The 115,343-nt window shown below is 70.3% G+C and carries 56 protein-coding genes and 2 tRNA genes (1 of these 58 running past the window's edge); 40 read left to right on the forward strand and 18 right to left on the reverse strand.

Annotated features, from left to right (window positions below):
- Positions 1-344: helix-turn-helix domain-containing protein (locus tag ABD808_RS13465; RefSeq protein ID WP_344895442.1), on the reverse strand; the 344-nt coding region annotated here is incomplete at its 3' end.
- A gap of 136 nt (positions 345-480) precedes the next feature.
- Here ABD808_RS13465 and ABD808_RS13470 point away from each other — a divergent pair.
- Positions 481-873, forward strand: a complete 393-nt coding sequence (locus ABD808_RS13470; RefSeq protein WP_344895445.1) for an ATP-binding protein — start codon at positions 481-483, stop codon at positions 871-873.
- Positions 804-1,376, forward strand: a complete 573-nt coding sequence (locus ABD808_RS13475; protein WP_344895448.1) for a MerR family transcriptional regulator — start codon at positions 804-806, stop codon at positions 1,374-1,376. The genes ABD808_RS13470 and ABD808_RS13475 overlap by 70 nt, the downstream gene beginning before the upstream one ends.
- Here ABD808_RS13475 and ABD808_RS13480 read toward each other — a convergent pair whose 3' ends face one another.
- The gene (locus tag ABD808_RS13480) at positions 1,377-2,345 is read right to left on the reverse strand and encodes a TauD/TfdA family dioxygenase (RefSeq protein ID WP_344895452.1); all 969 of its coding nucleotides are present in this window, start codon (positions 2,343-2,345) and stop codon (positions 1,377-1,379) included.
- A gap of 93 nt (positions 2,346-2,438) precedes the next feature.
- Positions 2,439-2,651, reverse strand: coding sequence for an MbtH family protein (locus ABD808_RS13485; RefSeq protein ID WP_344897916.1), 213 nt, complete (start codon positions 2,649-2,651; stop codon positions 2,439-2,441).
- Between the two features lie 267 nt (positions 2,652-2,918).
- Between ABD808_RS13485 and ABD808_RS13490 the strand changes: the two genes are divergently transcribed.
- Genes ABD808_RS13490 through ABD808_RS13505 form a run of 4 tightly spaced genes read left to right on the forward strand, consistent with a single transcriptional unit; the run spans position 2,919 to position 66,677 of the window.
- Positions 2,919-4,511: an MBL fold metallo-hydrolase gene (locus tag ABD808_RS13490; protein ID WP_344895455.1), complete on the forward strand. Its 1,593-nt coding sequence runs from the start codon at positions 2,919-2,921 to the stop codon at positions 4,509-4,511.
- 13 nt (positions 4,512-4,524) lie between these two features.
- Positions 4,525-5,328: an alpha/beta fold hydrolase gene (locus ABD808_RS13495; RefSeq protein ID WP_344895457.1), complete on the forward strand. Its 804-nt coding sequence runs from the start codon at positions 4,525-4,527 to the stop codon at positions 5,326-5,328.
- A 45-nt stretch (positions 5,329-5,373) separates the two neighbouring features.
- Positions 5,374-40,485 (forward strand): non-ribosomal peptide synthase/polyketide synthase, encoded by a 35,112-nt coding sequence (locus ABD808_RS13500; protein WP_344895460.1) that lies wholly within the window; start codon positions 5,374-5,376, stop codon positions 40,483-40,485.
- On the forward strand, positions 40,485-66,677 hold the full coding sequence (locus ABD808_RS13505; protein ID WP_344895462.1) for a non-ribosomal peptide synthase/polyketide synthase: 26,193 nt from the start codon (positions 40,485-40,487) through the stop codon (positions 66,675-66,677). Before ABD808_RS13500 ends, ABD808_RS13505 begins: the two co-directional genes overlap by 1 nt.
- 56 nt (positions 66,678-66,733) lie before the next feature.
- Here ABD808_RS13505 and ABD808_RS13510 read toward each other — a convergent pair whose 3' ends face one another.
- Together ABD808_RS13510 and ABD808_RS13515 are read right to left on the reverse strand one after the other, a co-directional pair.
- The gene (locus ABD808_RS13510; RefSeq protein WP_344895465.1) at positions 66,734-67,960 is read right to left on the reverse strand and encodes a sensor histidine kinase; all 1,227 of its coding nucleotides are present in this window, start codon (positions 67,958-67,960) and stop codon (positions 66,734-66,736) included.
- A 5-nt stretch (positions 67,961-67,965) separates the two neighbouring features.
- Positions 67,966-68,619: a response regulator transcription factor gene (locus tag ABD808_RS13515; protein ID WP_344895468.1), complete on the reverse strand. Its 654-nt coding sequence runs from the start codon at positions 68,617-68,619 to the stop codon at positions 67,966-67,968.
- Between the two features lie 124 nt (positions 68,620-68,743).
- On the opposite strand from ABD808_RS13515, the gene ABD808_RS13520 reads away from it, so the two are divergent.
- Genes ABD808_RS13520 through ABD808_RS13530 form a run of 3 tightly spaced genes read left to right on the forward strand, consistent with a single transcriptional unit; the run spans position 68,744 to position 71,789 of the window.
- A complete protein-coding gene (locus tag ABD808_RS13520; protein ID WP_344895470.1) occupies positions 68,744-69,877 on the forward strand; it encodes a peptidoglycan-binding protein in 1,134 nt (377 codons plus the stop codon).
- Positions 69,874-70,599 carry an ABC transporter ATP-binding protein gene (locus ABD808_RS13525; protein ID WP_425548926.1) on the forward strand — a complete coding sequence of 242 codons (726 nt, stop codon included), beginning with the start codon at positions 69,874-69,876 and terminating at the stop codon, positions 70,597-70,599. The genes ABD808_RS13520 and ABD808_RS13525 overlap by 4 nt, the downstream gene beginning before the upstream one ends.
- Entirely contained in the window at positions 70,596-71,789 is a 1,194-nt protein-coding gene (locus tag ABD808_RS13530) for an ABC transporter permease (RefSeq protein WP_344895473.1), read from the forward strand. Before ABD808_RS13525 ends, ABD808_RS13530 begins: the two co-directional genes overlap by 4 nt.
- A 61-nt stretch (positions 71,790-71,850) precedes the next feature.
- Here the strand turns inward: ABD808_RS13530 and ABD808_RS13535 are convergent, their stop codons facing one another.
- Positions 71,851-72,030 carry a hypothetical protein gene (locus tag ABD808_RS13535; RefSeq protein WP_344895476.1) on the reverse strand — a complete coding sequence of 60 codons (180 nt, stop codon included), beginning with the start codon at positions 72,028-72,030 and terminating at the stop codon, positions 71,851-71,853.
- Between the two features lie 45 nt (positions 72,031-72,075).
- On the opposite strand from ABD808_RS13535, the gene dpgA reads away from it, so the two are divergent.
- From dpgA to dpgD, 4 genes are all read left to right on the forward strand, one after another.
- Positions 72,076-73,206, forward strand: coding sequence for a 3,5-dihydroxyphenylacetyl-CoA synthase DpgA (gene dpgA / locus ABD808_RS13540; RefSeq protein WP_344895478.1), 1,131 nt, complete (start codon positions 72,076-72,078; stop codon positions 73,204-73,206).
- Positions 73,203-73,865, forward strand: coding sequence for an enoyl-CoA-hydratase DpgB (dpgB, locus tag ABD808_RS13545; RefSeq protein ID WP_344895481.1), 663 nt, complete (start codon positions 73,203-73,205; stop codon positions 73,863-73,865). The genes dpgA and dpgB overlap by 4 nt, the downstream gene beginning before the upstream one ends.
- A 222-nt stretch (positions 73,866-74,087) precedes the next feature.
- Entirely contained in the window at positions 74,088-75,386 is a 1,299-nt protein-coding gene (dpgC, locus tag ABD808_RS13550) for a (3,5-dihydroxyphenyl)acetyl-CoA 1,2-dioxygenase DpgC (RefSeq protein ID WP_344895484.1), read from the forward strand.
- Positions 75,383-76,180, forward strand: coding sequence for an enoyl-CoA-hydratase DpgD (dpgD, locus tag ABD808_RS13555; RefSeq protein ID WP_344895487.1), 798 nt, complete (start codon positions 75,383-75,385; stop codon positions 76,178-76,180). The genes dpgC and dpgD overlap by 4 nt, the downstream gene beginning before the upstream one ends.
- Positions 76,181-76,262: 82 nt before the next feature.
- Here the strand turns inward: dpgD and ABD808_RS13560 are convergent, their stop codons facing one another.
- Entirely contained in the window at positions 76,263-77,018 is a 756-nt protein-coding gene (locus ABD808_RS13560; RefSeq protein ID WP_344895490.1) for an AfsR/SARP family transcriptional regulator, read from the reverse strand.
- Positions 77,019-78,092: 1,074 nt separating this feature from the next.
- Positions 78,093-78,164 (reverse strand) — tRNA-OTHER (locus ABD808_RS13565).
- A gap of 171 nt (positions 78,165-78,335) precedes the next feature.
- Between ABD808_RS13565 and ABD808_RS13570 the strand changes: the two genes are divergently transcribed.
- Both ABD808_RS13570 and ABD808_RS13575 read left to right on the forward strand, forming a co-directional pair.
- Positions 78,336-80,732, forward strand: a complete 2,397-nt coding sequence (locus ABD808_RS13570) for an aminotransferase class I/II-fold pyridoxal phosphate-dependent enzyme (protein ID WP_344895493.1) — start codon at positions 78,336-78,338, stop codon at positions 80,730-80,732.
- Between the two features lie 225 nt (positions 80,733-80,957).
- Positions 80,958-81,815 carry a ParB/RepB/Spo0J family partition protein gene (locus ABD808_RS13575; RefSeq protein WP_344895496.1) on the forward strand — a complete coding sequence of 286 codons (858 nt, stop codon included), beginning with the start codon at positions 80,958-80,960 and terminating at the stop codon, positions 81,813-81,815.
- Between the two features lie 200 nt (positions 81,816-82,015).
- On the opposite strand, the gene ABD808_RS13580 is transcribed toward ABD808_RS13575, so the two are convergent.
- A complete protein-coding gene (locus ABD808_RS13580) occupies positions 82,016-83,524 on the reverse strand; it encodes a substrate-binding domain-containing protein (RefSeq protein WP_344895498.1) in 1,509 nt (502 codons plus the stop codon).
- Between the two features lie 259 nt (positions 83,525-83,783).
- The gene (locus tag ABD808_RS13585) at positions 83,784-84,314 is read right to left on the reverse strand and encodes a MarR family winged helix-turn-helix transcriptional regulator (protein WP_344895501.1); all 531 of its coding nucleotides are present in this window, start codon (positions 84,312-84,314) and stop codon (positions 83,784-83,786) included.
- 92 nt (positions 84,315-84,406) lie between these two features.
- Between ABD808_RS13585 and ABD808_RS13590 the strand changes: the two genes are divergently transcribed.
- Positions 84,407-85,360, forward strand: a complete 954-nt coding sequence (locus ABD808_RS13590; protein WP_344895504.1) for an NHL repeat-containing protein — start codon at positions 84,407-84,409, stop codon at positions 85,358-85,360.
- Between the two features lie 28 nt (positions 85,361-85,388).
- Here the strand turns inward: ABD808_RS13590 and ABD808_RS13595 are convergent, their stop codons facing one another.
- Both ABD808_RS13595 and ABD808_RS13600 read right to left on the reverse strand, forming a co-directional pair.
- On the reverse strand, positions 85,389-86,516 hold the full coding sequence (locus ABD808_RS13595; protein WP_344895507.1) for a sensor histidine kinase: 1,128 nt from the start codon (positions 86,514-86,516) through the stop codon (positions 85,389-85,391).
- Positions 86,513-87,175, reverse strand: a complete 663-nt coding sequence (locus ABD808_RS13600) for a response regulator (protein ID WP_344895510.1) — start codon at positions 87,173-87,175, stop codon at positions 86,513-86,515. The genes ABD808_RS13595 and ABD808_RS13600 overlap by 4 nt, the downstream gene beginning before the upstream one ends.
- Before the next feature lie 147 nt (positions 87,176-87,322).
- On the opposite strand from ABD808_RS13600, the gene ABD808_RS13605 reads away from it, so the two are divergent.
- The 6 genes from ABD808_RS13605 (at position 87,323) to ABD808_RS13630 (ending at position 93,650) form a co-directional block, all read left to right on the forward strand.
- Positions 87,323-88,483: a DUF418 domain-containing protein gene (locus ABD808_RS13605; protein ID WP_344895513.1), complete on the forward strand. Its 1,161-nt coding sequence runs from the start codon at positions 87,323-87,325 to the stop codon at positions 88,481-88,483.
- Positions 88,484-89,409: 926 nt separating this feature from the next.
- Positions 89,410-90,516: a FecCD family ABC transporter permease gene (locus ABD808_RS13610; protein ID WP_344895516.1), complete on the forward strand. Its 1,107-nt coding sequence runs from the start codon at positions 89,410-89,412 to the stop codon at positions 90,514-90,516.
- Positions 90,517-90,523: 7 nt separating this feature from the next.
- Positions 90,524-91,354 carry an ABC transporter ATP-binding protein gene (locus tag ABD808_RS13615; RefSeq protein ID WP_344895519.1) on the forward strand — a complete coding sequence of 277 codons (831 nt, stop codon included), beginning with the start codon at positions 90,524-90,526 and terminating at the stop codon, positions 91,352-91,354.
- Between the two features lie 8 nt (positions 91,355-91,362).
- On the forward strand, positions 91,363-92,346 hold the full coding sequence (locus ABD808_RS13620; RefSeq protein ID WP_344895523.1) for an ABC transporter substrate-binding protein: 984 nt from the start codon (positions 91,363-91,365) through the stop codon (positions 92,344-92,346).
- Positions 92,347-92,351: 5 nt separating this feature from the next.
- Positions 92,352-93,074, forward strand: a complete 723-nt coding sequence (locus ABD808_RS13625) for a class I SAM-dependent methyltransferase (protein ID WP_344895526.1) — start codon at positions 92,352-92,354, stop codon at positions 93,072-93,074.
- A gap of 255 nt (positions 93,075-93,329) precedes the next feature.
- Positions 93,330-93,650, forward strand: a complete 321-nt coding sequence (locus tag ABD808_RS13630) for a UBP-type zinc finger domain-containing protein (protein ID WP_344895528.1) — start codon at positions 93,330-93,332, stop codon at positions 93,648-93,650.
- 21 nt (positions 93,651-93,671) lie between these two features.
- Here the strand turns inward: ABD808_RS13630 and ABD808_RS13635 are convergent, their stop codons facing one another.
- Together ABD808_RS13635 and ABD808_RS13640 are read right to left on the reverse strand one after the other, a co-directional pair.
- Positions 93,672-94,151, reverse strand: coding sequence for a hypothetical protein (locus ABD808_RS13635; protein WP_344895531.1), 480 nt, complete (start codon positions 94,149-94,151; stop codon positions 93,672-93,674).
- Between the two features lie 38 nt (positions 94,152-94,189).
- Complete coding sequence (locus ABD808_RS13640; RefSeq protein WP_344895532.1) at positions 94,190-94,381, reverse strand: hypothetical protein; 192 nt, start codon at positions 94,379-94,381, stop codon at positions 94,190-94,192.
- A 598-nt stretch (positions 94,382-94,979) separates the two neighbouring features.
- On the opposite strand from ABD808_RS13640, the gene ABD808_RS13645 reads away from it, so the two are divergent.
- The 6 genes from ABD808_RS13645 (at position 94,980) to ABD808_RS13670 (ending at position 99,973) form a co-directional block, all read left to right on the forward strand.
- Entirely contained in the window at positions 94,980-95,741 is a 762-nt protein-coding gene (locus ABD808_RS13645) for a GAF domain-containing protein (RefSeq protein ID WP_344895535.1), read from the forward strand.
- A 101-nt stretch (positions 95,742-95,842) separates the two neighbouring features.
- Entirely contained in the window at positions 95,843-96,610 is a 768-nt protein-coding gene (locus ABD808_RS13650; protein ID WP_344895539.1) for a GAF and ANTAR domain-containing protein, read from the forward strand.
- A 781-nt stretch (positions 96,611-97,391) separates the two neighbouring features.
- Positions 97,392-97,934 (forward strand): DUF5994 family protein, encoded by a 543-nt coding sequence (locus ABD808_RS13655; protein ID WP_344895542.1) that lies wholly within the window; start codon positions 97,392-97,394, stop codon positions 97,932-97,934.
- Positions 97,935-98,046: 112 nt separating this feature from the next.
- A complete protein-coding gene (locus ABD808_RS13660; protein ID WP_344895545.1) occupies positions 98,047-98,430 on the forward strand; it encodes an STAS domain-containing protein in 384 nt (127 codons plus the stop codon).
- Positions 98,431-98,774: 344 nt separating this feature from the next.
- Positions 98,775-98,957 carry a hypothetical protein gene (locus tag ABD808_RS13665; RefSeq protein ID WP_344895549.1) on the forward strand — a complete coding sequence of 61 codons (183 nt, stop codon included), beginning with the start codon at positions 98,775-98,777 and terminating at the stop codon, positions 98,955-98,957.
- A gap of 101 nt (positions 98,958-99,058) precedes the next feature.
- On the forward strand, positions 99,059-99,973 hold the full coding sequence (locus ABD808_RS13670) for a LysR family transcriptional regulator (RefSeq protein WP_344895552.1): 915 nt from the start codon (positions 99,059-99,061) through the stop codon (positions 99,971-99,973).
- A 428-nt stretch (positions 99,974-100,401) separates the two neighbouring features.
- On the opposite strand, the gene ABD808_RS13675 is transcribed toward ABD808_RS13670, so the two are convergent.
- From ABD808_RS13675 to ABD808_RS13685, 3 genes are all read right to left on the reverse strand, one after another.
- Positions 100,402-100,605 carry a cold-shock protein gene (locus tag ABD808_RS13675; RefSeq protein WP_131964235.1) on the reverse strand — a complete coding sequence of 68 codons (204 nt, stop codon included), beginning with the start codon at positions 100,603-100,605 and terminating at the stop codon, positions 100,402-100,404.
- 516 nt (positions 100,606-101,121) lie between these two features.
- Positions 101,122-101,742 carry a GAF domain-containing protein gene (locus tag ABD808_RS13680; RefSeq protein WP_344895558.1) on the reverse strand — a complete coding sequence of 207 codons (621 nt, stop codon included), beginning with the start codon at positions 101,740-101,742 and terminating at the stop codon, positions 101,122-101,124.
- Positions 101,743-101,869: 127 nt separating this feature from the next.
- A complete protein-coding gene (locus ABD808_RS13685) occupies positions 101,870-102,292 on the reverse strand; it encodes an STAS domain-containing protein (protein WP_344895561.1) in 423 nt (140 codons plus the stop codon).
- Positions 102,293-102,600: 308 nt separating this feature from the next.
- On the opposite strand from ABD808_RS13685, the gene ABD808_RS13690 reads away from it, so the two are divergent.
- Entirely contained in the window at positions 102,601-102,888 is a 288-nt protein-coding gene (locus ABD808_RS13690; RefSeq protein WP_344895564.1) for a hypothetical protein, read from the forward strand.
- A 232-nt stretch (positions 102,889-103,120) separates the two neighbouring features.
- Entirely contained in the window at positions 103,121-103,609 is a 489-nt protein-coding gene (locus ABD808_RS13695) for a DUF5994 family protein (protein WP_344895567.1), read from the forward strand.
- A 329-nt stretch (positions 103,610-103,938) separates the two neighbouring features.
- Here the strand turns inward: ABD808_RS13695 and ABD808_RS13700 are convergent.
- A tRNA-Arg gene (locus ABD808_RS13700) sits at positions 103,939-104,010 on the reverse strand.
- A 130-nt stretch (positions 104,011-104,140) separates the two neighbouring features.
- Here ABD808_RS13700 and ABD808_RS13705 point away from each other — a divergent pair.
- From ABD808_RS13705 to rpmE, 10 genes are all read left to right on the forward strand, one after another.
- A complete protein-coding gene (locus ABD808_RS13705; protein ID WP_344897923.1) occupies positions 104,141-104,503 on the forward strand; it encodes a response regulator transcription factor in 363 nt (120 codons plus the stop codon).
- A 9-nt stretch (positions 104,504-104,512) separates the two neighbouring features.
- Complete coding sequence (locus ABD808_RS13710) at positions 104,513-105,160, forward strand: hypothetical protein (RefSeq protein ID WP_344895570.1); 648 nt, start codon at positions 104,513-104,515, stop codon at positions 105,158-105,160.
- A complete protein-coding gene (gene lysA, locus ABD808_RS13715) occupies positions 105,157-106,548 on the forward strand; it encodes a diaminopimelate decarboxylase (RefSeq protein ID WP_344895573.1) in 1,392 nt (463 codons plus the stop codon). Before ABD808_RS13710 ends, lysA begins: the two co-directional genes overlap by 4 nt.
- Complete coding sequence (locus ABD808_RS13720) at positions 106,545-107,849, forward strand: homoserine dehydrogenase (RefSeq protein WP_344895576.1); 1,305 nt, start codon at positions 106,545-106,547, stop codon at positions 107,847-107,849. Before lysA ends, ABD808_RS13720 begins: the two co-directional genes overlap by 4 nt.
- 98 nt (positions 107,850-107,947) lie before the next feature.
- Complete coding sequence (gene thrC / locus ABD808_RS13725) at positions 107,948-109,015, forward strand: threonine synthase (RefSeq protein WP_344895579.1); 1,068 nt, start codon at positions 107,948-107,950, stop codon at positions 109,013-109,015.
- A 1-nt stretch (position 109,016) separates the two neighbouring features.
- The gene (thrB, locus tag ABD808_RS13730) at positions 109,017-109,964 is read left to right on the forward strand and encodes a homoserine kinase (RefSeq protein ID WP_344895581.1); all 948 of its coding nucleotides are present in this window, start codon (positions 109,017-109,019) and stop codon (positions 109,962-109,964) included.
- Positions 109,965-110,407: 443 nt separating this feature from the next.
- A complete protein-coding gene (gene rho / locus ABD808_RS13735; RefSeq protein ID WP_344895584.1) occupies positions 110,408-112,522 on the forward strand; it encodes a transcription termination factor Rho in 2,115 nt (704 codons plus the stop codon).
- Positions 112,523-112,845: 323 nt separating this feature from the next.
- Entirely contained in the window at positions 112,846-114,246 is a 1,401-nt protein-coding gene (locus ABD808_RS13740; protein ID WP_344895587.1) for a sensor histidine kinase, read from the forward strand.
- 61 nt (positions 114,247-114,307) lie between these two features.
- Positions 114,308-114,961, forward strand: a complete 654-nt coding sequence (locus ABD808_RS13745) for a response regulator transcription factor (protein WP_344895590.1) — start codon at positions 114,308-114,310, stop codon at positions 114,959-114,961.
- Positions 114,962-115,222: 261 nt separating this feature from the next.
- Positions 115,223-115,343 carry the 5' portion of a 50S ribosomal protein L31 gene (gene rpmE / locus ABD808_RS13750; RefSeq protein ID WP_344895592.1) on the forward strand. 98 nt of this gene lie beyond the right edge of the window, so the window shows 121 of its 219 coding nt (coding positions 1-121); its start codon is at positions 115,223-115,225; its stop codon lies off the right edge, out of view.

The raw sequence follows: 115,343 nt of genomic DNA on the forward strand, positions 1-115,343 counted from the left end.
GGGTATTGGTGGAGCGTTTCTCTAATCTCCACTCGGTTGTGCAGCGCCTCGTGGCGCACCGGCCAACTGAACCAGATCGGAACCGGGTGGCCGTCCCTGTTGAGGTCCTCCCACAAGCTGATGAGCGCGCCGCCCGCCTCCAGGTAGTTGTCCACAAGTTCAACGAACGTGCGCGTGGCACGCTTCTTTCCGCTCTCGATCCGGCTCACCTGGGCGGGGCTGACTTTCGTCAGGTGAGCGATGGTCTCCTGCTTGATGTCCTTGGCCTCCCGTAGCCTCCGCATCTGGCGACCGAAAGCCACGAGGGCGGGGGAGTCATCGGGACGCTGGCGCCGTACAGCCATGGCGACTTACCTCTCTCGGTAACTTGCTCATGCATCTCTTCCCTTGCTGATGCGATCCACCTAAGGACTGCATGCCCACGCCACTCATGAATATGGCTGAATGTGTGCTGTTCGCCACACACGGTGAGGAGAGATCATGGGTGAGGCGGTGCAGAGCGAGATGGTGGTCAAGAGAGATCTGCGGGCGGTGGCGGAGGTACGGACGTTCGTCCGGCTGGTGGCGGGCGGGTGGGAGGTGGACGACTTCGTTCCGTGCCTCATCGCCAGCGAGCTCGTCACGAACGCGCTGCGGTACGCGACCACGGCCGACGACGAGGTGGTCTTCCGTATCGGCCACACCGACGCGGGTGTGGTGTGGGTGGAGGTTCAGGACTCCACCTGCGACATGCCGCGCCTGGAGCGCGCGGACCTCAACGGCGAGTCGGGCCGTGGGCTGTTCGTCGTCGAGCAGTTCACCCGGTGTTGGGGAGCCCGTCCGCTGGCGGGCAACGTCGGCAAGGTCGTCTTCGCCGTCCTCAACCCCACTTGAAGACCAGCGGAGGGACAGTCGAGGGGGCTGTCCCTCCGCACCACCGGGCCCATGCCCGTCCGGCCCTGCCGCCTCGAAAGTTCCAGGTTCTCCCCTGCGGCGACACGGCCACAGCCACAGACAAAACCCCGCCCGGGAAAGGACGGGGCTCAGCTCATCGACACGATGAAAGGCAAAGGCAGTTGTCGTTACTCAGTGCCGAAGAGCAGCGTCAACGGGAGCGTTGGGGCTGGATCGCCGTCATTCACCTCGAAAGCGGTGGGCCATGGGTTCCCGCCAGGGACGCGGCGCGAATGAGCGGAGTCTCCACGGCCAACCTGCGTCGATGGGCCCGGCGGGGCGTCGTCTCCGTCATCCACGATCCGGGCCACCACCGCCACTACTACCTCGACGAGATGAGACTCATCACCCAGCTTGCCGAAGCCCGAGGCGAACCCCCGGGCCTCACCATGCTGACCGACCACCTCGCCGCCGTGCTTGCCCCCATCCACGACTCCGCTTGATCAACCGTCCGACATCGCCACGAGGACGCGGCGGGGCCCCTCGAACGGGCGGCGGCCGTGGGCGACCGCGACGTTGTCGATGAGCAGCACGTCTCCGGCCCGCCACTCGACGTTGACCGCGCTCTCCAGCCCGCGGTTCTGGATCTGCTCGACGTGGGCGTCGGGGATCGGGGTGCCGTCGGCGAACGTCACGTACTGCGGGAACTCCTCGGGCGACAGGATGTCGTACAGCTCCGCCGAGGTCTCGTCGCCGAGCCCGGCCGGGTGCCACTGGTCGGCCTGGTTGAACCAGACCTCGGTGCCGGTGACCGGGTGCTTCACGGTCGCGGGCCGCAGCTGGCTGACGCGTAGACCGTCGTCGCCCCATTCCCAGTCGGCGTGCGAGTCCTTGAGAAACGCCTCGACCGCGTTCCGGTCATCGGTTTCGAAAGTGTCCTGCCAGCTCTTTCCGAACCCGAGCCCGTCGTGCAGGTTCTGGACGTAGCGGAGGCCGCCGGAGAACGCTTGGCGCACCTCGGCGTCGAGCGAGTTCAACCACAGTTCACCGTCGAGAACGGTGGTCGCGCCGCCGCTGTCGGGCGCCGTCTCGCAATAGAACGCGAGCCGGGCGGGCCAACGGTGCGCGAAGCTCAACTCGTTGTGCATCGAAATGGTGTACTGCTGCGGGTACTCGGTGGAGGTGTAGAGGTTTCCGCGGACGCGGGTGCGCGGCGAATTGCCGTGGACGTACGGCAGCCGGTCCGGGACGAGCCGTTCCAGCGCCGCGTCGATGGTGTCCGGCGTGACGCCGAACCCCCGAAAGACGAGCGCCTTGTGCTCGACCAGCAGCTCGGTCAGCCGCTCCGGGCCCAGGTCGTCGAGGTGACGGACCAGGTCCGGTGGGCCGGTGGCGGCGCCGGTGATCTCATGGGGTCGCCAGGCGAGGCCCGGCTGGGCGATGTCCATCACGTCCTCCAGCTCCCGCGCCACCGCGCGGGAGGATCGGCACGGGTCTGCCTGTGACAAAGGCCGACGGCTGGCGCGCCGTCGGCCTTCGGGAACGTCGCGGTGGTGTGCCCGCCGCTATTTCCCTTCCATGGCCTCGATGAGGCTCTTGGGTCGCATGTCGGTCCACGACTTCTCGATGTACTGAAGGCATTCGTCGCGCGAAGCCTCCCCGAAAACCGTGTTCCAACCGTCGGGCACGTCCACGAAGACGGGCCACAGCGAATGCTGATTCTCGTCGTTGACCAGGACCAGATAGCTAGCGTCGGGATCCTCGAACGGATTTGGCACCGGGACCGCCCTCACTTGTCGACGATAGGAGATGGCGCAGACGGCAACCGAGACGCCGCACGCACCTCGGTATCGGAGTGGCACCACCCTCGCACAGGCGCCAACGCCCATCAAGGTTTGACGAAGGTGCACGTCGGGAGGCGTTCAAGTGTGTGGGCACTTCGGTCGAACACCATTGAGTCGGGTCGCCGTTGACGTGTCTCGGCGCCCTGTGATGCCTTTAGCCCGAGCGCATGGAGCAAGCCAATTCCGAACGGGAGAGACCGGATGCCCGACAGTCAAGAGCGGGTTTTTCTCCGCTCGAATGCGATCATCGAACCGTTGGTCGACAGATTCTATGCGTGGATGCACATCGTGGCTCCCGCCCAGGCGTCGATGAACCTGGCGAACGTGCAGGTGCCGCTGCTGGAGTCCTACCTGCACTCGCCGCAGGTGCACATCGCGGCCAGCGGCAACCCCGCCCTGCGCGGCGGCTACTTCGTCAACGTCGAGGAGGACCGCGCGGCCGAGGTCGGCGAGCTGCTCGACACCATCAAGCGTGACCGCGCGGACATGCTGGCGTTCGCCGCCGCGATCGCCGAGGCCGACGACCTGCTCCGCCAGAACGCGACCGGGTTCGACCTGACCCCGCTGTACCCGAAGCTGCCGTCCGCGCTCAACGGGCTGGTGGAACTGGCGTACGACACCAGCAACCAGGCGTCCCTGCACCTCATCGAGCCGCTGCTCTACCACAGCCCCGTGTTCGACCGGGGGCGCCAGTCCGTCCAGCTGTCGCTGGAGGACGGCATCGAGCGGCCGTTCATCCTCAGCACCCCCCGGCTGCCGAAGCCCGGCATCCTGGAACTGCCGATCACGTTCGACCACCCGGGACTGGACGCGCTGTTCGCCGCCCGCGTCGAGGGCACGACCGCGGCCAGGCTGCACGAGGCCCTCGGGCTCGACGGCGCGCAGGCGGCGCAGCTCGACCGGCTGCTCAGCCCCGAACCCAGCCTCTCCCCGGACCGGCACATCGAGGGCGGCGGGCGGATCCGCTACTTCGGGCACGCCTGTCTGGTCATGCAGACCCCCGAGGCCGCAGTCGTCGTCGACCCGTTCATCAGCGCCGACAACCGGCACGGCGACCGGTACACGCTCGACGACCTGCCCGACCACATCGACCTCGCGCTGATCACGCACGGGCACCAGGACCACATCGTCCTGGAGACCCTGCTCCAGCTGCGGTCCCGCACCGACGCGATCGTGGTGCCGCGCTCGTCCCGGGGCAACCTGTGCGACCCGTCGATCGGCCTCTACCTGAAGTCGATGGGCTTCAACGTCATCGACGTCGACGACTTCGACGAGATCCCGCTGCCCGGCGGCAACCGGGTCGTCGCCACCCCGTTCCTCGGCGAGCACTCCGACCTGGACATCCGCTCCAAGTCCACCTACATGGTGCGGATGGCCGACAAGACGATCTTCGTCGGCGCCGACTCGTCCGGCATCGACCCGGTGCTGTACAAGTACATGCGCTCGCACCTGGGCGAGGTCGACTACGCGTTCCTCGGCATGGAGTGCGACGGCGCGCCGCTGACCTGGCTCTACCAGGGGCTGCTGACCCGGCCGGTCACCAAGAAGATGAGCGACTCGCGCAAGCTGTCCGGCTCGAACGCCGAGCAGGCCGCCGCCATCATGACCGAACTCGGCTCGCGCGAGGCGTTCGTGTACGCGATGGGCGAGGAGAGCTGGCAGGGCCACGTCATGGCGACGACGTACACGCCCGACACGTACCAGATCAAGCAGATCGAAGAGTTCATGACCTGGTGCAAGGACAACAACGTGGCGTCGGAGCACCTGTTCAACCAGCGCGAGTGGCGTTGGTGAGAGAGCGCTGAGGATGCCGCACCTGCGCACCAACGGGATCAGGCTCGCCTACAACCGGCAGGGGAAGGGCGAGCCGGTCCTGTTCATCATGGGTTCGGGGGCCGCCGGCCACCAGTGGGACCCGCACCAGACCCCGGCGCTGCGCCGGGCGGGCTACGAGACGGTCACCTTCGACAACCGGGGTGTGCCGCCGTCGGATGTCCCGCCCGGCCGGTACACGCTGGAGGATCTGGTCGCCGACACCAGGGGGCTGATCGAGGCGCTCCGCCTTGGGCCCTGCCGGATCGTCGGCACCTCGCTGGGGTCGCTGATCGCGCAGCAGCTGGCGATCGGCGCCCCCGGACTGGTGCGCTCGGCGGTGCTCATCGCCACCCGGGCCCGCGCGGACGCGCTCCGCCAGGCACAGACGGCGGCCGAACGCGCGCTCCGGCGCAGCGGCGTCCGGCCGCCGCCGGAGTTCGCGGCCGTCGACGCGGTGGTGCACATGCTGTCCCCGGCGACACTCAACGACGACGAGGCGGTGGCCTCCTGGCTCCAGATCTTCGAGCTGGCCGGTGCCGGTGCCCCCGTCGCCGCCGGCCAGACCTGGATCGACACCGACCGGGACCGCCGCGCCGACCTCCGGAAGATCACCGCGCCCTGCCGGGTCATCACCTTCTCCGACGACCTGGTGACCCCACCCCACCTCGGCGCCGAGGTGGCCGACGCGATCCCCGGCTGCGACCTGGTCGAGATCCCCGACTGCGGTCACCTCGGACATCTCGAACGGCCGGGGCCGGTCAACGAGGCGATCGTCGAGTTCTTCGCGAAGTACTGAGCAAACGGATCGAAACGTCGGTCACAGCACAAGGAGTAGCGGTAAATGATCCCGTTGTCGTTCGCTCAGCGCCGGTTGTGGTTCCTGGCCCAGCTGGAGGGATCGGGCCCGATCTACAACACCGTCATCGCCCTCGCGCTGCGCGGGCGGGTGGACGTGGCCGCGCTGGACGCGGCGCTGCGGGATGTGCTGGACCGCCACGAGTCGCTGCGCACGGTCTTTCCGACGGACCAGGGCGAGCCGTACCAGCGGATCCTGGGCCTGGACGAGACCGGATGGCGGCTGGACGTCCAGCAGACGGCGCCCGGCGACGTCGCCGCGGCCGTCGCGGAGGCCGGGGGACACGAGTTCGACCTCGCCACCGAGATCCCGATCCGCGCGACGCTCCTGGAGACCGGGGCGGACGAGCACGTCCTGATCCTGGTCCTGCACCACATCGCCACCGACGCCTGGTCGCACCGCCCCTTGGGCCGTGACCTGTCGGAGGCGTACGCGGCGCGGTTGCACGGCGACGCCCCGGCATGGGAGCCGCTGCCGGTTCAGTACACCGACTACACGTTGTGGCAGCGGGAACTGCTCGGCGAGGAGTCGGACCCCGGAAGCCGGTACGCGACCCAGGTCGGCTACTGGCGGGAGGCGCTGGCCGGGGCACCGGAGGAGCTGACGCTTCCGGTGGACCGTCCGCGTCCGGCGGTGGCGAGCTATCGCGGTCACCGGGTGCCGTTCGAGGTCCCGGCGGAGGTGCACAGGCGCCTGGTCGAGCTGGCGCGGGCCGAGGGCGTCACGGCGTTCATGGTGGTGCAGGCCGCGCTGGCGGTCACGCTGTCGCGGCTGGGCGCCGGGCCCGACATCCCGATCGGCTCGGCAGTTGCCGGACGCACCGACGAGGCACTGGACGACCTGGTCGGCTTCTTCGTCAACACGCTGGTGGTCCGCACGGATCTGTCGGGAGACCCGGAGTTCCGCCAGGTGCTGGCCCGCGTGCGGGAAACGAGCCTCGGTGGGCTGGCGCACCAGGACGTGCCGTTCGAGCGCTTGGTGGAGGAGCTGGCCCCGACCAGGTCACTGGCTCGCCACCCCCTCTTCCAGGTGATGCTCGTCCAGCGGGACACCGGAACGGCTGGGCTGCGCCTCCCGGACGTGACGGCCACCCCGCTTCCGGCGAACAGGCCGGTGGCCAAGTTCGACATCGAGATCGCCATCGAGGAGACCTTCGACGACCAGGGCCGCCCGGCCGGGCTGGACGGCGCACTCGTCGGCGCCGAGGACCTCTTCGACCAGGAGACGGCCGCCCGCCTCGCGCGCTGGTTCACACGGGTGCTGGACCAGGTGACGGGTCGACCGGACGTGTCGTTGCGCGGTGTGGCCGTTCTCGACGCGGCCGAGCGCGTTGAAGTGTTGAACGTCTGGAACGACACTGCGGCGGAGGTCGCCCCGGGAACGTTGCCGGGGTTGTTCGAGACGCAGGTGGCGCGGACGCCCGATGCGGTCGCGGTGGTGTTCGAGGGCACGGAGCTGTCGTACGCGGAGCTGAACGCGCGGGCGGACGCGGTCGCGAGCCGGTTGGTGGAACGGGGCGTGGTCCCGGGTTCCGCGGTCGCGGTCGTCTTGGACCGCAGCGTCGAACTGGTGGTGGCGTTGCTGGGCGTGGTGAAGGCGGGCGCGGCCTATGTGCCCGTGGATCCCGGCTATCCGGCAGAGCGGGTGGCGATGCTGCTGGACGACGCCTCGCCGGTATTGGTGCTGGACGATCAGGCGGTGGTGGCGGAATGGTCGGAATCGGCCACCAAGGCCGTTCTGGTGCGGGTCGACGACCGGTCGGCGGCGTATGTGATTTACACGTCGGGATCGACAGGCCGTCCCAAGGGCGTGGCGGTATCGCATCGAAGCATCGTGAACCGGCTTCGGTGGATGCTGGACTATCAAAATGTGGGCGTGGGCGACCGGGTGTTGCAGAAAACCCCGGTTGTTTTCGACGTCTCGGTGTGGGAATTCTTCGGAACATTGGCGTCGGGCGCGGCATTGGTGCTGGCACGCCCCGAAGGTCACCGGGACCCGGAATATGTGGCGGAGTTGGTAGCCGACAGTGGCGTCACCGTAGCGCATTTCGTGCCGTCAATGCTTGAGGTGTTTCTGGAAGAGGTCGGTACTTCAGGCGGGGCGACCCTACGTGAAGCCGGGTTGCGGCAGATCGTGTGCAGTGGCGAGGCTCTGTCGGCCGGTGCGGTAGAGCGTTTCGCCGAGGTTTTCGGTACGGACGTGGAACTGCTGAACCTGTACGGGCCGACCGAAGCCGCCGTGGACGTGACGGCCTGGCGGCGCGGGGCCGAGTTCGACGGAGTCGTGCCGATCGGCCGCCCGGTGTGGAACACGCGGGTGTTCGTCCTGGACGAGTTCTTGGATGCCGTAGGCCCCGGCGTGGCAGGCGAGTTGTATCTCGCCGGTGCGCAGTTGGCGCAGGGGTATGTAGGCCGGGCCGCGTTGACGGGCGAGCGGTTCGTGGCCTGCCCGTTCGGCGCCGGTGAGCGGATGTACCGGACGGGTGACCTGGTCAAGTGGACGGCCGACGGCGAATTGGTGTTCGTCGGTCGCGCGGACGACCAGGTGAAGGTGCGCGGTTTCCGGGTGGAGCCCGGCGAGATCGAGGCGGTGTTGCGCGCCCGGGACGACGTGGCACAGGCGGTCGTGATCGCCCGCGAGGGCGCGTTGGCGGCCTATGTAGTGCCCGCTGATGGCGCCCCGGTTGACGCCCAAGTGCTGCGCGGATGGGTGGCGGCCCGGCTACCGGAATACATGGTCCCGGCCGCGATAGTGGAACTGGCCGGGTTGCCGCTGACGGTGAACGGCAAGCTCGACCGCAAGGCACTGCCGGCCCCAGATTTCACGGTCGACGCGGGCACAGGCCGTGGACCCACCACAGTGCACCAAGAATTGTTGTGCGGGCTGTTCGCCGACGTGCTGGGAGTCGAGTCGGTCGGCGTTGACGACGGCTTCTTCGACCTGGGCGGACATTCGCTGCTGGCGGCCCGGTTGGTGTCCCGGGTGCGGAACGTCCTGGGCGTCGAGTTGCCGCTGCGCGCATTGTTCGAGGCGCCAACGGTGGCGGGCTTGGCGGCGCGCCTTTCGGGCCCGGGGCTCGACGACGTCCGGGCGGCGCTGCGTGCGACGTCCCGCCCCGACCAGATTCCGCTGTCGTCCGCGCAACGGCGGCTGTGGTTCCTGGACCAGTTGGAAGGCCCCAGCCCCACCTACAACATTTCTGCGGCACTGCACCTGACCGGCGAGCTGGACAAGACGGCCCTCGCGGCCGCGCTAAAGGACGTGATCGGCCGCCACGAGTCACTCCGCACGCTCTTCCGGTCGGCGGACGGCGAGCCCTATCAGCAAATCCTTGACCCGGCCGACGTGGACTGGGAATTGGAGGAACGCCAGGTCGACCCCGGCGACCTGGTCGAGGAGGTGGCGCGGGCGGGCCGTCACCCGTTCGACCTGGCGACGGAACTGCCGATCCGGGCGTGGCTGTTCGAGACCGCGCCCGACGACCACGTGCTGACGCTCGTCCTGCACCACATCGCCGGTGACGGCTGGTCGATGACTCCGCTGGGACGTGACGTGTCGGCCGCCTACGCCGCGCGGGTGAACGACCAGCCGCCGGTGTGGGAGCCACTGCCCGTCCAGTACGCCGACTACGCCCTCTGGCAGAACGAACTACTCGGCGAGGAGTCCAACCCGGGCAGCCTGCTGTCCGTCCAGATCGAGTACTGGCGGCAGGCGCTCGCGGGCGCACCGGAAGAGCTGGCGCTGCCGACGGACCGGCCGCGTCCCGCGACGGCCAGCCATCGCGGGCACAAGGTGCCGTTCCGAGTCTCCGCCGAAACGCATCGGCGGCTCGTGGACCTAGCGCGAGCCGAGGGCGTCACCGTGTCCATGGCGCTGCACGCGGCCACGGCGGTCCTGCTGTCCCGGATCGGCGGCGGGCTGGACGTCCCGATCGGGATTCCCGTCGCCGGACGCGCCGACGAGGCGCTGGACGACCTGGTCGGCTCGTTCGTCAACACGCTGGTGATCCGCACCGACCTGTCCGGCGACCCGGAGTTCCGGCAGGTGCTCGGACGGGTCAGGGAGGCGAGCCTGGGCGCGCTCCAGCACCAGGACGTCCCCTTCGAGCGGCTCGTCGAGGAACTGGCCGTGACCCGGACGCTCGGCAGGCATCCCCTGTTCCAGGTCATGCTCACGACGCAGAACCTCGACCCCGCCGGGTTGGACCTGCCGGGAGTGGAGGTCGAGACCGGCACCCCGGCGACCGAGGCGGTCGGCTCCCGGTCGGCGCGCTACGACCTGCACGTCACGGTCGGTGAGACGTTCGACGACCAGGGCCGCCCGGACGGTCTGCGCGCTTTCGTCACCCTGGCCGAGGACCTGTTCGACGCCGCGACGGCGGACCGCGTCGCCGCCTGGTTCGTGCGGGTGCTGGACGAGGTCACCGAGTCCGCCGACACGCGACTCCACGCGGTGGACGTCCTCGACGCCCAGGAGCGAGACCGGGTCCTGCACCGCTGGAACGACACGGCCGAGCCGGGCGACCGCCCGTCCGTCATCCGCCTGTTCGAGGGTCAGGCGGCCAAGGCTCCGGACGCGACGGCCCTGGTGACACCCGACGGCGAAGTGACCTACCGGGACCTGAACGCGGCCGCTGACCGGCTGGCCCGGCGATTGACGGCGGCGGGCGTCGGCCCGGAGTCGGTGGTGGGCCTGTGCCTCCCGCACGGCCTCCAGGTGATCACGTCGATCCTGGCGGTGTGGAAGGCGGGAGCCGCGTACCTGCCGATCGACGGCCGCCTCCCGGCCGAGCGGATCTCGTTCATGCTGGCCGATGGCAACGCAAGCGTCGTCGTGGCCGACCAGGACCAGGACCTGGACGGGGCCGCGGACGTCCCCCTACTCCGGTTCGACGACCCGGAGACACCAGCCGGGAACCACGCCCTTCCGGCGGACGGGCCGGATCCGCGCGGCCTCGCGTACGTCATCTTCACTTCCGGGTCGACCGGCACGCCGAAGGGTGTGGCGGTCACGCAAGGCTCGCTCGCCAACTATGTGGCGTCGGTGTCGAAACGCCTGGGATGGTCCGGGGCCGGAGCGCGGTACGCGCTGCTCCAGCCGCAGGCGACCGACCTGGGCAACACGGTGGTGTTCATCAGCCTCGCCACCGGCGGACAACTGCACGTCCTGGACCCGGCGTCCGTCGTGGACGCCGCCGCCGTCACCGAATATCTGCGTGCGCACCAGATCGACTTCGTGAAGGCCGTGCCGTCGCACCTGGCGGCCCTGTCCGCCGAGTCGGGGCCGGTCTCTCGTGGGGGGACGACCCCCCACACCCCCCGGAACGGCCTGGACGGCGTCCTGCCCGCCAAGTCGGTGGTGCTCGGCGGGGAGGCGGCACCCGTGGCCTGGCTGGGCGACCTCGTCCGGGCAGCAGGGGACAGGCGCGTCTTCAACCACTACGGGCCGACCGAGACGACCATCGGTGTGGCCACAGCCGAACTGTCGGCGTCCGCCGCCGCCACGGGTGTGGTGCCGATCGGAACGCCGATCGCCAACACCCGGCTGCTGGTGCTGGACGACGCCCTCGCGGCCGTGCCGGTCGGCGTGCCGGGCGAACTGTATGTAGCGGGCGCGGGAGTGGCGCGCGGCTATGTGGGACGCCGCGGGTTGACCGGCGCGCGGTTCGTCGCCTGCCCGTTCGGCGCGGGCGAACGGATGTACCGGACCGGGGACCTGGTCAGGTGGGCGCCCGACGGGCAGTTGGTGTTCGTCGGCCGGTCCGACGAGCAGGTGAAGCTTCGCGGATACCGGGTCGAGCCCGGCGAGGTCGAGTCGGTGCTGCTGTCGCATCCGGCGGTGTCACGGGCGGCGGTGGTGGTCCGGGACGACGGTCCGAGCGAGCGGCGCCTCGTCGCCTACGTCGTGTTCGGCGACGCCGAACCGGCGAACGGCGAGCTGCGGGAGTACATGGCCCAGCGGCTACCCGAGTACATGCTCCCCGACGCCGAAGTAGTGCTCCCCGAACTGCCGCTGACAGCCAACGGAAAACTGGACCGCAACGCACTTCCCGCCCCCGACGACGCCGCGACTCCGTCCGGCGGCCGGGCGCCCGCCACCGAGACGGAGGCCGTGCTCTGCGAGATCTTCGCGCAGGTCCTGGGCGTGGAGTCGGTCGGCGTGGACGACGGCTTCTTCGACCTCGGCGGCCATTCGCTGCTCGCGATCCGGCTGCTGTCGCGGATCCGGGCCGGGCTCGGCACGGAGGTCAGGATCCGGGCGCTGTTCGAGGCGCCCACCCCGGCGGCGCTGGCGGCACGGCTCGCCGGACCGGAGCGTGACCGGGCCAGGGCGTCGTTGCGGGCGGGCACGCGTCCGGACCGGGTGCCGCTCTCGTTCGAGCAACGACGCCTCTGGTTCCTTGACCAGTTGGAAGGCCCCGCCGCCACCTACAACATTCCTCTCGTCGTCCGGCTGAACGGCGAGGTCGACGTGGCCGCGCTGGGCGCGGCGTTGCGGGACGTGGTCGCCCGCCACGAAACGCTGCGGACGGTGTTCCCCGCCGTGGACGGCGAGCCGTACCAGCACGTCCTCGACCCCCAGGAATTCGACTGGGACCTGGACGTCTCCCGAGTCGAGCCCGACGATCTGACCCGCGCCGTAGAGGAGGCGTCGCGCCACGCGTTCGACCTGGCCCGGGAGATCCCCATCCGCGCGCGGCTGTTCGAGGCCGGGACGGACGAGCGCGTGCTGCTGGTCGTCGTGCACCACATCGCCAGCGACGGCTGGTCCCGGGGCCCGCTGAGCCGGGACCTGTCGACCGCGTACGCGGCGCGCCTGCGCGGCGAGGCCCCGGAGTGGGCGCCGCTGCCCGTCCAGTACGCCGACTACGCGCTGTGGCAGCGGGAGTTGCTGGGAGACGAGTCAGATCCCAGCAGCGTCCTGTCCACGCAGGTGGAGTACTGGCGCGGGGTGCTCGCGGGGGCGCCGGAGGAACTGCCGCTGCCCGTGGACCGGCCGCGTCCCGCCACGGCAGGGCACCTCGGTCACCGCGTGCCGTTCCGGGTCCCCGCAGAGTTGCACGCGCGGCTGGTGGAGGTCGCCCGCGCCGAGGACGCGACCACGTTCATGGTGTTGCAGGCCGCGTTGGCGGTGCTGCTGTCGCGGCTCGGCGCCGGAACCGATATCCCGATCGGGTCCGGTCTCGCGGGACGGTCCGACGAGGCCCTGGACGACCTGGTCGGCTTCTTCGTCAACTCGCTGGTGATCCGCACGGACCTGTCGGGAGACCCGAGGTTCCGCCAGGTCCTGGCGCGGGTTCGTGAGGCGGGCATCGGGGCGCTGGCGCACCAGGACGTCCCGTTCGACCGGCTGGTCGAGGAACTGGCGCCCGAGCGCTCGATGGCGAGGCACCCGCTGTTCCAGGTGGTGCTGACCGTACGGAACGTCGAACGGACCGGGCTGCGGCTGCCCGGAGTGGACGCCGAGCCCGTCACCGGCACCGATTCCGGGGTGTCAACGTCGTTGAAGTGCGACGTGGACGTCATGGTCGGCGAGGAGTTCGACGACGGCCGTCCCGCCGGGCTGACCGGATCGCTGAGCGCCTCCGCGGCGCTGTTCGACCCGGACTCGGTCGACGCGATGACGCGGCGCTGGCTCCGTGTGCTGGACGCGGTGACCGCCGACCCGGACATCGCCGTCCGCGACGTCGACGTCCTCGGCCCCGACGAACGCGAACTGCTCCTGCGCGGCTGGAACGACACCGCCGTGGACCTCCCGCCCGCCTCCGTGGTCGACCTGTTCGAGCGGCGACGCGACGAGACCCCGGACGCCCTCGCCGTCGTCGGGGACGGCGTCGAACTCACCTACCGCGACCTCGACGCCGCCGCGAACCGGCTGGCCCGCCACCTGCGCGACCTCGGGGTGGGCCCGGAGTCGGTGGTGGCGCTGTGCCTGCCGCGCGGCCCGCGCCTGGTCACCGCCGTCCTCGGGGTGTGGAAGGCCGGAGCGGCGTACGTCCCGATCGACGTGCGCCACCCGGCCGACCGGATCCAGTTCGTGATCGAGGACGTTCGGGCCCTGATCGTGCTGAGCGTCGAGGAGGTGCTCGACGAGCTGCCGCTGCGCGGCGTCCTCCCGGTGGCGCTGGACGAACCGGCCGTCGAACAACGGATCGCGGCCGCCCCGGACACGCCCCTGAACGTGCGCGTCCACCCCGGCCAGTTGGCGTCGGTCATCTACACCTCGGGTTCGACGGGTGTCCCGAAGGGCGTGGCGGTTCCGCACGGCGGCGCCGCGAACCTGGCCGTCGCGCAGCTGCGGCACTTCGGTGTCGGACCGGACTCCCGCGTGTTGCAGTTCGCGTCGATCGGATTCGACGCGGCGACTTCGGAAATTCTGATCGCGCTGTGCTCCGGCGGGACGCTCGTCGTGGCGTCCGCCGACGAGCTGGTGGCCGGGCCGGGGCTGGCGGAGACAGTCGCGCGGTACTCCGTGACGCACGCGACGCTGCCGCCCGCCGTGCTGAGCGCGATGGACGCCGACGACCTCGCGCCGCTGTCGACCGTGATCTCCGCCGGGGAGGCCCTGGACGCCGGACTCGTGGAGCGCTGGGCGCCGGGCCGTCGCCTGATCAACGCCTACGGTCCGACGGAGATCACGGTGTGCGCGTCGATGTCGGCGCCCCTCGCGGCGGGCGCGGATCCGACGATCGGGACGCCCATCGCCAACGCCCGACTGCTCGTCCTGGACGACGCGCTGAGCCCGGTGCCGGTGGGTGTGCCCGGTGAACTGTACGTCGCCGGTGCCGGAGTGACGCGCGGCTATGTGGGCCGTCCCGGCCTGACCGGCGAACGGTTCGTGCCGTGCCCGTTCGGCTCGTCCGGCGAACGGATGTACCGCACCGGCGACCTGGTCCGCTGGACCGCCGACGGACGGCTGATGTTCATCGGGCGGGCCGACGCGCAGGTGAAGGTCCGCGGGTTCCGGATCGAACCCGCCGAGATCGAGGCCGCGCTGCGCGCCCACCCCGGCGTGACGCGCGCCGCCGTCATCGCCCGGGAGGACGAGCCGGGCGACAAACGACTCGTCGCCTACGTCGTGCCCTCCGCGTCTTTTGACGACGGGGGCGTCGACGCGGGCGTCCTGCGGGAGTTCGTGGCGGAGCGGTTGCCGGACTACATGGTCCCGGCCGCGGTCGTGGAGTTGCCCGAGTTGCCGATGACGGTGAACGGCAAGCTCGACCGCAAGGCGCTGCCCGCCCCCGACTACGCGGCGGGCGCGGGCGGGGGCACCGGCCGGGGCCCGGCCACGCCCCGGGAGGAGGCCCTCTGCGCGATCTTCGCCGACGTGCTGGGACTGGAGTCGGTCGGGGTCGACGACAGCCTGTTCGACCTCGGCGGGCACTCGCTGCTCGCGGTCCGGCTGGTGTCGCGGATCCGCGCCGTGCTGGGCCTGGAGGTCGAGGTCCGGACGCTGTTCGAGACGCCGACGGTCGCGGGACTCGCCGCCCGGCTGTCGGACGGCGCCGCCGACCCGGCCCGTCGTCCGGCGCTGCGGGCGGAGGACCGTCCGGAGCGGCTGCCGCTGTCGTTCGCGCAGCGGCGGCTGTGGTTCCTCGGCCAGATGGACGGACCGAGCCCGACCTACAACATCCCCGTCGCGATCCGCCTGACCGGCGAGCTGGACGTGGCCGCCCTGGACGCGGCCTGGCACGACGTCCTGGCCCGCCACGAGTCGCTGCGCACTGTCTTCCCGTCCGACGAGGGCGAGCCGTACCAGCGCGTCCTCACCCCGGCCGAACTGGACTGGGACCTCCAGGTCTCCTCGCTGGCCTCAGCGGACCCGGCGGCCTCGGCGGACTTGGCGGCGACCATCGAGGAGACCGCCCGGCATGCCTTCGACCTGTCGGCCGAGGCGCCGGTCCGGGCCTGGCTGTTCGAGACGGGACCGTCCTCCAGCCCCCACCCGCCGCCATTCAACGGACGAGCTCCGCTCGACGGTCCCGCTGAGCGCGTCCTCGTGGTGGTGATGCACCACATCGCCGGTGACGGCTGGTCGATGGCCCCGCTGGGCCGGGACCTTTCGACGGCCTACGCTGCCCGTGCCCGCGGTGAGGCTCCGGCATGGGAGCCGCTGCCCGTGCAGTACGCGGACTACGCGTTGTGGCAGCGGCGGCTGCTGGGCGACGACACCGACCCCGACAGCGTCCTGTCGACGCAGGTCGAGTACTGGCGGCGGACCCTCGCGGGCGCGCCGGAAGAACTGGCACTGCCCGTGGACCGGCCTCGTCCGGCGGTGGCCGGTCATCGCGGGCACCGGGTGCCGCTGCGGTTGTCGTCCGAGGTCCACGCGCGGCTGGCGGAGCTGGCGCTGGCCGAGAACGCGACGACGTTCATGGTCGTCCAGGCCGCCCTCGCCATAACGCTGTCGCGGCTCGGCGCGGGCACCGACATCCCGATCGGGTCGGCGGTGGCGGGCCGCACCGACGAGGCGGTGGACGACCTCGTCGGCTTCTTCGTCAACAACCTCGTGATCCGCACCGACCTGTCGGGCGACCCCGACTTCCGTCAGGTGCTGGCCCGGGTGCGGGAGACGAGCCTCGGCGCGCTCGCGCACCAGGACGTCCCGTTCGAGCGCCTGGTGGAGGACCTGGCTCCCGTACGTTCCCTGGCCCGGCACCCGCTGTTCCAGGTGATGCTGACCGTTCAGAACACCGAACGCGCGATGGTCGACCTGCCCGGCGTGGACGCCGAGATCATGCGCCCGGACGGCACCACGTCGGTCGCCAAGTTCGACGTGGACGTGTCCCTGGGCGAGACCTTCGATGACGCGGGCCGCCCGGCGGGCCTGAACGGCGCGGTCGTCGCCGCCACCGACCTGTTCGACCGGGCGACCGCCGAACGCCTCACAGGCTGGTTCACCCGCGTGCTGGAGTCGGTGCTCGAAGACCCGTCCGCGCCGGTCCGCACGGTGCGGACGCTCACCGACGACGAACGTTCCCGCGTCCTCACCGAGTGGAGCGACGACGCCACGGCGGCCGCGACCGGGCCCGGCGCGACCATCACCGAACTGTTCCAGCGGCAGGTCGCGGCCACCCCGGACGCCGTCGCGCTGGTCGCCGACGACGCCCGGTGGACGTACGCCGAACTCGACGCCGCCGCCAACCGGCTGGCCCACCACCTGCGCGGCTCCGGAGTGGGCGCCGAATCGGTCGTCGCGGTGATGATGGAACGCGGTCTCGACATCGTCGTGGCGCTGCTGGCGATCCTGAAGGCGGGCGGCGCCTACCTGCCGATCGACCCGCGATACCCGGCCGACCGCGTCGGCTACGTGCTGACCGACGCCCGCGCCGTCACCGTCCTGACCTCGACGGCGTGCCTCCCGCGCGTCACCGACCAGGCCCCCGCCGGAACGACCGTGACCGTCCTGGACGACCCGGACGTCGCGGCGACCCTGGCCACGCTCGACGACACGGTGCTCGACGACACGGTGCCCGCGTCGTCGGCCTCGTCCGACCACCCCGCCTACGTGATCTACACCTCGGGTTCGACCGGGCGTCCCAAGGGCGTTCTTGTCAGCCACCGCAATGTCGTGGGGTTGTTCGCGTCCACCCGTGACCTGTTCGACCTGGGACCCGGCGACGTCTGGAGCTGCTTCCACTCCTTCGCGTTCGACTTCTCCGTCTGGGAACTCTGGGGCGCGTTCCTGCACGGCGCGTGCGTTGTGGTCGTCCCGTATGAGGTGTCCCGGTCGCCGCAACGGTTCGCCGAACTGCTGACCCGCGAGCGTGTGACCGTCCTCAGCCAGACCCCGTCCGCGATGTACCAGCTGCTCGCCGTGGACGAGTTCACGCCCGGCGCGCTCCGCCTCATCGTGTTCGGCGGCGAGGCCCTGGACCCCGCCCGCCTGGACGCCTGGTGGACGCGGCCCGGCGCGGGCGAGGCCACACGACTGATCAACATGTACGGCATCACCGAGACGACCGTCCACGTCACGCACCGGCAGCTCGGCCGGGGAGACGCGGACGCGGGCAGCGTGGTCGGCCGCGGCATCCCCGGCGTGTCCACCTACGTGCTCGACGAGTCGCTCGACCCGGTGCCCGTGGGCGTCGCCGGTGAACTGTACGTCGCGGGCCTCGGCGTGACGCGCGGCTACGCGGGCCGCGCCGCCCTGACCGGCGAACGGTTCGTCGCCTGCCCGCACGGCCCGGCCGGACGGCGCATGTACCGGACCGGCGATTTGGCGAAATGGACCGCCGACGGGCAACTCGTCTACCTCGGACGGGCCGACCAGCAGGTGAAGATCCGCGGCTTCCGGATCGAGCCAGGCGAGATCGAGGCCGCGCTGCTGACCAGCCCCGACGTCGCCCAGGCCACCGTGATCGCACGCGAGGACGTCCCCGGCGACAAGCGGCTCGTGGCCTACGTGGTGCCAGCAGGCCCCGACCTCGTCCCGGACGGTCTGCGCGAGTTCCTCGCGCAGAGGCTGCCCGACTACATGGTCCCGTCCGCGGTGATGCCGCTGCCCGCGCTGCCGCTCACCGCCAACGGCAAACTCGACGGCAAAGCGCTGCCCGCCCCCGACTACACGGCGGGCGCCGGGACGGGCCGCGGGCCCTCCACGGTGCACGAGGAACTGCTGTGCCAGGTCTTCGCCGACGTACTCGGACTGGAGTCGGTCGGCGTCGACGACGGCTTCTTCGACCTCGGCGGACACTCGCTGCTCGCCGTCCGGCTCGTGTCGCGGGTGCGGGCCGTCCTGGATGTCGAACTGCCGCTGCGGGTCCTGTTCGAGGCGCCAACGGTGGTCGGGCTGGCGGCGCGCCTGCCCGGCCTGGGCGCGGACGGGGTGCGGGTCGCGGTGCGGGCGGCGGAACGTCCGGAACGGGTGCCACTGTCGTACGCGCAACGCCGGTTGTGGTTCCTGGGCGAGCTGGAAGGCCCCAGCCCCACCTACAACATCCCCGTGGTGCTGCGCCTGACCGGCGACGTGGACACCGCCACCCTGGACGCGGCGCTCCGGGACGTGATCGGACGCCACGAGTCACTGCGAACGATCTTCCCCACGCTGGACGGCGAGCCGTACCAGCACGTGGTGGACGTCCCCGATTTGGACTGGGCCCTGCTCATCACCCAGGTGACCCCCGACGACCTGGCCGAAGCGGTGGGGAACGCCGCACGATACGCCTTCGACCTGTCCGTGGAGGTGCCGATCCGGGCCTGGCTCTTCGAGGCGGGACCGGACGAGCGCGTCCTCACAGTGGTGACCCACCACATCGCAAGCGACGGCTGGTCGTTCGGCCCGCTGGGCCGCGACCTGTCGACGGCGTACGCGGCCCGGCTGCACGGCGAGGCCCCGGCCTGGGAGCCCCTGCCGGTGCAGTACGCGGACTACGCGGTATGGCAGCGCGAACTGCTCGGCGACGAGTCCGACCCGAACAGCCTGCTGTCGGCGCAGGTCGAGTACTGGCGGGACGCATTGGCCGAGGCACCGGAGGAGCTGACGCTTCCAGCGGACCGTCCGCGCCCCGCCACGGCCAGCCACCAAGGCCACCGGGTGCCGTTCGAGATCCCGGCAGACGTGCACCAGCGGCTGATGGACCTAGCGTGGGCCGAGGGCGTCACGGCGTTCATGGTGTTGCAGGCCGCACTCGCCGTCATGCTGTCGCGGTCGGGCGCCGGAAGGGACATCCCGATCGGGTCACCCGTCGCGGGCCGCACGGATGAGGCACTGGACGACCTGGTCGGGTTTTTCGTCAACACGCTCGTGATCCGCACAGACCTCTCAGGTGACCCCGGGTTCCGCGAAGTTCTGGCGCGGGTGCGCGAGACGAGCCTGGGCGCGCTGGCGCACCAGGACGTGCCGTTCGAACGCCTCGTGGAAGAACTCGCTCCCGGGCGTTCCATGGCCCGGCATCCGCTGTTCCAGGTGATGCTGACCGTCCAGAACACCGAGCGCGCGGCACTGGATCTGCCCGGGGTCCAGGGCGTGGCCGCCCGGCTCGACGAGTCCACGTCGGTGGCGAAGTTCGACCTGGACGTGGCGCTCACCGAGGCCTTCGACGACAACGGCCGCCCGGCGGGCCTGCTCGGCGCCGTGATCGCGGCCGGTGACCTGTTCGACCTCACGACCACCGAGCGGCTCACGCGCTGGTTCGTCCGGGTGCTGGACCAGGTGACGGCCCGTCCGGACGTGTCGTTGCGCGGCGTGACGATGCTCGACGCCGACGAACGCGAAGAGGTCCTGAACGGCTGGAACGACACCGTCGTGGATGTGGCCCCGGCAACGTTGCCGGGCTTGTTCGAGGCGCAGGTGGCGCGGACCCCCGACGCCGTGGCGGTCGTGTTCGAGGGCGCGGAACTGTCGTACGCGGAGCTGAACGCGCGGGCGGACGGCGTCGCCCGACGGCTGGTGGAACGGGGCGTGGTCCCAGGTTCCGCGGTCGCGGTGATGTTGGAGCGCGGCGTCGAACTGGTGGTGGCGCTGCTAGGTGTGGTCAAGGCGGGCGCGGCATATGTGCCCGTGGACCCGGGCTATCCCGCCGAGCGGGTGGCGATGCTACTGGCGGACGCCTCGCCAGCGCTGGTGCTCGACGATCCGGAGACGGTCGCGGAGTGGTCGGAATCGGCGACCGGCGGCGGTGTCGCGGTAGCGGTGGACGATCAGTCGGCCGCGTATGTGCTTTACACGTCGGGCTCCACCGGGCGTCCGAAGGGCGTGGTGGTGTCGCATCGCAGCATCGTGAACCGGTTGCTGTGGTTGGTGGATTACCACGGAATGGGCGAGGGCGACCGGGTGTTGCAGAAAACCCCGGTGGTCTTCGACGTGTCGGTGTGGGAGTTCTTCGGAACATTGGTGTCCGGCGCGGCACTGGTGGTGGCGCGCCCGGACGGCCACCGGGACCCGGAATATGTGGCGCGGCTGATGGTCGACACGGGCGTCACCGTCCTGCATTTCGTGCCCTCAATGCTCGAGGTGTTCCTGGCGGAGATCGGCGCCGAGGGCGGGGCGGCGCTGCGAGCCGCCGGGCTGCGGCAGGTCATGTGCGGCGGCGAGGCCCTGACGGCAGACGCCGTAGAACGCTTCGCCGGGGTCTTCGGCGAAGGCGTGGAACTGCTGAACCTGTACGGCCCGACAGAGGCAGCGGTGGACGTGACGGCGCATCGCTGCACAACCGGCGGCGCGGGCGCGGTCCCGATCGGCCGTCCGGTGTGGAACACGCGGGCATTCGTGCTGGACGAGTTCTTGGGTGCGGTGGGCCCGGGTGTGGTGGGCGAGCTGTACCTGGCGGGCGTCCAGCTGGCGCGGGGCTATGTGGGCCGTCCCGGCCTGACCGGTGAGCGGTTCGTGCCGTGCCCGTTCGGGTCGTCCGGTGAGCGCATGTACCGGACCGGTGACCTCGTCAAATGGAACGCCGACGGCGAGCTGGTGTTCGCCGGACGGGTGGACGAGCAGGTGAAGGTCCGCGGGTTCCGCGTGGAGCCCGGCGAGATCGAGGCGGTGCTGCGGGCCCGGGACGAGGTGGCGCAGACGGTCGTGACCGTCCGCGAGGGCGTGCTGGTGGCGTACGTGGTGCCCACAGCCGGTGCCGTGATTGATCGTCAGGGGCTTCGGAACTGGGTCGCGGGCCAACTGCCGGAATACATGGTCCCGGCGGCGGTAGTGGAATTGGCCGGGCTGCCGTTGACGGTGAACGGCAAACTCGACCGCAAGGCACTGCCCGCCCCGGATTACGCGGGGACGGGCCGAAGCCCGGCGACCGTGCGCGAGGAATTGCTGTGCGGGGTGTTCGCCGACGTGCTGGGGGTCGAGTCGGTCGGCGTGGACGACGGCTTCTTCGACCTGGGCGGCCATTCGCTGCTGGCGGCCCGACTGGTGTCGCGGGTACGGAAAGTCCTGCGCGTGGAATTGCCGCTGCGCGCGCTGTTCGAGGCCCCAACGGTCGCTGGCCTGGCGGCCCGCCTCTCGGGCCCCGGGCTGGACGACGTCCGGGTGGCGCTGCGTGCGGCCCCACGCCCCGACCGGATACCGCTGTCATTCGCCCAACGGCGCCTGTGGTTCCTGGGCCAGATGGAGGGCCGGACCGCCAACCACAACATCCCCGTGGTGATCCGGCTGACCGGCGACCTGGACGTCGCGGCACTGGCCGCAGCGGTCCGCGATGTGGTCGGGCGCCACGAGTCGTTGCGCACGGTCTTCCCCTCGGTGGACGGCGAACCGTACCAGCGAATCCTCGACCCGGAACAGCTCGACTGGGCCCTCCAGGTCGTGGCGGTCGAACCCGGAGACCTGGCCGAAGCCGTCGCGGAGGCGTCGCGCTATCCGTTCGACCTGTCCACGGACCTGCCGATCCGTGCGTCGCTGTTCGAGGCCGGTCCGGACGAACGTGTCCTGGTGGTGGTGACACATCACATCGCCAGCGACGCCTGGTCTCGTACCGCCCTGGGACGTGACGTGTCGGTGGCGTACGCCGCACGGGTCGAGCACGAGGCGCCAACGTGGGAGCCGCTGCCCGTCCAGTACGCCGACTACGCGCTGTGGCAGCGCGAACTGCTCGGCGACGAATCCGACCCGGACAGTCTGCTGTCGGCTCAGGTCGATTACTGGCGCCAGACCCTCGCCGGTGCGCCGGAGGAGCTTGAGCTGCCGGTGGATCGCCCGCGTCCGGCCGTGGCCAGTCACCGTGGCCACAAGGTCCCGCTGCGCGTCCCCGCCGAGATCCACGCCCAACTGGCGGAAGTGGCGCGCGCCGAGGGCGTGACCCCGTTCATGGTGTTGCAGGCCGCGCTCGCGGTGATGCTGTCGCGGCTGGGCGGGGGGACTGACGTTCCGATCGGTTCGGGCGTGGCCGGTCGTACCGACGAGGCGTTGAACGACCTGGTCGGGTTCTTCGTCAACACCCTGGTCATCCGCACCGACCTGTCAGGCGACCCGGAGTTCCGGCAGGTGCTCGGCCGGGTCCGCGAGGCGAGCCTGGGCGCACTCCAGCACCAGGACGTCCCCTTCGAACGACTGGTTGAGGAACTGGCGCCTTCGCGCTCGATGGCCCGGCACCCGCTGTTCCAGGTGGTACTGACCCTTCAGAACGTCGAACGAGCCGGACTACGCCTACCTGGCCTCCAGACGGGCGCCTACGAGACAGAATCCGCACAGGACGCATCCGTCAACTGCGATCTGGACGTGATGGTCGGGGAGGTGTTCGACGAGCAAGGCCGCCCGGCCGGTCTACGCGGCTCGATCACGGCGGCAGCCGACCTGTTCGACCTCGGTTCGGTCGAAGCCTTCGTCCGGCGATGGATCAGCGTCTTGGACCAGGTAACCGCAGCCCCCGAAACCCCGCTGCACGCCGTACGGGTCTTTGATTCGGAGGAGCGGGACCGAGTCGTCGTCGACTGGAACGACACCGCCGCCGAGGTGGACGCGGCGTCGGTGGTCGAGCTGTTCGACCGCCAGGTGGCGTCCACTCCGGGTGCCGTGGCCGTGGTGGGTGACGGTGTCGAGCTGACCTACGCCGACCTGAACGCGGCCGCCAACCGTCTGGCGCACCACCTGCGCGGCCTGGGCGTAGGCGCCGAATCGGTGGTTGGCCTTTGCCTGCCGCGCGGCCCGCAATTGATAACGGCGATTGTGGGCGTGGCGAAGGCGGGCGCGGCGTACCTGCCGATCGACGTCCGGTATCCGGCTGAGCGGATCAGTTTCATGGTCGCCGACAGCCGCGCGCTCGTGGTGGTGGGTACCAGCGAAGTACTAGATGAGCTGCCGCTACGAGGCGTGCTGCCGGTGGCTATCGACGACCCGCAGATCGCGGCGTCCCCGGACACGGCCGTAGGGGCGACCGTGCGCCCGGACGGGTTGGCGTATGTGATCTACACGTCTGGGTCGACTGGCGTGCCCAAGGGCGTGGCGGTCGCCCACGGTGGTGTGGTCAATCTGGTTGCGGCGCAGTCGGCGCGGTTCGCGGTCGAGCCTGGTTCGCGGGTGTTGCAGTTCGCGTCGGCGGGGTTCGACGCCGCGGTGTCGGAGATCTGGGTGACGTTGAGCGTGGGCGCGACGTTGGTCGTGGCCGCCCAAGACGATCTCGTGGGTGCGATCGGGCGTCACGAGGCGACGCATGCCACGCTGCCGCCCGCTCTGCTCGGTGCGGTGCAGGCCGAGGAGTTGGCTTCCCTGAAGACGCTCGTGTCGGCGGGCGAGGCCTTGGACACCGGATTGGTGGAGCGGTGGGCTCCAGGCCGCCGGATGATCAACGCCTATGGCCCGACTGAGGCCACGGTGTGCGTGTCCATGTCGGGGCCGTTGGCGCCCGGCGAGGTTCCGGCGATCGGAACGCCCAACACGAACACGCGAGTCTTCGTGCTCGATGAACGACTAGACCCGGTGCCGGTGGGTGTCGCGGGTGAACTGTATTCCGCCGGGGTTGGCTTGGCGCGCGGGTATGTGGGGCGTCCCGGCCTGACCGGTGAGCGGTTCGTGCCGTGCCCGTTCGGGTCGTCCGGAGAGCGGATGTACCGGACCGGTGACCTCGTCAGGTGGACGCCTGATGGTGAGTTGATGTTCGTCGGCAGGGTGGACGAGCAGGTGAAGGTTCGTGGGTTCCGGGTGGAGCCGGGCGAGATCGAAGCCGTCCTGCGGACCCACGCTGGTGTGGATCAGGCTGTGGTGGTCGCCCGGGACGAGCGGCTTGTGGCCTACGTCGTGCCCGCCGACTCCGACACCGAAGCGCTGCGGGAACTGGTGGCCGAACGGCTACCGGACTACATGGTCCCGGCCGCAATCGTCGCGCTGGCCGAATTGCCGCTGACCCCGAACGGGAAGCTCGACCGCAAGGCGCTGCCCAGCCCGGACTTCTCGGTAGCGAGCAGGAGCGACCGAGGCCCGGCGACAGCCGAAGAAGAGGCACTGTGCGCGGCGTTCGCTGAAGTGCTGGGCCTGGAGTCGGTCGGCGTCGACGACAGCTTCTTCGAACTCGGCGGACACTCCCTCCTCGCAGTGCGGCTCGTCTCCCGAATCCGGGTCGTCCTTGGCGTGGAGATCGAGGTCCGGACTCTGTTCGAGGCGCCGACGGTGGCCGAGTTGGCTTCGTGGCTGGCCGACGTGGGCGCCGACCAGGCCCGTACGCCGTTGCGGGCAGGAGAGCGTCCCGAGCGGGTGCCGCTGTCGTTCGCGCAGCGGCGGCTCTGGTTCCTGGGCCAGTTGGACGGGCCCAACCCCATCTACAACCTGCCTGCCGTCATCCGCCTGACCGGCGACGTGGACACGGAGGCGTTGGACGCCGCACTGCGTGATGTGATCGGGCGGCACGAATCTCTGCGCACGGTCTTCCCGTCCATTGACGGCGAGCCGTACCAGCAAGTGCTTGACCCGCAGGACCTGGACTGGCACCTCCAGATCAGCCAGGTCCAGCCGGAAGACCTGCCGCAGGCGGTTGAACAAGCCGCGCACTACGCATTCGACCTCTCGGCCGAGACGGCGTTCCGGGCATGGCTGTTCCAGACGCAAGCCCAGGCCCAGGCCCAGGCCCAGGCCCAGGAAAGCGTCTTGGTGGTGGTGCTGCATCACATCGCCAGCGACGGATGGTCGATGGCACCGCTCGGCCGAGACGTGTCGGCGGCGTACGCGGCGCGCCTGCGCGGTGAGGATCCGGCCTGGGAGCCGCTGCCCGTCCAGTACGCGGACTACGCGCTGTGGGAGCGCGAGCTGCTCACGGAAGACCTGCTGTCGGACCAGGTCGACTACTGGCGGCAGGCGCTGGCCGACGCCCCCGAGGAACTGGCGCTACCGGCGGACCGATCTCGTCCGGCCGTAGCGAGCCATCGCGGCCACGGGGTGCCGCTGCAAATCCCCGCCGAGGTGCACCAACGCTTGGTGGATCTCGCGCGTGGTGAGGGTGTGACGGTCTTCATGGCATTGCAGGCCGCGCTGGCCGTGACGCTTTCACGGCTCGGAGCTGGCACGGACATACCGATCGGAGCGGCCGTCGCCGGGCGCGACGACGAGGCGTTGAACGACCTGGTCGGGTTCTTCGTCAACACGCTGGTGATCCGCACCGATCTGTCGGGTGACCCGGAGTTCAGGCAGGTGCTCGGACGGGTCCGTGAGGCGAGTCTCGGCGCGCTGGCGCATCAGGACGTACCGTTCGAGCGACTGGTGGAAGAACTGGCCCCTGACCGTTCGTTGGTGCGCCACCCCCTCTTCCAGGTGATGCTGACCGTCCAGAACACCGACCGCGCCTTGCTGGACCTGCCGGGCGCCGACGCTCGGACCGCCCGCATGAACGGGTCTGACGCGGTGGCCAAGTTCGACCTGGACGTGTCGCTGTCGGAGTCCTACGACCACCAGGGCCGCCCCGCCGGACTGCGCGGCACCCTGGTCGCCGCCATGGACCTGTTCGACCTGGCGACCACCGAACGTGTCGCGACCTGGTTCACGCGGGCACTCCACGCGCTGACCACCAACCCGGACGTCGTGATCGGCGCCGTGGACATCCTCGATTCCGCTGAGCGGGAGTTGGTGACGCGCGTTTGGAATGACACGGCGGTGGAGGTGTCGGGGGGGTCGGTTGTGGGGTTGTTCGAGCGGCAGGTGGCGGCTGCTCCGGACGTGGTGGCGGTGGTGGCGAATGGTGTCGAGTTGACGTATGCCGAGGTGGACGCGGCGGCGAATCGTTTGGCGCGCCAGTTGCGTGGCGTAGGTGTGGGTGCTGAGTCGGTGGTGGGTTTGTGCTTGCCGCGTGGCGTGGAGATCGTGGTGGCGATTGTGGGGGTGTGGAAGGCGGGCGCGGCGTATGTGCCGCTTGACGTGGACCTGCCGACTGAGCGCGTGGAGTTCATGCTGTCGGACAGTGGCGCCGAATTGGTGCTGGGCCTGGACGACATCGACCTGACCGGTGGCGTGGATTCAGGCCCGGCAATGAACGCGCCCTCGAATGGTCTGGCCTACGTGATTTATACGTCGGGGTCGACGGGTGTGCCGAAGGGCGTGGCGGTCGGTCATGGCTCGTTGGTGAATTTGGTGTCGGTGTTCGGGCCGGTGATGGGTGCTGGCCGGGGCGTGGGTGTTCTTCAGTTCGCGTCGTTCAGTTTCGATGCGTCGGTGCTGGACGTGGCGGTGGCGTTGTCGTCCGGTTCGACGCTGTGGGTCGCGGGTGAGCGGGAACGGTCGGAGCCGCGGTTGCTGGGTGAGTTGGACGGGGTGCGGGCGGCCAGCGTGGTCCCGTCGTTGCTGGGGGTCGTGGAGCCGGACGATCTGAGCCAGGTCGAAACGCTGCTGGTCGGCGCGGAAGCGATCAGCGAACCCGTAGCGCGAGCGTGGTCGGCGGGCCGTCGCCTGGTGAACACCTACGGGCCGACCGAGGCGACGGTCATGGTGGCCGCGAGTGACGTGGACGCCGACCGTCCAGGGCCGGTGCCGTTCGGACGTCCGATCGCCAACACCCAACTGTTCGTGCTCGATGAACGTCTCAATCCCGCGCCGGTCGGGGTAGCGGGCGAGCTGTACGTGGCGGGCGCCGGATTGGCGCGTGGTTACGTGAGTCGCCCGGGGCTGACGGGTGAACGGTTCGTGGCTTGCCCGTTCGGGTCTTCGGGTGGCCGGATGTATCGGACCGGTGACCTGGCACGGTGGACGCCGGACGGGCAGTTGCTGTTCGCCGGTCGGGCCGACGATCAGGTGAAGGTGCGCGGGTTCCGCATCGAACCCGGCGAGATCCAGTCCGCGTTGCTGGCGCACCCGCAGGTCCGCCAAGCAGCGGTGATCGTCCGCGAGGACACTCCGGATGACAAACGCCTGGTCGCCTACGTCGTCGGTTCCGATGGCGACGGTGTGCGGGAGTTCGTGGCGACCCGTCTTCCTGACTACATGGTGCCGACCGCCGTTGTCGCCCTTCCCGAGCTACCGCTGACATCCAACGGGAAGCTCGACCGCCGCAGACTGCCTGCTCCGGAGTACGAGGCTGGCGCGGGCCGCGACCCGTCCACCCCCCGAGAGCGGGTCCTGTGCGAAGTCTTCGCCCAAGTTCTGGGCCTGGAGTCGGTCGGCGTCGGCGATGACTTCTTCCGGCTGGGCGGACACTCGCTGCTGGCGGTCACGCTGGTGGAGCGGCTCCGTGAGCGCGGCGTCTCGGTGTCCGTCCGGGCGCTGTTCGAGACGCCCACCCCAGCAGGGCTTGCACGGGCCACCGGGGTCGACTCGGTGGTGGTGCCGGAGAACCTGATCCCGGACGGCGCGGAGCAGATCACGCCGGAGATGCTGCCGCTGGTGAGCCTGTCGGTGGCCGAGGTGGAGCAGGTCGTCGCGGGCGTGGAGGGCGGCGCGCGCAACGTCGCGGACGTCTACCCGCTGGCACCGCTCCAGGAAGGCATGCTCTTCCACCACCTCTTGGCCGACCACGGCGAAGACGTGTACCTCACCGTCCGCGCCGTGGAGTTCGATTCGCGCGAACGTTTTGAGGCGTTCGCCGGGGCGTTGCAGCAGGTAGTAGACCGGCACGACATTTACCGGACGTCGGTCGCGTGGGAAGCGCTGCGTGAGCCAGTCCAGGTGGTGTGGCGCCAGGCAACGCTGCCGACCGTCGAACACGCGCTCTCCAACACCTCCCAGCCAATGGACGCGCTACTGGCCGCCGCCGGATCGGCGATGGACCTGACACAGGCCCCACTGATGGACTTGCACGTCACCGAGTTGCCTGACGGGCGCTGGCTCGGCTTGGTCCGCATGCATCACATGGTCCAGGACCACCTGGGAATGGACGTGGTGCTTCAGGAACTGCGTGCCGTTCTGTCGGGCCGGACGGATCAGCTGGCCCCCGTGTTGCCGTTCCGCAATTTCGTGGCCGAATCACGCGATGGCGTTTCCCGGTCCGAGCACGAGCGGTTCTTCGCCGAACTGTTGGGTGATGTAACCGAGCCGACCGCCCCCTATGGCGTGATGAACGTGCGAGGCGACAGCGCCGAAGCGGTCGTGAGCGCACGGGAACCGATCCCCGCGGAAGTGGTCGCGCAGCTGCGGCAGGTGGCGCGGGATCTGGGTGTCAGCGCCGCGACGGTGCTCCATGTGGCATGGGCCCGCCTGCTGGCCACGCTGTCGGGACGCGACGACGTGGTGTTCGGGACCGTGCTGTTCGGACGGATGAACGCGGGCGAAGGCTCGGACCGCGTGCTGGGCCCGTTCATCAACACGCTGCCGGTGCGGGTGACGACCGGCCAGGTCGGAGTCCGCGCCGCCATTGAGGAAATGCAGGCGCGGTTGGCGGCGCTACTGGAGCACGAACACGCCCCATTGGCGGTCGCGCAGCGGGCCAGCGGAATCGTCGGCAACATGCCGCTCTTCACCTCACTGTTCAACTACCGGCACGCCGACCAGGGAAACGTCAGCGCCGAGGAACAGCCGATCGAGGGCATCCGGCTGGTCTCCGTCCGAGAGCGGACCAACTACCCGTTGACGGTCGCGGTGAATGACCTGGGACCGGAAAACGTGAGCCTCAGCGTCGAGGCCGTGGGCTCGATCGACCCTCACGAGGTGGGTCGGATGCTGTCCACCACGCTCTCCAATCTCCTGAGCGCGTTGACCACCAACGCCGACGTCACGCTCGGCGCCGTCGATGTCCTCGACCCTGGCGGCCGCGAGCTGGTGACGCGCGTTTGGAATGACACGGCGGTGGAGGTGTCGGGGGGGTCGGTTGTGGGGTTGTTCGAGCGGCACGTGGCGGCTGCTCCGGACGTGGTGGCGGTGGTGGCGAATGGTGTCGAGTTGACGTATGCCGAGGTGGACGCGGCGGCGAATCGTTTGGCGCATCAGTTGCGTGGTGTAGGTGTGGGTGCTGAGTCGGTGGTGGGTTTGTGCTTGCCGCGCGGTGTGGAGATCGTGGTGGCGATTGTGGGGGTGTGGAAGGCGGGCGCGGCGTATGTGCCGATTGACGTGGACCTGCCGACTGAGCGCGTGGAGTTCATGCTGGCGGACAGTGGCGCCGAATTGGTGCTGGGCCTGGACGACATCGACCTGACCGCCAGCACGGAACAGGCGCCGGTGGTGGGCGTTGGTCCGAATGGTTTGGCGTATGTGATTTATACGTCGGGGTCGACGGGTGTGCCGAAGGGCGTGGCGGTCGGTCATGGCTCGTTGGTGAATTTGGTGTCGGTGTTCGGGCCGGTGATGGGTGCTGGCCGGGGCGTGGGTGTTCTTCAGTTCGCGTCGTTCAGTTTCGATGCGTCGGTGCTGGACGTGGCGGTGGCGTTGTCGTCCGGTTCGACGCTGTGGGTCGCGGGTGAGCGGGAACGGTCGGAGCCGCGGTTGCTGGGTGAGTTGGACGGGGTGCGGGCGGCCAGCGTGGTCCCGTCGTTGCTGGGGGTCGTGGAGCCGGGCGATTTGAGCCAGGTCGAAACGCTGCTGGTCGGCGCGGAAGCAATTAGCGAACCGGTGGCACGAACGTGGTCAGCAGATCGGCGTCTGGTGAACACCTATGGACCGACCGAGGCGACGGTCATGGTGGCCGCGAGTGACGTGGACGCCGACCGTCCAGGCCCGGTGCCATTCGGACGTCCCATCGCCAACACCCAGTTGTTCGTCTTGGACGAGCGACTGGCCCCGGTTCCGGTCGGCGTGGCGGGTGAGCTGTATGTGGCGGGCGCCGGATTGGCGCGCGGTTACGTGAGTCGGCCAGGGCTGACGGGTGAACGGTTCGTGGCCTGTCCGTTCGGTGCCGGACAACGGATGTACCGGACCGGAGACCTGGCGAGGTGGACGCCGGACGGGCAGTTGCTGTTCGCCGGTCGAGTCGACGATCAGGTGAAGGTGCGCGGGTTCCGGATCGAACCCGGCGAGATCGAGGCCGCGCTGTTGGCCCATCCGCAGGTGCGACAGGCGGCCGTGATCGTCCGTGAGGACACTCCGGACGACAAGCGCCTGGTCGCCTATGTCGTCGGTTCCGATGGCGACGGCGTGCGGGAATTCGTGGCGACCCGTCTCCCGGACTACATGGTGCCGACCGCCGTCGTCGCCCTTCCCGAGCTACCGCTGACACCCAACGGGAAGCTCAATCGTCGCGAGCTGCCCGCACCGGAGTACGAGGCTGGCGCGGGCCGCGACCCGTCCACCCCCCGAGAGCGGATCCTCTGCGAGGTCTTCGCCGAGGTGTTGGGCCTGGAGTCGGTGGGCGTCGACGATGACTTCTTCCGGCTGGGTGGGCATTCGCTGCTTGCGGTGTCGCTGGTCGAGCGCCTGCGCGCGGCTGGGGTCTCGGTGTCGGTGCGGGCGCTGTTCGAGTCGCCGACCCCGGCCGGGCTCGCACGGGCCGCTGCGGCTGACTCGGTGGTCGTGCCGGAGAACCTGATTCCGGACGGCGCGGAGCAGATCACGCCGGAGATGCTGCCGCTGGTGAGCCTGTCGGTGGCCGAAGTGGAGCAGGTCGTCGCGGGCGTGGAAGGCGGCGCGCGCAACGTCGCGGACGTCTACCCGCTGGCACCGCTCCAGGAAGGCATGCTCTTCCACCACCTCCTCGCCGACCACGGCGAAGACGTCTACGTCACCGTCCGGGGGCTGGAGTTCGACGACCGGGCACGGCTGGATGGGTTCGCCACCGCGTTGCAGCGGGTCGTGAACCGGCATGACATCTACCGGACCGCCGTCGTCTGGGAAGGGTTGCGCGAGCCGGTCCAGGTGGTGTGGCGTCAGGCGACACTGCCGACCGTCGAGCACGCGCTCTTCGACACGTCCCGCCCCATGGACGCACTGGTCGCCGCCGCCGGATCGGCGATGGACCTGACGCAAGCCCCACTGATGGACCTGCACGTCGCCGAACTGCCCGACGGGCAATGGCTCGGCCTGGTCCGCATGCATCACATGCTGCAAGACCACATGGGCATGGACGTCGTGCTCCGCGAGATGCGGGCGGTGCTGGCCGGTCAAGAGGAGCGGCTCGCCCCGGCCCTGCCGTTCCGGAACTTCGTGGCCGCGTCCCGTGGTGGCGCGTCCCGGTCCGAGCACGAGCGGTTCTTCGCCGAGCTGCTGCGCGACGTGACGGAGCCGACCGCGCCATACGGTCTGCTGGACGTTCGCGGCGACGGCACCGACGTGGGCTCCGAGGTTCTGCCGGTTCCCCACGAGACGGCGGCCGCGCTGAGGGTGGCGGCGCGGCGGCTCGGAGCCAGCCCCGCCACGGTCCTGCACGTGGCGTGGGCCCGGGTGCTGGCCACACTGTCCGGCCGGGACGACGTGGTGTTCGGGACCGTGCTGTTCGGACGGATGAACGCGGGCGAAGGCGCCGACCGCGTGCTGGGCCCGTTCATCAACACCCTCCCCGTCCGCGTCCCCACGGGCCGAGTCGGGGTGAGCGCCGCCGTCGAGGAGATGCGCGCCCAGCTCGCGGCGTTGCTGGAACACGAGCACGCCCCGTTGGCGGTCGCGCAGCGGGCAAGCGGCATCACCGGCAACACGCCGCTGTTCACCTCCCTCTTCAACTACGTCCACGTCGACCAGCAAGCGGACACCGAACGGGAACAGCCGATCGAGGGCATCCGCGGCGTCATCGCCCGCGACCGCACCAACTACCCGCTGACCGTGGGCGCCAACGACGAGGGCGACGCCGGGCTGAGCGTGAACGTGCAGGCGGTGGGCTCAATCGACGCGCGGGGCGTGGGACGGCTGCTACGCACCGCGATAGTGAACGTGGTCGCCGCGTTGGACGCCGTCGCACAGGGCGGTCCCGACACCCCGCTGAACACGATCGAGGTGCTCGACGCGGAGGGACGCGAACAAGTACTCACCTCCTGGAACAACACCGCGACCCGTCTGGGAGAGGCATCCGTCGTCGAGCTGTTCGAGCGCTGGGCGGCGGCGACACCGGACGCGACGGCCGTCCTGGCCAACGGCGAAGAACTCTCCTACGGCGAGCTGAACGCGCGAGCGAACCGGCTGGCGCGCTGGCTGATCGCGCAGGGCGCGGGCCCGGAGCGGTTCGTCGTCGTCGCGTTGCCCCGTTCGGCGGACCTGCTGGTGGCGTTGCTGGCGGTGGCGAAGTCCGGCGCGGCGTATCTGCCGCTGGACATGGACTACCCGGCCGAGCGGCTCGCGTACATGCTGGCCGAGTCCGCCCCGGTCGCGGTGGTGACGACGACGCGGCTCGGTGACCTGCTGCCGGAGACCGGAGTCCGGGTCGTCGTGGACGATCCGGACACCGCCTCGGCGATCGCGGCCCGTCCGGCGGCCGACGTGACCGACGCGGAACGTCCCGGACGGCCGGTGGCGCCCGACCACCCGATGTATGTGATCTTCACGTCCGGGTCGACGGGACGGCCCAAGGGCGTGGTGGTCCCACGGGTGGCGCTGGCGAACCTCCTGGCCGGGATGCAGGCTCAGGTCGGCCTGCGGGCGGGCGACAGGCTGCTGGCGGTCACGACGGTCGGGTTCGACATCGCCGGGCTGGAACTGTTCCTGCCGCTGGTGGAGGGCGCCGCCGTGGTGGTGGCCGACAAGGACGTCGTCTACGACCCGGCCGAACTGGGACGGCTGGTCGAGAGCACCGGGGCGAGCGTCGTCCAGGCGACACCGAGTCTGTGGCGGTCGGTGACGTCCGGCGGCGGGGCGGACCTGAGCGGCGTCCGCGTGCTGGTCGGTGGCGAGGCACTACCAGCCGACCTGGCGGACACACTGGCCCGTGCCTCCGCCGGAGTGCTCAACGTGTACGGGCCGACCGAGACGACGATCTGGTCCACCGCCGGGCCGGTCTCCTGTGGGGGGACGACCCCCCACACCCCCCGAAACGAACTGGTGGGTCCCGGGGACGGCGAGGAGCCGTCGATCGGCCGTCCGATCGCCAACACCCAGGTGTACGTGCTGGACGACACGCTGAGCCCGGTCCCCGCCGGGGTGGCCGGTGAGCTGTACATCGCCGGAACCGGCCTGGCCCGCGGCTACCTGTCCCAACCGGGACTGACCGGGCAACGGTTCGTCGCCTGCCCGTTCGGCCCGTCCGGGACGCGGATGTACCGGACCGGCGACCTGGTCAGCTGGGCGTCCGACGGAAGCCTGTCGTTCATCGGCCGGGCCGACGAGCAGGTGAAGCTGCGCGGGTTCCGGATCGAACCCGGCGAGATCGAGGCCGTCCTGCTGACCCATCCCGAGGTCGCGCGGGCCGTGGTCGTGGCGCGCGAGGACGTCCCCGGCGACAAACGCCTGGTCGCCTACGTCGTCCCCGCGGACACAGCGGTGGACGATGCGTCGGACGACCTGCGCGCGTTCGTGGCGCGTTGGCTTCCGGAGTACATGGTCCCGGCCGCCGTCGTGTCCCTCGCCGAGCTGCCGTTGACGGCGAACGGGAAGCTGAACCGCCGCGCGCTGCCCGCCCCGGAATACACCGTCGGCGAAGGCCGTGGGCCGGTCACGGTGCGGGAGGAACTCCTCTGCACGGTGTTCGCCGACGTGCTCGGACTGGAGACGGTCGGCGTGAACGACGGCTTCTTCGACCTGGGCGGGCATTCGCTGCTGGCGGTCCGGTTGGTGTCGCGCCTGCGTGCCGTGCTGGGCGTGGAAGTGCCGCTGCGGGTGCTGTTCGAGACCTCGACGGTCGCGGGACTGGCGGCGTGGCTCGCGGACGCCGACACAGGTCAGACTCGCACGCCGCTCCAGGCCGGGGCTCGTCCGGAACGGGTGCCGCTGTCGTTCGCCCAGCAGCGGTTGTGGTTCCTCGGCCAGTTGGAAGGGCCCAGCCCGACCTACGACATCCCCGTCGTCCTCCGGCTGACGGGAGACGCGGACACCTCCGCCCTGGACGCGGCGCTCAAGGACGTGATCGGACGGCACGAGTCGCTGCGGACCGTCTTCCCCTCGGTGTCCGGCGAGCCGTACCAGCACATCCTCGACCCCCACGAGCTCGACTGGGCGTTGCGGGTCGTCCAGGTCGAGCCGGATGACCTTGCCGAGGCCGTGCGCAACGCCGTCCAGTACGAGTTCGACCTCGTGACCGAGATCCCGATCCAGGCCCGGCTGTTCGTGGCCGCGCCGGATCAGCGCGTGCTCGTCGTGGTGACCCACCACATCGCCGGTGACGGCTGGTCGCGCGGGCCGCTCGGACGGGACCTGTCCGCCGCGTACACGGCGCGGCTGCGCGGCGAGGCCCCGGTGTGGGAGCCGCTGCCCGTCCAGTACGCCGACTACGCCCTGTGGCAGCGGAACCTGCTCGGCGACGCCACCGACCCGGACAGCCTGCTCTCCACACAGGTCGACTACTGGCGGCGCACGCTGGCCGGTGCGCCCGAGGAACTGGCGTTGCCGGTGGACCGGCCGCGTCCCGCCGTGCCCGGCCATCGCGGGCACGCGGTTCCGTTGCGAGTGCCCGTCGAAGTGCACGAACGGCTGGCGGACCTGGCGCGGACGGAGGGCGTGACACCGTTCATGGTCGTGCAGGCCGCCCTCGCGGTGCTGCTGTCGCGGCTCGGCGCCGGTCATGACGTCCCGATCGGGTCGCCGACCGCCGGACGCACCGACGAGGCCCTGGACGACCTGGTCGGCTTCTTCGTCAACACGGTCGTGATCCGGACGGACCTGTCCGGCGACCCCGAATTCCGGCAGGTGCTGGCGCGCGTCCGTGAGGCGAGCCTCGGAGCCCTGGCACACCAGGACGTGCCGTTCGAACGCCTCGTGGAGGAACTCGCTCCCGCGCGGTCGATGGCGCGGCACCCGCTGTTCCAGGTGACGCTGACACTCCAGAACACCGACCCGGCGGCGCTGGACCTGCCCGACGTGGACGCCGGAACGTGGGCGGACGCGGACGGCTCGTCGTCCATGGCGAGGTTCGACCTGGACGTGACGCTGTCGGAGGCCCGCGACGAACGGGGCCGTCCCGGGGGCCTGCGCGGCGTGCTCATCGCGTCCGACGACCTTTTCGAGGCGGCGACGGCCACCACGATCGCGGAACGGTTCGTCCGCGTCCTGGAGACGGTGACTCGAACCCCCGAGGTCCGGCTGCGTTCCGTGGACGTCCTCGACGCCGACGAACGACACCTCGTCCTCACGCACTGGAACGACACCGCGTCGACCGCGCCGACCACGTCCGTCCCCGCACTGTTCGATCGTCAGGCAACGGCCACACCAGACGCGGCGGCCGTGATCGCGGGCGACCTGACGGTGTCGTACCGGGACCTGGAAGCCCGGGCGAACGACCTGGCCCGCCGCCTGCGCGACGCGGGCGTGGGCCCGAGGTCCGTGGTCGGGCTGTGCCTCCCGAGGGGCGTGGACGCCGTGGCGGGCATCCTCGGCGTGTGGAAGGCCGGGGCCGTCTACCTCCCGATCGACCCGGCCAACCCGCCCGAACGTGTCGCGTTCATGCTGGCCGACAGCGGCGCCGTGGCGCTCGTCGGAACCGGCGGCCCGCAAAGCGCCGTCCCCGACGTCGGCCTCCCCCTGATCGAGTTCGACGACGACACACCGACACACCCCTTCGACGAGCAGACCGTCCCGCCCCCAGCGAACGGCGCAGAGCTGGCGTACGTCATGTACACCTCCGGATCGACGGGACGGCCGAAGGGCGTCGAGATCACCCACGGCGGGCTGGCTAACTACGTGACCTGGGCCGCCCAGGCATACGCGGCGACGGGCGGCGGCGGTGCGGCCCTGCACTCGTCCCTGGGCTTCGACCTGACGGTGACCAGCGTGATGGTGCCGCTGGTGACGGGCACGCCGATCCGGATCAGCGCGGACGGCGGCGTAGACGGGCTGGCCGAACTGCTGCGTGCGGGCGGCGGGTTCGACCTGCTGAAGGTGGTCCCGGCGCACCTGCTGATGCTCGCCGAGGCCCTATCCGCCGAACGGGTCGCGGACGCGGCGCGCCGCTGGATCGTCGGGGGAGAGGCACTGCTAGGCCCGGACGTGGCTTCCTGGCTGGAACTCGCCCCCGACACCGTGGTGGTGAACGAGTACGGTCCGACCGAGACGGTCGTGGGCTGCTCGGCGTACGAGATCAGGGCCGGAGACCATCTCGACGGCGTCGTGCCGATCGGCAGGCCGATCGCGAACACGCGGCTGTACGTGCTGGACGACGCTCTCGACGCGCTCCCCGTGGGCGTCGTCGGTGAACTGTACGTCGCGGGCACCGGACTGGCGCGCGGCTACGCCGGTCGGCCCGAGCTGACGGCGGAACGGTTCGTGGCGTGCCCGTTCGGGACGTCCGGCGAGCGGATGTACCGCACGGGCGACCTCGCCAAGTGGACCGCCGACGGGCAACTCGTGTTCATGGGCCGCGCGGACGAACAGGTCAAGGTGCGCGGGTTCCGGATCGAGCCCGCCGAGATCGAGTCCGCCCTGCTGGCCCACCCGGACCTGGGCCAGGCGACGGTGATCGTCCGCGAGGACGCACCGGGCGACAAACGCCTCGTCGCCTACGTCGTCCCAACCCCGGACACCGATCCCGGCACCGACCCGAACACCGGCTCGGACACGGACCCGGACGTGGACGCGCTTCGAGCCTTCGTCGCGGCCCGCCTACCGGACTACATGGTGCCCACCGTCGTCGTCGCACTCCCTGAGCTGCCGCTGACCCCGAACGGAAAGGTGGACCGGCGGGCCCTGCCCGCGCCGGAGTACACGGCGGGCGCGGGCGGCGCCCCCACCACCGTCCAAGAGGAGATCCTGTGCGAGGTGTTCGCGCAGGTCCTGGGCCTGGAGTCGGTCGGCGTCGGCGACGACTTCTTCCGGCTGGGCGGACACTCGCTGCTGGCGGTCACCCTCGTGGAGCGGCTCCGTGAACGCGGCGTCTCGGTGTCCGTCCGGGCCCTGTTCGAGACCCCCACCCCGGTGGGGCTGGCGCGGTCGTCCGGGGCCGAGACGGTGGCGGTTCCGGAGAACCTGATCCCGGACGGCGCCGAACAGATCACGCCGGACATGCTCCCGCTCGTCGACCTGACGGATGCCGAAGTCGAACAGGTCGTCGCGGGCGTGGAGGGCGGCGCGGCCAACGTCGCGGACGTCTACCCGCTGGCCCCACTCCAGGAAGGCATGCTCTTTCACCACCTCCTCGCGGGCGGCGGCGCCGACGCCTACGTGACGGTCTGGGTGGTGGAGTTCGACTCCTGGACCCGGCTGGACGGCTTCGGACGCGCCTTGCAGCAGATCGTCGACCGGCACGACGTCTACCGCACCGCCGTGGTGTGGGAAGGCCTGCGCGAGCCGGTCCAGGTCGTGTGGCGCCACGCGACCCTGCCCGTCGTCGAGCACGAGATCGACGCCGCGCACCCCGACCCGGCGGACGCGCTGCAAGCCCTGGCGGGTCAGTCGATGGACCTCGGCCGCGCGCCCCTGATGGACCTGCACGTGGCCGGACTGCCGGACGGCCGCTGGCTCGGCCTGGTGCGGATGCACCACATGGTCCAGGACCACCAGGGCCTGGACGTGCTGATGCAGGAACTCCGAACCGTCCTGTCCGGGAACGCCGACCAGCTGGCACCGGCGTTGCCGTTCCGCACCTTCGTCGCGCAGGCCCGCGGCGCCGTCTCCCGCGCCGACCACGAGGAGTTCTTCCGCGAGTTGCTGGGCGACGTGACGGAGCCGACCGCGCCGTACGGGCTGCTGGACGTCCACGGCGACGGCAGCGGCCTGGCGTCCGAGCTGACCCCGATCCCCGGCGAGACGGTCACGGCCCTGCGCCGCGTGGCGCGGGACCTGGCGGTCAGCCCGGCGACGCTCCTGCACGTGGCGTGGGCGCGGGTCCTGGCGACCCTCTCGGGCCGGGACGACGTCGTGTTCGGGACCGTGCTGTTCGGTCGGATGAACGCCGGTGCGGGCTCCGACCGCGTCCTCGGCCCGTTCTTCAACACGCTCCCGGTGCGGATGCCGACCGGCCGGATGGGAGTACGCGACGCCGTCGAACGGATGCGCACCCAACTCGCCGCGCTGCTGGAACACGAACACGCCCCCCTGGCCATCGCCCAGCAGGCCAGCGGGCTCGCGGGCAACGTCCCGCTGTTCACCTCCCTGTTCAACTACCGGCACGCGGGACAGGAGGCCGACACCGCCCCGGACCGGACGATCGAGGGAATCAGGCAGCTCCACCTCAGCGTGCAGAACAACTATCCGCTGACCGTCTCCGTGAACGACTGGGGCGACGACGAGCTCAGCCTGAGCGTGCTCGCCGTCAGCCCCATCGACGCTCGCGCGGTCGGACGGCTCATGCGCACCGCTGTTCAGAACACGGTCGCCGCGCTCACCAGCATTCTGAACGGTGGTCCGGAAACCGCCCTGCGGTCTGTCGACATCCTCGATCCCGACGTCCGCGACCTGGTGCTCGACCAGTGGAACGACACCGCGACCGAAGGCGGCGCCACCAGCGTCGTGGAGCCTTTCATCCGGATCGCGGCCTCCATGCCGGACGCCGCCGCCCTGGTCGCGGACGGCGCCACGATCACGTACGGCGACCTGGACGCCGAGACCGACCGGCTCGCGCACGCCCTGCGCGGCGAGGGCGTCGGCCCCGAGTCCGTCGTCGGGCTGAGCCTCCCGGCCGGGGCACAGATGATCACCGCGATGCTGGCCGTCTGGAAGGCCGGAGCCGCCTACCTGCCCATCGACGCGGCGCTGCCGTCCGAACGGATCGCGTTCATGCTCGCCGACAGCGGCGCGCGACTGATGCTGACGGCCCAGTCCGCGACAGCGGAGCCGACCGACCAGCCCGGCCTCCGCGTGCTCACCCTGGACGACCTGCGCGGAACGGCCAAGCGCACCAAACGCGCCCGACGGGCGGCGGCACCGACACCGGCACCGGACCCGGCGACCCTGGCGTACGTGATCTACACGTCCGGCTCGACCGGAACCCCGAAGGGCGTCGCGATCACCCACGGATCGCTGGCGAACTACGTGGCCTCGGTATCGGACCGCCTTGGCTGGGCGGGCGAGGGGGCTCGGTACGGGCTGCTGCAACCGCAGGTCACCGACCTGGGCAACACGGTCGTGTTCACCAGCCTGAGCACGGGCGGGCAACTGCACGTCCTCGACCCCACGGCGGTGACCGACGCCGAAGCGGTCGCCGGATACCTCGCCGAGAACCGGATCGACTTCGTCAAGGCCGTCCCGTCGCACCTGGCCGCCCTGGCGTCCGGCGCGGGCCTGGACCGGGTCCTGCCCGCCCGGTCGATGGTCCTCGGCGGCGAGGAGGCCCCCGCCGACTGGGTGGGCGACCTGGTCGACGCGGCGGCCGGTCGCCGCGTGTTCAACCACTACGGCCCGACGGAGACCACCATCGGGATCGCGACCGCCGAACTGACCCCGGAGACCCTCGCGTCCGGCCCCGCGCCGATCGGCACACCGATCGCCAACACCCGCCTGTACGTGCTGGACGACGCGCTGGCGCCCGTCCCGGTCGGCGTCGTCGGCGAGCTGTACGCCTCCGGGGCGTCCCTCGCCCGCGGCTATGTCAGCCGCCCGGGCCTGACCGGCGAACGGTTCGTCGCCTGCCCGTTCGGGACGACCGGCGAACGCATGTACCGGACCGGCGACCTCGTCCGGTGGACCCGCGACGGGCGGCTGGTGTTCGCCGGACGCGCCGACGCCCAGGTCAAGATCCGCGGGTTCCGCGTCGAACCCGGCGAGATCGAAACGGCCGTCCGCGCCTACCCGGGCATCGCCCAGGCCGCCGTCATCGCCCGCGACGACACCGCCGGGAAACGCCTCGTCGCCTACATCGTCCCCGGCGACGGAACCGTCGACCAGGACGGGCTGCGGGCCCACCTCGCCGACCACCTGCCCGACCACATGGTGCCCGCCGCCATGGTCCAGCTCCCGGAACTACCGCTCACCTCGAACGGAAAACTCGACCGGGGCGCCCTGCCCGCCCCCGAACAGGCCACGACCAAGGCCGCCGCCCGCGAACCGGCCAACGAACGGGAGACGGTCCTCTGCGAAGTGTTCGCCGAGGTCCTGGAACTCGACTCGGTCGGCGTGGACGACAGCTTCTTCGACCTGGGCGGGCACTCCCTGCTCGCGATCAGGCTGCTGTCCCGCATCCGGGCGAGGCTCAGCCTGGAAGTCAAGATCAGGTCACTCTTCGAAGCACCGACTCCGGCCACGCTCGCGGCCAAGCTGGGAAGCAGGAAGTCGGCCCGACCGGCACTGCGTCCGATACGTAAGGAGAATCAGTGATGATCCCGTTGTCGTTCGCGCAGCGACGGCTGTGGTTCCTCGGGCAGTTGGACGGGCCGAGCCCGACCTACAACATCCCACTGATGATCTCCCTGAGCGGGAGCGTGGACGTCTCCGCGCTGAACGCCGCTCTACGAGATGTGATCGGCCGCCACGAGTCGTTGCGCACCATCTTCAAGGTCGAGGACGGCGAGCCCTACCAGCACGTCGTCGATGCGGACGACCTCGACTGGGAACTCCAGGTCCGGCATGTCGAACCCGAGGAGTTGTCGGCGGGCGCGGAGGAGGCCGCCTGGTACGCCTTCGACCTGTCGTCCGAGGTGCCGATCCGGGCCTGGGTCTTCCTGACCGACCGCGAGGGCGGCTCCGGATCCGACGAGTTCCTGCTCGCCGTCCTGGTGCACCACATCGCCGGTGACGGTTGGTCGATGGCACCGCTCGCCCGCGACGTGTCGACGGCGTACGCGGCGCGGCTGCGCGGTGAGGCTCCGGTGTGGGAACCGTTGCCCGTCCAGTACACCGACTACACCATGTGGCAGCGGGAGCTTCTGGGCGAGGAGTCCGACCCCGACAGCCTTCTTGCCGAGCAACTCGCCTACTGGCGCCGAACTCTGGCCGGGTCACCCGAGGAACTGCCGTTGCCGGTGGACCGGCCGCGTCCGCCTGTAGCCACCCACCGCGGGCACAGGGTCCCGTTGCAGCTGCCGGTGGACGTCCACGAACGGCTGACGGAACTGGCCCGCGCCGAGGGTGCCACCACATTCATGGTCATGCAGGCCGCGCTCGCCGTCCTCCTCAACCGTCTCGGCGCGGGCACCGACATCCCGGTCGGCGCGGTCGTCGCGGGCCGCACCGACGACGCGCTGAACGACCTGGTCGGATTCTTCATCAACAGCCTGGTCATCCGCACCGACCTGACCGGCGACCCGGACTTCCGCCAGATCCTGTCGCGCGTGCGCGACGCCAGCCTCGACGCCTTCGAGTATCAGGACGTGCCGTTCGAGCGTGTAGTGGAGGAGTTGGCCCCGGCCCGTTCCCTGAGCCGCAGCCCACTGTTCCAGGTCGCGCTGACCGTCCAGAACGTCCGACGTTCCGGACTGGACCTCCCCGAGGTCCGCACCAGTGGAGCCGGAGCGTCCCTCGCCCACGAGCCGACCCTTGTACCGGTCAAGTTCGACCTCGACATGGTCATCTGGGAAGTCTTCGACGAACACGGCAACCCGGCCGGACTACGCGGCTCGATCACCGCGGCCGCCGACCTGTTCGACCTCACCACGGTAGAAGCACTCGCCCGACGCTGGGCCCAACTCCTGGAGTCGGTCTCCAAGGCCCCGAACATCGCGCTGCACGCGATGAACGTCCTGGAACCGGGAGAACGGGCCCGAGTCGTCACCGACTGGAACGACACCAGCGCCGAGGTTGACGCGGCTTCAGCGGTCGAGCTGTTCGACCGCCAGGTGGCGTCCGCCCCGAACGCGGTCGCCGTGGTGGGCGACGGCGTCGAGTTGACCTACGCTGCCCTGGATGCAGCCGCCAACCGCCTGGCACACCATCTGCGCGGCTTGGGCGTGGGCACCGAATCGGTGGTGGGTCTGTGCCTGCCTCGTGGCCCGCAATTGATAACGGCGGTTCTTGGTGTGGCTAAAGCTGGTGCCGCGTACTTGCCGATCGACGTCCGCTACCCGGCTGAGCGGATCAGTTTCATGGTCGCAGACAGCCGCGTGCTCGTAGTGGTGGGCACCAGTGAGGTTCTGGACGAGCTGCCGCTACGAGGCGTGCTGCCGGTAGCGGTCGACGACCCGCAGATCGCGGCGTCCCCGGACACACCTGTCGGGGCGGTCGTGCGGCCGAACGGGTTGGCGTATGTGATCTACACGTCTGGGTCGACGGGTGTGCCCAAGGGCGTGGCGGCCGCTCACAGCGGAGTGGTCAATCTGGTTGCGGCGCAGTCGGCGCGTTTCGCGGTCGAGCCTGGTTCGCGGGTGTTGCAGTTCGCCTCGGCGGGGTTCGATGCGGCGGTGTCGGAGATCTGGGTGACGCTCTGCGTTGGCGCGACGTTGGTCGTGGCAGATCAGGACGATCTGGTGGCTGCGATCGGGCGTCACGAGGCGACCCATGCCACGTTGCCGCCAGCGCTCCTGGGAGCGGTCGAGGCCGAGGAGTTGGCGTCGCTGAAGACGCTTGTGTCGGCGGGTGAGGCGTTGGACGTCGGGCTGGTGGAGCGGTGGGCTCCAGGGCGCCGGATGATCAACGCTTACGGTCCCACCGAGGTCACGGTCTGCGCTTCGATGTCGGCGCCGTTGGCGGCGGGAGACGCGCCCTCGATCGGCACGCCGATCAGCAACGCGCGGACGTTCGTGCTGGATGAGCGTCTGGACCCGGTGCCCGTTGGGGTGGCCGGGGAGCTGTACGTGGCTGGCGCCGGGCTGGCTCGCGGGTATGTGGGGCGCGCGGAGCTGACCGGTGAACGGTTCGTGGCGTGCCCGTTCGGGTCGTCCGGCGAACGGATGTACCGGACCGGGGACCTCGTCAGATGGACCTCCAGCGGGGACTTGCTGTTCCTGGGACGGGTGGACGAGCAGGTCAAGGTCCGTGGGTTCCGAGTTGAGCCAGGCGAGATCGAAGCCGTTCTACGCGCCCGCGCAGAGGTGGCGCAGGTAGCGGTGGTCGCGCGAGATGAGCGGCTGGTGGCCTATGTCGTCCCCGAGGCCGATGGCGAGATCGACGCCGAAGCGCTACGGGCGTTGGTGGCGGATCGGCTGCCGGAGTACATGGTCCCGGCCGCCGTCGTCGCGCTTGCCGAGTTGCCGCTGACTCCGAACGGAAAACTGGACCGCAAGTCGCTGCCCGCTCCCGATTACTCGATGGGCGGCGGCGCCGGTCGGGGTCCCGTAACGATCCAAGAGGAATTGCTGTGTGGGACGTTCGCCGACGTCCTGGGCCTGGACTCGGTGGGCGCCGACGACAGCTTCTTCGAGTTGGGCGGTCATTCCCTCCTCGCGGTGAGGCTGGTGTCCCGGATCCGGGCAGTGTTGGGCGTGGAGGTGGAAGTCCGGACGCTGTTCGGGGCGCCGACGGCCGCTGAGCTGGCCGCCCACATCGCATTGGCGGGCCAGGAGCAGGCGCGAGTCGCGCTCCGTCCCGCAGAACGTCCGGAGCGCGTGCCGTTGTCGTTCGCGCAGCGGCGGCTCTGGTTCCTGGCGCAGTTGGAGGGCCCGAACCCCACATACAACAACGCACTGCCGCTGCGCCTGACGGGAGTCGATGGCGCCGTACTGGGCGCGGCGCTCCGCGATGTGCTCGGCCGACACGAGTCGCTGCGCACGGTCTTCCCGTCCGCTGACGGCGAGCCCTACCAGCAGATCCTTGACCTGGCGGACCTGGACTGGAGGCTACAGGTCGTGCCCGTGGCCTCCGATGATCTGGCCGGGGCCGTCGCGGAAGCATCGCGCTATCCATTCGACCTCTCTACGGACCTGCCGATTCGGGCGTCTTTGTTCGAGGTCGGGCCGGACGAGCAAGTGCTGCTCCTGGTGATGCACCACATCGCCAGCGACGGTTGGTCGATGGCTCCGCTCGGCCGTGACTTGTCGGTTGCGTACGCGGCCCGCCTGCGCGGTGAGACTCCGGCCTGGGAGCCGCTGCCCATTCAGTACGCCGACTACGCGCTCTGGCAGCGCGAATTGCTCGGCGACGAGACCGACCCGGACAGTCTGCTGTCCGCGCAGGTCGACTACTGGCGCCAGACCCTCGCCGGAGCACCCGAAGAACTTGCGCTGCCGGTGGACTATCCGCGTCCGGCGACGGCCAGTCACCGTGGTCACAAGGTGCCGCTGCGCGTCCCGGCAGAGACTCACGCGCGCCTGGCGGAACTGGCCCGCGCCGAAGGCGTGACCCCGTTCATGGTGTTGCAGGCGGCCTTGGCCGTGACGCTGTCGCGGCTGGGCGCGGGGACGGATGTCCCGATCGGTTCCGGTGTGGCCGGTCGTACCGACGAGGCGCTGAACGACCTGGTCGGCTTCTTTGTCAACACCCTGGTGATCCGCACCGATCTTTCCGGTGACCCGCAGTTCCGGCAGGTACTCGGCCGGGTCCGTGAGGCGAGCCTGGGCGCGCTCCAGCACCAGGACGTCCCGTTCGAACGACTGGTGGAGGAGCTGGCGCCGTCGCGGTCGATGGCCCGGCACCCGCTGTTCCAAGTGGTTCTGACCCTCCAGAACGTCGAGCGGGCCGGACTACGCCTGCCGGGCGTGAAGGCGGGCGCGGTCTCGGGTCTGGACGCCGCCGCGGTGGCGTCGGTGAAGTGCGACCTGGAGCTGATGATCGGCGAGGCCTTCGACGAGGAGGGCGCGCCCACCGGCCTGTACGGGGCCGTGACAGTGGCCGCGGACCTCTTCACCGCCTCCTCCGCCAGCCGGTTCGCCGACTGGTTCGTACGGGTGTTGGACGCGGTGACCGAGGCGCCCGACACCTCGGTGCACGCGGTGGATCTCATCGACTCGCAGGAACGCGAGCGCGTCCTGGCGGAGTGGAACGACACGGCCCAGAGCGGATCGGACTCGACCATCGTCGAGCTGTTCGAGCGCCAGGTGGCGTCCGCTCCGGATGCGGCGGCCGTTGTGGGCGACGGCGTCGAGCTGTCCTACGCCGAGCTGGACGCGGCCGCCAACCGCCTGGCGCACCACCTGCGCGGCCTGGGCGTGGGCGCCGAGTCGGTAGTGGGGCTGTGCCTGCCGCGCGGCCCGCAACTGGTGACGGCCATTCTTGGTGTGACCAAAGCGGGTGCCGCGTATCTGCCGATCGACGTCCGCTACCCGGCCGAGCGGATCAGTTTCATGGTCGCCGACAGCCGCGCGCTGGTGGTCGTCGGCACCAGCGAGGTACTGGACGAGCTGCCGCTCCGAGGCGTGCTGCCTGTAGCGATCGACGACCCGCAGGTAGCAGCATGCCCGGACACCGCCCCCGGGGTGGCGATTGGCGCACAGGATCTGGCGTACGTGATCTACACGTCCGGATCCACCGGAGTGCCCAAGGGTGTGGCGGTCGCTCACGGTGGTGTGGCCAACCTCGTCGCCTCGCACGCGGAGTGGTTCGCGGTCGAGCCGGGGTCACGGATGTTGCAGTTCGCCTCGGTCGGCTTTGACGCGGCCGTGTCGGAGATCTGGGTGACGCTCTGCGTGGGCGCGACCTTGGTGGTGGCGGACCAGGACGAGCTCATGGCCGCGATCCCGCGTCACGGGGTGACGCATGCGACGTTGCCGCCCGCGTTGCTCGGCGCGGTCGACGTCGACGAACTGGCGTCGGTCCAGACGTTGGTGTCGGCGGGCGAGGCGCTGGACGCGGGGCTGGTGGAACGGTGGGCCCCCGGCCGTCGGATGATCAACGGGTACGGCCCGACCGAGGCGACGGTCTGCGTCTCGATGTCGCAGCCGCTGACCCCTGGCGACGTTCCGACGATCGGAACACCCAGCACGAACACGCGAGTCTTCGTCCTCGACGAACGGCTCAGCCCGGTGCCTGTAGGTGTCGCGGGTGAACTGTATTCAGCCGGGATCGGCCTGGCACGCGGGTACGTAGGACGTCCCGGCCTGACCGGTGAGCGGTTCGTGCCGTGCCCGTTCGGGTCGTCCGGCGAGCGGATGTACCGGACCGGTGACCTCGTCAAGTGGAACACCGATGGGCAGTTGGTGTTCATCGGCCGAGCGGACGAACAGGTGAAGGTCCGCGGATACCGGATCGAGCCCGGCGAGATCGAGTCCGCCCTGCTCGCGCACCCGGACGTGACCCAGGCCGCGGTGATCGTCCGCGAGGACACGCCGGGCGACAAGCGCCTGGTCGCCTACGTCGTCCCCGCCGCCGACACCGCCGCCGACACCGAAATCGACGCCGAGGCGCTGCGCGCTTTCGTGGGACGCCGGTTGCCGGACTACATGGTCCCGGCCGCAGTGGTGGAGTTGGCCGGGTTGCCGTTGACGGTGAACGGGAAACTCGACCGCAAGGCGCTGCCCGCCCCCGACTACGCGGTGGCCGGTGCCACCGATCGAGGACCGGCGACTCCCGGGGAAGAGGCCCTGTGCGCGGCGTTCGCCGAGGTGCTGGGCCTGGAGTCGGTCGGCGTGGACGACAGCTTCTTCGATCTCGGCGGCCACTCCCTCCTCGCCGTGCGGCTGGTGTCGCGGATCCGCACCGTCGTCGGCGTGGAGATCGAAGTCCGGACATTGTTCGAGGCCCCGACCGTGGCCCGACTCGCCACGCACCTCGTGACCGAAGAACAGCATCAGGCTCGCGCGGCACTGCGGCCAACGGAACGTCCGGAGCAGGTGCCGCTTTCGTTCGCACAGCGGCGACTCTGGTTCCTGGCGCAGTTGGAGGGCCCGAACCCGACGTACAACAACCCGTTGGCGCTGCGCCTGACGGGCGTCGAAGTGGCAGCGCTGGGCGCCGCACTGCGGGACGTGATCGGACGGCACGAGTCGCTCCGCACGGTCTTCCCCTCACAGGACGGAGAGCCGTACCAGCAGATCATCAATCCGGCGGACCTGGACTGGGATCTACAGGTCGTGCCCGTGGCCTCCGACGACCTGGCCGGAGCCGTCGCGGAAGCATCGCGGTACCCGTTCGACCTGTCTGCCGACCTGCCGATTCGGGCGTGGCTGTTCGAGGCCGGGCCGGACGAGCAAGTGCTGCTGGTGGTGATGCACCACGTCGCCAGCGATGGTTGGTCGATGGCTCCGCTCGGCCGCGACCTCTCGACGGCATACGCCGCGCGCCTGAGCGGTGAGGCTCCGGCATGGGAGCCGCTGCCCGTCCAGTACGCCGATTACGCCCTCTGGCAACGCGAACTGCTCGGCGACGAATCCGACCCGGACAGTCTGCTGTCGGCGCAGGTCGACTACTGGCGCCAGACTCTCGCCGGTGCTCCCGAGGAGCTTGCGTTGCCGCTGGACCGGCCGCGTCCGGCGACGGCAAGTCACCGTGGCCACAAGGTGCCGCTGAACGTCCCGGCCGAGGTCCACGCCCAGCTGGTGGAGCTGGCCCGCGCCGAGGGCGTCACGGCCTTCATGGTGTTGCAGGCGGCCTTGGCCGTGACGCTGTCGCGGCTAGGCGGGGGAACAGACGTCCCAATCGGTTCGGGTGTGGCCGGTCGTACCGACGAGGCGCTGAACGACCTGGTCGGGTTCTTCGTCAACACCCTGGTCATCCGCACCGACCTGTCAGGTGACCCGGAGTTCCGGCAGGTGCTCGGCCGGGTCCGCGAGGCGAGCCTGGGCGCGCTCCAGCACCAGGACGTCCCGTTCGAACGACTGGTTGAGGAACTGGCGCCTTCGCGCTCGATGGCCCGGCACCCGCTGTTCCAGGTGGTGCTGACCCTCCAGAACGTCGAGCGGGCCGGACTGCGGATGCCGGGAGTGCGGGCGAGCGCGACTTCAGGCGCGGACTCCGCAGTAGCCACCTCGGTCAAGTGCGACCTGGACGTGATGATCGGGGAGGTCTTCGACGAGGAAGGTCGCCCGGCCGGACTACGCGGCTCGATCACGGCGGCGGCCGACCTGTTCGACCTCGGCTCGGTTGAGGCTTTCGTCCGTCGGTGGGTCGGCGTCCTGGACCAGGTGACCGCAGCCCCCGAAACCACGCTGCACGCAGTACACGTCCTGGACGAGGACGAGCGCCGCCTGCTGCTCACCGGCTGGAACGACACCGCCGCCGAGGTCGATGCGGCGTCAGTGGTCGAGCTGTTCGACCGCCAGGTGACAGCCGCTCCGGAAGCGGTCGCCGTGGTGGGCGATGGCGTCGAGCTGACCTACGCCGAGCTGGACGCGGCCGCCAACCGCCTGGCACACCACCTGCGCGGCCTCGGTGTGGGCACCGAGTCGGTGGTGGGCTTGTGCCTCCCGCGCGGCGCAGACTTGGTGACCGCGATCCTTGGTGTGGCCAAGGCGGGCGCGGCATACCTGCCGATTGACGTCCGCTATCCGGCTGAGCGGATCAGCTTCATGGTCGCCGACAGTCGCGTGCTCGTCGTAGTGGGAACCAGTGAGGTACTGGACGAACTGCCGCTACGAGGCGTGCTGCCAGTGGCGATCGACGACCCGCAGGTCGCGGCGTCCCCGGACACCTCTCCCGGCGCACTGATCAGTGCGCACGACCTGGCCTACGTGATCTACACGTCCGGGTCGACTGGTGTACCCAAGGGCGTGGCGGTCGCTCACGGTGGCGTGGTCAACCTGATTGCCGCTCAGTCGGCGCGGTTCGCAGTCGAGCCGGAGTCGCGGGTGTTGCAGTTCGCGTCGGCGGGGTTCGACGCCGCGGTGTCGGAGATCTGGGTGACGCTCTGCGTGGGCGCGACCTTGGTCGTGGCCGCCCAAGACGACCTGGTGGCTGCGATCGGGCATCATGCGGTGACTCACGCGACGTTGCCGCCAGCACTGCTGGGGGCGGTCGAGAACGAGGAGCTGGCGTCTCTGAAGACGCTGGTGTCGGCGGGTGAAGCCCTGGACACGGGGCTGGTGGAGCGGTGGGCTCCTGGGCGTCGGATGATCAACGCTTATGGTCCGACCGAGGTCACGGTGTGCGCTTCGATGTCCGGGCCGTTGGCGGCGGGGGATGTGCCCTCGATCGGCACGCCGATCAGCAACGCGCGGGCGTTCGTGCTGGACGAGGGCTTGGACCCGGTGCCTGTGGGAGTGGCCGGGGAGCTGTACGTGGCTGGCGCCGGGCTGGCCCGTGGATATGTCGGGCGCTCAGAACTGACCGGTGAGCGCTTCGTAGCGAACCCGTTCGGGGCCGGAGACCGGATGTATCGGACCGGTGACCTGGTCAAGTGGACTCCCGCCGGGGAGTTGCTCTTCCTGGGCCGGGCGGACGAGCAGGTCAAGGTGCGCGGGTTCCGGGTCGAGCCGGGCGAGATCGAAGCCGTCCTGCGGACCCACGCTGGTGTGGATCAGGCTGTGGTGGTCGCCCGGGACGAGCGGCTCGTGGCCTACGTCGTGCCCGCCGACTCCGATACCGAAGCGCTGCGGGAACTGGTGGCCGAGCGGCTACCGGACTACATGGTCCCGGCGGCAATCGTCGCGCTGGCCGAATTGCCGCTGACCCCGAACGGAAAACTCGACCGCAAGGCGCTGCCCGCGCCGGAGTACGCGGCGGGAGCCGGAACGGGCCGGGGACCGACCACAGTGCAGGAGGAGCTTCTCTGCGGAGCATTCGCCGAAGTCCTGGGTCTGGACTCGGTCGGAGTCGACGACAGCTTCTTCGAACTCGGCGGACACTCCCTCCTCGCAGTGCGGCTCGTATCGCGAATCCGGGCCGTCCTCGGAGTCGAGATCGAGGTCCGGACTCTGTTCGAGGCCCCGACAGCGGCCGCGCTGGCCGTGCTGCTCGCAGAGAACGAAGTCGATCAGGCTCGTTTGCCGTTGGCCAGCCGGACGCGTCCCGAGCGGGTGCCGTTGTCGTTCGCGCAGCGGCGGCTCTGGTTCCTGGCGCAGTTGGAGGGCCCGAACCCGACCTACAACAACCCGCTGCCGCTCCGCCTGACGGGCGTTGATGTGGCAGCGCTGAGCGCCGCATTGCGCGACGTTATCGGGCGCCACGAGTCCCTGCGCACGGTCTTCCCCTCGCAAGATGGAGAGCCGTACCAGCAAATCCTGGAGCCACAGAATCTCGACTGGGAATTGCCGGTCGTGCAGGTGGCCTCCGACGATCTGGCCGAGGCCGTAGCGGAGGCCTCGCGGTATCCGTTCGACCTGTCCGCGGACCTACCGATTCGAGCCTGGCTGTTCGAGGTCGGGGCCGACGAACAGGTGCTGCTGGTGGTCATGCACCACATCGCCAGTGACGGTTGGTCGATGGCTCCGCTAGGCCGTGACCTGTCGACGGCGTACGCGGCGCGGCGGCGCGGTGAGGCTCCGGCCTGGGGGCCGCTGCCCGTCCAGTACGCCGACTACGCGCTCTGGCAACGCGAACTGCTCGGCGACGAGACCGACCCGAACAGCCTGTTGTCGGCTCAGGTCGACTACTGGCGGCAGACTCTCGCCGGAGCACCCGAAGAGCTTGCGTTGCCGCTGGACCGGCCGCGTCCGGCGACGGCAAGTCACCGTGGCTACAAGGTGCCGCTGAACGTCCCGGCTGACGTGCATGAGCGGCTTACGGAGCTGGCGCGCGCTGAGGGCGGGACGACGTTCATGGTGTTGCAGGCGGCGCTCGCGGTGACGCTGTCGCGGCTGGGCGGTGGAACTGATGTCCCGATCGGTTCGGGTGTGGCCGGTCGTACCGACGAAGCCTTGAACGACCTGGTCGGGTTCTTCATCAACAGCCTGGTGATCCGCACCGATCTGTCGGGCGATCCAGAGTTCCGTCAGGTGCTCGGCCGGGTGCGTGAGGCGAGCCTGGGCGCGCTCCAGCACCAGGATGTCCCGTTCGAGCGGCTCGTCGAGGAACTGGCGCCTTCGCGCTCGATGGCCCGGCACCCGCTGTTCCAGGTGGTGTTGACCCTTCAGAACGTCGAGCGGGCCGGTCTGCGGATGCCTGGAGTGCGGGCGAGCGCTGCGTCCAGCGCGGAGTCCGCTGTGGCGACTTCGGCCAAGTGCGATCTGGACGTGATGGTCGGAGAGGCGTTCGACGAGGAAGGCCGCCCGGCCGGGCTGCGTGGCTCGATGACAGTGGCGGCGGATCTCTTCGAGGAGCCCACCGCTGCCCGATTCGCGCACTGGTTCGTCCGGGTACTGGACGTCGTGTCGTCCGCCCCGGACATCGCGTTGCATGCAGTGGACGTCCTGGAGCCGGGGGAGCGGGACCAAGTCGTCGTCGGCTGGAACGACACCGCCGCCGAAGTGGACGCGGCGTCTGTCGTCGAGCTGTTCGACCGCCAGGCGGCAGCCGCCCCGAACGCACTGGCTGTTGTGGGTGACGGCGTCGAGCTGACCTACGCCGAGCTGGACGCGGCCGCGAACCGTCTGGCAAACCACCTGCGCGGTCTGGGTGTGGGAGCCGAGTCGGTGGTGGGGTTGTGCCTGCCGCGCGGCGCAGACCTGGTGACCGCGATCCTTGGTGTGGCCAAGGCGGGTGCCGCGTATCTGCCGATCGACGTGCGCTACCCGGCCGAGCGGATCAGTTTCATGGTCGCCGACAGCCGCGTGCTCGTCGTAGTTGGCACCAGCGAGGTACTGGACGAGCTGCCGCTACGAGGCGTGCTGCCAGTAGTAATCGACGACCCGCAGGTCGCAGCCTCCCCGGACACCTCTCCCGGTGCAGTGATCAGTGCACACGACCTGGCGTACGTGATCTACACGTCTGGGTCGACTGGTGTGCCCAAGGGCGTGGCGGTCGCTCACGGTGGCGTGGTCAACCTGGTCGCCGCGCAGTCGGCGACATTCGCGGTGGAGCCGGAGTCGCGGGTGTTGCAGTTCGCGTCGGCGGGGTTCGACGCGGCGGTGTCGGAGATCTGGGTGACGCTGTGTGCGGGCGCGACCTTGGTGGTTGCGGCCCAGGACGACCTGGTGGCGGCGGTCTCGCGTCATGGGGCGACGCATGCGACGTTGCCGCCCGCGTTGCTCGGTGCGGTGCAGGCCGAGGAGCTGGCTTCCCTCAAGACGCTGGTGTCGGCGGGTGAGGCCCTGGACGCCGGGCTGGTGGAGCGGTGGGCTCCTGGGCGTCGGATGATCAACGCTTATGGTCCGACCGAGGTCACGGTGTGCGCGTCGATGTCCGGGCCGTTGGCGGCGGGGGACGCGCCCTCGATCGGCACGCCGATCAGCAACGCGCGGACGTTCGTGCTGGACGAGGGCTTGGAGCCCGTACCGGTCGGGGTGGCCGGGGAGCTGTATGTGGCTGGTGCCGGGTTGGCCCGTGGGTATGTCGGGCGCTCGGAACTGACCGGTGAGCGGTTCGTGGCGTGCCCGTTCGGGTCGTCCGGAGAGCGGATGTATCGGACCGGTGACCTGGTCAAGTGGACGCCCGCCGGGGAACTGCTGTTCCTCGGTCGGGCGGACGAGCAGGTCAAGGTTCGCGGGTTCCGGGTGGAGCCGGGCGAGATCGAGGCGGCTCTGCTGGCTCGTCCCGGCGTGGATCAAGCTGTGGTGGTCGCGCGGGATGAGCGGCTCGTGGCCTACGTCGTGCCCGCCGACTCCGACTCCGACGCCGAAGCGCTGCGCGAGTTCGTGGCGGAGCGGCTGCCCGACTATATGGTTCCGGCCGCGATCGTGCCGCTGGCCGAGTTGCCGCTGACCCCGAACGGAAAACTCGACCGCAAGGCGCTGCCCGCTCCCGACTTCTCGGCGGGCACCGGGACGAGTCGAGGCCCGTCCTCGGTTCAGGAGGAACTGTTGTGCGGGGCCTTCGCCGAGGTGTTGGGCCTGGAGTCGGTCGGCGTCGACGACGGCTTCTTCGAGTTGGGCGGCCACTCGCTCCTCGCGGTCCGGCTGGTGTCGCGGATCCGGGTTCTTCTCGGTGTGGAGGTCGAGGTCCGGACCCTGTTCGAGGCCCCGACGGTGACCCGGTTGGCCGCGTGGCTGACGGAGACGGGCGCGGGCCAGGCCCGGACGCCGTTGCGGGCGGGGGAACGTCCTGAGCGAGTCCCGCTCTCGTTCGCGCAGCGGCGGCTCTGGTTCCTGGCTCAACTGGAGGGCCCGAACTCCACGTACAACAACCCGTCGCTGATCAGACTGTCCGGTGTGGACGCGGCGGCCCTGGGCGCGGCACTGCGGGCCGTGATCGGACGCCACGAGGCCCTGCGCACGGTCTTCCCGTCCGCTGACGGCGAGCCCTACCAGCGGATTCTCGACCCAGCAGACCTCGACTGGAACCTGGAGGCACGCCAGGTCGAGCCGACGGAACTGCCGGAGGCCGTCAAGGAAGCATCGCGATACCCCTTCGACCTGTCGACGGACATCCCGATCCGCGCCTCCCTGTTCGAGGTCGGGGCCGACGAGCATGTGCTGCTCGTCGTCCTGCACCACATCGCCAGTGACGGATGGTCAATGGGCCCGCTGGGCCGCGACCTCTCCACGGCATACGCCGCGCGCCTCCGCAATGAAACCCCGGACTGGGAGCCGCTGCCCGTCCAGTACGCGGACTACGCCCTCTGGCAGCGCGAACTCCTCGGCGACGAAGCCGACCCCAACAGCCTGCTGTCGGCACAGGTCGATTACTGGCGGCAGACCCTCGCCGGAGCACCCGAAGAACTTGCGCTGCCGGTGGACCGGCCGCGTCCGGCAGCCGCCAGCCACCTGGGGCACTCCACGACCGTGCGGGTGCCCGCCGAGGTGCACGAGCGGCTCACGGAGCTGGCGCGGGCCGAGGGCGTGACGACGTTCATGGTGTTGCAGGCGGCGCTCGCCGTCATGCTGTCGCGGGTGGGCGCGGGCACCGACATCCCGATCGGTTCCGGTGTGGCGGGACGTACCGACGAGGCCCTGGACGACCTGATCGGCTTCTTCCTGAACAGCCTGGTGATCCGGACCGACCTGTCGGGCGACCCGGAGTTCCGGCAGGTCCTCGCCCGGGTGCGGGAGACGAGCCTCGGGGCGCTCCAGCACCAGGACGTCCCGTTCGAGCGGCTCGTCGAGGAGTTGGCGCCCGAGCGTTCCATGGCGCGGCACCCGCTGTTCCAGGTGGTGTTGACCCTCCAGAACGTGGAGCGGGCCGGGCTGCGGATGCCCGGGGTGCGGGCCGGGGTGGTCTCGGAGGTGGACGGCGCCGTCGTCGCCTCCGTCAAGACCGACCTGGACCTCATGATCGGGGAGGCGTTCGACGAGGAGGGCCGACCGGCCGGGCTGCACGGCTCGATGACGGTGTCGGCGGACCTGTTCGAGGAGGCCGCCGCCGCCCGGTTCGCGCAGTGGTTCGCGCGCGTCCTGGACGTCGTGTCGGCGGAACCGGACGTACGCCTGCACGCGGTCGACGTCGTCGACGCCCACGAACGCGAACGCATCCTCACCGCAGGTGCGCCCACCACGGCGGAACTACCGGCCACCTCAGTCCTCGACCTGTTCGGACGGCAAGTAGAGACCGCCCGCGACGCCCCGGCCGTGATCGCGGACGGGACCGTCCTGTCGTACGCCGAACTCGACGCGGCGGCGAACCGTCTGGCCCGCCATCTGCGTGGCCTCGGAGTGGGCGCCGAATCCGTCGTCGGGCTCTGCCTGCCGCGCGGCGAGCAGCTCGTCACCGCCGTCCTGGCCGTGTGGAAGGCGGGCGCGGCGTACCTGCCGATCGACGTCCGGTCGCCCGCCGAACGGATCACGTTCATGCTCGCCGACAGCTGGGCCCAGCTCGCCCTCGGCACCCAGGAGGTGCTCGACGACCTCCCGGTCGGACGGGTCCCGATGGTCGCGCTGGACGACCCCGCGACCGTGGCCGCCCTGACCGCCCAGGCGGACTCGGCGCCGGACGCGGTCGTGCGGCCGACGGCCCTGGCCTACGTGATCTATACGTCCGGGTCGACGGGCACGCCGAAGGGCGTCGCGGTCGCCCACAGCGGCCTGGTGAACCTGGTGTCCGCCCAGGTCGAACGGTTCGCCGTCGAATCGGACTCGCGGGTGTTGCAGTTCGCGTCGGCCGGGTTCGACGCGGCGGTCTCCGAAGTGCTGATGGCGTTGTGCTCCGGCGCGACCCTGGTCATGGCCGCGCAGGACGACCTGGTCGCGGCGATCGCCCGCCACGACGTGACGCATGCGACGCTGCCGCCCGCCGTGTTGCGGGTCCTGAACGATGACGACCTCGCCCCGGTGTCGACGCTGGTGTCGGCGGGCGAGTCGCTGGACGCGGGCCTGCTGGAGCGGTGGGCGCCGGGCCGCCGGATGATCAACGCCTACGGTCCGACCGAGATCACGGTGTGCGCGTCGATGTCGGCGCCGTTGACGGTCGGCGACCGTCCGACCATCGGGTCCCCGATGACCAACACGCGCCTGTTCGTCCTGGACGACGCGCTGGCCCCGGTGCCGGTCGGAGTGGCCGGTGAACTGTATGTCGCCGGGACCGGCGTGGCTCGCGGATACGTGGGCCGGGCGGCGCTGACCGGACAGCGGTTCGTGGCGTGCCCGTTCGGGTCGTCCGGTGACCGCATGTACCGGACGGGCGACCTGGTCAAATGGACCGCCGACGAGCAGCTGCTGTTCGTCGGCCGGGCGGACGAGCAGGTCAAGGTCCGCGGCTACCGGATCGAGCCCGCCGAGATCGAGGACGCCCTGCTCGCGCACCCCGATGTCGACCAGGCAGTCGTGATCGCGCGGGACGAACGGCTCGTGGCCTACGTCGTCCCCACGGACACCGGCACCGGCATCGCCACCGACGCGCTGCTGACGTCGGTCGGGCAGCGGCTGCCGGACTACATGGTCCCCGCCGCCGTCGTGACGCTCGACGCGCTCCCGCTGACCGTCAACGGCAAGCTGGACCGCAAGGCGCTGCCCGCCCCCGACTACGCGACCGGCGGCGGGACCCGGAGGGAACCGGAGACCCGCGAAGAGGAACTCCTCTGCGGCGCGTTCGCCGAAGTGCTCGGCCTGGAGTCGGTCGGCGTCGACGACGGCTTCTTCGACCTGGGCGGACACTCGCTCCTAGCAGTCCGGCTGGTGTCGCGGATCCGGGCTGTGCTCGGCGTGGAGATCGAGGTCCGGACGCTGTTCGAGGCCCCGAGCGTCGCCGAACTCGCCGCGCGGATCACCGGAACCGACGTCGACCGCGCGCGCGTCCCGCTCCAAGCGGGAGAACGCCCCGAGCGGGTGCCGTTGTCGTTCGCACAACGACGGCTGTGGTTCCTCGGGCAGCTGGAAGGCCCGAGCCCGACGTACAACATCCCGATGCCTGTCCGGCTGGCGGGCGACGTGGACGCCGACGCCCTGGGCATCGCGCTGCGGGACGTGATCGGACGGCACGAAGCCCTCCGCACGGTCTTCCCGTCCCAGGACGGCGAGCCGTACCAGCACATCCTGGACGCGGCAGACCTCGACTGGGCCCTGGAAGTCGTCCAGGTCGACCGTTCGCGCCTCTCCGAGGCCGTCGAAGAGGCCGCGCAGTACGCGTTCGACCTCTCATCCGAAGTGCCGATCCGGGCCTGGCTGTTCGAGACCGGCGCCGACGAGCATGTGCTGGTCGTCGTCCTACATCACATCGCCGGTGACGGCTGGTCTCGGGGTCCGCTGGGACGCGACCTCTCCGCCGCGTATGAGGCACGGCTGCGCGGCGAGGCCCCGACCTGGGAGCCGCTGCCCGTCCAGTACGCCGACTACGCGCTCTGGCAGCGCGAACTCCTCGGCGACGAAGCCGACCCGAACAGCCTCCTGTCGGCGCAGATGGACTACTGGCGCCGGACGCTCGCCGGAGTACCCGAGGAACTGGCGCTGCCGACCGCGCGCCCGCGCCCCGCGAAGGCCAGTCACCACGGCCACGCCGTGCCGTTGCTGATCCCGGCCGACGTGCACGAACGGCTGGTGGAGCTGGCGCGGGCCGAGAACGTCACGGCGTTCATGGTGGTGCAGGCCGCGCTGGCGGTCACGCTGTCGCGGCTCGGCGCCGGGGACGACGTCCCGATCGGCTCCCCGGTCGCGGGCCGCACCGACGAGGCCCTCGATGACCTGGTCGGCTTCTTCCTGAACACCCTGGTGCTCCGCACCGACCTGTCGGGCGACCCGCGCTTCCGCGAGGTACTGTCCCGCGTCCGCGAGACGAGCCTGAGCGCCCTGGCCCACCAGGACGTCCCGTTCGAGCGGCTGGTGGAGGAACTCGCCCCGTCCCGCTCGATGGCGCGGCATCCACTGGTCCAGACCGTGCTGACGATGCAGAACGCGGGTGCCGCAGCGCTGGAGCTGCCCGGCGTCCGCGCCGGTGCGGGCACGGGGGACATGGGCGACGGTTCCGTCCCGGCCCCGGCGAAGTTCGACCTCTACGTGTCCGCTGAGGAGCTGTTCGACACCGAGGGCCGTCCCGGCGGCTTTCGCGGGACGGTGACAGTGGCGGCGGATCTGTTCGACGCGCCGATGGCCGGACGGATCGCCGGTTGGCTGACGCGAGTCCTGGACGAGGTCACGGCCACCCCGGACATGCGCCTCCGCCAGGTGGACATCCTCGATCAAGCCGAACGCGAACAACTCCTCCTCACCTGGAACGACACCGTGACACCGGCCCCGGACCTCTCGGTGGTCGAACTCTTCGAACGCCAGGCCACGGCCACCCCGGACGCCATCGCGATCGTGGGCGGCGACGTCCACCGGACCTACGCCGAGCTGGACGCGGCGGCGAACCGACTGGCGCACCACCTGCGCGGACTCGGCGTCGGCGTCGAATCCGTCGTGGGCCTCTGCCTGCCCGACGGCCTGGAGATGGCGACGGCCATCCTGGCGGTCTGGAAGGCCGGGGCGGCGTACCTGCCGATCGACGGGCGGCTCCCCGCCGAACGGGTCGCGTTCATGCTGGCCGACAGCCGCGCGCCCGTGGTGTTCGGCGCCGAGGACACGCTCGACGAGCTGCCGTTGCGGGGCGTGCTGCCGGTCGCGGCCGACGACCCGCTGGTGGCGGCGCAGATCGCGGCGTGCCCGGACACCTCGCCCGGCGTGGCGGCCGGTCCCGACGCGCTCGCCTACGTGATCTACACGTCGGGTTCGACGGGCACGCCGAAGGGCGTCGGCGTGACCCGGGCGGCGCTCGCCAACTACGTGGTCTCGGCCTCGGAGCGCCTCGGCTGGTCCGCCGCCGGGACTCGGTACGCACTCCTCCAACCGCAGGTCACCGACCTGGGCAACACGGTCGTGTTCGTCAGCCTCGTCACTGGTGGCCAGCTGCACGTGCTGCCCGCCGAAGCCGTCACCGACCCCGAGGCGGTGGCCGGGTACCTGGCGGCACACGAGATCGACGGCGTGAAGGTGGTGCCGTCGCACCTGGCGGCGCTGGCGTCCGTCGCGGGGATGGAACGGGTCGTACCCGCCGCGTCGCTCGTGCTGGGCGGCGAGGCCGCTCCAGCCGAGTGGGTGGCCGAACTGGTCGCCGCCGCCGACGGGCGGCGCGTGTTCAACCACTACGGCCCGACCGAGACCACGATCGGTGTCACGACCGCCGAGCTGGACGCGGCGAGCGTCGCGCACGGCACGGTGCCTGTCGGGTCGCCGATCGCCAACACCCGGCTGTACGTCCTGGACGACGGGCTCGACCCGGTGCCGGTGGGCGTCGCCGGTGAGCTGTACGTGGCCGGTACGGGGCTGGCCCGCGGCTACCTCGGCCGGTCGGACCTGACCGGCGAACGGTTCGTCGCGTGCCCGTTCGGACCGTCCGGCGAACGCATGTACCGGACCGGTGACCTGGTCAAATGGACCGACGACGGGCAGCTCGCCTTCGTCGGCCGGGCGGACGGCCAGGTGAAGATCCGCGGGTTCCGCATCGAGCCAGGGGAGATCGAGTCCGCGCTGCTGGCCCATCCCGAGGTGGCGCGGGCCGCCGTGGTCGCCCGTGGTGATCTCCTCGGAGACAAGCGCCTCGTCGCCTACGTGGTGCCGTCCGACGGCGACACGATCGACGCCGAACTGCGGGACTTCCTCGCCGCGCGACTGCCGGACCATATGGTGCCGGGCGCGGTCGTCACCCTGCCCGAGCTGCCGCTGACCGCGAACGGCAAGCTCGACCGCAACGCACTGCCCGCCCCCGACTACACGTCCGACGCCGCCACCGGCGACCGGGGCCCCTCCACGCCGCATGAGGAACTGCTGTGCGGCGCGTTCGCCGAGGTGCTCGGCCTGGAGTCGGTCGGCGTCGACGACGGGTTCTTCGACCTGGGCGGACACTCGCTCCTTGCCGTCCGCCTGGTGTCGCGGATCCGGGCCGTGCTCGGCGTGGAGATCGAGGTCCGGACCCTGTTCGAGGCACCGACCGTCGCCCGGCTCGCGGCCCTGCTGGCGAGCCCCGGAGTGGGACGCGCCCGGACGCCGCTGCGGGCGGGCGACCGTCCCGAGCGGGTGCCGCTGTCGTTCGCGCAGCGACGGCTGTGGTTCCTCGGCCAGTTGGAAGGCCCGAGCCCGACGTACAACATCCCGATGCCGATCCGGATGTCGGGCGACGTGGACGTGGCCGCCCTGGACGCGGCGCTCAAGGACCTGATCGAACGGCACGAGTCGCTGCGGACGGTCTTCCCGTCGTCCCAGGACGGCGAGCCGTACCAGCGCATCGTCGACATGGCAGACCTGGACTGGCACCTGGAGGTCGTCCCGGTCGACCCGGCGGGCCTTGCCGAGGCCGCCGCCGAAGCGGCCCGGCACGCCTTCGACCTGTCGGCCGAGATCCCGATCCGGGCATGGCTGTTCGAGACCGGACCGTCCTCCAGCCCCCACCCGCCGCCATTCAACGGACGAGCTCCGCTCGACGGACCCGCTGAGCGGATCCTCGCCGTCGTGGTGCACCACATCGCCAGCGACGGCTGGTCACGCGGACCGCTCGGACGCGACCTCTCCACCGCGTACGCGGCCCGCGTCCGAGGTGAGGCACCCGACTGGGAACGGCTGCCCGTGCAGTACGCCGACTTCGCGTTGTGGCAGCGCGCGCTGCTCGGCGACGAGTCCGACCCGGACAGCCTCATGTCGGCGCAGGTGGACTACTGGCGGGAGACGCTCGCCGGAGTCCCCGAGGAGTTGGAACTGCCCGCGGACCGTCCGCGTCCCGCTGTCGCCGGTCACCTGGGTCATGTGGTGCCGCTGCGGGTGTCGGCCGAGGTGCACGAACGGCTCGTCGAGCTGGCGCGGGCCGAGGGCGTGACGGTGTTCATGGTGGTCGAGGCCGTCCTCGCCGTCACGCTGTCGCGGCTCGGCGCGGGCACGGACATCCCCATCGGCACGGCGATCGCCGGGCGCACCGACGAGGCGCTCGACGACCTGGTCGGCTTCTTCCTGAACACGCTGGTGATCCGCACGGACCTGTCCGGCGACCCGGACTTCCGGCGCGTCCTGGCCCGCGTCCGCGAGACGAGCCTCGGCGCGCTGGCGCACCAGGACGTCCCCTTCGAACGGCTCGTGGAGGAGCTGGCGCCCGAGCGGTCACTGTCCCGGCACCCGCTGTTCCAGGTCATGCTCACCGTCCAGAACACCGACCGCGCGACGCTCGACCTGCCGGGCCTGCGCACCGGGGGCGGGACGGCGCCCGCGCCCGCCTCGGTGCCGGTACCGGCGAAGTTCGACCTGGACGTGGTGGTCGGCGAGGTGTTCGACGAGCGGGGCCGCCCGGCCGGGCTGCGCGGGTCGATCACCGCGTCCCTCGACCGGTTCGACCTCGGGTCGGTCGAGCTGATCGCCCGGCGGTGGGTCCGCGTGCTGGACGTGCTGACCGCCGCGCCCGACACCGTCCTCCACGCGGTCGACGTGCTCGACCCCGACGAACGGGACCGGCTCCTCGTCCAGTGGAACGACACGGACGCGCCGGTCACCGGCGACACGGTCCTTGAGCTGTTCGACCGCCAGGCCGCCGCGACACCGGACGCGGTCGCCGTCGTCCACGACGGCGCGACGCTCACCTACCGGGAACTCGACGAGCGGGCCGGGCTCCTCGCGGCGACGCTCGCAGGGTTCGGTGTCGGCGCCGGTTCCGTGGTGGGGCTGTGCCTGCCCCGGAGCGCCGACGCGGTGGCGAGCGTGCTGGGCGTGTGGAAGGCGGGGGCGGCCTACCTCCCGATCGACCCGGTGGGCCCCGCCGAACGCATCGAGTTCATGCTCGCCGACAGCCGCGCCGTCGTCCTCGTCAGCACCGAGGACCTCCTGGACGACATGCCCGTCGGCCGGATGCCGACCATCGCGGTCGACGACCTGGACCCGCGGACCGTCGGTGCTGTGCCGTCCGCGACGACCGGCCCGGCGGAACTCGCCTACGTGATGTACACGTCGGGATCGACGGGACGGCCCAAGGGCGTCGCGGTGACCCACGCGGGCCTGGCCAACTACGTGACGTGGGCCGCCGACGCCTACGAGGTGGGTGCGGGCGGCGTGCCGCTGTACTCCTCGCTGGCCTTCGACCTGACCGTGACGAGCCTGCTGGTGCCGCTCGTGTCCGGGGCCGCCATCACGGTCGGCGCGGACGACGGCGTCGAGAGCCTGGCCGGGCTGCTGCGCTCGCACGACGGGTTCGACCTGGTGAAGGTCGTCCCGGCGCACCTGCCGATGCTCGCGGAGATGCTGCCCGCCGAGCGGGTGGCGGGGGCGGCGCGCCGCTGGATCGTCGGCGGTGAGGCGCTCGCGGGCGCCGACGTGGCGTCCTGGCTGGACCTGGCCCCGGGCACCGTGGTGGTGAACGAGTACGGCCCGACCGAGACCGTGGTCGGCTGCTCGATCTACGAGGTGGCGGCGGGCGACCGGGTCGACGGGGCGGTGCCGATCGGACGGCCCATCGCCAACACGAAGCTGTACGCGCTTGGGGACGATCTCCAACCGGTCCCGGTCGGCCCGGTCGGCGAGCTCTACATCGCCGGTGCGGGACTCGCCCGCGGCTATGTCGGACGTCCCGGCCTGACCGGCGAACGGTTCGTCGCGTGCCCGTTCGGGGCGGCCGGAGAACGGATGTACCGGACGGGCGACCTCGTGAGATGGACCGCGGACGGGCACCTGGTGTTCGTCGGACGCTCCGACGAGCAGGTCAAGGTGCGCGGCTTCCGGATCGAGCCCGGCGAGATCGAGGCCGTGCTGACCGAGCGTCCCGACGTGGCGCGGGCGGCCGTCGTCGCGCGGGAGGACGAGCCCGGAGACAAGCGCCTCGTCGCCTACGTCGTGCCCGCCGACGACGAGATCGGAGACCTGCGCGCCTACGCGGCGGAACGCCTGCCCGAGCACATGGTGCCCGTCGCCGTCGTCGCGCTGGACGCGCTCCCGTTGACCGCCAACGGCAAGCTCGACCGGAAGGCGCTGCCCGCGCCGGACTACGGCGCCGCCGCCGGGACCGGCCGGGGCCCCGCCACGGCTGTGGAGCTAGCACTGTGCGGTGCGATCGCCGAAGTGCTTGGCCTGGAGTCGGTTGGTGTGGACGACGGGTTCTTCGACCTGGGAGGGCACTCGCTTCTGGCGGTCCGGTTGGTGTCGCGGATCCGGGCCGTGCTCGGCGTGGAGATCGAGGTCCGGACTCTGTTCGAGACCTCGTCCGCGGCCGGGCTGGCGGCCCTGCTGGCGGAGTCCGGGGCGGGCGAGGCCCGGCTGGCGTTGCGGGCCGGGGAACGTCCGGAACGGGTGCCGCTGTCGTTCGCGCAGCGACGGTTGTGGTTCCTTGGGCAACTGGAGGGGCCGAGCCCGACGTACAACGTGCCGATGCCGACGCGGTTGTCCGGCGACGTGAACGTCCCGGCCCTGGAGTCCGCGCTGCGGGACGTGATCGGACGGCACGAATCCCTGCGAACCGTCTTCCCGTCCCAGGACGGCGAGCCGTACCAGCACATCCTGGACGCGGCGGACCTGGATTGGGCCCTGGAGGTCGTTCAGGTCGATCGTTCGGGCCTGTCCGGGGCCGTTGAGGAGGCCGCGCGGTACGCGTTCGACCTGTCGTCCGAGGTGCCGATCCGGGCCTGGCTGTTCGAGACCGGGCCGGTCCCTGGTGGGGGGACGACCCCCCACACCCCCCGGAACGGATCGGACTCGTCCGGTGACCGGCTCCTCTTGGTCGTGACGCACCACATCGCCTGCGACGGCTGGTCGATGGCCCCGCTGGGCCGCGACCTCTCCGCCGCGTACGAGGCGCGGCTGCGCGGCGAGGTCCCGGCCTGGGAGCCGCTGCCCGTCCAGTACGCGGACTACGCGCTGTGGCAGCGTGAGTTGCTCGGTGACGAGTCCGACCCGGAGAGCCTGCTGTCGGCGCAGATGGACTACTGGCGTCGGACGCTCGCCGGAGCACACGAGGAACTGGCGTTGCCGACCGACCGTCCCCGCCCTGACGTGGCCAGCCATGTGGGACATCGGGTGCGGTTGGGCGTCCCGGCCGAGGTGCACGAACGGTTGGCGGCCCTGGCACGGGCCGAAGGCGCCACGACGTTCATGGTGTTGCAGGCCGCGCTGGCGGTCACGCTGTCGCGGCTCGGCGCCGGGGACGACATCCCGATCGGCTCCCCGATCGCGGGCCGCACCGACGAGGCACTGGACGACCTGGTCGGCTTCTTCCTCAACACCCTGGTCATCCGCACCGACCTGTCCGGCGACCCGCGCTTCCGCGAGGTGCTGGCCCGCGTCCGGGAGACGAGCCTCGGCGCCCTGGCGAACCAGGACGTCCCCTTCGAGCGGCTGGTGGAGGAACTCGCCCCGTCCCGGTCGCTGGCACGGCACCCGCTGACACAGGTGGAACTCACCCTCCAGAACACTGGGGACGCCGCGCTTCGCGTCCAGAGCGCGCGGCCCGCCGACGACACCGGCGACGACGAGGCGGTACCGGCGCCCTCGAAGTTCGACCTCTACGTCTCCGTGGCCGAGGCGTTCGACGAGCAGGGCGGTGCCGCCGGGCTCCACGGAACCGTTACGGTGGCCGCCGACCTGTTCGACGCGCCGACGGCCAACCGCATCGCGGACTGGTTCGTCCGGGTGCTGGACGTGGTGACCGCCACCCCGGACGTCCGGCTGCGCGAGGTCGAGGCGCTCGGCCACGACGAACGCGAACAGCTCCTCGTCACCTGGAACGACACGGCCGCGCCGCTGCCGGACCACTCGGTGGTCGAGCAGTTCGAGCGCCAGGCGGCGACCACCCCGGGCGCCGTCGCGATGGTCAGCGGCGGGACCCGCCGAACCTACGCCGAGCTGGATGCGGCGGCGAACCGACTCGCGCACCACCTGCGCGGCCTTGGCATCGGCGCCGAATCCGTCGTGGGCCTCTGCCTGCCCGACGCGGTCGAGATGGTCACGGCCATCCTCGCGGTCTGGAAGGCCGGGGGCGCGTACCTGCCGATCGACGGGAGGCTGCCCGTCGATCGGGTGGCGTTCATGCTGGCCGACAGCCGGGCGCACCTGCTCGCGGGCACCCAGGACGTCCTGGACGAACTGCCCGTTGGCCGCGTCCCGATGCTGGCGCTGGACGACCCGATGACGGCCGACGCCCTGCACCACGCACCCGGCACCGCCGTGGACGGTCGTCCCGACCGGCTGGGGTTGGCCTACGTGATGTACACGTCGGGATCCACCGGGAAGCCGAAGGGCGTCGGGGTGACCCATGCGTCGCTCGCCAACTACGTTGTCTCGGCGTGCGACCGGCTCGGCTGGTCCGGCGCGGGCGCCCGGTACGCCCTGTTGCAGCCGCAGGTCACCGACCTCGGCAACACGGTCGTGTTCGGAAGCCTCGTCACCGGCGGTGAGCTGCACGCCCTCGACGGCGCGACGGTCACCGAGCCCGAGGCGGTCGCCGGATACCTCGCCGACCAGCGGATCGACGGCTTCAAGGTCGTGCCGTCGCACCTGGCCGCGCTGGCCGCCGCCGCCGGGACGGAGCGCGTCGTCCCCGCCGGGACGCTGGTGCTGGGCGGCGAGGCCGCGCCCGCGAGCTGGGTCGCCGACCTGGTGGCCGCGGCCGATGGACGGCGCGTGTTCAACCACTACGGGCCCACGGAGACCACCATCGGGATCACCACGGCGGAACTCACCCCGCCGCTGGTCGAGAACGGTGTCGTCCCGATCGGGACGCCGATCGCCAACACCCGCGTGTTCGTCCTCGATGACGCGCTGAGCCCTGTGCCGGTCGGGGTGCCCGGCGAGCTGTACGCGGCGGGCGAGGGAGTCGCGCGCGGCTACGTCGGCCGGGCCGCCCTGACCGGTGAACGGTTCGTCGCGTCGCCCTTCGGGACGGCCGGTGAACGGATGTACCGCACCGGCGACGTGGTGAAATGGACCGCCGACGGCAACCTCGTGTTCGTCGGCCGGGCCGACGAGCAGGTGAAGGTACGCGGGTTCCGCGTCGAGCCCGGCGAGATCGAGACGGCGCTGCTGTCGCATCCCGACGTCGCCCAGGCCGCCGTGATCGCCCGCGAGGACGAGCCCGGCGACCGCCGCCTGGTCGCCTACCTCGTTCCCGTCGACCCCGACACCGTCCCCGACGAGCTGCGGGACTTCGCCGTCCGGCGGCTGCCCGACCACATGGTGCCCGCCGCGTTCGTCACCCTCGCCGAACTGCCGTTGACCAGCAACGGCAAGCTCGACCGGAAGGCGTTGCCCGTCCCGGACTACGCGGGCGCGGCGGGGGCCTGGGCGGCCGCCGGACGCAACCCCGCCACCGCGCTGGAAAGCCTGGTCTGCGAGGTGTTCGCGGAAGTCCTCGGCGTGCCGGAGGTCGGGGTCGACGACGACTTCTTCCAGCTCGGCGGGCACTCCCTGATGGCGGTCAGGCTTGTCACACGGCTCCAGGAGCGCGGGGTGACGGTGTCGGTCCGCAGTGTCTTCGCCGCGCCGACCCCGGCCGGGCTGATCGGCGGGCTGAGCCTGTCGTCCCTGGGCGACTCGCTCGGCCCGATCCTGCCGATCCGCGCCGAGGGGACGCGGCCGCCGTTCTTCCTCGTCCACCCGGCCGCCGGGTTGAGCTGGTGCTACCGGCCGCTGGCCCGGTTCGTCCCGGACGACGTCCCGCTGCTGGGCCTCCAGGCCACCGGGCTGGACGGCGGCGCCGACCCGGCCGCGACCATCGAGGAGATGGCGGCGGAGTACGTCGAGCGGATCCGCGCCGTGCAGCCGACCGGGCCGTACCACCTGCTCGGGTTCTCGTTCGGCGGGATGCCCGTGCACGAGATCGCCGTCCAGCTCCAGGCCGCGGGCGAGACCGTCGCCGCGCTGGTGATCATGGACACGTATCCGTCCACCCGCACCGACGACGACAACGCCGAAGGCCCGGCTCCCGAGGACACCAGGGAACCCGAGGCCGCGGAACCCGAAGCCGCCGACTCCGAGGATCACCTGCGGCGCATCGCGGAGCGGTTCAGGGAGGAGGTCGGGGAGGTCCTCGGCGGCATCTCCGACGACGAGCTGATCCTCATCGCGAGGATCTTCCGCAACAACCTGCGGCTCAGGAGGGAGCACGTGCCCGGCGTCTTCGACGGCGACGTCCTGCTGTTCGTGGCGGGGGAGAGCGACCAGGAGAACCCGCCGGACGCCCGCCTGTGGGAGCCGCACGTGCGGGGTGAGATCACGGAGGCGGCGCTGCCCTGCCGCCACACCGACCTCATGCAGCCCGAGATGCTGGGCCAGGCATGGCCGGTGATCGCCGAATGGCTCGGCCTCCGGGACTGAGCGGGCCCGAGGCGGGCGGGGCGTGGCGCTCGCCCGCCGGGGCTCGCCCGCCGGGCTCAGGCCCCGGCGGGCGCGGGGGCGACGGCGGCGGGGGTGAGCGCCGGAAGGTTCACGGTGACGGTCAGCCCGCCGTCCGGGTTCGGCGTGGCGTGGACGGCGCCGCCATGGGCGTGGGTGATCGCGGCGACGATGGACAGCCCGAGGCCCGCGCCCTCCGACGACCCCGTCCGGTCGTCGCGCAGCCTGCGGAACGGCTCGAACAGCGAGTCGACCTGCTCGGCGGGGACGTGCGGGCCGGTGTTGCGGACCGTCAGCCCGGTGGCCGCCGACACCTCCACCACGACCTCGCCGCCCTCGTGGTTGTGCCGGATCGCGTTCTGCACGAGGTTCGCCGCCAACCGGCCGAGCATGACCTCGTCGCCCGCGACGGTGACCGGACGCGCGTCGCCGACGATGGTGACGCCCGCGCGGTCGGCGAAGCGGCGGTGCTCCTCCACGACCTGCCTGACCACGGCGTCCAGCTCCACGGGAGACCGGGTGTCGAGGCCGCGTTCGCCCTGCGCCAGGACGAGCAGTCCCTCGATGAGCCGTTCGGACCGTTCCGTGTTGCGCAGCAGCTCCGTCCGGATCCGGTCGACGCGCTCCGGCGTCGGGTCTGCGAGGCCGATCTCGATGGCGGTCCGCTGGATGGTCAGCGGAGTGCGCAACTCGTGTGAGGCGTTGGCGACGAACCGGCGCTGGCTGTCCACCGCGTGTTCCAGCCGGTCGAGCATGGCGTCGAACGTGTCGGCGAGTTCCTTCAGCTCGTCCTGCGGACCGGTCAGCGCGATGCGTTCGTGCAGGGTCGACAGCGACAGCCGATGGGCGGTGGCGGTGATGCGGTGCAGCGGCCGGAGCAGCCGCCCGGTGAGCCACCAGCACACCGCGAACGCCAGCACCGTGATCACGGCGATGGCGACCAGGGTGACGCCCCGCTGCGTGGCCACCAGGCTCTGCTGGAACTCCGACCTGCTGCCCTCCGAGAGGTTCTGCGGCGTCCCGCCGCCCGCCCCCGGCGCGAACGGGATGGTCGAACACGACTGACCGGAGGGCCGCCGGTCGCACGGGACCGTGCTGATCGACAGGGCGTCCGGAAGGTTCCGCACCTTGTTGTCGAGCAGATGCCGCTGGAACTGTTCCGCCGCGAACAGCACCCCCGAGGTGATGACCGCGAAGAGCCCCCCGTACAGCAGGGTCATCCGGGCCCGCACCGAGCGCCGGGTCAGTCCGCCGATCCTCCGCATGGCCCTCACAACCTGTATCCGCTGCCCGGCACGGTGACGATCACCGGCGGGTCGCCGAGCTTGGCCCGCAGCTTGCTCATGGTGACCTTGACGACGGTGGTGAACGGGTCGGTGTGCTCGTCCCAGGCCCGCTCCAGGAGTTCCTCGGTGCTGACGACCTTCCCCCGCGCCTGCATCAGAACCTCCAGCACCGCGTACTCCTTGCGGGACAGCGGCAGGTAGCTCCCGTCGCGGAACGCCTGGCGGCGCGCCGTGTCCAGGGTGATGCCGCAGGTCTCCAGCACCGGCGGCAGCGGCGGCGCGGACCTTCGGCCGAGCGCCCGGATCCGCGCCACCAACTCGTCGAAGGCGAACGGCTTGGCCAGATAGTCGTCGGCGCCCAGGTTCAGGCCGGTGACCCGGTCGTGGACGGCGCCGGACGCGGTCAGCATCAGGATGCGCACCGTCTCCCCGCGCTGGGCCAGCTCCTGGCAGATCTCGTCGCCGTGGACGCGGGGCAGGTCCCGGTCCAGGACGAGCACGTCGTAGTCGTTGACCGCCAGGCGCTCCAGGGCGCCAGCCCCGTCGTAGGCGACGTCCACCGCCATCGCCTGTTCGCGCAGCCCCTCGGCCACCAGGTCGGCGAGGAAACGCTCATCTTCGGCCACCAGTATCCGCATGCTCCCATTGCCGCAGACCGGCGATAAGGCGGGGGTTAACACAAGCGGTCACCGCCACGAAACCGGTGTTTCGGCAAGCTGATCGTCATGAGTCCATTTTCAGCGGAACGTCCGGAGGCCGACAGTGCTGGAATCCAAGGTTGACGTGCCCGTCCGGGACGAGGCGTCGCCGCCTCCGCGGCGACGGCGCCGCCGGCTCTGGGCGCTGCTCGGCGGCACCGCTGCCCTGGCGATCGGCGCGGCCGGCGCGGCGTTGGCGCTGGGGGGTGGAAGCGACACACCGGCGCGGAGCGCCTCGGGGCTGCCGACCGTCGCGGTCGTCCGTACCACCATGGTCCGGACGTCGGACGTGGACGGTACCCTCGGCTTCGCCGACACCTACACCGTCCTCGCCGGTGGCAAGGGCCGCGTCACCTGGCTGCCCCGCACCGGTGACGTCATCGAACGCGGCGAACGCGTGTACGGGCTGGACGGCGAGAAGGTCCCGCTGGTCTACGGGGACACGCCGTTCTGGCGGACATTCCAGCAGGGCATGACCAAGGGCAAGGACGTCCTCGAACTGGAACGCAACCTGGACAAGCTCGGCTACGGCGACGACATGACCGTGGACCGCTCGTTCACGTGGGCGACCGCGGAGGCCCTCCGCGACTGGCAGGACGACCTCGGCCTCCCCGAGACCGGCGAACTGGACCCCGACGCCGTCGTGGTGCAGCCCGGCGCCATCCGGGTGACGAAGCTGTCGGTCGTCCTCGGCGCGCCCGCGGGCGGCAGCGTGCTGACCGCCAGCAGCATCCGGCGGGTCGTCACGGTGAACCTGCCGGTCAGCCGGCAGGAGGTCGCCGTGCGGGGCGCCAAGGTCCGGGTCACCCTGCCCGGCGGCAAGACCACGACCGGCCGCATCACCACGATCGGCACGACCGCCACCGCCGGTACCACCAACGCCCAGTCGCAGACCGGGCAGGGCACCGAGAACGCGACGATCCCCGTCACCATCACGCTGGACAAGGCGGGCGGCGCGGCCGACTTCGACGGCGCGCCCGCGACCGTCGGGTTCACCAGCACCGAGCACAAGAACGTCCTGGCCGTGCCGATCAACGCGCTGATGGCGTCCGCCGAGGGCGCCTACTCGGTGACCGTGGTGGACGCCTCCGGGACGGTCCACTCCGTCCCGGTCAAGCTCGGCATCTACGACGGCGACCGGGTCGAGGTGAGCGGCGACCTTCAGCCCGGCATGAAGGTGCAGGTGCCGAAGTCATGACCGACGGCCTCATGACCGGCGACCCCCGCTCCCCTGATGACGAGACTCCGGTCCTCGCCGTGGAGAACGCCACCAAGGTCTATTCGGGCGGGGTACGGGCGCTGCGCGACGTGTCCCTCGCCGTCGCCCCCGGGGAGCTGGTCGCGATCGTCGGGCCGTCCGGGTCCGGCAAGTCGACGCTGCTGCACCTGATGGGGACCCTGGACACCCCGACCACGGGCCGCGTCCTGATGCTCGGGCACGACGTGGCCAAGCTGCCGGACCGGCGACTGGCCGCCGTCCGGGCCCGGTGGATCGGGTTCGTGTTCCAGCAGTTCTTCCTGACCCCGCACCTGTCGGCACTGGACAACGTCGCCACCGGCCTCCTGTACCACGGCGTCTCGCCGCGGGAACGCCGCCGCCTGGCCAAGGCGGCGCTGGAACGCGTGGGCCTCGGCCACCGGCTGGACCACCGCCCGAACCAGCTGTCGGGAGGCGAGAAACAGCGCGTCGCCATCGCCCGCGCCGTCGTCGGCGACCCGCCGCTGCTGCTCGCCGACGAGCCGACCGGCAACCTCGACTCCGTCTCCGGCGCGGGCGTGCTGGAGCTGCTCACCGAACTCAACGGCGACGGCACCGCCGTCGTGGTGATCACCCACGATCTGGAGGTCGCCGCCGCACTGCCCCGGCGCCTGGAGATCCGCGACGGCCAGATCCACGCCGACACAGGAGTACTCGCATGAAGGCTCTTCCGGAACCGGTCCGGCTCCGCTCGGGCGACCTGGCGCAGGTCGGGCTGGAGGGGCTGCGCGGACGGCCGTTGCGGGCGGCGCTGTCGGCGCTCGGCATCGCCATCGGCGTCGCGGCCATGGTGGGGCTGGTGGGCATCAGCACCGTCAGCAAGGCCGGGCTGATGGCGGAGATCCAGCGGCTCGGCACCAACATGCTCACCGTCACGCCCGGCACGTCGCTGACGGGTCAGGAGGCGCGGCTGCCCGCCCAGGCGGAGGGCATGGCCGCGCGGATCCCCGGCGTGACCGGGGTGTCGGCCGTCGGCGCGGTGACCGGGGCCAGCGCGCGCCGCACCGACAAGATCGACTCGGCGACGACCAACGGGATCGCGGTGCAGGCGTCCCGGACCAACCTGCTGGACGCCCTCGGCGGCACGGTGCGGACCGGCACGTTCCTCAACCCCGCCACCAGCCGCTACCCGGCCGTCGTGCTGGGCTCGGTGGCCGCCGAACGGCTCGGCGTCGACCGGACCGGCGGGCACGTCTACATCGCGGGCCGCTGGTTCCTGGTGACGGGCGTCCTCGACACGGTCAAGCTCGCGCCCGAGATCGACCGGTCGGCGCTGATCGGCTGGGACTACGCGACGACGCTCGGGTTCAACGGGTACGCGACCACCCTGTACGAGCGGTCCACCGACGAGACCGTGGCGTCCGTGCGCGACATCCTCGGCTACACCATCAACCCGGAGCATCCCGAGGAGATCCAGATCAGCCGTCCGTCGGACGTGCTCACGGCGCAGGCCGCCGCGAACCGCGCGTTCAACGCCCTGTTCTTCGCCCTCGGCGGGATCGCCCTGCTCGCGGGCGGCGTCGGCATCGCCAACATCATGGTGATCTCGGTGCTGGAACGCCGCCAGGAGATCGGGCTGCGCCGGTCGCTCGGTGCGACCCGCGGGCAGATCCGGCTCCAGTTCCTCACCGAGTCGGTCACGCTGTCGGGGCTGGGCGGCGCCGCCGGGGTGGTCATCGGGCTGGTCGTCTCCCTCGGCTACGCCGTCTTCCGGGGGTTCCCGCTCGCGCTGCCCGGCCAGGCCATCACCGGGGGAGCGCTGGCCGCCATCCTCATCGGCGCCGTCGCGGGCCTCTACCCGGCCCGCCGCGCCGCCCGCCTCACCCCGACCGAGGCGCTGGCCACCACCTGACCGCCCCACGCGCCCGACGTGACCGGAATGGGCCGGGCGACCGTTCGACCGCAGATTTACTTCACTTGAACACCCGGCCTTTCCGATCCGTCATCGTGCGGATATCGCCGTTCTCATATTCTTTCCATTCGCGCAGATCTGGTTTTTTGTCGCCCTTCGATCGGAGAATGATGTGCGCCGGGTTCTCGGCCCGGACGAACTCTTCGAGAAAGGCGAGGACGATGACGGCGGACCAGGTCAAGCGGCTGTTCCGGAGCAAGCTGAGGACATGGGGGTGGATGTACCGATGACGACCGCTCTCGACCTCCCCGCAGAAATCGACGACGTCCGGGCGGCGCGGGATTCGCTGCCCGCGATCTCGCGGATCGTCGGCGTCGGCACGGCCGTGGCGGGCACCCGAATCTCCCAGCCCGAACTGCTCGACGTGCTGGGCGTCGAAAATCCCAAGGTCCGCTCGGTATTCCTCAACAGCGCGATCGAACGGCGCCACCTCACCCTTCCCCCGCTGAACGCGGACGGCGCCAGACGGCCCGAGTCGCAGGGCGACCTGCTCGACAAGCACACCGCGCTCGCCGTCGAGATGGGCGCGCAGGCGCTCGAAGCGTGCCTGAAGAGCGCCGGGGCCTCCCTGTCCGACCTGCGCCACCTGTGCTGCGTGACCTCGACCGGCTTCCTCACCCCCGGCCTCAGCGCGCTGATCATCCGCGAGCTGGGCATCGACCGGCACTGCGGCCGCGCGGACATCGTCGGCATGGGATGCAACGCGGGCCTGAACGCCCTCAACGTCGTGTCCGGCTGGTCGGCGGCGCACCCCGGCGAACTCGCCGTCGTCCTGTGCACCGAGGCATGCTCCGCCGCGTACGCGCTCGACGGGACGATGCGCACCGCCGTGGTCAACAGCCTCTTCGGGGACGGCGCGGCGGCCCTCGCCCTCCGCGCGGACGGCCCCGACACCGACACGGTCGACGTCCCCCAGGGGCCCCGCGTCCTGAAGTTCGCCAGCCTCATCATCACCGAGGCGCTCGACGCGATGCGCTACGACTGGGACCGCGACCTCGGCCGGTTCAGCTTCTTCCTCGATCCCGACATCCCCTACGTGGTCGGCGCGCACGCGGAGATCGTCGTCGACCGGCTGCTGGTGGGCACCGGCCTGCGCCGCGCCGACATCGGCCACTGGCTGGTGCACTCGGGCGGCAAGAAGGTCATCGACGCCGTCGTGATCAACCTCGGGCTGAGCCGCTACGACGTCCGGCACACCACCGGCGTCCTGCGCGACCACGGCAACGTGTCGAGCGGCTCCGTCCTGTTCTCCTACGAACGCCTCGTCGCCGAGGACGTCGCCCGCCCGGGGGAGTACGGCGTGCTCATGACCATGGGCCCCGGTTCCACCATCGAGACCGCGCTGGTCCAGTGGTGAGCGCCAGGGAAGGCGACGACCTCGTCCTGCGGATCGACGGCACACGGCCCATTTCGGCGGAGACCGTCGCGTCCGTGGCCGCCCTGTGCGACCGCGCCGAAGACCACGACGGCCCGCACCCGGTGGTGGTCCACGTCTCCGGCGCGCCGGACGCGTCCTGGGCGGACGGCCTGACCGTCGGCCTGGCCAACAAGTGGGAACGCGCGCTGCGCAGGCTGGAGCGCCTCGACCGCCTGACGGTCGGAACGGCGTCCGGCGACTGCGGCGGCACCGCGCTGGACGCCCTGTTGGTGACCGACGTCCGCGTCGCCACCCCGGAGACGCGGCTGCTGCTGTCCACACCAGACGGCACCACCTGGCCCGGCATGGCCCTCTACCGCCTCACCCAGGAGGTCGGCACAGCCCGAATCCGCCGCGCGGTCCTGCTAGGAGCCCCGATCGAGGCCACCGAGGCCCACACCATGGCCCTGCTGGACGACCTCACCACCGACCCCACGAGCGCGCTCGCAGAACTGACATCAACGGCCGCAGCCATCCCGCCCAGCGAACCCTCCATCAGACGCCGACTCCTGTTCGACGCGTCCACGGTCCCCTTCGAAGAGGCCCTCGGAGCCCACCTCGCCGCATGCGACCGCACTTTGCGCAGGAAGACACCATGACCGCAGCGAAGCGAGGATCTTGGTGTCTTCTCCCTCGGGGGTCTGGGGGTCGTCCCCCAGAGGGGTGGGTCGTGACCGCAGCGGAGCGAGGATCTTGGTGTCTTCTCCCTCGGGGGTCTGGGGGTCGTCCCCCAGAGGGGTGGGTCGTGACCGCAGCGGAGCGAGGATCTTGGTGTCTTCTCCCTCGGGGGTCTGGGGGGCGCCCCCCAGGGGGGTGGAGTCATGAGTGTGAGTGAGTTGGAGTATGCGGGTGCTGCGCTGGCTGAGGCTGCCGCGCGTGCTGAGAAGCGGATTGGGGCTCTGCCCGAACCCGCGTCGCGGTCGCCTGAGCAGAGGGCGGTGGCGGACGCGGTGCACGAGGGGGTTCGCGCGTTGCGGGCCGGGTTCATGGATGAGCACGCCGACGCCGTGTATGACCGGCTCACTGAACATCGCTCCCGGTACTTGCGGCTCGCCGAGCTTGTGCAGGCGGCGGCGGACGCCTTTCCCGGGCTGTGTCCCACCGTCGCGCAGATGGACGACGAGCTGAGCCGTCCGCAGGCCGCCAAGGAGGGGCGCGAGATCGACCAGGGCATCTTCCTGCGGGCCGTCCTCCGTTCCTCGGTGTCCGGCCCGCACCTGATGGACGCGATGCTGAGGCCGACCGACCGCGCACTGAGCCTGCTGCCGGAGTTCACCCGGACCGGCGTGGTGGAGATGGAGGCGGTACGGCTGGAGCGACGCGATGGCGTGGCGCGCCTCACCATGTGCCGGGACGACTGCCTGAACGCCGAGGACGAACGCCAGGTCGACGACATGGAGACCGCCGTCGATCTGGCGCTTCTCGACCCGTCCGTCCGGGTCGGGCTGCTGCGCGGCGGCGTGATGAGCCATCCGCGCTACCGGGGCCGCCGCGTGTTCAGCGCGGGCATCAACCTCAAGCGGATCAGCTCCGGCGGGATCTCCCTGGTCGGATTTCTGCTCCGCCGCGAGCTGGGTTACATCCACAAGATTTTCCGGGGGCTGCTCGACGACCGTCCGGGCGCGGGCGGCTGGCGGGCGCGGCTGACCGACAAGCCGTGGGTCGCGGCCGTCGACACGTTCGCGATCGGCGGTGGGATGCAGCTGCTGCTGGTCTTCGACCACGTGATCGCCGCGTCCGACTCCTATCTCAGCCTTCCGGCCGCCGAGGAGGGGATCGTCCCCGGGATGGCGAACTTCAGGCTGACCCGGTTCGGGGGGCCGCGGCTGGCCCGGCAGATCGTCCTGCGGGGCCGTCGCGTCCGGGCGGCGGAACCGGACGCCGCGACGCTGGTGGACGAGGTCGTCGAGCCCGAGGCGATGGACGCCGCCATCGAACGGGCCCTGGCCGCGCTCGACAGCGACGCCGTCCTGGCGAACCGGCGCATGCTCAACCTCGCCGACGAGCCGGTCGACGCCCTCCGCGCGTACGCGGCCGAGTTCGCCCTCCAGCAGGCGTTGCGCATCCATGGGGAGGACGTGATCGACAAGGTCGGCCGGTTCGGGGCGCGGTCGTCATGACGCGGCCCCGGGTGCGCTACGAGAAGAAGGACCATGTCGCCCACGTGACGCTGGACCGTCCCGAGGTCCTCAACGCGATGGATCTACGCACGCACGAGGAGCTCGCGGACATCTGGGACGACGTGGAGGGCGACGACGAGGTGCACGTCGCGGTGCTCGCCGGAGCCGGTGATCGCGCGTTCTGCGTCGGCCAGGACCTGAAGGAACGGGCCGCGCTGAACCGGGCGGGCGCGGCGCCGACCACGTTCGGCAGTCGCGGGCAGCCGGGCCATCCGCGGCTCACCGACCGGTTCACGCTGAGCAAGCCCGTCGTCGCGCGCGTGCACGGCTACGCCCTCGGTGGCGGCTTCGAACTGGCCCTCGCCTGCGACCTGATCATCGCGAGCGACACCGCGCAATTCGGCCTGCCCGAGGCGGGCCTCGGGCTGGTGCCCGGCGCGGGCGGGGTGTTTCGCCTGGTCCGGCAGCTGCCCCCGAAGGTCGCCATGGGATACCTGCTCACCGGTCGCCGGATGGACGCGGCGACGGCGCTGCGGTTCGGGCTGGTGAACGAGGTCGTCCCGGCCGCCCGGTTGGACGACCGCGTGCGCGGGTGGACGGCCGACCTCGTCCGGAGCGCCCCCCTGTCCGTGCGCGCCATCAAGGAGGCCGCGCTGAAGTCGGTGGACATGCCGCTCGAAGACGCCTTCACCGCCGAGTACGTCTGGGAGGAGCGACGCAGGAACAGCGCCGACGCCGTCGAGGGCGTCCGCGCGTTCACCGAGAAACGCGACCCGATCTGGACTGGTCGCTAATGTCCCGTCGTCCCCGAACCCGTCGAAAGGAGTGGACCGTGCCATAAACCATATGGACCGTGCCATGGACCATACGGCCAGTTCACGAGTGCGCTGATCTCTTGCGCGGCTGCTGTTCCAGGATCGACTGGTGCAGTTCCTGCAACTCCTGGCACGGTTCGATGCCCAGGTCGTCACGCAGCCGCCGCCGTATCTGGCTGAAGTGCTGAAGGGCCTCCACCTGGCGTCCCGACGAGTAGAGGGACGACATGAGCAACGCCCTGAGCGACTCGTGGAAAGGGTTGCCGGAGACGACCTTCTGCAGCTCGGGGATGATGTGCCGGTGGTTGCCGAGCCTGATCTCGGTGGTGAAGAGCTCCTCGTAGGCCGCGATGCGCTCCGCCTCAAGCAGCCGCGCCTCCTGGCGGAGCGTCTCCCCGGGGACGCCGGACAGCGCGTTCCCCCGCCAGGTCGCGAGGGCCCGGCGGAGTTCGGCCGTCGAGTCGCTCAGGCGCCCGCGTAGCGCGTGCTCACGGGCCCGGTCGACCCGCCGCCGGAAGTTCCAGAGGTCGATGGCCTCCGGGGCGACGTTCAACCGGTAGCAGTCGTGCGAGGTGTCGAGTTCGACCGGCAGCGGGCTGAGCGCCTGCCGCAGCCGGTAGATGTACGACTGGAGCGTGGTCTGCGCCGTCGCGGGCGGCCGGTCGTCCCAGCCGGCCCGGGTGAGCCGCGTGATCGGCACCTCGTTGTTGGCGTCCAGGAGCAGTGCCACCAGGATGGCGCGTTGCTTGGGGGCGGTAATGGCAATCCGCTTGCCGGACTCCCTGAGTTCAAGGCTGCCCAAAATGAGAAAATGCATGTGTATTCTCACGCCTCGAAAACGCCGACCGAGGCCGACGTGAATCAAAGTAATGGCCTCGGGCGTTCGGCCGGCGGGGAAGCCTGTAGCTCGGATGGCACGGTCAATTTCTGGTGAAGTGCGTTTGACGGGAGCGTCGAGACCGGGTCTTCCCTCAAGACATGCCGAGCGGACCCCCTTCGCTCTGGCAAGGCCAGACTAAGCGATGATCTTTGCCCGCTCACGATCGTGGCCACATGCGGACATTAGGCGCGAAATCCCGTTCATCTCTTGCATTCCCGTTGTGCACGCCTATATCTGTTCGGCCAATGCGTTACCTGAGGTCAGCGCCGGTTCACCATACGTGATCTTCAACTATGATTTATCTTTCAAACTTGGCGTGGCACCATAGACACTCCCGTCATGACCAATCGGACATGAGACACCTCCGAACGCCCGCCGAGTTAGTGGAAGGTCACCCTTCTGCCAGGGGCTTCGCCCCACCTGCCGGGCGACGCACCGTCCGCCACCAGGCGCGACCGGAACCCCGCCACCGCGTCCACCGCCACTGGAGCCTCGATGGGGCCGAACTGGCGGCGGGATCCAGCGCGCTTGTCGGCGCGCGCCGTGACGTGTGATTCTTACGCCGAAATCGGGGAGTTCGTCCGGGCGGGGCGCATTGGGGGTGCCCGGCGCACGGGGGGCTTGATTGGGGGCATACCGATGCGGAAGCAGTCGGTTTTACCTGGGCTGGCATGCGACCGGGCCGACAAGGTCCGGCCTGTCGTCACGCCCACCCGGCGGAAGGGGGCGGTCTCGGCCGCCCGGACCGCTGTTCAAGTGCACGGGGTTGACAGTCGCACACTCACCAGACGCCACCGTCCCTTACGAGCTCGAAGCGGGCACGGCGGTGAACAGGCCATGGCGTCATAGCGCGCGGAGCCTGTCCGCGGGGTAATTCACCGGCCGCGGGCGACGCCGCGGACGCGGCATTCTTAACGACGGGTTTCGGCATCGGGGTTTCTCGTAACGGCGGGTTTCGCGACAGCGAAATCCCGGTTCCGTGACCGAGATCCCATCGCTGTCGCGGACCCGTACCCTCGATCGGTTTCGAACCGACAAGCAGACCATTTAAGTGGTCTGCCTCTTCCGCTGGGCTACAAGGGTGAAATGATCTTAAAGGCGCGCGTCCCGAAAGCGCGCCCGTGATCGCGCCTCACCCCGGAAAGGCACAAAGTGGCCTGCATTAACCCCTTGCTGGCCAACCGCCGGGTGTGGAAATTGGAAAGATGACATCGGCTGAGACGGAGTTGAGTCACGCGATGCCCTGGACCGATCATGCTGGATGAACCACGGGCTTTATCACTCGACGAGTACGCACGGTTGGCCCGGGAACGGCTCGGGCCGTCGATCTGGAGCTTCGTCGAGGGCGGCGCGGGCGAGGAGGACACGTTCGGCGAGAACACCGCCGCGTTCCGGCAGTACCGGCTCCGCCCGCGCGTCCTGGCGGGCGTCGCCGAACCCGAGCTCAGGACCAAGATCCTGGACCGGACCTGGAACGCGCCGCTCGCCGTCGCCCCGATGGCCTTCCAGACGCTCGCGCACCCCGCCGGGGAGCTCGCGACCGTCCGGGGCGCGGGCCTGGCGGGCGTCCCGGTCATCGTCAACACGCTGTCCGGCTGCCGGTTCGAGGACCTGGCCGAGGCGGCGCGGTCCCCGCTGTGGCTCCAGCTCTACTGTTTCCGCGACCGCGCGGTGACCCGGCGGCTCATCGCCCGGGCCGAGGACGCCGGTTTCGAGGCCATCGTGCTGACCGTCGACGCTCCGTGGCTCGGCCGCCGGCTCCAGAACCTCCGCGAAGGTCTGCGGCTGCCGCCCGGCGTCCAGCCCGCGAACCTCGAACCGCCGAGTTCGGGTTCCGAGCCGTCGCCGGGGGGCGGGGTGCTCGCCGAGTTCGACCCGTCCCTCGACTGGCGGATCATCGACTGGCTCCGCTCGGTGACCCGGCTGCCGATCCTGCTGAAGGGCGTCATGACCGGGGCGGACGGGGCGCGCGCGGTGGAGGCCGGGGTCAGCGGCGTCATCGTCTCCAACCACAACGGCGGCCGCCTCGACGGCATGCGGTCGGCCCTGGACGCCCTGCCCGAGGTCGCCGCCGCGGTGGCCGGGCGCTGCCCCGTACTGCTGGACGGCGGCGTCCGAAAGGGCACCGACATCCTCGTCTCGCTCGCCCTTGGCGCGGACGCGGTTCTCCTCGGCCGTCCCGTTCTGAACGGGCTCGCCGTCGCGGGTGAACCGGGCGTCGCCGCCGTCCTCGACCTGACGACCGACGAACTCGCCGACGCGATGGTCCTCACCGGCACCCCGTCGGTGGCCGACGCCGACGCGGACCTGATCCGCACCGGGCCACCGGCCCCGACCGGCCCGCCACGAGGCGCGTCCCACCCGCCCACGACCGGCCTGCGCCGCGAGGACCTGTTCGCCGCTCTGACCGACCCGGTCATGGACACGATGAACTTCCTCAACGAGGTCACCGCCCGCTACCCCGACGCGATCTCCCTCGCGCCGGGCCGCCCCTACGACGGCTTCTTCGACGTCGAGCACATCGTCGACCACCTCAGGCGGTACATCGACCACCTCGCCCAGGAGGGCTTCGCGCAGCCGCGGATCCGGGACGCGCTGTTCCAGTACGGCCCGTCCGCCGGAATGATCCGCGGATTCATCGCCGACGCCCTACGCCGCGACGAGGGCATCGACGTGGCGCCCGAGGCGATCGTGGTGACCGTCGGCTGCCAGGAGGCCATGTTCCTGACCCTGCGCGCGCTTTTCGCTTCGCCGACCGACGTCCTACTCGTCTCGACCCCGTCCTACGTCGGAATTACGGGCGCCGCGCGGTTGCTCGGAATCGAGGCGATCCCAATCGAAGAAGGCCCAGAAGGGCTTTCACCGCTAGATCTGGAATCCGCGATCGCGTTCCAGGCCGCGCGTGGACGCAGGGTCCGCGCCGTCTATGTCATTCCCGACCACTGCAATCCGACCGGCGTCACCATTCCGGTGGAGGCCCGGCGACACCTGCTCGACGTGGCCGCCCGGGAAGGCGTCCTCCTCCTTGAGGACAGCCCCTACCGGCTGGTCAGCCCGGGCCCGCGGGTGCCCACCCTGAAAAGCCTCGACCGGCACCGGACGGTGATCCACCTCGGCTCGTTCTCCAAGACCGTGCTCCCCGGCGCCCGCGTGGGCTTCGCCGTCGCGGACCAGCAGGTCGTGGACGCCGACGGCCGCACGACACCGCTGGCCGACGAGCTGGCCAAGATCAAGAGCATGGTCACGGTGAACACCCCGGCGCTCAGCCAGGCCGTCATCGCGGGCGCGCTGCTCGCCGGAACCGGCGGCGTCGCCGAACTCAACCGGGACACCTCCGACCACTACGACCACGCGATGCGGACGACGCTGCGCGAACTCGAACGACAGTTCCCGCCCGGACGGCTCGACGTCACCTGGAACGCCCCGGCGGGCGGCTTCTTCCTGACGTTCAACGTTCCCTTTCGCGCCGACAACGCGGCCCTGACCCGTTCTGCCGAACGATTCGGCGTCATCTGGACGCCGATGTCGTACTTCTATCCGGACGGTGGTGGCGAGCGCGCGCTGCGTTTGTCAATCAGCTATCTCAGTGACGAGGAGATCACGGAGGGAGTGGCGCGGCTGGCCCGGTTCGTCGCTTCGGAAGGGAACTGAGAGGAAACGCCGCCGACCACGATTGACGCTCTGCGGAGCCTGCTATAAATTGCGACACATGGCCCAAAAACATTATGGGGGATGGAATTGGAGCCTTCCGCTCACAATACGTTAGATATGCTTCGCACGGGTACGACCTCAACAATTCCCATTGAGCTTCTGAAATTCGCTGACAGTCCCCGGCTGGAGGGCGAGAAACCCGATCACATCCGGGTCCTCGCGGGGGTGGACACGGACCTTCCGCCGATTCTCGTGCACCGCCAGACGATGACCGTGCTCGACGGCATGCATCGTCTGCGCGCCGCCATCCAGAACGGCCAACGCGAGATCCGCGTCCAGTTCTTCATCGGCTCGCACGAGGACGCGTTCGTCGCCGCCGTCCAGGCGAACATCAGCCATGGGCTCCCGCTCTCACTGGCCGACCGCGAGGCGGCCACGGCGCGGATCCTCAGCTCGCACCCGCAGTGGTCAGACCGTGCCATCGGCGAGGTGGTGGGTTTGGCCGCCACCACCATCGCCAAGATCAGGGCCCGTTCGGCGCCGGAGCAGGCGCAGCCCGAGGCCCGGATCGGGAGGGACGGCCGAGTCCGCCCGATCAATGGCGCGGTCGGCCGGAGGCTGGCCGGAAAACTGTTCGCCGAACGCCCAGGTGCGTCCCTTCGGGAGATCGCCGAACTAGCGGGCATCTCGCCCGCCACGGCCCTCGACGTCCGGGAACGCCTACGCAGAGGAGAGGACCCCGTCCCGGCGAAACAGCTCCTTGCCGAACAGCGCAAACGCGACGCCGCCGAAGCGCCCAAACCCGTCAGATTCCACCGCCACCGTCGTGTTCCCGACGCCGACCTCGCTCTCCGCAAACTGCAACGCGACCCGTCCCTACGACTGACCGAAACAGGCAGGGGTCTCCTCCGCCTGCTCAGCACCCGCTCACTGAAGTCCACTGAATGGGCGGGCATCCAAGGCGAAATCCCCGCCCACTGCGTCCCCTTGGTCGCCGACCTGGCCCTGAGCCTGGCCGACGAATGGGCGAACTTCGCCGAGGCCCTGAAAACCCGAGCCCGCACCGACCTCGCGGGCTCCTGACCAAAACGAATATGGCGCCCCACCCGGGGCGCCATATTCCCCGCCAACGCCCCAACCCGCATAGCTACGTACGGCGTCGGCCCGAAGGCCGTCCGCATTCTCCGCGAGGCGCTCGCCTAAGCCTGGTCATCGTGCTCCACGTGACGGCGGCACGACATCCGTACCGGCTTTCTTTCTCCGAACCGGTTGGTGGGCAGCGGTCAGGTGCATTGGCCCGCGAGAGCTGTCCCGGACAGTTCCGAGCAGGCGACATAACTGTGGTCGCGCAACCGTGCGGTCATGGGATCGCTGGTCAGGAATGCGAGATAGTTGGCGGTCAGGCCACGCGGTTGCCCTGCGGTGTAGAGGTATTCGGTCGCGACGAAGTGATAGGAGCCGTCCAGCGTGGCCGAGCGAGTGGCCGAGGTGCCGTCAATACTGAGGGTCCGCACGTTCGGGAAATAGGTGAGCGCGTCCGCTTCGGCGTATCCGATGGCGTTCGGGGTGCGTTCGATGTAGGTGAGCAGGTCCATGGTCGTGTTCACCGTGCAGGCCACCGGCGTACTTGAGGAACCAGTCGGGCAGGTGGCCGAGGCGGGAAAGTCGGTGCTCCGGGCGCCCAGGACGGTCTGCTCGAAGGCCCTTCGGGTACCCGAGCCGCTGCCGCGCCCGACCACGACGAAACTGCCGTTGGCCGAGGACGGAGTGGCCCGGAACAGATCGCGAAGCCGCGTGGTGCTCAGATCGAACAACTTGAGGTTCTTGTTGGCCACCACGGCGAAGATCACCAGCCCGACCGGCCGGACCCTGAGCCCCGGCGTGTTCCCGCCCTCCTCACCATCCGTCATGGCGATCACTCCGGGAGCCGGGCGGCGACGCAGGTCGTCCAGCCCGGACCCGCTTCCCACGGCGGAGATCGTGATCGACGCGCCGGAGCAGGCGTTCTCGTATTCGTTGGCCACATTGTTGGCGATCGGCGCGAAGGCGGTGGACCCCAGGACGGTCAGCGTGCCGATCGCACAATCGGGATGGGGGGTGATGACCCGGTTGGCCAGATAGATGCCACCGGTGAGGCCGAACAGCAGCAGAAGGACCGTCCCCGTCGCGATCACCCGGAACCAGTAGCGGCGGTCCCGGGGCTTGCGCTGCTGGACCTCACCACCCCGCACGGTGCCACCATCGACGACCTGATAGCCGCGGACATTGGACGCCCCTGGCCCCGAGGCCGTCTCCTTGAGCAGGACCAGCAGCTTGAAACCCACACCCCGGTTCAGCGAGAAGAGAGGCAGCACGATCTTCGACCGGTCACCGGGCGGTTGCATCTCCTCATCGGGCGCTTCGATGGTCTTTCGCCGCACGTGCTCCGAATCACGAACCTTGAAATGGACGACCTCGCGTCCCGGGAACTGGAACGACAGCGGCAGGGCGAAGTCGCTCTCCATGATGTCGTCCCGCCCGGCGCTCGCGATGTCCAGGACCACCAGGCTGCCCTTGTCGATCTCCTGCCCCTGGGAGGAGATCTCCCACATGTCGGGACCGTCGTCCTGGAAGGTCCGGTTGATCGGCTCGTCGTACAACACGGCCCAACTGAGCAGTCGGCGCTTGCGGAACCTGCCGTACACCAGCCCGCAGACGAACGTCACCACACCGACCGTCAGGCCCGTCAACAGCCCCTTGCTGTCGAGCGCCGAATTCAAGCCGTCCAACACATCGAACGCATCGCTCCGCATGAGCATTCTCCTTGGACGCGGAGAAACCATCCACAATGAGACGCTCAAACTACCGCGAAAGGTTCACCCCTGACCTCCCGCATTCCGACGTCACCCGCTGTTCACCGTCAGGTGAACCACAGGTGAAGACTGATTAACCCGCAAGACATTTCGGCCAACCGCCACCGTCCAAGAAGTGCCGCACCAAAATGGCGACTCCCAGTGCGACGAAGCAAATCAACCGGGTTAACTGATTCGCTGAAATGGCCGTTACTCGGCTTCAGAGATCGCCGGGTGCGCGCGGATCGCCTGCCTCGTCACCGAGGCTGAGCAGCAGGGTGCGCAGGACGGCGGCGAGGCCGTCCTGCTCGTGCTGGTCGAGCGCGGCGAGGACACGGCGCTCGTTCTCGAGGTGGGCGGCGACAGCGCGGTCGATGAGGTCGCGGCCCGTGGGCGTGAGGGCGACGATGACGGTGCGCCGGTTGGCGGGGTCGAACTCGCGCGTGACGTACCCCTTGGCGACGAGCCGGTCGAGCCGGTTGGTGACGGCGCCCGAGGTCACCATCGACGAGCGGGCCAGCATGCCCGCCGTCAGGCCGTCGGGGGAGCCGCTGCGCCGAAGGGTCGCCAGGACGTCGAACTCGCCCCGCTCAAGACCGAACTCGCCGAAGAGGGCCTTGAGTTCGCGCTCGACGATCCGCGTCACCCGGGAGAGCCGTCCGAGAACGCTCATGGGGGACGGGTCGAGGTCGGGCCGCGCGCGGGCCCATTGTTCCACGACGAGGTCGACGGCGTCCCGCTCCACCACCACGCACCTCTCAACGTTGAACTGTTTGACATCAAGCTACCACCCGGCATACGTTCCTCAACGCTGAATATTTCAATGTTGAGAGGTTGCCTCCCATGCGTCGTCAGACACTCTCCGCTGTGCTGGTGTTCGGACTGGCCGCCGCCACGATGAGCGCGCCAGCGCAGGCGTCCGTCAGCCACCGTTCCGACGCGGCGGCATACCCGACCACGATCCGGTTGCCGAACGGGTTCCAGCCCGAGGGCATCGCGACCGGACCCGGCCCGTTCGCCTACATCGGTTCCATGGCCGACGGCTCCGTGTACCGCGCCGACCTGCGCACCGGACGAGGCGCGATCGTCAGCCGCGGGCCGGGCACGCAGGCCCTCGGACTCAAGACCGACCCTCGCGGACGGATCTTCGTGGCCGGCGGCACGGGCGGCGACGCCCGCGTCCTCGACACCCGTACCGGCCGGGTGTTGGCGTCCTACCAGCTGGCCACCGGCCGCACCTTCATCAACGACGTAATCCTCACCCAGGGCGCCGCGTGGTTCACCGACTCCACGAACCCGGTGCTGTACAAGCTGCCCCTGCATGGCGGACGGCTGCCGTCCGCCGCCGTCCAGATCCCACTCACCGGCGATCTCGTGTACCACGACGGCCAGGACAGCGCCGCCTTCAATGCCAACGGCATCGTCCCGACACCGGACGGCCATGGCCTGATCGTCGTGCAGTCGAACACCGGTGGACTTTTCCGCGTCGACCCGGTGACCGGCACGACCCGCCGCGTGAACCTGCACGGCGAGTCACTACCGGAAGGCGACGGCCTGCTGCTCCGCGGCCGGACACTGTTCGCGGTGCAGAACAGCCTGAACACAGTCGCGGTCCTCCGGCTGAACGCAGCGGGAACCGAAGGTCACGTCATCCAGCGGATAAAGGACCCTCGGTTCGATCTACCGACGACCATCGCCGCCTTCGGCCCCCGCCTGTACCTCTCCAACATCCAGTTCTTCGCCACAGGACCAACCCCTCAGACCTCCTATTACGCCGTCGCCATCCCCCGCCCCTGACCAGCGGAGCCAGCGCCCGACGCAAGCGCTAGCCAGGAGCGACAGGGAGGTCGAGGCTGAGCCGGTAGCCGTGGTCGGACGTGGGACCCGATTCCAGCGCGCCGCCCAGGAGTTCGGCGCGCTGGCGCAGACCGATCAGCCCATGGTGCGCGCTGGGTAGGGGGAGGGTGGGCCTGGTGGGCGCGGTATTGGTAACCGTGGTGCGCACCGTCCCGTTTCGGTGGCGGACCTCGACCCGGGTGGTGGAGCCGGGGGCGTGCTTGCGGGCGTTGGTCAGCGCCTCCTGCACCGTCCGGTAAATGGCGCGCTGGACCGGGGCGGGCAGGTCGCCGTTCAGATCGACGTTCAGGACGGCCTCGATGCCGCAACCGGCGACCAGGGCGTGGAGCTGGGCGAGGGTCGGCTGGGGGGTCAGCTCCGTGGGCGGGCCGCCCGAGGCGCGCAGCACGCTGACCATGTGCCGCAGCTCGTCCAGGGTCCGCACGCTCAGCCGCCGGATGGTGGTCGCGGCCTCCTTGGCGTCCGGATCACCCGTGCTGACCTGGAGCGCACCGGCGCGTACCGCGATCAGGCTGACCTGGTGTGACACGACGTCGTGCATCTCACGGGCGAGCTGTGCGCGCTCCTTGGCGAGGACGCTCTGCGCGGCGAGGAACTGCTCGTGCTCGCGCACCTCGGTGATCTCGTCCAGCCGGGCGGCGAGGTCACGGCGCGCCTGGACGAGCTGGCCGAGCAGGACGGGGGCGGCGGCCAGGCCCAGCCCGTACGCCAGGTCCGGCACGTCCGAGACGCCCACGATGGCGCCTCTCCTGGGTGTCGGCCAGGGCATCATGTAGCAGCCCGCGAACACCGTCGCGCAGACCGCCAACAGAGGTCGGCTGCGCGTCCGCGTCGCGAGGGCGTACATGGCGATCAGCGCCGCGGCCACGGCCGACGAGGCCAGCACGCTGGGCACGGTCAGGACGAACACCGGCAGCGGCGCGCGGCGGCGTAGCAGCAGGACGCCCGAGGTCACCGCGACACACGCGGCCCCGGGCCGCGTGCCGAAGCCTCCCTGGAACCATGCGTCCAGCAGCGACAGGGTGACGAGGCCCGCATCGGTCAGGGCGCGGTCGATCGCGCGACGTCGCGGCCACGCGATCCACGGCCTTCTCACGTGCCGACCCCGCCGCGCGGGACGAGCAGACCGGCGCGGTCGGCCAGCAGCGAGGCCTGAACACGCCCGCCGACCTCCAGTTTCGCGAGGATCGCGCTGACGTGGTCCTTCACGGTCGAGGCGCTCAGGTGCACGCGCGCCCCGATCTCGGCGTTGGACAACCCCTGGGCGACCAGCACGAGCACGTCCCGCTCGCGGTCGGTCAGCCGCGCCACCGCCTGGACGGCCGACGCCTGGGACCCGGCGTCCAGATAACCGTCCACGACCGTGCGCGTGACCTTGGACGACAACGCGACCCCGCCCGCGGCAAGCGTGCGCACAAGATGGGCCAGGTGTTCGGGGTCGGTGTCCTTCAGCAGGAACCCGGCCGCCCCGGACCGCAACGCGCCCGCCACGAACTCATCGGTGTCGAAAGTGGTGAGCATGGCCACCACGGGCGGATCGGACAGCTCGCGAATGGCGGCGAGTACCGTCAGCCCGTCGACGTCCGGCATGCGGATATCAAGCAGCACAATGTCGGGGCGCAGCTCCTCGACGGCGCGCAGCGCCTCGCCGCCCGCCACCGCCCCGACCGTCTCGATGCCGTCGGCGGCGTTGAGGATATGCGTGAAGCCGGTACGGATCAATGCCTCGTCATCAACCACAAGCACGCGGATCACGTTTCGATTACTACCATGCCGCCCGCCCACGCTCCGGCCCCTCCGAAGAACACCCGCCGAACGGCGGGTAGGTCCACCCGCCCGGGTGGACACGCCCAGACAGCCAGGGGATGGGACCGGACTCCCCGGACCGCAAGACTCGACTCCATGACGCAGCAGGCTCCCTCAACCGAGCACGCCGCCCCGCAGACCCGGCGCCCGACGACCACCGGCCGTCTGGTAGGTCTCGATCTGGCCCGCTGCCTCGCGATCTTCGGGATGTGCGTGGCGCACGTAGGCCCTGACCCAGCAGACGGAGGGCCAACAGGCACGCTCGCCGAGCTGACGCACGGCAGATCCATGGCCCTGTTCGGACTGCTCGCCGGAGTAACACTGGTCATCATCGGAGGCCGCGAAACACCAAAGACCGGCCGCCCCGGCAGACAAGCGGCAGCGAAGATCATCATCCGCGCCGCGATCCTCATGCTGCTCGGCACCGCGCTGACCATGACCGGAACGCAAATAGAGGTGATCCTCGCCTACTACGGCGCGTACTTCCTACTCGCGCTACCCCTAATCCGCCTCCGCCCCCGCACACTGGCCCTGATCGCGACCGGCTGGGCCCTAACCGGCCCACAAATCTCATTCGCGATCCGGGACGTCCTAAACAGCGAAATCCCCGGCAGCCCGCTCGTCCAACTGAGCGCCGAAGGCGTCCGAGCCCTCCTCTTCACAGGCTCCTACCCTGCCCTCACCTACATGCCGTTCCTGATCGCGGGAATGGCCCTAGGCCGCCTCGACCTCACCTCCACATCCGTCCGAGCCCACGTAGCAGCCCTCGGCGCGGCCCTCACAACACTCGGATACGCCGGCTCATGGCTGGCCTTCCACCTCTTCCCAGACTTCATGGCCCCGACCGGAACACCAGCAGCCTGGTGGTCCGACGTAAACGCCGACGACACCCTCCCCGACGGGGCCGCCTGGCTCCTAACCGCCGCCCCCCACGGCGAGACCACCCTCTCCCTAGCAGGCGGCACCGGTACAGCCCTCCTATTAACAGCCGCAGCACTAACCGCCGTAGACCACCTCCCTCGCCTAGCCAGCCCCCTGGTAGCGGTCGGCTCGATGTCCCTAACCGCATACGTAGCCCACATCCTCGTACTCCTCCCACTAGGCACCGACGACCTACCAGAATGGCCACCACAAACCCTCCTGGTCTTCCTGCTCGCGATAACCGCCCCCGCCTTCATCTGGTCCCGCCACTTCCGTCGAGGCCCCCTGGAACACTTAATCCACACCGCAACCAAAACAACCAACCACATTCGCTAACCGGCTAGAGAGAAAACCAGCATGCACATAAAATCTGGTGCTCGTCCCTACTCGATACCGTCGATCCGTCGCAGCCACCAGGGGTGGTCAGGAGGTGCGAACGGGTCGTTGAGAGACCAGCTTTGATAGGCCAGATCGAGAGGGTCGACCAACTTCCGAAGATGGCGCCTCGCTCGAGGACTGAGGCTTCGGAGCGCAAGTTCGAGCAGGGTGCGGGGCTCGTCCTCCAGACAGGACCGCCAGTCCTCCTCCGGTCCTCGCCTCAAACCACCGATGCGATGGTCGGGCCCACGTCGGAGGGCGATTCTTCTGTAGCTGTCGTAAGCCACCGCGACCTGTCCAAGCGCGATGTCGTTCTCTAGCTCGTAGTTGTGGAGCTGCCGATGAACAAAAGCGGGTAGCCCGGGAATGGCGACGTTGTACCTACGCGACCGACGCGGAAGCCGGGCGCGCACCAGGCCCCAGTGGGCACCCACCGCCGGCTCCTGCGACCGCGCCTACGCTCGATCCTGAGCCGATGTGAAACACCCGCTACGGACCGACCCTCGTCCAGACGGAGAAGGCCACTCTGAGGACGTGCTCGCCTCTTGTCGAACCGGAACGTCCAGGCGGGGCCCTGGTCGACGAGGTAGAGGACTGATCGGTCATGGCGAACGCAGAGCGATCTGTCGCAGATCGGTTGCTGCTGCCGTGGGCGCCGCTGGTGCCCGGTAGCGCCGCCAGCCTGCGCGCCCCTTGCGCCCTCAGAGGATCCGCTGAGGGAGGCGGCCATCCGTCCGGAGCCAGGGGTGGGCGTGTTCGGTGGGCTGGGTGGTGGGTGGGCGTCGGCGCTGAATGAGTGGTTTGTCACATGATGGACCGACTTGACGGGATGCTCCTGCATGATCTTAGTTGTTGCATATTAGTTGCAATAACTGAGGGGATGCATGGGTTCGTCATCGGTGGCCCCGTCAGTCCTGGACTTGGGGCCGGACCTCGACGATCTGGGAGCGTCCTCCCGGCGGCGCCGGTACGTGCTGCTCCTGCTCGGGCTCCTGGCGGTGTTCTGCGCGACGGTCGTCGCGGCGGTCGGGATGGGCGCGGTGTCGGTGCCGCCGATGACCGTCTTCGACATCGTCGGTCACCATGTGATCGGCAGCCCGGCCGAGGTCACCTGGCGTCCGGCGCACGACTCGATCGTGTGGCGCGTCCGGTTGCCGCGCGTGCTGCTCGGGGCGGCGGTCGGCGCCGGGCTCGCCGTCACCGGCATGGCCTTGCAGGCGATGGTGCGCAACATGCTCGCCGACCCGTACCTGCTGGGGGTCAACTCCGGCGGGTCGACGGGGGCCGCGGCCGCGATCCTGTTCGGATTCGGCGTGGGCTGGGGGGAGCACGCGCTGCAGATCGCCGCCTTCCTGGGTGCGCTCGGCGCGTCGCTGCTGGTCTTCGTGATCGCGCGCTCGGCCGGTCGGATCACCTCGACCCGGTTGCTGATGACCGGGGTCGCCGTCGGCTACGCGCTCTATGCCCTGACCAGCTTCTTGATCTTCGCCTCCGACTCGGCCGAGGGCTCCCGGTCGGTGCTGTTCTGGTTGCTGGGCACGTTGGCGCTCGCGCACTGGTCGGCGCCGCTGGTCGTGGTCCTGGCCGCCGTCGTCCTGGTGACGGTCACGCTCACCCTGTGGGGGCGCCGGCTGGACGCGCTGGCGATCGGTGACGAGACCGCGCACACCCTGGGGATCTCGCCGACGCGGTTCCGCCTGGTGCTGCTGGTCCTGGTGTCCTTGGCCGTGGGGGTGCTGGTGGCCGCCTCGGGCAGCATCGGCTTCGTCGGACTGGTGATCCCGCACCTGGCACGGCGCGTCGTGGGGGCGACGCACCGCCGGGCCATCCCCGTCGCCGCGTTGATGGGGGCGACCTTCCTGTTGTGGGCCGACCTGGCCGCCCGCATGGTCCTGAGCCCGCAGGAGCTGCCGATCGGCATCATCACCGCGCTGGTGGGCGCGCCCTTCCTGCTCATCCTGGTCCGCCGCCTGCACGCCGGAAGCGAGTGAGACGACCATGATCGAAGGACGCGGACTCAACTACGCCTACGGCGCCACCACCGTGGTACACGACATCGACGTGCGGGCCGAATCCGGCCGCATCCTCGGGCTGCTGGGCCCCAACGGAAGCGGCAAGACCACGGTGGTGCGGATGCTCACCGGGATCGTGACGCCCCGCAGCGGTCAGGTCCTGCTCGACGGGCGTCCGCTGACCTCCATCGCTCACCGGGCGCTGGCCCGGCAGGTCGCGGTCGTGCTGCAGGAGTCGGCGGGCGACCTGCCCATGACCGTGGCCGACATGGTCATGCTCGGCCGGGCACCGCACCAGTCGACGTTCTCCCGCAACACCGCGAACGACCACCGGATCGCGGCGGCCGCGCTGCGCAGGGTCGGCGCACGGCACCTCGCCGACCGGATCTTCGTCCGGCTGTCCGGCGGCGAGAAGCAGCGCGTGATGATCGCCCGCGCGCTCGCCCAGCAGCCCGCCCATCTGGTGCTCGACGAGCCGACCAACCACCTCGACATCCGGTTCCAGCACGAACTGCTCACCATGATCCGCGGGCTTGGCATCACCACCGTCATCGTGCTCCACGACCTCAACCTGGCCGCCCGGTACTGCGACGACGTCCTGGTACTCCAGGACGGGTCCGTCGTCGCGCACGGACCCTGCGCCGACGTGCTGACACCTGACCTGCTCCAGGGCGTCTACGGCGTCGGTGTCGAACGGTTGGAGACCTCTCGCGGGATCCAGTTCCTCTTCCACCCGCTCGACGCCGCTTCCGCGGCGGCATCCGAAGAACACATCGTTCCGGCCACCGGCCGGCCCGTCGATCATCGCAAGGAGTAGTCCGTCAGATGAAGCGATACCTCGCATGGCTCGGGGCCGGCCTCCTGACCGCCGCTCTCGCCGGCTGCGGCTCGACCGGCCCGGAGGCGGGTGGGCAGGGGAACACGGGCGGCTACCCCGTCACCGTCAAGAACTGCGGGGTGGACGTCAGGCTGGACAGGGCGCCGTCCCGCGTCATGATCGTCAACAGTGCCCCGCTCCAGTACCTGTCCTCCCTCGGCGTGCTGGACCGGCTGACTTCGCGGGCCGGGAAGTTCCCCCCGGAGTACTACTCCAAGCAGACCCTCGACGCGGTCGGCAAGATCCCGTCCCTCACCGACCGCCTCGGCTCGGACGGCCACCTGAAGATCTCCACCGAGGCGATCATCGCGGAGGAGCCCGATCTGCTGCTCGGCCTGCCGGAGGGCGTCGCGCGGGAGTCGCTCGCCGCGGCCGGCACCCCCGTGCTCCTGGAACCCAGCTTCTGCCCGGAAGGGATCAAGGACCCCGGCTACGGGACGATCTACGCCCAGATGCGGCTGTACGGCAAGGTCTTCGACCGGCGGGCCAAGGCCGAGCAGGCCGTCAAGGACCTCCAGAAGCGCATCAAGACCGTCGAATCGAGGCTGTCCGCTCAGAAGGGCCACAAGGTCGCCGTGCTGTGGCCCTACCGGGGTGAGGGAACCGTCGGGGCCTACGGCAACCAGAGCATGGCGACCCCGCAGCTCAAGACGCTCGGCGCCCAGAACGTGTTCGCCGACGTCGACAAGCGCGTCTTCGAGGTCTCGATGGAGGAGCTTCTGGGGCGCGATCCCGACGTCATCGTCCTGCTGCACACCGATGGCACCGACCAGGAGATCAAGCAGGCACTGTTCGACATCCCCGGCGCCAAGGACCTCCGTGCGGTCAAGAACGATGCGATCACCGTGCAGTTGTTCAACTTCACCGAACCGCCCACGCCCCTGGTCCTGGACGGCCTGGAGCGCCTCGCCAGCTACTTCAAGGGAAAGTGAACGCCATGCCCGCAAGCTCGCCCGTCCAAGACGGGATCACCTGGTACTGGGACCAACACGCCCCCGATTACCAGCAGTTCCAGGAGCAGCGCCTCGCACACCCCGATTACAACGCCGCCTGGACCCGCGTCTGGCGGAACGCGCTGCCGGACGACACCGAGACCGTCCTCGACATGGGCACCGGCACCGGCCACGCCGCACTGACCATCGCCGCCCTCGGACACCAGGTGACCGGCATCGACATCGCACCCGCCATGCTGGACTTCGCACGCGAGAACGCACGAAGCCGCGGCCTCGACATCACCTTCGTCCAAGGCGACGCGGTCAGGCCCGAAGTGCCGGGGGCTCCCTTCGACGCCCTCGTCAGCCGTTACCTCCTCTGGACGCTGCCCGACGTCGACACCGCGCTGAGCAACTGGCGCCGCCTGCTCCGACCGGGCGGCCGCCTTGCCATCGTGGACGCACCCTGGCACGCCGGCGGCATGCGACACCCCGACACCGACCCCCGCGCCCGCGCCTACGACGACGAGGCCCGCCGCGCCCTGGTGCTGGCCGAAGCGGAGACCATCACCGCCTGGCAGGACCGCATCGTCGCCGCCGGCTTCGCGGACGTCCAGGCCACCCCGTTGACCGACCTGTTCGACCTCGACGGCGTCCACGGCGTCGCGACCGACCACCGCCGCACCCTGCAACACCTGATCACGGCCCGAAACCCCAACACTCCATGACACCCCCCGCGACAGGCCGAACAGCGAGAGGGCGAACAGCGACAGGGCGCCGAGGGCCCTAGCCCGCGTGTTCGCATCCGATCGGCCCGGAAGGCTTCGGCCGCCCGTGCGGGTGTTATGGGTGTGGGTGATGAGTTCCGCTCGACTTGGCGGTTTCCGGGACGGCGTCGGTGGCGATTGACTCGGCAGTGCCGTATCCGGGACCGCCAGTCGGACGCGGAATCGCAGGGAGGACAAGGGAGAGGAGAACCTGCAATGGGCACTGACCGCGACAGGCACCTCCAGATCATGTCCCTCTGCCCAGTCAGCCCGAACGGGTCGGCGCCGCGTTGTGAGCACATCGACGGGCTGGCGCCGGTGACTCCGCGATCGGACCGATGCCCGGGCTGTCAAGTCCTCGGCGCCGTGTGGACGAGGCTTCGGGTCTGCCTGAACTGCGGCTGGGTCGCGTGCTCGGACGACTCACCCAACCAGCACGGCCGAGCGCACTACCAGGAGACCGACCACCCCGTCGTCGGCGCCCTGGAGTCCGGATCCGCATGGAAATGGTGCTACGTCCACGGGCGCGAAGTCTGATTCGTCGGCGGATTCGCGGCCTCAGACTTGGCCGATCAGGCGGGGGGACGGCAGGGCGGCGCACTCGTCCAGAAGTGGTTCCAGCCGACCGCGACGTTCCTCGGCTTCTTCCACGCTGACGCCGAGTATGGCGGCGAGTTGCTCAATGCCGATGCCTGAGACTTGGGCGGTGTCGAGGAGCCGCGCCTCGGCCAGGTCCAGGTTCGAGCGGAGCGCGCTCAACAGAACCAGCGCCGCGGCCACGTCCATCGGGGGCGGGGCGTCGCCGGCGCCCCGCCGGGCTTGGCCGGACGCGGCGATGACCGCGTTGACGGCGGCGCCGTCGGGCATCGGCCGCTTCCTGGCCTCCCAGAGGAGCTCGTCCAGGCCGGTGGCGTGACGGGAGGTCAGGTAGACCCGCGCCGCGCGCACCTCCTCCGGCGCGGAGACGGGAGGACCGCCGGGCGGTGCGTCGCGTCCCGCCGTGTCACGGCTCCCAAGGTCGTCATTGATGCCGGTCAAAAGGACTCCCCTCGGTGCGTGGCGCCCATGGCCACGGCTCAGGTCTTTCGGCGGGAGGGACGGCGGGGCGGCGGCGAGCGCGGCGGCGCGGTCTCGGCGCCGTATGCCCCGCCGACCGGGACGGCGCCGCGGGCGGCCACCACGATCGCCCCTGTAAGGACCGCGTGGACACGCTGGAGCGCCGTCCCGGACGGCCGCGGGAGCCTCGGGGGAGGAACCGGTGCCGTCATATCGGTGGTCATATCAGCGGCGTCGACGGACGGCGCACGCGCGGCCGGGGAGGCGTCGATTGCGTGATCGGCGTTCAGAGCGTCCTCCCATGTGGGGCGGCTGGCGGCCAGGGCCGTCCGATGCGTTGTGAGGGACTGCTCACCGCACATCGGAGGGCCCCAGTGGATCAGCGCGGCCTCCAGCAGTGACCGGCCACATTCCAGCCAAGCCTGGTGATCTCTTCATGGACACAGGCGATCGGTGAACGGCTCATCACATTGGCCGATCGGCGGGACGGCGAGCGTCGCGGGCCGCACGGAGGGCCTGACCGCCGGTCAGGCGATGACCCGTCAGGGCATCGACATCGTCGTCGCCGACCCGTTGTCACACTCGTGGTCACGCTGTCTTCTGCCAGTGGTCCGAGCGCTCTCTGAGAGGGGAACTCTGATCATCTCCAGTTGGGCTCGACGGCCCGGGACGCCAAGACAGCCGTTCCGAGCAGGGCCCAGCAGCGGAGCCGATGGCCTGGACGGCCGAGCGGCGCGGTCCTGTCCATGCCCGTTCGGGAAGTTGTGGCAGTCTGGGTGCGGGCGTGGCCGTTCGGTCGCCTCGGGCAGGGTGAGGCGGTGGGCGGCGATACCAGCGGCGGGCGAGGCGCGGGCGGCCCGGTTGTGGGCGCTGGTCGCCGGGTGCGCGGACGGCGAGGCGGTGTCGGCCGCGCATGTGTGCGGGGCCGCCGTGGTGGCGGTGGAGGCGGACGGGGCGGCGCTGTCGGTGGCGGCCCGGCCGGACCGTCGGCAGCGGGCGCACGCCACCGACGCGGTGGCCGCGCTCTTGGAGGAGCAGCAGTTCACCCTGGGGGAAGGCCCGAGCATCGAGGCGGGGAGCTCCGGAGGCCAGGTGCTGGTCGCCGACGTGTCCGCGCCCGCTGGCGCCTCCCGGTGGCCGATGTTCGCCCCGGCGGCCACGGCCGCCGGGGCCCGGGGGATGTTCGCCTTCCCGCTTCAGGTGGGGGCGATTCGGCTGGGCGTCCTCACCCTGTACCGGGTCAGGCCGGGGTCGCTGACCCGGGAGCAGGTCGCCGACGCGGTGACGCTGTGCCGTACCGCGGTGGCGGTGATGCTGGCCGCCGGCCGCCCCCCGCTGAACGGGGCGGCCCCGGATCAGGGGGCGTGGCCGCTCGGCGGACCGGGCGAGGGCCGGATCGAGGTGTACCAGGCGACCGGGATGGTCGCGGTCCAGCTCGGCGTCGGCCTTCAGGACGCGTTCGCCGCGTTGCGCGCCCGCGCCTTCACCGAAGACGTCCCGCTGGCCCGGCTGGCCCGCCAAGTGGTGGACCGGCGGTTGCGATTTCATCCCGACGACTTCCCCGACAACTGACGACACGATGGATCGACACGATGGCCACTGCGACAGACGACAGGCAGCGTCACACGACAAGGCACCCCAGCTACTGGGCCAAGGAAATGGACTGAGCAGGCATGCCCGAGCAACAACGACTCGCTGAGGTGTTCGTCGAACTGGCCGACACCCTGGTGGCCGACTTCGATCTCATCGAGTTCCTGCACCGGCTGGCCGAGCGCTGCGTGGAACTGCTGGAGGTGGAGGCGGCCGGGATCCTGCTCACCGACCAGGCCGACGAGCTACAGGTGATCGCGGCCTCCAGCGAACAGACCCGGCTACTGGAGTTGTTCCAGCTCCAGTCCCGCCAGGGCCCCTGCCTTGACTGCTTCGCCACCGGCCGGCCCGTCAGGGTCACCGACCTGGCCGCCGAGGCCTCCCGGTGGCCGGTGTTCACCCCCGCGGCCCTCGACGCCGGTTACGGCGGGGTGCTGGCGTTGCCGATGCGGATGCGGGAACGGGTCATCGGTGCGATGAACCTGTTCACCACCCCGTCCACCGTGCCGGCCACCGACGAAGCGGCCACGATCCAGGGGCTGGGGCAGGCGATGGCGGACGTGGCCACCATCGGCATCCTGGGTGAACGCGCGGCCCGCGAACATGAACTGCTGTCCCAGCAACTTCAGATCGCCCTCAACAGCCGTGTGATCATCGAGCAGGCCAAGGGCATGCTCGCCGAACGCCACCAGACCTCACTCGACCAGGCTTTCACCGCCCTGCGCAGCCAGGCCCGCGACACCAACCGCAAGCTCGCCGACCTCGCCCAGGCCGTCATCGACGACGACCCGGCCGTGGTGGGCTCCCTGCGTCCGCCGAACGATCCCGGTCGCCGCACCGACCACACCTGACCGCGGACGGTGACGACGGGCGCGACGCGTGTTCGGCATGCCGAGCCGTGTGGTGGTCATGTTCGGCCGTTCAGCGCTTTCAACGCGTCCTCCGGCTGAGGACGCCAGATGAGGACGTCGTCGATGCCGGTCAGGCGAAGGACGCGGTCGACCCGGCCTCCGGCTCCGGCCAACTCCAGGGGGAAGCGCTGATCTCGGGCGTGTTCGACCGGGTGCGGGGTGTCAGCGCCGGGCGAGCTGGCGTCCCCCTCCGGCGCCGGGCTTGGGCGCGGAGCACGAGACGGCTCCAGGGCCGGCCGGCCCGGGGAGGAGCGGGCGGCCCTGGAGCGTCCGGCCCGGTTTCCCCCAAGCAGTCGAACCGGCCGCATATCAGCCAAGCGCGATGAGCCGAGGATGGACACAGCGAATCCATGCACACCCCATCACTTGCGCCGATAACCCGTCGCCTCGACGGGAATTCAGCAGAAATGGAAGCAGGTTTCTCACGCTCGGGCGGCGACGGTCCCCGATGTGCGAGCGAATCACCTGGCGACTTTGTATTTTTCCCGCATATTGGCAATTATCGGGGTAGAATGAAAATATCCGGCAAAATGACGACACCCCTGTTCTGAGGGTTCATCCGTCACACCGGCCCGCCCCCCCGGAGAGGGGGAGTCACGCAGACCTCGCACAAGCCGAGCGTCAACGGCCGCACCGGCTGGCCGCGCCCGCTGACCCGCAAGCGCCTCCGCTGAGAAACCGACCCGCCGCACCGATCAGAACCCCGAGGAAGGCGCCTGCCATGTGGACCACCGCCGAACGCCGCACCACGATCAGCCTGTCACCACCTTCGACTCCACGGCTGCGGCTGCGCCCCGCGGCCCCTCCGGGCTCAGCGCGGACCGCGCTGGACGGCGCCTGGTGGCCCCGCTCGGCCGACCCGGTCGCGGAGCTGCCGGGCCTGATCCTGGCCCTGCAAGACCACGGTCCCATCGACGACCACCGTCGCGTCACCCACGTCCTGCTCCGGATGGACGACTGGGACGGCCGTCCCCGCAGGCTGCGCGTCAACGGCCCGGACGACCCCCGGGTTGTCCGGCTGAGCTGGTTCGACTCCCTTCCCTCCGGGCTGCTCACCGCGATCCACGCCGACGGACGGCGCGTCGACCTGCTCACCGTCCCGGCCGCCACGCCCCGGACCGAAGCCGAGGCGTCGATGGACCTGGCGGTCCACCCGCACGACCACCTCGGCATCCCCGGCCTGCTGGCCGCCCTCACCCCACCACCCGGCCGGACGGCCCGGGTCGACACTCCGACGGCCTCGGAGAGGGCCTGGGAGTCCTAGGGCGGGCGGCTCCGAAGAGACCTCGCGGCGCATTCATCCGGCCTGCCGCCCGGTCGGCCGTCATCCGGCCGTCCGGGCCGGTGCTCCCGCCCACCTACGATCGGAGATCACCATGACCACGTCCACCGCCACCGCGCCCACCGCCGGGAGCCCCGTCCGGGCCCCCGACGAAGTCGGGATGCCCGGCCACCGGCGCCCCGGCCACACCATCATCGCGTTGTCGGGCGCCGTGGACGGCGCCGCCGCTCCAGCGCTGCGCGAGCACCTGCTCGGCGCGTTGGGGCGCAGCGGGCGCCTGCTGATCCTCGACCTGAGGGAGGTGGCGTCCGCCGACGCGGCTGGGCTGGCCCTGCTGGTCGGCATCCGGCGCCGCGCCGCCGGGCTCGGCATCGTCGTGCGCATCGCCGCCCCCGGCCCACAGGTCGCCGAGCTGCTCCGCGTCACCGGACTCGACCGCGCACTCACCGTCCACCCCGACCAGGACGTCCACGCCTGACTCGCCGGACGATCGCGATCACACCGCGTGAGAAGAGGAGATGCGGCAAACCGTCAGGAGGCGGTGGGGGCGACCGCCGCGATGAGCGTGCAGACGAGAGTCAGCGCGATGGCCATGCCTCTGATGAGCCCCCTCATCAGCCCGAAAAAGTCCTCCTTCATGATCATCGGCGCCCTTCGTCGGTCCTGGTCACGGTCACCGGGCTCGGGGTGACGGCCCGGTGCCGCGAATGCGGCGGAAACGCCGAGCGCGCGGAACAGGGAGTCGGGGTGGGACTCCGCACAAATGTCGCGCCTTGCCCGTTCATTCGGTCGTAGCCGCGATTCCGGACGCCGGTTCTCGTGATGCTCCGCCTGGATGAGACCGGCGGGCTGACCGCGCAGCTCCGCGATGCCGTCAAGGTCGGTGTGCCCCTCCTGGAAGGCTCGTCCGGTGTCCGGCCGCCCGATGACTTCCATCGTCGGCTGGTCCGGGCGGTCGCCGAGCTCGCCGGTTCCAGCGGCGGGCAACTCGTCCGCGCAGCATGAGGGCGACGTCTGGCACTGGATCAGCGACCCCCTGTGGGGGCCGCGCCGCGAGATAGGATCGGCGATCAGGTCTCACTGTTGCAGCTCAGAAGGCGGGAGACGTGGAACTGCGCCAGCTCCGCTATTTCGTCGCCGTTTCGGAGGAGCTCAACTTCGGGCGCGCGGCGGCCCGCGAGCACATCGTGCAGTCGGCGCTGAGCCAGCAGATACAGCGGCTGGAGCGGGAACTGGGCGTGCGTCTTCTGGAGCGCACCACCCACTACGTCGCCCTGACCCCGGCGGGCGCGGCCTTCCTGGTCGAAGCGCGGCAGATCCTGGCTCACGTGGAGCGCGCCGCCCAGGTCGCCCGGACCGCCCAGGGCACCTCCCCGGCACTGCGGGTCGGCATCATCGACGCCAGCTACGACTCGATGCCGCAGATTCTGCACGAGGCTCAGGCGCTCTACCCCGACCTGGTGATCCACCAGGTGGAGGCCGGCGTCCCCGAGCAGTATCAGCAACTCCTCGACGGACGCCTCGACGTCGGGATCGGCCGCGCCGCACTGGCACCGAGCGGGATCGCCTCACACCTGTTCCGCCAGGACCGTCTCGGCGTTCTGGTCCCCCGCGGGCACCGGTTCGCCGAACTGGACGCGGTGCCGGTCGAGGCCCTTGCTCGTGAGCCGCTGCTGCTGGCCGAGGAGATGAAGGCTCCGGAGTTCAACCAGTTCACCGTCGAGATGTGCCGGGCCGCCGGTTTCACTCCGACGGTGCACCAGGGCACCGTCGACAGCGTCCACGCCGCGTCCGCACTGGTCGCCCAGGGCCGCTGCCTGTACTGCGTGCCCTCCTCCTGCATCTCCGCGCTCCCCGGGACGATCTGGCGCCCGCTCACCGAACCGGCCTCCTTCTACCCCTGGTCGATCCTGTGGCGCGCGACCGACGACTCCGACCACGTACGCGCCGTCGTCACCTGCGCCCGCAACATGTCCCAGCGGCTCGGCTGGCTGGCCCCGGCGAACCAGACGACCGGCTGACCACCAGAACCACATCAAGATCCGGTGACGTCGCGGGCACGGCAGCGTGATCGGGCCGCCGGGCACGGGCAGGCTATGGCCGAGTATTTCGACACTGGGCACAGTCGGGTGTTGCAGTGGGCCCGTCGTCCTGAGGCGGCGGCGCTGCTGGTGGCGATGGCCGATTCGGTGACTGGGGACCGCGGGACACGGCGGAGCCTTCCTCGAAGCGATGCGTGTCGAGGAAGGCTCCGCCGTGCGAGCCCGCGCCTCGCGGATGGAGGTCGACGGAGAAGTCTCAGAACGAACTGGAGTCGACCGGCGGCGTACGCGCTGCGGGCCATGATGGAAACTGTCGGTGGTCTTGGGGTGAGCGGACCGCCCCCCGGGAGCCACGGCCGGTGCGCACCGCTGCGGGGGCCATCCGGGCCCCGCAGCGGACGTCCTGATCAGGACGGGACGATGTTCTCCGCCTGCGGGCCCTTCTGTCCCTGGGTGATGTCGAACGTCACCTTCTGGCCCTCCTGCAGCTCGCGGAAGCCCTGCGCCGCGATGTTGGAGTAGTGCGCGAAGACATCGGCGCCGCCGCCGTCCTGCTCGATGAAGCCGAAACCCTTTTCGGCGTTGAACCACTTGACCGTACCGGTGGCCATGTCGTCTCCTTTGTTCTGTCCCGCCCGCACACCGTGTGCGGCGAGGACGCCGCGATGGCCCATCCGGAAGGTCCAGAACAACAAAAAATGCGCCTGAGGTCAGATCCGACAGGCGCATGAACATGTCTATGGGAACCGCAACTACGCGAATCCTATCACACGCAACCGGGCCTGGATCGTTGCGGGTTGTGAACGGGTCGTGTGATCCTCTCCATCGGAGCCCGACGAGCCTCGTAATGTTCGGTCTCAGCGCACCGGGGTAGTGAAATCCCCGCAATCCGCCCGATGATGGTCGGCTCGCTAGCCCTTTCCCGGTTCCGTTCGCTGCTCCGCCCTAAATGCCAGAATTCTCGCTATGCAGACGAGACTCTTCGCACTCTGCGGCCATTGCCAAGTCCGCGCGGAACGCCCGTGGAGAATACGGACCGCACGTTCTTCTACGCAAAGGGCTGGCTGTTTTCCGGAAGGTGCGGAAAGGCTCGACCCGGGACGGCGGTCAGGTCGACCTCGTGGGTCTCACCACCCGGTGGTCACGCTCCGCTGGATCGGGGCGGTCGAAGAGCGATGATCTGTGCTCCCACGGGGTCCGCCGGGACGGTCACGCTGGTCCTCGGCGAGCTGGATCAGGCGGGCGGAGGCGTCGGCGAACAGCAGCAGTTGGCGGGCGGTGGACGGATTGACCGGTTCCGCACCGGGTTGTCCGAGGACGGCGAGCACGCCGCGTGTGGCCTCCCCGGTGTCCAGCGGGAGGATCAGGATCGGGCCGGGCGGCAGGGCGCTGAGTGTCTGGTCGGCGACGATCCGCGCGGACAGGGCCCGGCGGGAGCTGAACGCCCGTCCGAGCATCGATCGGCCTCGCCGTACCGTCAGCCCGTGTATTTGGTCGCTGCCGACGCCGACCGCGAAGTCGATCCGCAAGATGAGGGCGTCCTCGGCGGGCAGGGCGATGAAGGCCAGCGGGACGCCCGCCATGGCGCGAGCCTGTTCCGCCACCAGGGTCAGCAGTCCGGGGAGGGTGATTCCGTCCAGCACCGCCGCGATCAGGTCGAATGACGCGGTCAGGCGTCGGCTGTTCTGCGTGCCCCGCGTCTCGTTCGGCGTCTCCCAGACGCTGGTCGGCAGATTGTCGTTGGTCATGTCGTCGTCCCGCTCTCCTCGTCCGCCAGGCGTCGGCCCGGTCTGGGCCCGGCCGAGGTTCGGCGGCGGACAGGGTTCCGCCCGTTGCGTTGGATCGCCCGCGTGGCCGCCGCCGACGTCCGCGCGGTCAAGCCGCGGCCGATTGGGCGCCCGGACCGGCGGTCCGCGCCTCGGCGACGGAGGAGTGGACGGCGAAGACGCGGAGCAGCCCGGTGACCCGCAGCAGCCCCTCCAGCTGGGGACGTAGGGCGGCGAGGACCATGGTCGTGCCCTTCGCCTCCGTCCGGCGGCGTGCGCCGGCGAGCATCGCCAGTCCGGACTCGTCGCAGGACGTGACGCCGGCCAGGTCGATGATCACGTACGCGCCGGCGTCACGCAGGGCGACGTAAAGGCGTTCCCGGAGCGGCGTGGTCGAAGTGGCGTCGAGTTCACCGCTGAGGGTGAGGACGGTGTGGTCGGCGAGCCGTTCGCTGGTCAGCCCGACCATGTGCGCGGTCCCGGTAAGGGGGCCGGCCTCAACGATTCGGGTGGCCTGCTGTTGCGGCGTCATAGCGCCGGACCTATCTGGCCCCGAAGAGGACCGAGCATCGAGAGACCAGGGGGACCCGGGCTTGGCCACCCGCATCGAGAAACCCTCGTCACAATGAGTCTACGCGCTCGCTTCGCCATCGCGGCGTGCATGAGGCCGCACCTGGTCCCGTGTCCGCCGCGCGTTCGGACGCCCCTCTCAGACGGGACGGCCGCCACTGGACGAACGTTGTACGGCTCCATCCACAGGACGCCGCGATGCGGGTGGGCCACGAGGAACAGCCCTATGTTGAAAGGCGGATGGGCTTGCGATCCTGGGAGATGAGGCTCATGAGTGAAGTGTGGATCTCGGCGGCGGACGGCTGCGACATGGTCCGTGCCGACGCGATCGTGATACTCCGCCTGGACAATACGGGCCGGTTGACCGCGCAGCTTCGCGACGAGGCGAAGGTCAGCGTGACGCTCCTGGAAGGCTCGTCGGGCGGCGGTCACCCGCCGGCCGACCTCCACCGCCGGCTGATCCGGATGATCGCCGAGCTCGCGGACTCCAGCGGTGTGCAGCTGATCCGGGCCCAGCATGAGAAGGACGGGTGGCGCTGGGTGAGCGAATCGCTCTAGGCGCCCCAGCCCGTGCCGCCTGCTGGGACTGGCCTGGCCGTCCCGACCGCCTGCCGGGATGACCGTCCGGTGCCGTCATCGCCGGGCATAGGCAGGCCTGTGACTCCGAACGCGCACATTCTGTGACGTACACTCGCGATGCCAGGGGCACTTCGCGCGCGGGCCACCATGCCGGCGCCGTCCCCGGCGGTACACGAGCCGGTTCCGTACGAACCGAGAACGGTGCCCTCCCATGGCCAGCGACACCGGGCAACTCGCCTTCCCGCCCGCCGCGACCACACCGCCCAAACTCACGATGCCGCCACGCCCACGGCTCCGCTTGGCCCCCGGCCAGGCAGGACGCGGGGTCATGGACGGTGGCTGGTGGCCGAGATCCCGCGACGCTGTCGCCGAACTCACCGACCTGCTGACCGCTCTGACCGGTACGGGCGAGCCGCCAGAGGTTGCCACCCGCGTGACCATCGACTTCGACGACTGGGACGAGATCCCGCTCCGCATCACCGTCCTCGGACGCGAGGTCGGCGTGGGCTGGCTGGCCCACCGCGATCACATGGTCGCGATCACCCGCGGGCGGGCGGCCCCGACCCTGCTTCTCGTCGTCCCGCCCGGAGCGACGTCGTCGTCGGCGGAGGCCGCTCTGACCAGATCCGCGGTCGAGACCGGTGACATGTTGCCGCACGAGATTCTCGCCTCCTGCGACATCTCCACCCGCCGCGTCTGAGTCGCCCCGGCATCGACGATCGCGCCGGCGACACCCCGGTAAAGAGCCCTCGCGACCCCGCGACCGTCCCTGGCGGGGACCTGTCCTGGGAAGGGCGGCGCTGCACCGGGACGCCGAGGGCCACCGTCCCGCCCGAACAGGACTGCCGCCTCATGCGTGCGCTCCTACGAACCACTGGGCGCGGCCCAGCATGAACTCTTCCAGGTCATGGACGCCCACAGCGCGATCACCCCGCTCGCGGCCCACAGTGACACGAGGTCACGGAACGAGGGTCTGAGATGCAAACGGAACAGGGCCGAAACCACGGCCGCCTGTTCCCGTCTTCTGGGTGCCCCCTGCAGGATTCGAACCTGCGCACACGGCTCCGGAGGCCGTTGCTCTATCCCCTGAGCTAAGGGGGCCTGCGGCCTTGCGGTGGCGCGCGGTAGAAGGTTACCAGGGTTTGGTGGGGTGGCGCGCACGTTAACGTTCGCCGTGCGCGGGCCGGGTTCGTGGGCTAACTTCGAGGCCGTGACCGAGCCACTGGGACGCGTGCTGGTTGTCGATGATGACGAGGTGATCCGCCAGCTCATCGCTGTGAACCTGCAACTGGAGGGGTTCGAGGTGGCGACGGCGGTGGACGGTCAGGACTGTCTGGAGCGGGTGGCGGAGGTGCGGCCGGACGTCATCACGTTGGACGTGATGATGCCCCGGTTGGACGGGTGGGTGACTGCCGTGAGGTTGCGGGAGGACCCGGGGACGGCGCACATCCGGGTTGTGATGATCACGGCGCGGGCGCAGGAGCATGATGTGCGCAGAGGGCATGAGATCGGTGTCGACGCCTACGTGACCAAGCCGTTCGACCCGAATCAGCTGATCCAGACCGTGCGAAAGCTCGCCGCGGTGTCCGGATAGTCTCCCGGTGTGAGTTCAGCCGATGTGAGCGATGCCCTGGTGGGCGCGGTGCGGGATGCCGTGGCTGAGGGTGAGCTTGATGTGGCTGTGCCTGAGGTGGCTCTTGTTTTCAGTCGGGGCGCTGGGGTTTTTGAGAGTCCTGTGGCGTTGCGGTTGGGGGTTGATCCTTGGGTGATCGCGCGGCGGGTTGGTGGGTGTGTGCGGGGTGGGTTCGTGCGGGTTGTGGTGGGGGCCGAGGAGGTTGTGGAGGGGGTTTTGCGGGGAGTTTTGGGGGATGTGTCTGTTTCTGGCGGGTGGGCGGAGTGGCCTCGGACGTTTGAGAATCCAGGGTTTTCGGTGCGGTATGCCTATGCGCGGGCCTGTTGGACGGGTCGTTGGGCTGGAGAGTTGGGGGTTGAGCGGGGGGCTGTGGGGGGTCCGGAGGAGCTTGCGTTGGTGGGGGTCCTGGGGGACGTTCGCGGGAGGGCGCTTCAGGCGGAGCGGGAACGGGATGCCAGGCCGCTGATGTTTTGTTTGGAGAAGGTGGCCGGGGCGTACCACGACGTCCATGAGCGCCGTCCGCTGGAAGGTGGACGGGTCGGCTTGGCGGAGGCTGTGAAGGTCGTCCTCGGCGACGGACTGAAGATGTTCGGTGAAACCCCTAGAGAGCGGATATGAGTCGAGTACACCCTGCTGGGCCGCTGCATGCCGATGTTCTGCCGGAAGACCACCCGGCGGGGCCCGCTGATGATCTGAACGCGCTCGACCCCGCGGTCTGGCCACGGAACGCCAAGCGGGACGGTGGTGTGCTGTCCGTGGGTGGTGTCGATGTGCGGGATCTCGTGCGGGAGTACGGCACTCCTCTGTATGTCTACGACGAGGAGGACGTGCGGAGCCGTGCGCGGGAGTACGCGGCTGCGTTTCATGACGGGGACGTGCACTACGCCAGTAAGGCGTTCCTGTGTACGGCCGTCGCGCGGTGGGTGAAAGAGGAAGGTCTCGGGCTGGACGTGTGCAGTGGGGGAGAGCTCGCTGTCGCACTCGCTGCGGATTTTCCTGTGGAGCGCATCACGTTGCATGGGAGCAACAAGGCGGCCTGGGAGATCGAGAAGGCCCTGGAGGCCGGGGTCGGACGGATCGTGCTGGATTCGTTCGAGGAGATCGCCCGCGTGGGTTATCTCGCTCAGGAGATGGGTGTCCGGCCCAAGGTGATGGTGCGCGTGACCACGGGTGTCGAGGCTCACACCCATGAGTTCATCGCGACGGCCCATGACGACCAGAAGTTCGGGTTCTCCAGGAGTTCCGGGGCGGCGCTGGAGGCGGTGCGGAGGGTTCTGGAGCTGCGGCAGCTGGAGCTGGTGGGGCTGCACAGCCATATCGGGTCGCAGATCTTCGAGGTGGACGGGTTCGAGGTCGCCGCGCACCGGCTCGCCGAGCTGCTGGTGGCCATCCGGGACGAGCACGGCGTCGAGCTGCCCGAGTTGGACCTGGGCGGCGGCTACGGCATCGCGTACGTGCCGGGTGAGGCGCCGCACGACCCGAAGTCCATCGCGGACGGCCTCAGGAACATCGTGGTGCGCGAGTGCCGGGCCTATGGGCTGACGATGCCCCGGCTGACCGTGGAGCCCGGCAGGGCGATCGTGGGGGCGGGCGGCGTCACTCTGTACGAAGTCGGCACCGTCAAGGACGTCGAGGGTCTGCGTACCTACGTCTCGGTGGACGGCGGCATGAGCGACAACCTGCGGACCGCGCTGTACGGCGCCGAGTACACGGGCGTGCTGGCGAGCCGGTCGTCCGACGCATCACCCATGCTCAGTAGGCTTGTCGGGAAGCACTGCGAAAGCGGCGACATTGTGGTGCGGGACCTCTGGTTCCCCGAAGATATTGCGGCAGGGGATCTGGTGGCGGTTGCGGCGACCGGTGCGTACTGTCGATCGATGGCCAGCAACTACAACTACGTCCCGAAGCCCGCCGTGGTGGCGGTGAGGGACGGCAGGTCGCGCGTGATCGTCCGCCGCGAGGGGGCCGAGGACCTGCTGCGGCTCGATGCGGAGGTCGAAGCGTGAAACCCGGACTGCGCGTTGCGTTGCTCGGCTGCGGCGTGGTCGGCACGGAGGTCGTCCGGCTGCTGAACGAGCAGGCCGACGACCTGGCCGCGCGGGTGGGGGCGCCGCTGGAGCTGGCCGGGATCGCGGTGCGGCGGCCCGACCGGGTCCGGGACGGCGTCGCCAGGGAGCTGCTGACGACGGACGCGCAGACGCTGGTGACCAGGGACGACGTCGACATCGTCATCGAGGTCATCGGCGGGATCGAGCCGGCGCGGTCGCTGATGCTGGAGGCGATGAAGTCCGGCAAGTCGGTCATCACGGCGAACAAGGCGTTGCTGGCGGAGGACGGCGCGACGCTGTTCGCGGCGGCCAGGGAGTACGGCGCGGACCTCTACTACGAGGCGTCGGTGGCGGGCGCGATCCCGTTGCTGCGGCCGTTGAGGGAGTCTCTGGTCGGCGACCACGTGCATCGGGTGCTCGGCATAGTGAACGGCACCACGAACTACGTCCTCGACCAGATGGACACCAACGGCGCGGGTTTCAACGAAGCGTTGGAGGAGGCCCAGTCGCTCGGCTACGCGGAGGCCGACCCGACAGCTGATGTGGAGGGTTTCGACGCCGCGGCCAAGGCGGCGATCCTTGCGCAGCTCGCTTTCCACACTCCGGTGACCGCCGCGGATGTCCATCGTGAAGGCATCACTGAGGTGAGTGCCGCGGATGTGGCCGGTGCCAAGGGAATGGACTGCGTCGTCAAGCTTCTCGCCATCTGCGAGCGCGTTCCTTCGGAGGGCGGACGGAACGGCCGTGGTGTGTCGGTGCGGGTATATCCGGCGATGATTCCCCGTTCGCATCCATTGGCGAGTGTTCGTGAGGCCTACAACGCGGTGTTCGTAGAGGCGGAGTCAGCGGGTTCGCTGATGTTCTATGGCGCGGGCGCCGGTGGGGCTCCAACGGCGTCGGCCGTGTTGGGCGACTTGGTCGCGGTGGCTCGGAATGTGGCCGGTGGCACGCCCGGCCCAGTGGAAGTGACGTACGCGAAGCTTCCGGTGCTTCCAATGGGTGAGACGGTCACCCGTTATTACATCCAGGTGGACGTGACCGACGAGGCCGGTGTTCTCGCCACGGTCGCCGAGGAGTTCGCCAGGCACGGCGTGTCGATTCAGGCCGTCCGGCAGGTGGGGCTGGGCGAGGAGGCGCAGCTCGTCGTGGTGACCCACCGGGCCCCGGACGCCGCGCTGGCGGCCACGGTGGCGGGGCTGCGCGACCTGGACATCGTCCGCGAGGTCACGAGTGTCATGCGCGTCGAAGGCGAGGAGTGACGTTCTCCACCCGCCGTGAAGGGCGTCTGGAGTGGGAGCGGGTCGTCCCGCACCGGTAGACTCACGGGCAACATCGCAGGTCATTCAGGGAGTCCGACGTGAACGCGACCGCCCGTGCGTGGCGTGGCCTTATCGAGGAGTACCGCGACCGGCTTCCGGTGACGGACGCGACTCCGGTCGTGACGCTGCTGGAGGGCGGTACACCGCTGCTGCCCGCGGGACGGCTGTCGCAGCTGACCGGCTGCGAGGTGTTCCTCAAGGTGGAGGGCGCCAACCCGACCGGGTCGTTCAAGGACCGCGGCATGACGATGGCGATCAGCAAGGCCGCCGAGGACGGCGCGAAGGCGGTCATCTGCGCCTCGACCGGAAACACCTCCGCGTCGGCCGCCGCGTACGCGGTGCGGGCCGGGATGACCTGCGCGGTCCTCGTCCCCGCCGGGAAGATCGCGATGGGGAAGCTGGCGCAGGCGCTGGTGCACGGCGCGCGTCTCCTCCAGGTGGACGGCAACTTCGACGACTGCCTCGAGCTGGCACGGAAACTGTCCGTCGACTATCCGGTGGCTCTGGTCAACTCGGTCAACAAATACCGGTTGCAGGGGCAGAAGACGGCCGCGTTCGAGATCGTGGACGCGCTCGGCGACGCCCCCGACGTGCACTGCCTGCCCGTCGGAAACGCGGGAAACATCTCCGCCTACTGGATGGGCTACAAGGAGTACGCGACCGACGAGGTGGCCTCGAAGACCCCAAGGATGCTGGGTTTCCAGGCGTCCGGGGCCGCGCCGTTCGTGAAGGGCGAGCCCGTCCTGACGCCGCAGACGATCGCGACCGCGATCAGGATCGGCAACCCCGCCTCCTGGGACCTGGCGATCGCCGCGCGGGACGAGTCGGGCGGCGCCATCGCGTCGGTCACCGACCGGCAGATCCTGGCCGCGTATCGGCTGCTGGCCAGGGAGGAGGGCGTGTTCGTCGAGCCCGCCTCGGCGGCGAGCGTCGCGGGCCTGGTGCAGGCGAGCGAGCAGGGCGTGGTCGCGCCCGGGTCCCGGGTCGTGTGCACGGTGACGGGCAACGGCCTCAAGGACCCCGACTGGGCGATCTCCGGGGCGCCCGCCCCGACCACCATCAAGGTCGACGCGCACTCCGCCGCGTCGGAGCTCGGTCTCACCTGACGTGGGCTGGACGGAGGGGCCGGTCGTCGTCCGCACACCGGCCACCAGCGCCAACCTCGGCCCCGGCTTCGACTCGCTCGGCCTCGCGCTGACGCTGTACGACGACGTCGAGGTCGAGGCGACCGGGAAGCCCGGCGTGTCCATCGAGGTGGACGGCGAGGGCACCGAGGTCGCCGACCGGGGCGAACAGCACCTCATCGTGAGGGTGGTCCGCCGCACCTACGACATCCTGGACGATCTGGCCGGAACCGGACCCGAGCGCAGGCCACCCGGCCTGCGGCTGCGGTGCCGCAACCGGATCCCGCACAGCCGCGGCCTCGGATCCTCGTCCGCCGCGATCGTCGCCGGGATCGTCGCGGCGCGCGAGCTGCACCCGGGCGGCGAACTGCTCGGGGACGACGCCGCGCTCCGCCTCGCCACCGAGATCGAGGGCCATCCCGACAATGTCGCGCCGTGCCTCGCGGGCGGCCTGACCGTTGCCTGGACGACCCCGGACGGCCCACGACTCGTCCGGCTTGAGACAAAGATTACGCAGGTCACCGCCTATGTCCCGGAGCAGCGGCTGGCGACCGAGCAGGCTCGCGGGCTGCTGCCGGAGACCGTCCCGCACGGGGACGCCGCCGCCAACGCCGGACGCGCCGCGCTGCTCGTCGCGGCGCTCACCGGTGGGCTCGACACCAGCGTCCTGCTCGACGCCACCGAGGATCGGCTGCACCAGGATTATCGCGCGCCCGCAATGCCCGAGTCGGCCGAACTCGTCGCGCGGCTTCGCGCGGCGGGCGTCCCGGCGGTGATTTCCGGGGCAGGTCCCACTGTCCTGGCCTTCACAAGCGCATCACGGGTTGATTCGATAGCACCCGGAGTGGGTAATGGCTGGCTCAAGCACCCGTTGGACGTCGCGACTCGCGGCGCGCGCGTCGTGACCGGAGAATCGACGCTCCGGTCCTGACGGCCGCGCGTGGGTGCCCCGCCGCGGCCGGTGCGGGATCCGGCACGTTCCCGCTAGGTAAAATGCGAAGACATCGACCTCTGGGGAATAGCAGTGCGCCCTGGTGATGTTAGGCTGAATGCCGCACCAGATGCCCCGTTCGGGGCAGCGTGCTCGTCAGCCGCGCGTCATCTGATCGGCCTTCCGGCCGTGTCGGTCCCGCGTACTAGGCTTCCCGACACCGTGACAATCCGTTGTCCGGCATTCCAACGAACCTTCGGACGTGACGGTTTCGGGGACGCCTGCGAGCGAACCGTTCCGTCCACCATCTGGCTGCGCCCAGAACACGCAGATCCCGGCCCCACCGTGATCAGCGGAGCCCGTCCCGGCGCCCCCGCCGGGCCGCACTACCGGGTCGGCTGGCCGAGCACCGGCCAACGCCCGCTCCCTGGGAAGGACCCTTAGTGAGCGAATCCAGCGAACTCCTTACGGACGCATCGAGCACGGGACCCGTCGACGCCGCTCAGGCCGCCGACGCCGAGCCCGCCACCCCCCGGCGCCGCCGGTCCGGCACCGGCCTGTCGGCCATGGTGCTGCCCGAGCTCAAGGCGCTCGCGTCCAGCCTCGGCATCACCGGCGTGACCGGGATGCGCAAGAGCCAGCTCATCGCCGCCATCCAGGAGAAGCAGGGCGGTCAGGGGCAGGGCTCGGCGGGGGGCGAGCAGGGAGCCGCTGCCACGGCCCAACAGCAGCAGGAGCAGCCGCGCACCGAGCGCCCTCGGCGCGCCCGCGCGGCCGTCAAGCGCGACGTGCCCGAGGAGCAGGGGACCCTCGCCGAGGTCGTGTCCGCGGGCGAGCAGGCCCCCGCGAACGCGCAGGCCGCTGCGCAGCCGCAGTCGGACGCGCAGCAGGCCCCGATCGCGGACAAGGTGGCCGACAAGGAGAAGGCGGCCGACAGGGGGGACACGGCCGAGAAGCCGGAGCGCGCCGAGCGGGCCGAGCGCCAGGGCGGGCGGCAGCGCGGGGAGCGCCGCGACCGCGACCAGAACCGCGACCGTGACCAGAACGCCGAGGACGACTCCCAGGGCGGCGGACGGGACGGGCGCGAGAACCGCGACGGCGGACGCGACGGGCGCGAGGGCCGCGACGGCCGCGAGGGCGGTGGACGCCAGCGCCAGCGCGGCGGCCGTGACCGCGGCGAGCGGGGCGAGCGCGGCGAAGGCCGCGACCGTGGCGAGCGCGGAGACCGTGGCGACCGGAGCGACCGTGGTGACCGCGGCGACCAGGGGGGCGGCGGCGGACGCCAGCGTGGCCAGAACCAGGGCGGCGGCGGCCAGCACGACGACGACGAGGGCGGCCGGAGCCGCCGCGGGCGCCGTTTCCGTGAGCGCAACCGCGGCCGTGGCAGCCGCGACCGCTACGAGGAGCCGGTGCTCACCGACGACGACGTCCTGATCCCGGTCGCGGGCATCCTCGACATCCTCGACAACTACGCCTTCGTCCGCACGACGGGCTACCTGGCGGGCGCGAACGACGTGTACGTGTCGCTGGCGCAGGTCCGCAAGAACGGGCTGCGCAAGGGCGACGTCATCACCGGCGCGGTCCGCCAGCCCCGCGAGGGCGAGCGGCGCGAGAAGTTCAACGCGCTGGTCCGGCTCGACACCGTCAACGGGATGGAGCCCGACCAGGCCAAGGGCCGCGTCGAGTTCAGCAAGCTGACGCCGCTGTACCCGCAGGAGCGGCTGCGCCTGGAGACCGACCCCGGCATCCTGACCACGCGGATCATCGACCTGGTGTCGCCGATCGGCAAGGGCCAGCGCGGCCTGATCGTGTCGCCGCCGAAGGCCGGTAAGACGATGGTGCTCCAGGCGATCGCCAACGCGATCACCAAGAACAACCCGGAGTGCCACCTGATGGTCGTCCTGGTGGACGAGCGTCCGGAAGAGGTCACCGACATGCAGCGGACGGTGAAGGGCGAGGTGATCCACTCGACCTTCGACCGTCCCGCCGAGGACCACACCACCGTCGCGGAACTGGCGATCGAACGTGCCAAGCGGCTGGTGGAGCTGGGCCACGACGTCGTCGTGCTGCTCGACTCGATCACCCGGCTCGGCCGCGCCTACAACCTGGCGGCGCCCGCGTCCGGACGCATCCTGTCCGGTGGTGTCGACTCGACGGCGCTGTACCCGCCGAAGCGGTTCTTCGGCGCGGCCCGCAACATCGAGAACGGCGGTTCGCTGACGATCCTCGCGACGGCGCTGGTCGAGACCGGGTCCCGCATGGACGAGGTCATCTTCGAGGAGTTCAAGGGCACCGGCAACATGGAGCTGAAGCTCAACCGGGGTCTGGCCGACAAGCGGATCTTCCCGGCGGTGGACGTGGACGCGTCCAGCACCCGCAAGGAGGAGATCCTCATGGCGCCGGAGGAACTGCGCGTCGTCTGGCAGCTCCGCCGCGTCCTGCACGCGCTCGACATGCAGCAGGCGCTGGAGCTCCTCATCGAGAAGATGAAGGACACCAAGTCGAACGCCGAGTTCCTGCTCCAAGTGCAGAAGACCACGGTCTCCGACGACCGCTGAGGGCCGTCCGGCGCGCCTCGCCGGGCGAGGCGGCCGAACATGAGCGAGTCACGCCCTCGTCCGGAACGGTTCGGGTTCGTGTGGAGGGACGCCCTCCGCACTCCCCGGGAACGTTCCGGACGGGGGCGTTCGGTGTCCCCCAACGGGCACACAGTCCCCCTAGCGGACAGACAGTCCTCCAGCGGGCACACAGCCCTCCAACGGGCACATGGGGGGCATGGTGGGGTTAGCCCCACCCCCGATAAGGCGGCGGACGTCATGGTCGTCCCACCTGGGCCAGGGCAGCCTTGGACCGTAGGTTGGAACGGGCATGGAGGGACGACGTGGGTGAGCTGAACAGGGACCCGATGGGCGGCGGCGCGACGACCGCCGTCACGCGGTGGACGTCGGCGCGGTGGGCCACGGTGCTCCAGGCCGGGGGAGACGCGGCGGCGAACGTCGCGAACGGCCCGTGGACGCCGCTGGCCCTGGCGAAGTCGTCGCTGACCTGGCGTTCGGCGATCTACCTCGCCGTCAGCATGGCGTTCGGGCTCGGCTGGTTCATCACGCTGGTGGTCGGCCTCGCGCTGTCCTTCAGCCTGCTGATCATCTGGGTGGGCCTGCCGATGCTGGTCCTGATGATGCTGCTGTGGCGGTTCGGCGCGATGCTGGAGCGGCGGCTGGTCAGGGCGGCGTTCGGCGTGAAGATCGCGAGCCCGTACCGGAAGCGGCCCGAGAGCCGCAATCCGCTGGTCAAGCTGAAGGGCATGGCGGCCGACCCCGCCACCTGGAAGGACCTCGCCTACCTGGCCGTGCTGTTCCCCGTCACGCTGGTGGAGTTCGTCGCGTCGGTGGTCCTGTGGTCGGCCACCGGGATGCTGCTGTTCATGCCGGTGATCGTGGCGGTGGACGGCTCCGGCGCCGAGGTCGGCCTGGGCGCCGTGTCGTACTGGGCGGGCAACCCGCTCGAGGCGCTGCCGATCTCCCTCATCGGGCTGGTCGTCCTCGTCGTGGCGATGTACGTGACGCGGGTGATGGCGATCGTGCATTCGACGTGGGCGGGGCTGATGCTCGGCCCGAGCCCGTCGCAGCTGGAGAACATGGAACTGCGCAAGCGGACCGAGCACCTCCAGGCCAGCCGCGCCCGGGGCGTGGACGCCGCCGAGTTCGAGCGGCGCCGCATCGAGCGCGACCTGCACGACGGCGCCCAGCAGCGGCTGCTTGCCGTGGCGATGGACATCGGCCGGGCCCGCGCGAAGCTCGACGACGACCCAGAGGGCGCGCGGGCGCTGATCGAGCAGGCCCACTCGGGCACCAAGGAGGCGATCTCCGAGCTGCGCGACCTGGCCCGCGGCATCTACCCGGCGATCCTCACCGACCGCGGCCTGGACCCGGCGCTGTCGGGGCTCGCGGGCCGCGCGCCCGTCCCGGTGGAGGTCGAGGTCGACCTGCCGGAGCGTCCGCCCGCGGCGGTCGAGAGCATCGCCTACTTCATCGTCGCCGAGTCGCTGGCGAACATCGCGAAGTACGCCCGGGCTACGCGGGCGTCCGTCCGGGTCGCCCGCGACGACCGGTGGGTGGTCGTCGAGGTGATCGACAACGGGGTCGGCGGCGCGGTCGCGCGGCCGCGGGGCGGGCTGGCGGGCCTGGCCGACCGGGCCGCCACGATCGACGGAATGCTGATCGTGGACAGCCCGCCCGGCGGCCCGACGATCATCCGCGCCGACCTTCCGTGCAACTGGTGAGCTGACGGGGGCGGGGCCCGTTCGGGTCCCGCCCCTTTGTCGTAGCCCCGATAATGGGCGGATGCGGGTAGTGATCGCCGAGGATTCGGTGCTGTTGCGGGAAGGGCTCATCCGGTTGCTCGCCGACGCCGGGATCGAGACGGCGGCCACGGTCGGGGACGGCCCCGGTCTGCTCGGGATCGTCGACGAGCACGATCCCGACCTCGCCATCGTGGACGTGCGGATGCCGCCGTCGTTCACCGACGAGGGGCTGCGGGCCGCGCTGGCCGTCCGGGAGCGCAGGCCGGGCACGCCGATCCTCGTCCTGTCGCAGTACGTGGAGGAGCGGTACGCGACCGACCTGATCGGCGGCGGCGCCGAGGGCGTCGGCTACCTGCTGAAGGAGCGGGTGTCGGACATCGCCGAGTTCATCGACGCGGTCCGCCGGATCGCCTCGGGCGGGACGGTGATCGACCCGGAGGTGATCGGCCAGCTGCTGGGTCGGCGCCGCAGCGGCGACCCGCTGGAGGCGCTGACGCCGCGCGAGGGGGAGGTGCTGGCGCTGATGGCGCAGGGCCGCTCGAACGGCGCGATCGCCGCCGACTTGGTCGTCACCGAGGGCGCCGTGGAGAAGCACATCTCGAACATCTTCATGAAGCTGCGCCTCCAGCCCGCGCAGGGCGGGCACCGGCGGGTCATGGCCGTCCTGGCCTACCTGGGCCGCACCGACGCCTGAACGGCCGGACGCCCCCCGGACGCGCCTCCGCCGTGCCCGCGCCGTGCCCCCGGAACGGGCCCCGGACGCCCATGACGCACCAGGACATCCAAGATCGGGAATGCCCGGTGACGTCCGCACGTTCTCGCATCTGGCACACTTGGAGCGCCAACCGCTGCGGTTCCGGTTCACGTCTCTTTCATCTTTCCGTGGCCCCGTCATGCGGAACGCCATGTTTGTGGGATGCGAGAGCGCCCGGTGCCGCCAGAAGCGAGGAGAACCATGAAGCCTGACATTCACCCGAACTACGTCGTCACGACCGTGACGTGTACGTGCGGAAACACCTTCGAGACCCGCAGCACCGCCGAGAACGGCGTGATCCACGCGGACGTCTGCTCGAACT

Origin of the sequence: Actinomadura meridiana (genome assembly GCF_039537545.1) — a bacterium.
Classification (GTDB): domain Bacteria; phylum Actinomycetota; class Actinomycetes; order Streptosporangiales; family Streptosporangiaceae; genus Spirillospora; species Spirillospora meridiana.

Bases quoted from the DNA above. Each gene is read 5' to 3' on its own strand.
- ABD808_RS13660 (WP_344895545.1), top strand. From the start codon at position 98,047: ATGACCACGTCCACCGCCACCGCGCCCACCGCCGGGAGCCCCGTCCGG.
- ABD808_RS13695 (WP_344895567.1), top strand. From the start codon at position 103,121: ATGGCCAGCGACACCGGGCAACTCGCCTTCCCGCCCGCCGCGACCACA.
- ABD808_RS13525 (WP_425548926.1), top strand. From the start codon at position 69,874: ATGACCGACGGCCTCATGACCGGCGACCCCCGCTCCCCTGATGACGAG.
- ABD808_RS13505 (WP_344895462.1), top strand. From the start codon at position 40,485: ATGATCCCGTTGTCGTTCGCGCAGCGACGGCTGTGGTTCCTCGGGCAG.
- dpgA (WP_344895478.1), top strand. From the start codon at position 72,076: ATGACGACCGCTCTCGACCTCCCCGCAGAAATCGACGACGTCCGGGCG.
- ABD808_RS13680 (WP_344895558.1), bottom strand. From the start codon at position 101,742: ATGACCAACGACAATCTGCCGACCAGCGTCTGGGAGACGCCGAACGAG.
- ABD808_RS13470 (WP_344895445.1), top strand. From the start codon at position 481: ATGGGTGAGGCGGTGCAGAGCGAGATGGTGGTCAAGAGAGATCTGCGG.
- ABD808_RS13665 (WP_344895549.1), top strand. From the start codon at position 98,775: ATGCTCCGCCTGGATGAGACCGGCGGGCTGACCGCGCAGCTCCGCGAT.
- ABD808_RS13685 (WP_344895561.1), bottom strand. From the start codon at position 102,292: ATGACGCCGCAACAGCAGGCCACCCGAATCGTTGAGGCCGGCCCCCTT.
- ABD808_RS13500 (WP_344895460.1), top strand. From the start codon at position 5,374: ATGATCCCGTTGTCGTTCGCTCAGCGCCGGTTGTGGTTCCTGGCCCAG.
- ABD808_RS13560 (WP_344895490.1), bottom strand. From the start codon at position 77,018: ATGCATTTTCTCATTTTGGGCAGCCTTGAACTCAGGGAGTCCGGCAAG.
- ABD808_RS13650 (WP_344895539.1), top strand. From the start codon at position 95,843: ATGCCCGAGCAACAACGACTCGCTGAGGTGTTCGTCGAACTGGCCGAC.
- ABD808_RS13515 (WP_344895468.1), bottom strand. From the start codon at position 68,619: ATGCGGATACTGGTGGCCGAAGATGAGCGTTTCCTCGCCGACCTGGTG.
- ABD808_RS13690 (WP_344895564.1), top strand. From the start codon at position 102,601: ATGAGTGAAGTGTGGATCTCGGCGGCGGACGGCTGCGACATGGTCCGT.
- ABD808_RS13655 (WP_344895542.1), top strand. From the start codon at position 97,392: ATGTGGACCACCGCCGAACGCCGCACCACGATCAGCCTGTCACCACCT.
- ABD808_RS13745 (WP_344895590.1), top strand. From the start codon at position 114,308: ATGCGGGTAGTGATCGCCGAGGATTCGGTGCTGTTGCGGGAAGGGCTC.
- ABD808_RS13620 (WP_344895523.1), top strand. From the start codon at position 91,363: ATGAAGCGATACCTCGCATGGCTCGGGGCCGGCCTCCTGACCGCCGCT.
- ABD808_RS13510 (WP_344895465.1), bottom strand. From the start codon at position 67,960: ATGCGGAGGATCGGCGGACTGACCCGGCGCTCGGTGCGGGCCCGGATG.
- ABD808_RS13495 (WP_344895457.1), top strand. From the start codon at position 4,525: ATGCCGCACCTGCGCACCAACGGGATCAGGCTCGCCTACAACCGGCAG.
- ABD808_RS13630 (WP_344895528.1), top strand. From the start codon at position 93,330: ATGGGCACTGACCGCGACAGGCACCTCCAGATCATGTCCCTCTGCCCA.
- ABD808_RS13625 (WP_344895526.1), top strand. From the start codon at position 92,352: ATGCCCGCAAGCTCGCCCGTCCAAGACGGGATCACCTGGTACTGGGAC.
- ABD808_RS13605 (WP_344895513.1), top strand. From the start codon at position 87,323: ATGACGCAGCAGGCTCCCTCAACCGAGCACGCCGCCCCGCAGACCCGG.
- dpgC (WP_344895484.1), top strand. From the start codon at position 74,088: ATGAGTGTGAGTGAGTTGGAGTATGCGGGTGCTGCGCTGGCTGAGGCT.
- dpgD (WP_344895487.1), top strand. From the start codon at position 75,383: ATGACGCGGCCCCGGGTGCGCTACGAGAAGAAGGACCATGTCGCCCAC.
- lysA (WP_344895573.1), top strand. From the start codon at position 105,157: ATGAGTCGAGTACACCCTGCTGGGCCGCTGCATGCCGATGTTCTGCCG.
- ABD808_RS13640 (WP_344895532.1), bottom strand. From the start codon at position 94,381: ATGACGGCACCGGTTCCTCCCCCGAGGCTCCCGCGGCCGTCCGGGACG.
- ABD808_RS13610 (WP_344895516.1), top strand. From the start codon at position 89,410: ATGGGTTCGTCATCGGTGGCCCCGTCAGTCCTGGACTTGGGGCCGGAC.
- ABD808_RS13675 (WP_131964235.1), bottom strand. From the start codon at position 100,605: ATGGCCACCGGTACGGTCAAGTGGTTCAACGCCGAAAAGGGTTTCGGC.
- ABD808_RS13570 (WP_344895493.1), top strand. From the start codon at position 78,336: ATGCTGGATGAACCACGGGCTTTATCACTCGACGAGTACGCACGGTTG.
- ABD808_RS13615 (WP_344895519.1), top strand. From the start codon at position 90,524: ATGATCGAAGGACGCGGACTCAACTACGCCTACGGCGCCACCACCGTG.
- ABD808_RS13530 (WP_344895473.1), top strand. From the start codon at position 70,596: ATGAAGGCTCTTCCGGAACCGGTCCGGCTCCGCTCGGGCGACCTGGCG.
- ABD808_RS13580 (WP_344895498.1), bottom strand. From the start codon at position 83,524: ATGCGGAGCGATGCGTTCGATGTGTTGGACGGCTTGAATTCGGCGCTC.
- ABD808_RS13490 (WP_344895455.1), top strand. From the start codon at position 2,919: ATGCCCGACAGTCAAGAGCGGGTTTTTCTCCGCTCGAATGCGATCATC.
- ABD808_RS13590 (WP_344895504.1), top strand. From the start codon at position 84,407: ATGCGTCGTCAGACACTCTCCGCTGTGCTGGTGTTCGGACTGGCCGCC.